The 115,343-nt window shown below is 69.5% G+C and carries 100 protein-coding genes and 1 riboswitch (2 of these 101 cut by a window edge); of the genes, 54 read left to right on the top strand and 46 right to left on the bottom strand.

The window, feature by feature from the left end; genetic code table 11:
• The 3 genes from IU450_RS30985 to IU450_RS30975 all read right to left on the bottom strand — a co-directional run.
• On the bottom strand, positions 1 to 285 hold the 5' portion of the coding sequence (locus IU450_RS30985) for a VOC family protein (RefSeq protein WP_195153254.1). It extends 183 nt beyond the left edge of the window; the window shows 285 of its 468 coding nt (coding positions 1–285); its start codon is at positions 283 to 285; the stop codon falls past the left edge of the window.
• Between the two features lie 81 nt (positions 286 to 366).
• On the bottom strand, positions 367 to 1,086 hold the full coding sequence (locus tag IU450_RS30980; RefSeq protein ID WP_195153279.1) for a sensor domain-containing protein: 720 nt from the start codon (positions 1,084 to 1,086) through the stop codon (positions 367 to 369).
• A complete protein-coding gene (locus tag IU450_RS30975) occupies positions 1,083 to 1,973 on the bottom strand; it encodes a hypothetical protein (RefSeq protein ID WP_416382923.1) in 891 nt (296 codons plus the stop codon). The genes IU450_RS30980 and IU450_RS30975 overlap by 4 nt, the downstream gene beginning before the upstream one ends.
• A 208-nt stretch (positions 1,974 to 2,181) precedes the next feature.
• On the opposite strand from IU450_RS30975, the gene lspA reads away from it, so the two are divergent.
• The 3 genes from lspA to IU450_RS30960 are packed head-to-tail and all read left to right on the top strand — an operon-like array spanning position 2,182 to position 4,350.
• The gene (lspA, locus tag IU450_RS30970; protein ID WP_416382921.1) at positions 2,182 to 2,769 is read left to right on the top strand and encodes a signal peptidase II; all 588 of its coding nucleotides are present in this window, start codon (positions 2,182 to 2,184) and stop codon (positions 2,767 to 2,769) included.
• The gene (locus tag IU450_RS30965) at positions 2,766 to 3,692 is read left to right on the top strand and encodes an RluA family pseudouridine synthase (RefSeq protein ID WP_195153252.1); all 927 of its coding nucleotides are present in this window, start codon (positions 2,766 to 2,768) and stop codon (positions 3,690 to 3,692) included. The genes lspA and IU450_RS30965 overlap by 4 nt, the downstream gene beginning before the upstream one ends.
• Positions 3,685 to 4,350 carry a hypothetical protein gene (locus IU450_RS30960; protein ID WP_195153251.1) on the top strand — a complete coding sequence of 222 codons (666 nt, stop codon included), beginning with the start codon at positions 3,685 to 3,687 and terminating at the stop codon, positions 4,348 to 4,350. The genes IU450_RS30965 and IU450_RS30960 overlap by 8 nt, the downstream gene beginning before the upstream one ends.
• Before the next feature lie 17 nt (positions 4,351 to 4,367).
• Here the strand turns inward: IU450_RS30960 and IU450_RS30955 are convergent, their stop codons facing one another.
• Together IU450_RS30955 and IU450_RS30950 are read right to left on the bottom strand one after the other, a co-directional pair.
• The gene (locus IU450_RS30955; protein ID WP_195153277.1) at positions 4,368 to 5,186 is read right to left on the bottom strand and encodes a PhzF family phenazine biosynthesis protein; all 819 of its coding nucleotides are present in this window, start codon (positions 5,184 to 5,186) and stop codon (positions 4,368 to 4,370) included.
• An 81-nt stretch (positions 5,187 to 5,267) separates the two neighbouring features.
• The gene (locus IU450_RS30950; protein ID WP_195153250.1) at positions 5,268 to 7,691 is read right to left on the bottom strand and encodes a cation-translocating P-type ATPase; all 2,424 of its coding nucleotides are present in this window, start codon (positions 7,689 to 7,691) and stop codon (positions 5,268 to 5,270) included.
• Positions 7,692 to 7,726: 35 nt separating this feature from the next.
• Between IU450_RS30950 and rarD the strand changes: the two genes are divergently transcribed.
• On the top strand, positions 7,727 to 8,650 hold the full coding sequence (rarD, locus tag IU450_RS30945; protein ID WP_195153249.1) for an EamA family transporter RarD: 924 nt from the start codon (positions 7,727 to 7,729) through the stop codon (positions 8,648 to 8,650).
• Between the two features lie 160 nt (positions 8,651 to 8,810).
• Here the strand turns inward: rarD and IU450_RS30940 are convergent, their stop codons facing one another.
• A complete protein-coding gene (locus IU450_RS30940) occupies positions 8,811 to 9,311 on the bottom strand; it encodes a hypothetical protein (protein WP_195153248.1) in 501 nt (166 codons plus the stop codon).
• Between the two features lie 196 nt (positions 9,312 to 9,507).
• Positions 9,508 to 10,836, bottom strand: a complete 1,329-nt coding sequence (locus IU450_RS30935) for a DNA polymerase IV (protein WP_228835379.1) — start codon at positions 10,834 to 10,836, stop codon at positions 9,508 to 9,510.
• 397 nt (positions 10,837 to 11,233) lie between these two features.
• On the opposite strand from IU450_RS30935, the gene IU450_RS30930 reads away from it, so the two are divergent.
• The gene (locus tag IU450_RS30930; RefSeq protein ID WP_195153247.1) at positions 11,234 to 12,121 is read left to right on the top strand and encodes a UTP--glucose-1-phosphate uridylyltransferase; all 888 of its coding nucleotides are present in this window, start codon (positions 11,234 to 11,236) and stop codon (positions 12,119 to 12,121) included.
• 159 nt (positions 12,122 to 12,280) lie between these two features.
• Here the strand turns inward: IU450_RS30930 and IU450_RS30925 are convergent, their stop codons facing one another.
• The 23 genes from IU450_RS30925 to IU450_RS30815 all read right to left on the bottom strand — a co-directional run bounded on the left by IU450_RS30925 (position 12,281) and on the right by IU450_RS30815 (position 39,772).
• On the bottom strand, positions 12,281 to 12,832 hold the full coding sequence (locus IU450_RS30925) for an NlpC/P60 family protein (RefSeq protein WP_324197886.1): 552 nt from the start codon (positions 12,830 to 12,832) through the stop codon (positions 12,281 to 12,283).
• Positions 12,833 to 13,259: 427 nt separating this feature from the next.
• Positions 13,260 to 16,394 carry an isoleucine--tRNA ligase gene (gene ileS / locus IU450_RS30920; RefSeq protein WP_195153245.1) on the bottom strand — a complete coding sequence of 1,045 codons (3,135 nt, stop codon included), beginning with the start codon at positions 16,392 to 16,394 and terminating at the stop codon, positions 13,260 to 13,262.
• Positions 16,395 to 16,692: 298 nt separating this feature from the next.
• Positions 16,693 to 16,893, bottom strand: coding sequence for a hypothetical protein (locus IU450_RS30915; RefSeq protein WP_083899262.1), 201 nt, complete (start codon positions 16,891 to 16,893; stop codon positions 16,693 to 16,695).
• Positions 16,894 to 16,970: 77 nt separating this feature from the next.
• Positions 16,971 to 17,828: a DivIVA domain-containing protein gene (locus tag IU450_RS30910; RefSeq protein ID WP_195153244.1), complete on the bottom strand. Its 858-nt coding sequence runs from the start codon at positions 17,826 to 17,828 to the stop codon at positions 16,971 to 16,973.
• A 69-nt stretch (positions 17,829 to 17,897) separates the two neighbouring features.
• Entirely contained in the window at positions 17,898 to 18,200 is a 303-nt protein-coding gene (locus tag IU450_RS30905) for a YggT family protein (protein ID WP_039797136.1), read from the bottom strand.
• An 89-nt stretch (positions 18,201 to 18,289) separates the two neighbouring features.
• A complete protein-coding gene (locus IU450_RS30900; RefSeq protein WP_195153243.1) occupies positions 18,290 to 19,072 on the bottom strand; it encodes a cell division protein SepF in 783 nt (260 codons plus the stop codon).
• A gap of 105 nt (positions 19,073 to 19,177) precedes the next feature.
• Positions 19,178 to 19,939, bottom strand: coding sequence for a YggS family pyridoxal phosphate-dependent enzyme (locus IU450_RS30895; protein WP_195153242.1), 762 nt, complete (start codon positions 19,937 to 19,939; stop codon positions 19,178 to 19,180).
• 37 nt (positions 19,940 to 19,976) lie between these two features.
• Positions 19,977 to 20,705 (bottom strand): peptidoglycan editing factor PgeF, encoded by a 729-nt coding sequence (gene pgeF, locus IU450_RS30890; protein WP_195153241.1) that lies wholly within the window; start codon positions 20,703 to 20,705, stop codon positions 19,977 to 19,979.
• A 233-nt stretch (positions 20,706 to 20,938) separates the two neighbouring features.
• Positions 20,939 to 22,183 (bottom strand): cell division protein FtsZ, encoded by a 1,245-nt coding sequence (gene ftsZ, locus IU450_RS30885; RefSeq protein WP_195153240.1) that lies wholly within the window; start codon positions 22,181 to 22,183, stop codon positions 20,939 to 20,941.
• A gap of 350 nt (positions 22,184 to 22,533) precedes the next feature.
• The gene (locus IU450_RS30880; RefSeq protein WP_416382920.1) at positions 22,534 to 23,256 is read right to left on the bottom strand and encodes a cell division protein FtsQ/DivIB; all 723 of its coding nucleotides are present in this window, start codon (positions 23,254 to 23,256) and stop codon (positions 22,534 to 22,536) included.
• A 6-nt stretch (positions 23,257 to 23,262) separates the two neighbouring features.
• A complete protein-coding gene (murC, locus tag IU450_RS30875; RefSeq protein WP_195153239.1) occupies positions 23,263 to 24,786 on the bottom strand; it encodes a UDP-N-acetylmuramate--L-alanine ligase in 1,524 nt (507 codons plus the stop codon).
• A complete protein-coding gene (murG, locus tag IU450_RS30870) occupies positions 24,783 to 25,895 on the bottom strand; it encodes an undecaprenyldiphospho-muramoylpentapeptide beta-N-acetylglucosaminyltransferase (protein WP_195153238.1) in 1,113 nt (370 codons plus the stop codon). The genes murC and murG overlap by 4 nt, the downstream gene beginning before the upstream one ends.
• The gene (ftsW, locus tag IU450_RS30865) at positions 25,892 to 27,298 is read right to left on the bottom strand and encodes a putative lipid II flippase FtsW (protein WP_195153237.1); all 1,407 of its coding nucleotides are present in this window, start codon (positions 27,296 to 27,298) and stop codon (positions 25,892 to 25,894) included. Before ftsW ends, murG begins: the two co-directional genes overlap by 4 nt.
• A 415-nt stretch (positions 27,299 to 27,713) precedes the next feature.
• Positions 27,714 to 29,207, bottom strand: a complete 1,494-nt coding sequence (gene murD, locus IU450_RS30860) for a UDP-N-acetylmuramoyl-L-alanine--D-glutamate ligase (RefSeq protein ID WP_195153274.1) — start codon at positions 29,205 to 29,207, stop codon at positions 27,714 to 27,716.
• A 47-nt stretch (positions 29,208 to 29,254) separates the two neighbouring features.
• On the bottom strand, positions 29,255 to 30,331 hold the full coding sequence (gene mraY, locus IU450_RS30855) for a phospho-N-acetylmuramoyl-pentapeptide-transferase (RefSeq protein WP_195153236.1): 1,077 nt from the start codon (positions 30,329 to 30,331) through the stop codon (positions 29,255 to 29,257).
• Positions 30,328 to 31,866: a UDP-N-acetylmuramoyl-tripeptide--D-alanyl-D-alanine ligase gene (locus IU450_RS30850; protein WP_195153235.1), complete on the bottom strand. Its 1,539-nt coding sequence runs from the start codon at positions 31,864 to 31,866 to the stop codon at positions 30,328 to 30,330. Before IU450_RS30850 ends, mraY begins: the two co-directional genes overlap by 4 nt.
• Entirely contained in the window at positions 31,863 to 33,446 is a 1,584-nt protein-coding gene (locus IU450_RS30845; RefSeq protein WP_324197885.1) for a UDP-N-acetylmuramoyl-L-alanyl-D-glutamate--2,6-diaminopimelate ligase, read from the bottom strand. The genes IU450_RS30850 and IU450_RS30845 overlap by 4 nt, the downstream gene beginning before the upstream one ends.
• A 214-nt stretch (positions 33,447 to 33,660) precedes the next feature.
• Entirely contained in the window at positions 33,661 to 35,559 is a 1,899-nt protein-coding gene (locus IU450_RS30840; protein ID WP_416382919.1) for a peptidoglycan D,D-transpeptidase FtsI family protein, read from the bottom strand.
• The gene (locus tag IU450_RS30835; RefSeq protein ID WP_228835382.1) at positions 35,556 to 36,329 is read right to left on the bottom strand and encodes an SLAIN motif-containing protein; all 774 of its coding nucleotides are present in this window, start codon (positions 36,327 to 36,329) and stop codon (positions 35,556 to 35,558) included. Before IU450_RS30835 ends, IU450_RS30840 begins: the two co-directional genes overlap by 4 nt.
• A gap of 127 nt (positions 36,330 to 36,456) precedes the next feature.
• Positions 36,457 to 37,431: a 16S rRNA (cytosine(1402)-N(4))-methyltransferase RsmH gene (gene rsmH, locus IU450_RS30830; protein ID WP_195153234.1), complete on the bottom strand. Its 975-nt coding sequence runs from the start codon at positions 37,429 to 37,431 to the stop codon at positions 36,457 to 36,459.
• A 184-nt stretch (positions 37,432 to 37,615) separates the two neighbouring features.
• Positions 37,616 to 38,047 carry a division/cell wall cluster transcriptional repressor MraZ gene (mraZ, locus tag IU450_RS30825; RefSeq protein WP_039797118.1) on the bottom strand — a complete coding sequence of 144 codons (432 nt, stop codon included), beginning with the start codon at positions 38,045 to 38,047 and terminating at the stop codon, positions 37,616 to 37,618.
• 404 nt (positions 38,048 to 38,451) lie between these two features.
• Positions 38,452 to 38,865 (bottom strand): DUF3040 domain-containing protein, encoded by a 414-nt coding sequence (locus tag IU450_RS30820; protein WP_195153233.1) that lies wholly within the window; start codon positions 38,863 to 38,865, stop codon positions 38,452 to 38,454.
• Between the two features lie 466 nt (positions 38,866 to 39,331).
• Positions 39,332 to 39,772, bottom strand: a complete 441-nt coding sequence (locus tag IU450_RS30815) for an SAV_6107 family HEPN domain-containing protein (RefSeq protein ID WP_195153232.1) — start codon at positions 39,770 to 39,772, stop codon at positions 39,332 to 39,334.
• Positions 39,773 to 39,948: 176 nt separating this feature from the next.
• On the opposite strand from IU450_RS30815, the gene IU450_RS30810 reads away from it, so the two are divergent.
• From IU450_RS30810 to IU450_RS30790, 5 genes are all read left to right on the top strand, one after another.
• Complete coding sequence (locus IU450_RS30810) at positions 39,949 to 40,560, top strand: GNAT family N-acetyltransferase (RefSeq protein WP_181723457.1); 612 nt, start codon at positions 39,949 to 39,951, stop codon at positions 40,558 to 40,560.
• A gap of 7 nt (positions 40,561 to 40,567) precedes the next feature.
• A complete protein-coding gene (locus IU450_RS30805; RefSeq protein ID WP_195153231.1) occupies positions 40,568 to 42,130 on the top strand; it encodes a phytoene desaturase family protein in 1,563 nt (520 codons plus the stop codon).
• Between the two features lie 86 nt (positions 42,131 to 42,216).
• Complete coding sequence (locus IU450_RS30800; RefSeq protein WP_195153270.1) at positions 42,217 to 42,999, top strand: carotenoid biosynthesis protein; 783 nt, start codon at positions 42,217 to 42,219, stop codon at positions 42,997 to 42,999.
• 80 nt (positions 43,000 to 43,079) lie between these two features.
• On the top strand, positions 43,080 to 43,862 hold the full coding sequence (locus IU450_RS30795) for an LppM family (lipo)protein (protein WP_416382918.1): 783 nt from the start codon (positions 43,080 to 43,082) through the stop codon (positions 43,860 to 43,862).
• A 35-nt stretch (positions 43,863 to 43,897) separates the two neighbouring features.
• Positions 43,898 to 45,064 (top strand): glycosyltransferase, encoded by a 1,167-nt coding sequence (locus tag IU450_RS30790; protein WP_195153230.1) that lies wholly within the window; start codon positions 43,898 to 43,900, stop codon positions 45,062 to 45,064.
• Between the two features lie 27 nt (positions 45,065 to 45,091).
• Here the strand turns inward: IU450_RS30790 and IU450_RS30785 are convergent, their stop codons facing one another.
• On the bottom strand, positions 45,092 to 45,790 hold the full coding sequence (locus tag IU450_RS30785; protein ID WP_195153268.1) for a hypothetical protein: 699 nt from the start codon (positions 45,788 to 45,790) through the stop codon (positions 45,092 to 45,094).
• 394 nt (positions 45,791 to 46,184) lie between these two features.
• Positions 46,185 to 46,278: riboswitch (SAM riboswitch) on the top strand.
• Between the two features lie 109 nt (positions 46,279 to 46,387).
• Here IU450_RS30785 and IU450_RS30780 point away from each other — a divergent pair.
• The 12 genes from IU450_RS30780 to IU450_RS30725 all read left to right on the top strand — a co-directional run bounded on the left by IU450_RS30780 (position 46,388) and on the right by IU450_RS30725 (position 59,314).
• Positions 46,388 to 47,326 (top strand): amino acid ABC transporter permease, encoded by a 939-nt coding sequence (locus IU450_RS30780; protein ID WP_324197892.1) that lies wholly within the window; start codon positions 46,388 to 46,390, stop codon positions 47,324 to 47,326.
• Positions 47,323 to 48,090, top strand: coding sequence for an amino acid ABC transporter ATP-binding protein (locus IU450_RS30775; RefSeq protein ID WP_195153229.1), 768 nt, complete (start codon positions 47,323 to 47,325; stop codon positions 48,088 to 48,090). The genes IU450_RS30780 and IU450_RS30775 overlap by 4 nt, the downstream gene beginning before the upstream one ends.
• Before the next feature lie 14 nt (positions 48,091 to 48,104).
• A complete protein-coding gene (locus IU450_RS30770) occupies positions 48,105 to 49,064 on the top strand; it encodes an ABC transporter substrate-binding protein (RefSeq protein ID WP_195153228.1) in 960 nt (319 codons plus the stop codon).
• Between the two features lie 117 nt (positions 49,065 to 49,181).
• Positions 49,182 to 50,801, top strand: a complete 1,620-nt coding sequence (locus IU450_RS30765; protein WP_195153227.1) for an ABC transporter substrate-binding protein — start codon at positions 49,182 to 49,184, stop codon at positions 50,799 to 50,801.
• Positions 50,802 to 50,803: 2 nt separating this feature from the next.
• Positions 50,804 to 51,808: an ABC transporter permease gene (locus IU450_RS30760; RefSeq protein ID WP_195153226.1), complete on the top strand. Its 1,005-nt coding sequence runs from the start codon at positions 50,804 to 50,806 to the stop codon at positions 51,806 to 51,808.
• Positions 51,809 to 51,904: 96 nt separating this feature from the next.
• The gene (locus IU450_RS30755; protein ID WP_228835373.1) at positions 51,905 to 52,741 is read left to right on the top strand and encodes an ABC transporter permease; all 837 of its coding nucleotides are present in this window, start codon (positions 51,905 to 51,907) and stop codon (positions 52,739 to 52,741) included.
• Complete coding sequence (locus tag IU450_RS30750; RefSeq protein WP_195153224.1) at positions 52,738 to 54,360, top strand: dipeptide ABC transporter ATP-binding protein; 1,623 nt, start codon at positions 52,738 to 52,740, stop codon at positions 54,358 to 54,360. The genes IU450_RS30755 and IU450_RS30750 overlap by 4 nt, the downstream gene beginning before the upstream one ends.
• A 179-nt stretch (positions 54,361 to 54,539) precedes the next feature.
• Positions 54,540 to 54,875, top strand: coding sequence for a hypothetical protein (locus tag IU450_RS30745; protein ID WP_195153223.1), 336 nt, complete (start codon positions 54,540 to 54,542; stop codon positions 54,873 to 54,875).
• Positions 54,875 to 55,996: an LLM class flavin-dependent oxidoreductase gene (locus IU450_RS30740; protein WP_195153222.1), complete on the top strand. Its 1,122-nt coding sequence runs from the start codon at positions 54,875 to 54,877 to the stop codon at positions 55,994 to 55,996. The genes IU450_RS30745 and IU450_RS30740 overlap by 1 nt, the downstream gene beginning before the upstream one ends.
• Positions 55,993 to 57,363: an NtaA/DmoA family FMN-dependent monooxygenase gene (locus IU450_RS30735; RefSeq protein ID WP_195153221.1), complete on the top strand. Its 1,371-nt coding sequence runs from the start codon at positions 55,993 to 55,995 to the stop codon at positions 57,361 to 57,363. Before IU450_RS30740 ends, IU450_RS30735 begins: the two co-directional genes overlap by 4 nt.
• Positions 57,360 to 58,166 (top strand): DUF1684 domain-containing protein, encoded by an 807-nt coding sequence (locus IU450_RS30730; RefSeq protein WP_195153220.1) that lies wholly within the window; start codon positions 57,360 to 57,362, stop codon positions 58,164 to 58,166. The genes IU450_RS30735 and IU450_RS30730 overlap by 4 nt, the downstream gene beginning before the upstream one ends.
• A complete protein-coding gene (locus tag IU450_RS30725; RefSeq protein ID WP_195153219.1) occupies positions 58,163 to 59,314 on the top strand; it encodes an LLM class flavin-dependent oxidoreductase in 1,152 nt (383 codons plus the stop codon). Before IU450_RS30730 ends, IU450_RS30725 begins: the two co-directional genes overlap by 4 nt.
• Before the next feature lie 127 nt (positions 59,315 to 59,441).
• Here the strand turns inward: IU450_RS30725 and IU450_RS30720 are convergent, their stop codons facing one another.
• The gene (locus IU450_RS30720) at positions 59,442 to 60,443 is read right to left on the bottom strand and encodes a methylenetetrahydrofolate reductase (RefSeq protein ID WP_195153218.1); all 1,002 of its coding nucleotides are present in this window, start codon (positions 60,441 to 60,443) and stop codon (positions 59,442 to 59,444) included.
• 184 nt (positions 60,444 to 60,627) lie between these two features.
• Between IU450_RS30720 and IU450_RS30715 the strand changes: the two genes are divergently transcribed.
• The 4 genes from IU450_RS30715 to IU450_RS30700 all read left to right on the top strand — a co-directional run bounded on the left by IU450_RS30715 (position 60,628) and on the right by IU450_RS30700 (position 66,195).
• Complete coding sequence (locus IU450_RS30715) at positions 60,628 to 61,761, top strand: polyprenyl synthetase family protein (RefSeq protein ID WP_195153217.1); 1,134 nt, start codon at positions 60,628 to 60,630, stop codon at positions 61,759 to 61,761.
• 37 nt (positions 61,762 to 61,798) lie between these two features.
• Positions 61,799 to 63,382 (top strand): phytoene desaturase family protein, encoded by a 1,584-nt coding sequence (gene crtI, locus IU450_RS30710; RefSeq protein ID WP_195153216.1) that lies wholly within the window; start codon positions 61,799 to 61,801, stop codon positions 63,380 to 63,382.
• A 63-nt stretch (positions 63,383 to 63,445) separates the two neighbouring features.
• The gene (locus IU450_RS30705; protein WP_195153215.1) at positions 63,446 to 65,164 is read left to right on the top strand and encodes an alpha-(1->6)-mannopyranosyltransferase A; all 1,719 of its coding nucleotides are present in this window, start codon (positions 63,446 to 63,448) and stop codon (positions 65,162 to 65,164) included.
• Positions 65,161 to 66,195, top strand: a complete 1,035-nt coding sequence (locus IU450_RS30700) for a phytoene/squalene synthase family protein (RefSeq protein ID WP_195153214.1) — start codon at positions 65,161 to 65,163, stop codon at positions 66,193 to 66,195. The genes IU450_RS30705 and IU450_RS30700 overlap by 4 nt, the downstream gene beginning before the upstream one ends.
• A gap of 312 nt (positions 66,196 to 66,507) precedes the next feature.
• On the opposite strand, the gene IU450_RS30695 is transcribed toward IU450_RS30700, so the two are convergent.
• Positions 66,508 to 66,876, bottom strand: a complete 369-nt coding sequence (locus IU450_RS30695; protein WP_195153213.1) for an Rv2175c family DNA-binding protein — start codon at positions 66,874 to 66,876, stop codon at positions 66,508 to 66,510.
• 118 nt (positions 66,877 to 66,994) lie between these two features.
• Between IU450_RS30695 and pknB the strand changes: the two genes are divergently transcribed.
• Positions 66,995 to 68,959, top strand: a complete 1,965-nt coding sequence (pknB, locus tag IU450_RS30690; RefSeq protein WP_228835338.1) for a Stk1 family PASTA domain-containing Ser/Thr kinase — start codon at positions 66,995 to 66,997, stop codon at positions 68,957 to 68,959.
• Positions 68,960 to 69,004: 45 nt separating this feature from the next.
• On the opposite strand, the gene IU450_RS30685 is transcribed toward pknB, so the two are convergent.
• On the bottom strand, positions 69,005 to 70,390 hold the full coding sequence (locus tag IU450_RS30685) for a class II 3-deoxy-7-phosphoheptulonate synthase (protein ID WP_195153212.1): 1,386 nt from the start codon (positions 70,388 to 70,390) through the stop codon (positions 69,005 to 69,007).
• 185 nt (positions 70,391 to 70,575) lie between these two features.
• Between IU450_RS30685 and IU450_RS30680 the strand changes: the two genes are divergently transcribed.
• Positions 70,576 to 71,076: a polyadenylate-specific 3'-exoribonuclease AS gene (locus IU450_RS30680; RefSeq protein WP_043722688.1), complete on the top strand. Its 501-nt coding sequence runs from the start codon at positions 70,576 to 70,578 to the stop codon at positions 71,074 to 71,076.
• Between the two features lie 65 nt (positions 71,077 to 71,141).
• Here the strand turns inward: IU450_RS30680 and IU450_RS30675 are convergent, their stop codons facing one another.
• From IU450_RS30675 to IU450_RS30660, 4 genes are all read right to left on the bottom strand, one after another.
• Positions 71,142 to 72,761, bottom strand: coding sequence for a cytochrome b (locus tag IU450_RS30675; RefSeq protein ID WP_195153211.1), 1,620 nt, complete (start codon positions 72,759 to 72,761; stop codon positions 71,142 to 71,144).
• On the bottom strand, positions 72,758 to 73,933 hold the full coding sequence (locus IU450_RS30670) for a ubiquinol-cytochrome c reductase iron-sulfur subunit (protein ID WP_416382922.1): 1,176 nt from the start codon (positions 73,931 to 73,933) through the stop codon (positions 72,758 to 72,760). The genes IU450_RS30675 and IU450_RS30670 overlap by 4 nt, the downstream gene beginning before the upstream one ends.
• Before the next feature lie 103 nt (positions 73,934 to 74,036).
• Entirely contained in the window at positions 74,037 to 74,900 is an 864-nt protein-coding gene (locus IU450_RS30665) for a c-type cytochrome (RefSeq protein WP_181723481.1), read from the bottom strand.
• A gap of 85 nt (positions 74,901 to 74,985) precedes the next feature.
• On the bottom strand, positions 74,986 to 75,597 hold the full coding sequence (locus IU450_RS30660) for a cytochrome c oxidase subunit 3 (protein ID WP_195153210.1): 612 nt from the start codon (positions 75,595 to 75,597) through the stop codon (positions 74,986 to 74,988).
• 199 nt (positions 75,598 to 75,796) lie between these two features.
• On the opposite strand from IU450_RS30660, the gene IU450_RS30655 reads away from it, so the two are divergent.
• Both IU450_RS30655 and trpD read left to right on the top strand, forming a co-directional pair.
• On the top strand, positions 75,797 to 76,228 hold the full coding sequence (locus tag IU450_RS30655) for a hypothetical protein (protein ID WP_195153209.1): 432 nt from the start codon (positions 75,797 to 75,799) through the stop codon (positions 76,226 to 76,228).
• A gap of 231 nt (positions 76,229 to 76,459) precedes the next feature.
• Positions 76,460 to 77,521: an anthranilate phosphoribosyltransferase gene (trpD, locus tag IU450_RS30650; RefSeq protein WP_195153208.1), complete on the top strand. Its 1,062-nt coding sequence runs from the start codon at positions 76,460 to 76,462 to the stop codon at positions 77,519 to 77,521.
• 227 nt (positions 77,522 to 77,748) lie between these two features.
• On the opposite strand, the gene IU450_RS30645 is transcribed toward trpD, so the two are convergent.
• Both IU450_RS30645 and IU450_RS30640 read right to left on the bottom strand, forming a co-directional pair.
• The gene (locus tag IU450_RS30645; RefSeq protein WP_195153207.1) at positions 77,749 to 78,024 is read right to left on the bottom strand and encodes an Lrp/AsnC family transcriptional regulator; all 276 of its coding nucleotides are present in this window, start codon (positions 78,022 to 78,024) and stop codon (positions 77,749 to 77,751) included.
• A 5-nt stretch (positions 78,025 to 78,029) separates the two neighbouring features.
• Entirely contained in the window at positions 78,030 to 79,814 is a 1,785-nt protein-coding gene (locus IU450_RS30640) for a DEDD exonuclease domain-containing protein (protein WP_195153206.1), read from the bottom strand.
• A gap of 584 nt (positions 79,815 to 80,398) precedes the next feature.
• Here IU450_RS30640 and IU450_RS30635 point away from each other — a divergent pair.
• From IU450_RS30635 to IU450_RS30555, 17 genes are all read left to right on the top strand, one after another.
• Positions 80,399 to 80,968: a C40 family peptidase gene (locus tag IU450_RS30635; RefSeq protein ID WP_195153205.1), complete on the top strand. Its 570-nt coding sequence runs from the start codon at positions 80,399 to 80,401 to the stop codon at positions 80,966 to 80,968.
• 282 nt (positions 80,969 to 81,250) lie between these two features.
• The gene (locus IU450_RS30630) at positions 81,251 to 82,252 is read left to right on the top strand and encodes an NlpC/P60 family protein (protein ID WP_195153264.1); all 1,002 of its coding nucleotides are present in this window, start codon (positions 81,251 to 81,253) and stop codon (positions 82,250 to 82,252) included.
• Positions 82,253 to 82,399: 147 nt separating this feature from the next.
• A complete protein-coding gene (locus tag IU450_RS30625; RefSeq protein ID WP_195153204.1) occupies positions 82,400 to 83,401 on the top strand; it encodes a hypothetical protein in 1,002 nt (333 codons plus the stop codon).
• Positions 83,402 to 83,676: 275 nt separating this feature from the next.
• Positions 83,677 to 84,804, top strand: coding sequence for a glycosyltransferase family 4 protein (locus IU450_RS30620; RefSeq protein WP_195153203.1), 1,128 nt, complete (start codon positions 83,677 to 83,679; stop codon positions 84,802 to 84,804).
• A gap of 29 nt (positions 84,805 to 84,833) precedes the next feature.
• Positions 84,834 to 85,217, top strand: a complete 384-nt coding sequence (locus IU450_RS30615; RefSeq protein WP_195153202.1) for a polyketide cyclase / dehydrase and lipid transport — start codon at positions 84,834 to 84,836, stop codon at positions 85,215 to 85,217.
• 37 nt (positions 85,218 to 85,254) lie between these two features.
• Positions 85,255 to 85,689 (top strand): SRPBCC family protein, encoded by a 435-nt coding sequence (locus IU450_RS30610; protein ID WP_195153201.1) that lies wholly within the window; start codon positions 85,255 to 85,257, stop codon positions 85,687 to 85,689.
• Entirely contained in the window at positions 85,686 to 86,996 is a 1,311-nt protein-coding gene (locus tag IU450_RS30605) for an ArsA family ATPase (RefSeq protein WP_324197890.1), read from the top strand. The genes IU450_RS30610 and IU450_RS30605 overlap by 4 nt, the downstream gene beginning before the upstream one ends.
• Entirely contained in the window at positions 86,986 to 87,399 is a 414-nt protein-coding gene (locus IU450_RS30600; RefSeq protein ID WP_195153200.1) for a hypothetical protein, read from the top strand. Before IU450_RS30605 ends, IU450_RS30600 begins: the two co-directional genes overlap by 11 nt.
• Complete coding sequence (locus tag IU450_RS30595) at positions 87,396 to 88,406, top strand: ROK family protein (protein WP_195153199.1); 1,011 nt, start codon at positions 87,396 to 87,398, stop codon at positions 88,404 to 88,406. Before IU450_RS30600 ends, IU450_RS30595 begins: the two co-directional genes overlap by 4 nt.
• Positions 88,407 to 88,581: 175 nt before the next feature.
• Entirely contained in the window at positions 88,582 to 89,313 is a 732-nt protein-coding gene (locus IU450_RS30590; protein WP_195153198.1) for a lysophospholipid acyltransferase family protein, read from the top strand.
• A 50-nt stretch (positions 89,314 to 89,363) separates the two neighbouring features.
• Positions 89,364 to 90,017 carry a phosphoribosylanthranilate isomerase gene (locus IU450_RS30585; protein ID WP_195153197.1) on the top strand — a complete coding sequence of 218 codons (654 nt, stop codon included), beginning with the start codon at positions 89,364 to 89,366 and terminating at the stop codon, positions 90,015 to 90,017.
• 105 nt (positions 90,018 to 90,122) lie between these two features.
• Entirely contained in the window at positions 90,123 to 90,887 is a 765-nt protein-coding gene (locus tag IU450_RS30580; protein WP_195153196.1) for a sporulation protein, read from the top strand.
• Positions 90,888 to 90,963: 76 nt separating this feature from the next.
• On the top strand, positions 90,964 to 92,520 hold the full coding sequence (locus IU450_RS30575; RefSeq protein ID WP_195153195.1) for an alkaline phosphatase D family protein: 1,557 nt from the start codon (positions 90,964 to 90,966) through the stop codon (positions 92,518 to 92,520).
• 52 nt (positions 92,521 to 92,572) lie between these two features.
• Complete coding sequence (locus IU450_RS30570) at positions 92,573 to 93,856, top strand: FAD-binding oxidoreductase (protein ID WP_195153194.1); 1,284 nt, start codon at positions 92,573 to 92,575, stop codon at positions 93,854 to 93,856.
• A 555-nt stretch (positions 93,857 to 94,411) separates the two neighbouring features.
• Complete coding sequence (locus IU450_RS30565) at positions 94,412 to 95,197, top strand: hypothetical protein (protein ID WP_195153193.1); 786 nt, start codon at positions 94,412 to 94,414, stop codon at positions 95,195 to 95,197.
• Positions 95,194 to 98,238, top strand: a complete 3,045-nt coding sequence (locus IU450_RS30560) for a caspase family protein (RefSeq protein WP_195153192.1) — start codon at positions 95,194 to 95,196, stop codon at positions 98,236 to 98,238. The genes IU450_RS30565 and IU450_RS30560 overlap by 4 nt, the downstream gene beginning before the upstream one ends.
• Before the next feature lie 45 nt (positions 98,239 to 98,283).
• Positions 98,284 to 103,338, top strand: a complete 5,055-nt coding sequence (locus IU450_RS30555; RefSeq protein WP_195153191.1) for a hypothetical protein — start codon at positions 98,284 to 98,286, stop codon at positions 103,336 to 103,338.
• Positions 103,339 to 103,459: 121 nt separating this feature from the next.
• Here the strand turns inward: IU450_RS30555 and IU450_RS30550 are convergent, their stop codons facing one another.
• Together IU450_RS30550 and IU450_RS30545 are read right to left on the bottom strand one after the other, a co-directional pair.
• Entirely contained in the window at positions 103,460 to 103,876 is a 417-nt protein-coding gene (locus IU450_RS30550) for a cytochrome c oxidase subunit 4 (protein ID WP_040865876.1), read from the bottom strand.
• Between the two features lie 14 nt (positions 103,877 to 103,890).
• Positions 103,891 to 104,982, bottom strand: a complete 1,092-nt coding sequence (locus tag IU450_RS30545; RefSeq protein ID WP_195153190.1) for a cytochrome c oxidase subunit II — start codon at positions 104,980 to 104,982, stop codon at positions 103,891 to 103,893.
• A 364-nt stretch (positions 104,983 to 105,346) separates the two neighbouring features.
• Between IU450_RS30545 and asnB the strand changes: the two genes are divergently transcribed.
• Positions 105,347 to 107,290, top strand: a complete 1,944-nt coding sequence (gene asnB / locus IU450_RS30540; RefSeq protein ID WP_195153189.1) for an asparagine synthase (glutamine-hydrolyzing) — start codon at positions 105,347 to 105,349, stop codon at positions 107,288 to 107,290.
• 78 nt (positions 107,291 to 107,368) lie between these two features.
• Here asnB and IU450_RS30535 read toward each other — a convergent pair whose 3' ends face one another.
• A complete protein-coding gene (locus tag IU450_RS30535) occupies positions 107,369 to 108,337 on the bottom strand; it encodes a carbohydrate kinase family protein (protein ID WP_195153188.1) in 969 nt (322 codons plus the stop codon).
• A gap of 240 nt (positions 108,338 to 108,577) precedes the next feature.
• The gene (locus IU450_RS30530; protein WP_195033350.1) at positions 108,578 to 108,928 is read right to left on the bottom strand and encodes a HesB/IscA family protein; all 351 of its coding nucleotides are present in this window, start codon (positions 108,926 to 108,928) and stop codon (positions 108,578 to 108,580) included.
• A gap of 254 nt (positions 108,929 to 109,182) precedes the next feature.
• On the opposite strand from IU450_RS30530, the gene IU450_RS30525 reads away from it, so the two are divergent.
• Positions 109,183 to 109,797 (top strand): DUF3043 domain-containing protein, encoded by a 615-nt coding sequence (locus tag IU450_RS30525; protein ID WP_324197889.1) that lies wholly within the window; start codon positions 109,183 to 109,185, stop codon positions 109,795 to 109,797.
• A gap of 126 nt (positions 109,798 to 109,923) precedes the next feature.
• On the opposite strand, the gene IU450_RS30520 is transcribed toward IU450_RS30525, so the two are convergent.
• Positions 109,924 to 110,085 carry a hypothetical protein gene (locus IU450_RS30520; protein WP_195153186.1) on the bottom strand — a complete coding sequence of 54 codons (162 nt, stop codon included), beginning with the start codon at positions 110,083 to 110,085 and terminating at the stop codon, positions 109,924 to 109,926.
• Between the two features lie 85 nt (positions 110,086 to 110,170).
• Between IU450_RS30520 and IU450_RS30515 the strand changes: the two genes are divergently transcribed.
• The 5 genes from IU450_RS30515 to IU450_RS30495 all read left to right on the top strand — a co-directional run bounded on the left by IU450_RS30515 (position 110,171) and on the right by IU450_RS30495 (position 115,001).
• Positions 110,171 to 111,139, top strand: a complete 969-nt coding sequence (locus IU450_RS30515) for a helix-turn-helix domain-containing protein (RefSeq protein WP_195153185.1) — start codon at positions 110,171 to 110,173, stop codon at positions 111,137 to 111,139.
• Between the two features lie 162 nt (positions 111,140 to 111,301).
• Positions 111,302 to 111,856, top strand: a complete 555-nt coding sequence (gene cobU, locus IU450_RS30510) for a bifunctional adenosylcobinamide kinase/adenosylcobinamide-phosphate guanylyltransferase (protein ID WP_195153184.1) — start codon at positions 111,302 to 111,304, stop codon at positions 111,854 to 111,856.
• Between the two features lie 290 nt (positions 111,857 to 112,146).
• Positions 112,147 to 113,226 carry a nicotinate-nucleotide--dimethylbenzimidazole phosphoribosyltransferase gene (gene cobT, locus IU450_RS30505; protein WP_195153183.1) on the top strand — a complete coding sequence of 360 codons (1,080 nt, stop codon included), beginning with the start codon at positions 112,147 to 112,149 and terminating at the stop codon, positions 113,224 to 113,226.
• Between the two features lie 172 nt (positions 113,227 to 113,398).
• On the top strand, positions 113,399 to 114,154 hold the full coding sequence (locus IU450_RS30500; protein WP_195153182.1) for an adenosylcobinamide-GDP ribazoletransferase: 756 nt from the start codon (positions 113,399 to 113,401) through the stop codon (positions 114,152 to 114,154).
• 133 nt (positions 114,155 to 114,287) lie between these two features.
• The gene (locus tag IU450_RS30495; protein WP_195153181.1) at positions 114,288 to 115,001 is read left to right on the top strand and encodes an MBL fold metallo-hydrolase; all 714 of its coding nucleotides are present in this window, start codon (positions 114,288 to 114,290) and stop codon (positions 114,999 to 115,001) included.
• A gap of 1 nt (position 115,002) precedes the next feature.
• Here the strand turns inward: IU450_RS30495 and IU450_RS30490 are convergent, their stop codons facing one another.
• A protein-coding gene (locus IU450_RS30490; RefSeq protein WP_195153180.1) for a branched-chain amino acid aminotransferase crosses the window boundary here: on the bottom strand, positions 115,003 to 115,343 show its 3' portion. The gene runs 757 nt beyond the window's last position; 341 of the gene's 1,098 nt are visible here — the last part of the coding sequence; its start codon lies off the right edge, out of view; it ends in the stop codon at positions 115,003 to 115,005.

Here is a 115,343-nt window from a genome sequence, read left to right as displayed (position 1 = left end):
GGCGGCGTCGGCGTCCTCGACGTACACGTACAGGTTGACGGGGGTGCCACCCACCGTCTTCGGATCGAGAAAATCCATATCGGGGGCGGGATCGCCGAGCATGACGACGGAATTGCCGAACATCAGCTCGCAATGCGCGATCTTGCCGCCCGGCCCGGGCATTCGCATGCGCTCGGTGGCACCGAAGACGTTCTTGTAGAAATCGATCGCCGCCGCCGCGCCGTCGATCGCCAGCCCGGGCGATATCACCGGATATCCATCGGGGATGGGTTTGACATCAGACATGGGGAACCTCCGGTCGAGGCTTGTGTCGGACCATGTCGAGCCTATTCCCGCGACCGGCGCACGTGGCCGGTTCGTCGGAAATCACGGACCCGCCACCCCTCGCAGCCTGCGCACCTGGGCCGCGGTGAGCGCGCTGAGGACACCGGGGTCCACCGACTCCGGCGCGGTCACCGCGACCTGCACCAACGTGCTTCCCACCTGGACGATCGTCACCGACGACCCGAGCGTCAGGTCGTCGCTGGTGGTGCGCACCTGGAAGGGGGCGCCCGCATCGCCCGCGGGCGGCTGGTCGAGCCCGCCGATGCGGTAGTCCACCGCGATGTCGGAGTCGTCGGCGCTGGAATAGTGCGCGCAGCGCCGCAGGATTTCCTGCACGTCCGAAAATGCGACCCCGACGGTGTCCGGCGGATAACTGGCCGCGTCGATATCGATGCTGGAGAAATTCGGTCCCGCGAATTGCGTGGACGCCCGAGCGAGCGCGCCGGTGCGTTGCGTACCGAGCGGGGCGAGCACCTTCCCGCATTCCGCCGGATTCGTCGGCGAGGAGCCGATAGCGCTTCCCTCGGCGTCGGCGGGCGGCGGGAGCGCGGTGAAGCCCGCGGGTAGGTCGGCGTCGCCGAGCAGTCGATCGCGCAGCCGAGCGGAATCGGTCTCGGGGCCCGTGGTCACCGGGGCCGCGGCCACCACGGACCCCAGCGTCGGAAGGTCGGGCGCTTCGGCCGCTGCGCGGTCCTGCGCGCCGCATCCGGCGACGACCACGAAGGGTGCGACCGCCGCCACCAGGCCGCGGGCACGGATCATTCGGTCCACGACACCTGCGTATCGATCGTCTGCCGCAGCGTGCTGCCGCTGTTCGGGTCGCGGTAGGCCTGATGACCGCCGACGGTGATGGACCCGGCCACCGGCAGGGGCAGCCCGAGGTCCACCGTGATGGTGCCCGCGCCCTGCATCACGTAGTCCCGGATGTCCAGGGTGCCCGCGTTGTTCGGGAGGTTCCACACCGGCGACTTGGGCTTCTGGGTGACGTGCAGTTCGATGGTGAGCCGATCCCCCTCGCGCTTGCTCAGCGTCGCGGTGGTCACCTGGTCGAGCAACACGCCGCCGGTGACCTCCTGGCGCACCGTCCACACCGCGCCCTCGCCGACGGGCTCGTCGGGAAAGGCGATCGAGCGATAGACGGCCTGGTAGAACGCTTGCTCGAGGGCGGCGCGAGCGGTGTTGGACGCGTCCGGAGCCGGCTCGAGCCGCAGTGCGGTGATCGTGCCCAGATCGCTGAGATCGAAGCCGGCGTGCGAGCCGCCGATCTTGGTCAGCGCCTTGGCCAGCGTCGGATCCGGCGAGGTGACCGTGCCGAGAGTCAGATCGATGCCCTCCGCGGTCGTCTGCGCGGTCATCGGAATGGTCAGCGCCGGGGTGGAGAAGTCGCGCTTCGGCTGCTCATCGATCTGCTGTTCGATGTGGTGCGCGGTGTACAGCGTGACCCGCTGCACGGTGCCCGCCGGATACTCCGGCCGCAGCAGCGACCTCGGCTCGGCACCGGCCGATTCGACCGTGGCCACCGCGGCCGCGATCGGCACCGTCACTTCCTTGCCGATTCCCAGCGGCTCGGTTCCGTCGGGTTCGCCGAGCGATTCGGCGCCGTCGCCGCAACCGACACCGAAGGCCGAGAGCCCGACCGCGAGCACCATGAGCAGCACACCCGAGCGCGCGATCCGGGGAAGGTGGGGGGAAGACAACACCGTCACGTGCAACAGGGTACGACCGCTTCCTGAGTGTCGGCTGGGACATGCGGGTGCGCGCCGGTCGGCGTGCCACGCGAGCACGGCCGGCCACCCCGGCCGAGGCAATCGGACGGCGCGCACCGGGCGTGATCGCGCTCGAGAGATGATGGTCGGCGTGAGTGACGACCGGCCGCCCGAGGAAATCCCAGCGAACACCGCCGATCCGACGACCTCGTCGGCTCCACCCCAGCGCTTGCGGACGCTGCTCGTCCTCGCCGCGGTCGTGCTCGGCCTGGATCTGCTCACCAAGACCATCGCGGTCGCGAACCTGACACCGGGCGATCCGGTGCCGGTCATCGGTGATTTCGCGCGCCTGAGCCTGGTGCGCAATCCGGGCGCGGCGTTCTCCATGGCCACCGGCATGACCTGGTTGCTGACCCTGGTCGCCGCCGCCGTCGTCGTCGGTGTGGTGCGCATCGGCCGCACGCTGCGCTCGCTGGGGTGGGCGATCGGATTGGGTCTGGTGCTCGGCGGCGCGCTCGGCAACCTGATGGACCGGCTGTTCCGTGCGCCAGGCCCGCTCCAGGGACACGTGGTGGATTTCGTCGCGGTGGGCTGGTGGCCGGTGTTCAACGTCGCCGACTCGGCCATCGTGTGCGGGGCGATCCTGCTGGTGGTGCTGACCGTGTTGGGTTTCGAACCGAACGGCACCCGGGTGGGTCACGGCAAACCCGGCGAAGCGAGCGAGGGCAGCGCGGCATGAGGGAGACCAGGACCATGCCCGTCCCCGACGGGCTCGACGGTATGCGCGTCGACGCGGGTCTGGCCCGGCTGCTCGGGCTGTCCCGCACCGCGGTGGCCGCGCTCGCCGAGGAGGGCTCGGTGCAGCTCGACGGCCTCGCCGCGGGCAAGTCCGACCGGCTGACCGCGGGCGCCTGGCTGGAGGTGGTCTTCCCCGAGCCGAAGCGGGAACTGACCATCGAGGCCGAACCGGTGGAGGGCATGAAGATCCTCTACGCCGACGACGACATCGTCGCGGTCGACAAGCCGGTCGGCGTGGCCGCGCACACCGGCGTCGGCTGGAGCGGGCCGACCGTCGTGGGCGGGCTCGCCGCGGCCGGATACCGCATCTCCACCTCGGGCGCGCACGAACGGCAGGGCATCGTGCACCGCCTCGACGTCGGCACCTCCGGAGTGATGGTGGTTGCGCAGTCCGAGCACGCGTACACGGTGCTGAAGCGCGCGTTCAAGCAGCGCACGGTCGACAAGCGGTACCACGCGCTGGTGCAGGGGCATCCGGACCCGAGCAGCGGCACCATCGACGCCCCGATCGGCCGGGCCCGCGGCAACGACTGGAAGTTCGCGGTCACCGCCGACGGTCGCCCGAGCATCACGCACTACGACACCGTCGAGGCGTTCCAATCGGCCAGCCTGCTGGACATCCACCTGGAGACCGGGCGCACCCATCAGATCCGCGTGCATTTCTCCGCGATCCGCCACCCCTGCTGCGGCGATCTCACCTACGGCGCCGACCCGCGCCTGGCCGAGCGGCTCGGGCTGCAACGCCAGTGGTTGCACGCCCGGCAGCTGGGCTTCCAGCATCCCGCGGACGGCCGCTACCTGGAGATCACCAGCGAGTACCCGGATGACCTGAAACACGCGCTGGACGTCCTGCGCGATGCCTGAGCGCCGGGTGCCGCCGTGGCGCCGGGTCCTCCTCGGCGCGGCGGCGGTCGCCCTGGTCGCGTCGGTGTTCGCGCTCGGAGCGCTGAATCCGCCGTACCGTGCCCCGGTCTCCACCGATCGGCTGGGACCCGACCGGGGCGAGCAGGTCGCGGATTACCTTGCCCGATCCGTTGATTCGCTGAACGTGCAGGACGACGAACAGCACTGGGCGCTGGTGTCGTTCACCGAACCCCTTACCTCCGAACGGATTCCCGCGCACAGCGGCGGATTGCGCATCGCCCAGGTGCTCTACCGGGTGCCGATTCCCCGCGTGCAGACGCCGCTGGTCGTCGTGCCGGTCCCGGAAGGGATTGCCGCGGCGATGGATTCGGCGCCGTACGCGGCCTGGCTGCTTCCGCGGCCCGCCGACGACCGCTCCGCGCGTGTGATCGAGGTCTCCGCCGCACGACTGCGGGGCGGCTGCGCCTGCGTCGTCGGGCTCGTCGTCCGAGGTTCCCCGGCGCAACTGCGGAACCTGGCCGTCCAGAACGGTATCCGCGCGGTCCAGGCACTGCCCGCCGACGCCGTGGCGGGCAGCTTCGCGGTGGTACCCCTGTTGCCCGACTACCGCGACGTCGTCCTACCGGGTCCCGACGACGGACCTGTCCCGGAGCCGTGAGCGTCAGCCTGCCGGTCTCAGTCCGGCAGGGTGACGACTCCATCGAGGTAACGGCGGCATCGTCCGAACAGGAGCACGCGGTCGCCGGTCAGTTCGCAGCGCAAGCTTCCTCCGCGGCGCGAGAGCTGCCTGGCCCGCAGTTCGGTGCGGCCGAGTCGCTCGCTCCACAGCGGAACCAGCTGGGCGTGCGCCGATCCGGTCACCGGATCCTCCGGGACGCCCACGCCCGGGGCGAAGAACCGGGAGACGAAATCGACCGAGTCGCCGGGCGCGGTGACGATCGCGGCCCGCGGCAGCGCGGGGAACGCCGACAGCACCGGCGCGACATCGCGCACCTCCTGTTCGGTCGCCACGACGAGCACCTCGTCGGTACCGGAGTACGCGCGCACCGGGCGCACCCCGAGCGCCGCGACGAGCGCCGGATCGGGCCGCACCGGAACGCTCGGCACCACCGGCAGATCGAGGACGAACTCGTCGTCGTCGGTGCGGTCGACGTGCAGCCAGCCGCTGCGGGTGTAGAAACTCACCCGGTCCTCGCCGGGGTGCATGTCGGCCAGGATCTGCGCGGCGCTGGCAAGGGTGGCGTGCCCGCACAGGGCGACCTCCACCCGCGGTGTGAACCACCGGAGGTGGAAAGCGGGCCACTCGCCCGGCGGCACGCCCGCCTCGGGAGGTAATTGCGACGTATAGAACGCGGTCTCGGCGAGGTTGTTCTCCTCGGCCAGCTGTTGCAGCAACGCATCCGGCAGCCACGACGGGAGCGGCATCACCGCGGCCGGGTTGCCCGAGAACGGTGCGTCGGCGAACGCGTCGATCTGGTGCAGCAGTACCTCCATAATCTCCAGAAGGTACTCCAACTCTGAATGGCCGCTTCGCACAAGGCTTCTCGTGGCGCGCCGAGTCAGGCGTCCAGTCTGTCAGGCGGCTCCGCCGGGCGAACTCGGCAACAGTTGCCGCTCGTCGCCGCGCAGCGCCGCGCTCACCCACCAGACGGCCTCCACGAGCACGATGCCGACCAACCCGCAGACCACCGCCGCACCGGTGAGCGCGAGGTTGGAGGGGTCGAGTTTGAAGAACTCGCGGGTGAACGGAACGGTGAACAAGAAGACGTACGCCGCCACCGACACCGCGATCAGCACCACCTTCCACCAGACGTAGGGCCGGGCGACGATGGCAAGCACCCAGACCGCGATCATGATCAGCGTGATGAGGGCGGTGGTGCCCGCCTGCACCTTCTGCTCCTCACCGGCGTTCGGCCCGGCATAGGCGATCAGGTACGCGACGAAGGTGGCCACGCCGATCACCACGCCCGACGGGATGGCCAACCGCATGACCCGCCCGACGAACCCCGTGCGGGCGCGCTCGTTGTTGGGCGCGAGCGAGAGGATGAACGCCGGGATGCCGATGGTGAACCAGGCCGCGATCGTGACGTGGCGCGGCAGGAACGGGTAGCCGATGGGCTCGTAGCCGAAGATCTGGGAGCCGACCCCGGCGGCGCCGACCAGAAAGGCGAGCAGCACGGAATAGACGGTCTTGGTGAGGAACAGGTTCGACACCCGCTCGATGTTGCCGATCACCCGGCGCCCCTCGCCGACCACGTACGGCAGGGTGGCGAACTTGTTGTCCAGCAGGACGATCTGCGCCACCGCCCTGGTGGCGGGGCTGCCCGCGCCCATGGCCACGCCGATGTCCGAATCCTTCAGCGCTAGAACGTCGTTCACTCCGTCGCCGGTCATCGCCACGGTGTGGCCACGTGATTGCAGGGCTGCCACCATGGCGCGCTTCTGGTCCGGACGAACGCGGCCGAAGGTGGTGTTGCGGTCCAGCACGTCGGCCAGTCCGTCGCGGTCCTCCGGCAGCTCCCGCGCGTCGATCGGGCGGTCGCCGCCCGGCAGGTCGAGCGAGGAGGCCACCGCGCCGACCGATACGGCGTTGTCGCCGGAGATGACCTTGATCGAGACGTCCTGGCTCGCGAAGTAGTCGAGCGTGTCGCGGGCGTCGGGCCGGACCTTCTGCTCCAGCACCACCAGGGCGGCGGGCCGCACGACGCCGGGCGCGTCCGGCGCGTCCACCGGACGGTCGCCGCGCGCCAGCAGCAGGACGCGCAGACCGGAGGCGCCGAGTTCCTCGGCGACTCGCGCGTCCGGCGAGCCCGGGTCGAGCAGCACGTCCGGCGCGCCGAGTACCCAATCGCCGTGCTCGCCGTACGAGCAGCCGCTCCACTTCTTGGCCGAGGAGAACGGCGCGACGGCGGTGCGCTGCCAGCCGGGACCGTTCGGCAGTTCCTCGGCGATCGCCTGCACGCTCGCGTTCGGCCGCGGATCGTCGGCGGCGAGCGCGGCCAGCGCGGTGCGGACCTCGCTGTCGTCGAAGCTCGCCAATGTCTTGATATCCGACAGCCGCATGCCGTTCTCGGTCAGCGTGCCGGTCTTGTCCGCGCACACCACGTCGACGCGGGCCAGCCCCTCGATCGCGGGCAGCTCCTGGACCAGGCACTGCCGCCGGCCGAGCCGCACCACGCCCACCGCGAACGCGATCGAGGTCATCAGCACCAGCCCCTCGGGCACCATCGGTACCAGCGCCGCCACCATGCCGGTGACCGCGGGCCGCCAGGTCTCCTCGCTGGAGACCAGCTGGTTGTAGATGCTCAGCAGACCCGCGGGAATGAGCAGGTAGGTGATGAACTTCAGGATCTTGTCGATGCCGCTGCGCAGTTCGGAGTGCACCAGGGTGAACTTGCTCGCCTCCTCGGCCAGCTGCGCCGCGTAGGCGTCCCGGCCGACCTTGGTGGCGCGGTAGGCGCCGGAACCGGAGACCACATAACTGCCCGACATCACCGGAGCGCCGATCGCCTTGTCGATCGGATCGGCCTCCCCGGTGAGCAACGACTCGTCCACCTCGAGCTGGGCGGACTCCTCGACCGTGCCGTCCACCACGATCTGGTCGCCGGGACCGAGTTCGATCAGGTCGTCGAGCACGACCTCGTGCGGCGCGACCTCGACGGCCACGCCGTCGCGGCGGACGGTCGGCTTGGCCTGGCTGACGATGGCCAACCGGTCCAGGGTGCGTTTGGCCCGGATCTCCTGGATGATGCCGACCGCGCTGTTGGCGACGATCAGCAGGCCGAACATGCCGTCGATGATCGATCCCGTGGCCAGCACCAGGACGAAAAGGACGCCGAGGATGGCGTTGATCCTGGTGAAGACGTTCGCGCGCACGATGTCGCGGACCGAGCGGCTCGCCCGATCCGGGACGTCGTTGGTCCGCCCGTCGCGGCGACGTTGCTCGACCTCTGCGGCGGTGAGTCCGGTGGCGCCAGAGGCCTGCAGGGTAATCGACATGACCGCAAGGCTACGTGACAACTACGTTCGTCCTCGTGCGGCGAAGCAGGTCCATCCCCGGTGTGACGTTCGGAACGAGCGCGTACTTCCTGTGGGGACTGTTCCCCGCGTTCTTCGGTTTGCTGGCGTTCGCGAGCCCGGGTGAGGTGGTGGCTCAGCGGATCGTCTGGACGCTGGTCGTCGTGCTCGCGGTGCTCGCCGTGAGCGGTCGGGTACGCGAGTTACGCGGCATCGGCGGCCGCGTCTGGCGCCTGGCTGCCGTCGCCTCCGCCGCGATCACGCTCAACTGGGGCGTGTACGTCTACGGCGTCATCTCGGGTCACGTCGTGGAGTGCGCGCTGGGCTACTTCATCAACCCGTTGGTCACCGTCGCGTTCGGCGTGGTGATCTTCCGCGAGCGGCTGACCGGGGCCCAGTGGGCCGCGCTCACGCTCGGCGCGACCGCGGTGGCCGTGCTCACGGTCGACTACGGCAGGCCGCCGATCATCGCCCTGGCCTTGGCCTGTTCCTTCGCCACCTACGGTCTGGTGAAGAAGGTGATCCCGTTGGACGCGCTGCGCGGCATCGCCGCCGAGGGCATCGTCGCCGCGCCGTTCGCGCTGGCGTTCGCGATCGGGCTCGCGGTCACCGGGCACAGCGACTTCACCTCCAGCCCCGCGCACACCGCGCTGATGGCGGCCACCGGACCGGTCACCCTCGTCCCGCTGCTGCTGTTCGCGGTGGCGGCCCAGCGGGTCGCCCTGTCCACCATGGGCCTGCTGCAGTACCTCACGCCCGCACTCCAGATGGCCTGGGGCGTCGCCGTCGCGCACGAGCCGATGCCCGCCTCCCGGTGGGCCGGTTTCGCCCTGATCTGGGCGGCGCTGGCGATCTTCACCACCGACGCGCTGCAACGAACCCGGCGCGCGCGTCGCGCATCGCACGCCGATTCCCCGGCGTCCGACCGCCTCTCCGGCTAGGCAGGCTGCCGCGCCTTCCGGGCGGGAGGATCCGGGTGGGCGCGACGAACCGGTTACGAGCGCAGCGCCGACCGCCGCATGCGACGAGACGATTCGGTACTACGACGACGGGCCGGCCGCCGAGACGAACCCGGCGACCGGCCCGACCGGTCGTGCGAAATCAGCCGCAGGCCACCGACTGCTGGCCGAGGTTGGTCAGCATGGTGCAGGCCCACTGCTTCTGGATCTTCCACTTGCCGTTGTCCGCGACGAACGGCACGTCGACGATGTTCTCTTGGCCGTTGAGGATGAACTTGGCCTTCGCGTTCACACTGTCGCCGAACGAGGTGACGTCGGTGACCTCGATCTTCACGTCGGCGCCGGCCGCGGCCTGGGACAGGCGGTCCGGCAGCGTCGGATCGGCCTCGGCGCCCTGGACGTTGTCCAGCTTCTCCGAGGCGGGCACCGACGGGTCCAGCGCACGGGCGAGGGCGGTGTTCAGCTCCGCGGGGGTCGGGACCGCCGGCAGGTTCGCGCTCGCGGTGGCCGACGCCTTGGCGCTGGTCGACGTCTTGGCGGCGGGCTTGCTGTCCTTGTCGTCGCCACCACAGGCGGTCAGGCCAAGCGCGGCGACGATGGCCAGTCCGGCGATCGCGATGCGTCCAGTCTTACGAAGCTTCAACTGCTCGTCCTTTGCGTTCGAGAGGTGCGTGTCGGGTTCCACCGTGGCAGCCGCCACCCGAACCGGCGGCGCTGCACGAGGTCCCAGGCTACCGGCACCGGGCGGCGGCGCCCGGATCCACACGGAACCGACGAATGTCGTCGGCAGCGAACGTACGCGTCGGGCGGGGGTATGTCGAGCCGTCGGCGCGGCCGCGTCAGAGCAGACTACCCAGCGGATCGGCCCGGGTCAGCGCCGCATCGTCGGCGGCGAAGGTGCGCGCGGGACCCGGGCCGGTGGAACGGGTTTCGAAGCGCACGGTCACGACACCGTGCCCGGCGCCCTGCACCCAGCCGTGGCCGTGCTCGGGATGTGTCACATCCATGCCGGGATGCCAGACGGCGACGGGCAGCGCGGGCGCGACGGTGTGCGAGGGCTCGCCGAGGTCGGCGGGCAGCGCCGGTTCCGGCTCCGGTTCCGATTCGGCGCTCGCGACGGCCGGGCCGCGATCGAGTTCGGGGAACAGCGACTCCTGGCGGACAGTGGACAGGCCGCCGTAGCCGACCCCGACGAGCCGGATCGGCCCGAGTTCCCTCGGGTCGAGCGCCGACCGCTGCGCGGCGGCGGCGAGCGTGGCCAGGTCCTCGGTGGCGTAGGGCAGCGTGAAGGAACGGGTGACGATGGTCATATCGGACTTCTTCAGTTTGAGCACCACCGTGCGGGCCGCCCGGCCGTCACCGGTCAGGCGACGGTGCGCCGCGGCGGCCATGTCCTCGATGGCCGGGCGCAGCTGGTCGAGACTGACGATGTCGGTTTCGTACGTGGTCTCGGCACTGATCTGTTTCGCTTCGGTGCGTTCGGCGACCGGGCGGTCATCGATGCCGCGGGCCAGCCGGTGCAGCGCCGCGCCCACGCTGCCGCCGAGGATCGACATCGCCTCCGATTCCGGCAGAGCGGCGAAGGCGCCGACGGTCTCGATGCCGAGGGAGCGCAACCTGCTCTCCGCGACCGGCCCGATCCCCCACAGCTTGCGCACCGGAAGACCCGCGAGCAGACGGGGCTGCTCGATCGGCGAGATGACCCGGATTCCATCGGGTTTGGCCAAGCCGGAGGCGATCTTCGCCAGTTGCTTTCCGGTGCCCGCGCCCACCGAGGCGGTCAACCCGGTCCGTTCCCGCACCACCGCGCGCAGTTCCTCGCAGAACGCGTGCACCTGCGCCACCGTCGCGCCGGCCAGCTCGGCCGGTTCGCCGAACGCCTCGTCGAACGACAGTGTCTCCAGCACCGGGATCCGGCCGCGCAGCGCGTCGAAGACCTGACCGCTCACCACGCCGTAGACCGCCCCGCGCGGCGGCACCACCACCGCGCCGACACCGACCAGCCTGCGCGCCTGATGCATCGGCATCGCCGAGCGGGCGCCGTACACCCGCGCCTCGTAACTGGCTCCGGCCACCACCCCGCGCCCGCCCGTCCCCCCGACCAGCACCGGCCTGCCGCGCAACGTGGGCCGGGTCAACTGCTCGACCGAAGCGAAGAACGCGTCCATATCGATGTGCAGCACCCAGCGCCGGGCGGCGCTGTCGGCGTCGGCGAGGGCGGGAGGATGCTGCCTGCCCACCGGGATGTCGCCGTGCGGGCCGATCCCGGTCGCCGCCGCGGGCGCGCGCTCGACGCTCGGCTTCTCGGTACGCACGGCTGCAATGTACGCCCGTCCACCGACAGCTCGGGGCAGGCGGTGACGCGGTGGCTGTGCGCTAGCTGTCGGTTCCCTGCCGGTATCGGCGCCTGCCGCGTTCGGTCCCCGAAGCGCCTTCCGGTCCGCCGCGGTGGCCTTGATCTGCCCTTTTCCGCGCCGCACCGTGTACTGCACAGTCCTGAAACAACCGCCGACGTACCGCGGGGACAGAGCTGGACTGGCGGTCCGATATGTGATGATCGGACTCATGAATATCCGCAAGGCCGTCATCCCGGCCGCTGGTATCGGCTCCCGGCTGCTTCCGCTGACCAAGGCCATCCCGAAGGAGATGCTGCCGGTCGGTGACAAGCCGGTGATCGAGCACACGGTCCGCGAGCTGGTCGCTTCGGGCATCACCGACATCACCATCGTGGTCAGCGGCGGAAAATCATTGATCCAGGACCACTTCCGTCCCAACCCCGCGCTGGTGGCCCAGTTGCGCGCGGACGGCAAGACCGCCTTCGCCGACGCGGTCGAGGAAGTGGGCGAGCTGTCCCGGCTCGGCCACATCACCTACCTCGACCAGCACGGGCCGTACGGCAACGGCACCCCGGTGCTCAACGCCGCCCGCAATCTGGGCGACGAGCCGATGCTGGTGCTGTGGCCGGACGACGTGTTCGTCGCCGAGGTGCCGCGCGCCCAGCAGCTCATCGACGCCTACGAGGCCACCGGGGCCCCCGTCCTCGCGCTGATGCCGATGGACCCGTCCGAGTCGCAGCGCTACGGCGTGCCGGTGGTGGCCGACGACCAAGGCAACGGCCTGCTGCGCATCACCGGACTGCGGGAGAAGCCGAAGCCGAAGGACGCGCCGTCGTCCTTCGCCGCGATCGGCGGCTACGTCGTCACTCCCGGCATCATCGAGGAGCTGCGCACGCAGACCGAAGCGTGGTACGAGCACCGCACCGGCGAGGTGTACCTCACCGACGCGATCAACGTGTACGCGGCCGCCAATCCGGTGTTCGGCCAGGTGATCCGCGGGCGGTGGTACGACACCGGCAACCCGGCCGACTACCTGGTCGCCCAGTTCGCCTCGGCCTTGGCGCATCCGCAGTACAGTCCGCTGCTGCGCACCCTCGCCGAGGACCTCGACGCCTGACCGGAACCAGGGCCACGACCGCAGCTGCCAGACGTCGTCCAGTTCGACCGACGAGCACCGAGCGGCCCCGATCGCGTTCGCGGATCGGGGCCGCTGTCATCGTGCGTGAGTCACGATCTCGTCCCGTCGCGCACCGGCACTTCCCCGGCCGGTGCCCGCTCAGAAGCGGCGGATGGCGTAGATGTCGAATTCGCTAAGTGGGGTGAACCCGACCGGTACACCCCAGTCGTACGCGTTGAGCACCTGTCCGCCCCCCGCATAGATGCCGACGTGCGAGCCGTCGCTGTTCAGCACGACCACGTCGCCGGGCGACAAGGAGGCCCGCGGAACCGGCGTGCCCGCCTTCGCCTGCTGCCAGGTGGTCCGCGGAATGCTCACTCCGACCTGGCGGTACGCCCACTGCACGAGGCCCGAGCAGTCCCAGCTGGAGGGGCCGGTCCCGCCCCATTCGTAGGGCTTGCCGATCTGCGTGGTCGCCGCGGCGAGCGCGCCGAGGCCGAACACACTGGGCACCGGCAAAGCGGCCGAGCCGCTGGCGCTGCCGGATTCACCGCCGGGACCGCTGCCCGAGGCCGAACCGGAGGAGGCGCTGCCCGGCCCGCTGCCGGAGGCGCTGCCGGTGTCGGCCCAGGTGGGTCCAGCGAGCAGGAGGATGGCGATGGTCGATAGCAGGAATCCGAGCGCGATGCGGTGCAACGATTTTCTCGGCACGTACTCGCCCCTTCCATGGGCGCGGTTGACTGGCCACCGATCGGCGGCCTGGCTAACACATGGCATCAGCAGCGGTCATCGATGTGAAACCGCAGCCACCCGCGCCGGACGCGTTACCGACACGGCCGATTTCCCAGTAAGACATGCCAGAAAGAGGAACTGCCGCCCCCAGATATCACCTGGGCAACAGCAGCGACATCGCAGATTGTGCCTGGCATTTCGGCGAATTGTCGGGAATCAGCAAATTCTCAGCATGTGATCTATGTCACTACACTGAGTGCCGTTGACGCTCTCGGGAAGTGAGTTCGACCGACGACGTCGAGTGGACGGCGTCGGTGGGCCGGAAACGTGCGGCGCGGTGGCCGCTCGGAACAGCAGCCGGGGCGGGACCGTTCGGTCCCGCCCCGGCTCGCTCGGTATCCGGCGCTCAGGCTTTGGCGATCCTCGCCCGCACGCCGCCGACCAGATCGGCGGCCCCCGGCCCCGCGTCGCCGAAGATCAGCGTGGTCGCGAGGATTTCGCCCGCGATCAGGTCGCGATGGGTCTCGGCCCACGCGGCCCGGTCCGCGGGCACGTCCAGGACCACGGTGATGCGGTCGGAAACGTCCAGCCCGGCGGACTTCCTGGTCTCCTGGAGGTCGCGGATCAGATCCCGCGCCCAGCCCTCGGCCTCCAGTTCCTCGGTGACCACCGAATTCAGCACCACGAGACCCGCGTTACCGGGCAGCGCCGCGGTCGACTCGGGTTCGGCGGCGACCAGGCGCTGGGTGTACTCCTCGGGCAGCAGGGCGATTCCGGCCGCCCGGACGGTGCCGTCGACGTCCTCGGACCACTCCCCGGCCTTCACCGCCTTGATCACCGTCTGCACGTCCTTGCCCAGGCGCGGCCCCGCGGCGCGGGCATTGACCACCAGCTCGAACCGGCCGTGCGAGTCCACGTCGGTGGTCAGGTCCACCTTCTTGACGTTGACCTCGTCGGCCACGATGTCGGCGAACTGCGCCAGCCGCTCGGCGTCGGCCGCCGCGATGGTGACCTCGGCCAGCGGCAGCCGCACCCGCAGGTTCTGCGCCTTCCGCAGGCTCAGCACCGTCGAGCACACCACGCGTACCTCGTCCATGGCGGCGACCAGCTCCGGATCGTCCGGCAGTTCACCCTCCTTCGGCCAGTCGGCCACGTGCACCGAGTCGCCGCCGGTCAGCCCGCGCCAGATCACCTCGGTGATCAGCGGCAGCAACGGCGCCGCCAGCCGGGTGACCACCTCGAGCACCGTGTGCAAGGTGTCCACCGCGTCGCGGTCCTCGCTCCAGAACCGCGACCGCGACCGCCGCACGTACCAATTGGTCAGCGCGTCGGCGAACGAGCGCAGTTCCTCGCATGCGCCCGCGATGTCGTAGGCCTCCAGCGCCGCGGTGATGACGTCCCTGGTTCGCGCCAGCTTCGCCAGGATGTAGCGATCGAGCACATGCGGCGAATCCGTGCGCCACACCCCCGGCTTCGAGGCGTACAGCTGCAGGAAGGTCCACGCGTTCCACAGCGGCCGCAGCGCGTGGCTCACTCCTTCGCGGATGCCGCGCTCGGTGACGATGAGATTGCCGCCGCGCAGGATCGGCGAGCTCATCAGGAACCAGCGCATCGCGTCCGAGCCGTCCCGGTCGAACACTTCGTTGACGTCCGGGTAGTTGCCCTTGGACTTGCTCATCTTCAGGCCGTCGTCGCCGAGCACGATGCCGTGCGCGGCAACGGTCTTGAAAGCCGGGGAATCGAAGAGCGCCGTCGCCAGCACGTGCAGCGTGTAGAACCAGCCGCGGGTCTGCCCGTTGTACTCGACGATGAAATCGCCGGGGAAGTGGCTGTCGAACCACTCCTTGTTCTCGAACGGGTAGTGCACCTGGGCATACGGCATCGATCCGGATTCGAACCAGCAGTCGAGCACCTCCGGAACCCGGCGCATGGTCGACTTGCCGGTCGGGTCGTCGGGATTCGGCCGGGTGAGCTCGTCGATCATCGGGCGGTGCAGATCGGCCGGGCGCACACCGAAGTCGCGCTCCAGCTCGTCCAGCGAGCCGTACACGTCGACGCGCGGATAGGCCGGATCGTCGGACAGCCACACCGGGATCGGGCTGCCCCAGTAGCGGTTGCGGCTGATGTTCCAGTCCCGCGCGCCTTCCAGCCACTTGCCGAACTGGCCGTCGCGGATGTGCTCGGGCACCCAGGTGATCTGCTTGTTCAGCTCGACCATCCGCTCACGGAACTTGGTGACCGCGACGAACCAGGAGGGCACCGCCATGTAGATCAGCGGCTGCCCGGAACGCCAGCTGTGCGGATAGGAGTGCTCGATCGTCTCGTGCCGCAACAGCTTTCCGGCCGCCTTGAGATCCTTGATGATCACCGGATTGGCGTCGAACACCATCAGGCCCTCGTACGGCGGAACCATCGAGGTGAACTTGCCGCCCGGATCCAGCGGCTGCACCAGCTCGATGCCGTTGGCCGTGGCGACGTCCATGTCCTCCTCACCGAACGCAGGCGCCAGATGCACGATCCCGGTGCCGGAGTCGGTGGTCACGTAGTCGGCGTTGAGCACACGGTGCGCGTTGGGGTGGCCGAGGAAGAAGTCGAACGGTGGCGCGTAGGACAGGCCGGCCAGGGCGGCGCCGTCGAACTCGCCGAGCACCTGCGGGTCCTCGCCGAACTCCCGCGCGTAGTGCGAAACACGTTCGGCCGCGAGCAGGTAACGCTTGCCATCGGCCGCGCGCAGGTGCACGTAGCGGACGTCTGGGTGCACCGCGATCGCCAGGTTCGACGGCAGCGTCCACGGCGTGGTGGTCCAGATCAGCGCGTTGGCGCCGTCGAGATCGTGCAGCGGATGCTCCGCGGGCACGCGCAACGCCATGTCGACGGTGACCGCCGGGTCCTGGCGCATCTTGTACGCGTCGTCGAGGCGGGTTTCCTGATTCGACAGCGGCGTCTGCTCATACCAGCTGTAGGGCAGCACCCGGAAGCCCTGATAGATCAGTCCTTTGTCGTACAGCGACTTGAACGCCCACATCACCGACTCCATGAAGTCGGTGTCCAGCGTCTTGTAGTCGTTGTCGAAGTCGACCCAGCGAGCCTGGCGCGTCACGTAGTCGCGCCATTCGCCGGTGTAGCGCAGCACCGACGATTTACAGGCCGCGTTGAATTCCGCGAGGCCCATCTCATCGATCTGTGATTTGTCCGTGATACCGAGCTGCTTTTCGGCTTCGATTTCCGCGGGCAATCCATGGCAGTCCCAACCGAATCGCCGTTCGACCCGCTTGCCGCGCATGGTCTGGAAACGCGGAACGAGGTCCTTGACGTATCCGGTGAGCAAATGTCCGTAATGCGGCAGACCGTTGGCAAAGGGCGGTCCGTCGTAGAAGACGAACTCCGCTGCGCCGGAACGGTTTTCGATGCTGGTGCGGAAGGTGTCGGCGGCCGCCCATGCGTCGAGCACGCGGCGCTCCATCTCGGGGAACGACGCCCCGTTGCCGACGCTCAGGTCGACGCGCGGGTACGCGCTGTTGCTGGAAGTGTGGTCCGCCATGGCGGATGCGTCTCCTCGTGCCGTGTTCGTTGGCACGGGGACGATGACGGCGCCCGGTGCGCCGAAACCGCGGTACCACCCCGCTTGTCCGGCGTGGCGAACACCGGACCTCTCGTTCACGAGCTGTGACGGGCTCACCCGTTCGGTTCTACTGAGCGCCCGCCCCGAAGGCCGAGCCGCCGTTCTTCCGAAGACTCCCCGGTGATAGCCGGATCGACGCCGTGTTCATGTTTGATTCTAGCCGTAGCGGTCAACTCATTTGAGGAGGCGGGTCAGCGCTCGGCCGGTGCGGACGCCTTCACCGTTTGGCATGACGACCGGGAGGCGGCGGAGCATCACCATCCGGACTCCGCATGGACAAGGCGCTCACCAGCAAGAGCATCGCACCGATGACGCACACCACGATGCAGCCCCACGCCCAGATCACCGATCCGGTCGTGAGCGCGGCCACGAGCAGGGCGAAGCCGATCGCGGCAAGGACGAGTGTCAAGACGAGCATGGTGACCCCCAAGGCATGCCGGGCGGCTCGACAGTTCCTCTAACGGTATGCGAACTGCTGTGCTGGGGCGCGGCGCGTTACTTGCCGCCCTTGGCGAACGAGGCCGGTGCCAGGTTGTTCGCCGTGTTGGCATCCGCGAAGGCTTCGCCGCCGTCGACCGGAACGGCCGAGCCACGGTTCTCCAGCTCCTCGAGCTGCGACTCCAGATACGACTTCAACCGCACCCGGTACTCCCGCTCGAACGTCTTGAGCTGCTCGATCCGGCTCTCCAGCACGCTGCGCTGCTGAGTGATGGTCGCCATGATCTCGGTGTGCTTGCGCTCGGCGTCCGCCTGCAGCGCGTCGGCCTTCTCCTTGGCCTGACGCAGCTGGCTGTCCGAGCGGGTCTGCGCGTCCGACAGCATCGCGTCCGACTTCTGGCGGGCGTCGGCGATCATGGCCTCCGACCGTGTCCTGGCGTCTCCGACCAGTCGCTCGGAATTCGCCCGGGCATTCGACAGCAAACTCTCCGCTTCGGCCTTGGCGTCGCTGGTCAGCCGATCCGCCATCTCCTGGGCGAGGCTGAGCACCTTGGCCGCCTGCAGGTTCGCGTCCGCACCGGGTGCGTCCTTGGCCACCGGCGCGGCGGGCATCGGGGCGGGCGGCGCGGCGGGAACCGGGGGCTTGATCGGTTCCGGCTGCGGCGGCGGAGCCTGCGGGACCGGCGGTTTCACGGCGTTCACCACGCCGGGACCACGGTTCTTCTTGGCATCGGCCAGTTCCGCGTCGAGTTCGGCGACCCGCTGGCGCAGATCCGCGTTCTCCTCGATCAGACGCGAGAGCTCCTGCTCGACGAGATCCAGGAACGCGTCGACTTCATCCTCGTTGTAGCCGCGCTTCCCGATCGGCGGTTTGCTGAACGCGACGTTGTGCACATCGGCTGGGGTCAGCGGCATGGAAGGATCCCTTCACGCGTCTTTTGGAGATCTAGCAGATCTAGCAAGCTGTCTTCTCGGCCCATTCTGTCACACCGGAGCTACCGGCTGCCCGAGCCTGCCCACGATCGACATCAGGATGAAGACGATGAAAAGCAGGACCATAATCGACAGATCCAGGCGAATTCCGCCCAGCGACACCGGGGGTATCAACCGCCTCAGCAGTTTCACCGGAGGGTCGGTGATCGTGAAGATCACCTCGAGGACGACGACCACGACACCGGTAGGACGCCAGTCTCGGGCAAAGCTACGGATGAACTCGACGATCACCCGGCTGATCAGCAACAGCCAGAAGATGAACAGTACGAAGTACAGCACCGCGAACAAGGCCACGACTTCACTCTGCCGTAAAAATCGCTTCGCGCAAAATGACCGCGCCGCACAACCTGCGTGCGGTCTGCTCCACCCCCCAGATCACGAGCTTATTTCTGGTTGTAGAAGCCGGTTTCCGCGATGCGCCTGCGTTCTTCCGCTGATACGTCGACATCCGCCGGTGAGAGCAGGAACACTTTCGTCGCCACCTTGTCGAACGACCCGCGCAGCGCGAAGGCCAGGCCCGCGGCGAAGTCGACCAGCCGCTTGGCGTCGGCGTTGCTCAGATCCACCAGGTCCATGATCACCGGGTTGCCCTCACGGAAGCGCTCGCCGATGATCCGAGCCTCGCTGTAGTCGCGCGGGCGCAGCGTCGTGATCTTGGACAAGGGGCCTCCGTCCTCGAAGATCCCGGGCCGCCGCACCGGGGCGGGCTCGGGACGCACGCGCTCCTCCAGCCTGCGCTCCTCGGCGTCGGGATCGACGGCGAGCGCGCCACGGGTGGTGCCGCGCAGCGGAGGCGCCGTCCCGCCCGCCCGGAACCGGCCCGACGGGGCGGAGTCGATCCGGGTAGGACGCCGGGGCGCGTCGTAGCGGTCGTCACCGTAGGGCTCGTCACCGTAGTCGTCGCGCCGAGACACCGAGTAACCCGGCTTGTACGGCGACTTGTACGCGGGCTCGGGGTAGTCGACGTCGTCGAAACGGCCCGCGCCGTAGCGGTCCTCGCCGTAGCGATCGACGTAGCCGTCGCGGTCGGTGTAGTGACTGGGCCGGGGCCGGCGAGCACCGCGCTCGTCCACGCCTCGGGGGGCGCGATCGTCGACGTAGTCGTCTTCGTAATCCTCGAGCGGAACCATGCCGAAGTACGCCTTGAACTTGTGCAGCGTGCTCATTGGTCGACCTTCCTTCGGCCCCGGTGGCGGCCGGGTGTTGAAGTCTTGCTCAGCCCTCTTCAGTTCCCAGCATATGTGTCGAATGTGACTGATGAGGTTTCTTTGCTAGGCCGAGGTTATCGGTCGGATACCCATCAAGGCGGTACCGACACGCACAACCGTCGAACCGTGTTCGATCGCGGATTCCAGATCGCCCGACATTCCCGCGGAAAGCTCCGTCGCGTCCGGATGAACGGCGAGCAACAACGTGTGCAACATCGCAAGTCGCGCAAATGCGGCATCAGACTCCACCCCCAACGGCGGAATGGCCATCAGACCCGACAAACGTAATCCCGAAGCGTTCGCAATCCGTTCGGCGAGCACGGGAAGATCGGCCGCCGCGACACCCCCGCGCGCCGGGTCGTCGTCCAGGCTCACCTGGAGCAACACCCGGACCGGTTCGGTACGCTCCCCCGCCTCCAGCGCGGCAACCGCACCGGCGTCGAGAGCGGTTGCCAGACGTTCGCTGTCGACCGAGTGGACGGTGTGCGCCCAGCGGGCCACGCTGCGTGCCTTGTTCCGCTGCAACCGTCCGATCATGTGCCAGCGGATGTCGGTGAGGTCTTCCTCACGCAGGGCCGAGACCTTGGCGGCGGCCTCCTGCTCGCGCGACTCGCCGAACTCGCGCCGGCCGAGCCGGTGCAGGATCGCCACATCGGATGCGGGGAAGAATTTCGTCACCGGCAGCAGCCGCACCGAATCGGGCGCCCGGCCCGCCGCCCGGCAAGCCGCGTCGATGCGGGCGAGCAGACCGGCCAGGTTCTCCGACAGTTCGGCGGTACGGGCCGCGATCGAGCCCTCCACCGCGATCCCCGTTTCGGCGCTCATGCCCGCACCTCGCCCTGCTCCCGGATCGCGCTCCCGCTCATGCGGTGGCCTCCATCCAGATCACTCCGCCGATCCGGCCGGTCGGCGCACCACGGCGATGGCTGAACAGGGTGTGGTCCTCGATGGTGCAGCGCGGGTCGACCGCGATCCCGGCGACACCGGCCTCGGTGAGTTGGCGGTAGATGCCCGCGCGCAGGTCGAGGCCGGGCCTGCCGCGGACGGTGGTGGTCGCGCTGCCGGGCAGGTGCGCTTCGACGTCGTCGCGCATCGCGGCGGGAACCTCGTACTGACGACCGGAGGCGGCGGGCCCGAGCAACGCCCCGACCCGGTCCAGGCGAGCGCCGACCGACACCATCGCCTCCAGCACGCGCGGCACGATGCCGATGCGGGCGCCGATCCGCCCGGCGTGCACGGCGGCGATCACGCCCGCCTCGTCGTCGGACAGCAGGATGGGTACGCAGTCGGCGGTGAGCACGACCAGCGCGAGGCCGGGCACCGTGGTCACGAGCGCGTCGGTGGCGGGGACCGGTTCGGCGCGCGGGCCGTCGACGATCTCCACGTTGCGGCCGTGGATCTGTTCCATCCAGACCAGCCGGTCGGGCGTCAAGCCGATCCCATCGGCCAGCCGGTCGCGGTTGCGCCGCACCGCCACCGGATCGTCGCCGACGTGGTCGCCGAGATTGAACGAGTCGTAGGGTGGCGCCGAGAAGCCTCCGGACCTGGTCGTGGTGACCCGTCGGACAGTGATGGTCGGCGCGATAGTCATGGCCACGAGCCTAATGGCGCTCGGCGAAGGCCGTCGAAATGCCCAGGTAGGGGCGGAATCTTCCCCCGATCGATCGCGCACGGCCGTCTCCCGGCCCGCGCTTCCCCCTGAAATTGCTTGTCGGTCGTCGTACTTCGCCGACACCACCCCCGTGTCCCGCTCGCGCGTCCCGGCACCGGCCGGGATCGCTCTTTCAGCTCGGTCCCGGCCTGCGCCGGAACCTCGTTCCAGCGCTAGCCCCTCCGCATGAACGAAGGCACGTCCACGTCGTCGTCATCGTCGCCGGCATCCGGCGGCGTGATGTGCGATCGCGAGTTGCTCGTCACCGTCGGCTCGGCCAGGGTGCGCGCCCGCTCGGTGTCGCGGTAGCTCGGCACCGCGCCGCGCCCGGCCGTACTCGTGCCGGACGTGCTCGGTGTGCTGTCGCTGCCGCGCGCCGCGATCTCACTGGTGCGGCTCTGCCCGATCTCGCCCGAGCGCGCCGTGCCGATGGTGCTGCGGCCCGGCGTCTCGAAGGTGCGCCGGGCGGGCCCGCCACCGTCGAAGCCCGCCGCGATCACGGTGACCCTGACCTCGTCTCCGAGCGAATCGTCGATCACCGTACCGAAGATGATGTTGGCCTCGATGTGGGCGGCCTCCTGCACGAGCGAGGCCGCCTCGTTGATCTCGAACAGCCCGAGGTCGGACCCGCCCGCGATCGACAGCAGCACGCCGTGCGCACCGTCCATGGACGCTTCCAGCAGCGGCGAATTGATGGCCGACTCGGCCGCTTTCACCGAGCGGCCCTCACCCCGTGCCGAACCGATGCCCATCAGCGCGCTGCCCGCCCCCGACATCACGCTCTTGACGTCGGCGAAGTCGACATTGATCAGACCGGGGGTGGTGATCAGGTCGGTGATGCCCTGCACACCGTTGAGCAGCACCTCGTCCGCGGAACGGAACGCGTCCATCAGGCTCACCGCCGCGTCACCGAGCTGCAGCAGCCGGTCGTTCGGAATGACGATCAGCGTGTCGCAGGACTCGCGCAGCAGGTTGATGCCGACCTCGGCCTGGTTCCCGCGCCGCTTGCCCTCGAAGGAGAACGGACGGGTGACCACGCCGATGGTCAGCGCGCCGAGTTTGCGCGCGATCTGCGCGACGACCGGGGCGCCGCCGGTGCCGGTGCCGCCGCCCTCACCCGCGGTCACGAAGACCATGTCGGCGCCCTTGAGCACCTCTTCGATCTCGTCCTTGTGGTCCTCGGCGGCTTTGCGTCCGACCTCGGGGTCCGCGCCTGCTCCCAGACCGCGGGTCAGCTCGCGGCCGACGTCGAGCTTGACGTCGGCGTCACTCATCAGCAGCGCTTGGGCGTCGGTGTTGACCGCGATGAACTCGACACCTTTGAGTCCCTGCTCGATCATCCGGTTGACGGCATTCACACCGCCGCCGCCGATACCGACGACCTTGATCACCGCAAGGTAGTTGTGCGGGGGCGTCATGGGCTCTCGCCTTCCTTCGATCTAAAGCCTGTCGTTTTCGGATGCTCGGCACGCCGCTTCGGCCCGTTCCGCGGGTGGGGTCGCTGCGAAGAAGCGAACCGCGGTTCGGCAAACCCTAAAGCTGAACCATAGGGTTAGCGTTATGTCAAGTATCCGACTGGTGCGGAACGCTATTCGCAGCCGACGCGATACGCGCGCAGGCGCGCCGAGACGAGAGCCAGAATCTTGCCCGATCCCGCTCGTCTCGCCGCTCCACACGTCGTATGGTGAACGGTTGCCCCCCGGCCCTGTGCTCGGCGCCGGAACAGCTCCCGGACCGCCGAATATTCCCTGGGCGCAATGGGTGTGGATCACTTTACCGTGACCAGATTGGGACTCGAAACATCGAACACCGTTCCGGGGCGCGTCAACAACGGCAACACGACCGCCGACTTCCGTTCCGCGTCGTTGGTCCCGCCCCAGAGTACCGTGCGCCCGTCCTTCAGATTCAGCGAAATATTCGAAACGGACCGTGCGGCAACCTCACCCACCTGAACGGCCAGCGCAGGCGGCACGATGGCGAGTATCGAGACCGCCGCCCTGGTCACCGGATCGGCGTCGCCGGGGTGCTCGGTGATCAACTTCGGCACACCGATCGGCGTGGGCTCGACCGCGAATTCCACGCCGTCGGCATCGAGCAGATGCGCGCCCTGCGGGCTGTCGTAGAACAGAACCGCGGTGCGTTCGACGACCGTCACCCGGACGGTGGACGGAAATACGCGCTGCACCCGCGCCGTACGCACCTTCGGAATGCTCGCCACCCGTCGCGCGACCGCGGTGGTATCGATTCGCAGCATCGAACGTCCGGACGGAATTTCGAGCACATCCCGCACCTGCTGTTCGGAAACCGCCACCGCGCCCTCGATCCGCACCGTGCGCACCGAGAGCACCGGGGTGAACCAGGCGACGACACAAACCACTGCAAGGACGCACACGGTCAGCAATCCCCACAGGCGAACTCGGCGCCAGTCGATCGCGCCGAACCGATCACCCGCGCGGCGCCCGGCCGCGCGCGCCGATCCGACCCCGCGCACGCCTGGTCACCGACCGTGCTGGGGCCGCGCCCGTAATCCGTCGAGAATCTGGCTGCCCAGCATCGTCACGTCGCCCGCGCCCATGGTGATCACCACGTCGCCCGGCAACGCCAAGCCGGCGACCTGGCGGCCGACTCGCGACATATCCGGCTGGTAGTGCACCGGTTTCGTCACCGACTGGGCCACCAGCGCTCCGTTCACGCCGGGCAGCGGCTTCTCCCGCGCGCCGTAGACGTCGAGCACGACGACCTCGTCGGCCAGGCTGAGCGCGGCGCCGAAGTCCTGCGCGAAGGTCGCGGTCCGGCTGTAGAGGTGCGGCTGGAAGACCACGATGACCCGGCCCTGCCTGGACCGCGCGCCGTCGCGGGCCTCCTGCTGGACCAGTTCGGCGGCGGCGCCGAGCACGGCGCGCACCTCGGTCGGGTGATGGGCGTAGTCGTCGAAGACCCGCACGCCGTTCTCCCTCCCGGCGAATTGGAACCGGCGGTGCACGCCACCGAACCCCTCCAGGCCCTGGATGACCTCACCGATCTCGGCACCGGTGGCGTGGGCGGCGAGCAGAGCGCCGAGCGCGTTGAGCGCCATGTGCCTGCCCGGCACCGACAGGCGCAGGGTGCGCGGCGCGGCCTCGTCGGCGAGCTGGAACTGCACGAGCCCGCCGACGTCGCGCGGCTCCCAGCTGTGCAGCCGCGCCCCCACCGGCACCGGCGCGTCCGCGAGGTCTCCCGAGCCGTAACCGAGGACCCGGACGTTCCGCTCGGCCAAGCGCTCGCCGACCCGCTCGGCCAGCGCCCGCGAACCCGGATCGTCCAGGCACACCACCAGCAGGCCGCCCGCGGCGATCCGGTCGGCGAAGTCGTCGAAGACCTGCACGTAGGCCTCGTCGGAGCCGAAGAAATCCAGGTGGTCGGACTCGATGTTGGTGACCACGGCGACGTCCGGCTCGTACTGCAGCAACGAGCCGTCGCTCTCGTCGGCCTCGGCCACGAAGATGTCGCCGGTGCCGTGGTGGGCATTGGTGCCCGCCTCGTTCAGCTCCCCGCCCACCGCGAACGACGGATCGAGCCCGCAGTGCTGCAGCGACACGATGAGCATCGAGGTGGTGGAGGTCTTGCCGTGCGTTCCGGAGACGAGCAGGGTGCGATGCCCCTGCATCAGCGACGCCAGCACCGTCGGGCGCAGCAGCACCGGAATGCCGCGCCGGTTGGCCTCGACGAGTTCCGGATTGGTCTTCGGGATGGCCGCATACGTGGTGACCACCGCGGTCGGGCCGCCGGGTAGCAGGTCCAAAGCGGTGGCGTCGTGCCCGATCCGCACCTGCGCGCCGCGAGCGCGCAGCGCCAGCACGCCCCGGCTCTCCTTGGCGTCCGACCCCGACACCGCGCCGCCGCGCGCGAGCAGGATCCGCGCGATGCCCGACATTCCGGCACCGCCGATGCCGACCATGTGCACGCGTTCCAGCTCCGCGGGCAGCGCGGTCCGTTCGGTGGCGGTGTCCGGCGTCACCCGGTCGGCGGTGGTGTCGCTCATCGGCGCGCCACCTCCGCGGCGATCCGCGCCACTTCGTCGGCGGCGTCGCGGTGCCCGGCGCCTGCGGCGGCCCGGCCCATCTCGGTCAGCCGTGCGGGGTCCATGAGCAGCGGAATCACCTCATCGATCACGTACTTCGGCGTCAACTCGGAATCGGGGACAATTCTGCCACCGCCCTGGCGCACCACCGGCCGGGCGTTGAGTTCCTGCTCCCCGTTGCCGTGCGGCAGCGGCACGTAGAACGCGGGCAGTCCGACCGCGGAGACCTCCGCGACGGTCATCGCGCCCGATCGGCAGACCACCGCGTCGGCGGCGGCGTAGGCGAGGTCCATCCTGGACAGGTACGGCACCGCCACGTAGCGAGCGCCATTCGAGCCGTCCGCGGCGGAGTCGTCCAATTCGAGAGTGTTCTTCGGGCCGTGCGCATGCAGCACCGAGATGCCCGCGGCGGCGAGCTGGGGTGCGGCGCCCGACACCGCCTCGTTCAGGGTCCGCGCGCCCTGCGAACCGCCGAAGACCAGCAGCACCGGTCCTTCCGGCGGCAGGCCGAAGTGCGCCCGCGCCTCGGCGCGCAGCGCGGCGCGGTCCAGACCGGTGATCGAGGCGCGCACGGGAATGCCCACCACTCGGGCGTTGGCCAACCCGGAGTCCGGTACCGCGGCGAGCACCCGCGCCGCGCGACGGGCCCCGACCTTGTTCGCGATGCCCGCCTTGGCGTTCGCCTCGTGCACCACCACCGGAACCGCACGCCTGCGGCGCAGCACGCCCGCGCCCGCGGCGAGGTACGCCGGAAGCGCCACGTACCCGCCGAAACCGATGATCACGTCGGCCTCGACCGCATCGATGATCGCTCGGGTCGCGGCCACCGAGGCCCGCACCCGACCGGGCAACCGCAGCAGGTCGACAGTGGGTTTGCGTGGCAACGGGACCGGTGGGATCAGCTCGAGGCGATAGCCGCGTTCGGGGACCAAGCGGGTCTCCAGACCGCGTTCGGTGCCCAGCGCCGTCACCCGGATCGAATCGTCGAGCCGCCGCAACGCGTCGGCCACCGCCAGTGCCGGTTCGATGTGGCCCGCCGTGCCGCCGCCCGCGACGATTACCGAGATCACCTAGATCTTCCCCGTTCTCTTGCGTGATTGACCGGATAGCTGGGTTCCCAAGCCCTGGTGGCGCGCGCCGAGCTGGTTCCGCGGCTCTCCGGCGAGCGGCGCCGCGGCGGTTCCGCACCGGACCGCCCGCGCCTGCCCGGCGGCAGCGCCGACGGACCGCGATCGGCCGGGCGAGGCGCACGGCCGCGACGGGCCGCGCCCGCCCGAGCCGGTGCGTACACCTCGGGTTTGGGCAACCGCAACAGCCTACTGAAACGACCGTCCTGTCCGGCGTGCAGCGCCGCAACCGCCTCCGGCTCGTGTCGGGCGGCATTGGCGATGAGGCCGAACATGAGCAACGTGATCGCGAGCGACGAGCCACCAGCCGACACCAATGGAAGCTGCAGCCCGGTGACCGGCAACAAACCCACCACATACCCGATGTTGATCATGGCTTGTCCCGCGATCCAGGTCGTCGCGGAGGCGGTGAGCACTTGGAGAAACGGATCCGCCGACCGGCTGGCGATGCGCAAGCCCGTGTAGACGAACAATGCGAAAAGCCCGAGCACCAGTGCGCAGCCGAGGAACCCCAATTCCTCCCCGATGATCGCGAAGATGAAGTCGTTGTGCGCGTTCGGCAAGTAGCTCCACTTGGCCCGGCTCTGTCCCAGACCTCGGCCCCAGATTCCACCGTCGGCGAGGGAATACAGCGCCTGGCGAGCTTGGTAGTTGTCGCCCTGCGGATCCGAACCCGGGTTGAAGAAGGACCGAACTCGATTCGACCGATATCCAGCGGACATCGCGAGCACACCCGCGGCCACGACACCGGAAACCGCGATCGTCACGAACAGCCGGACCGGCAGGCCGCCGAACCACAGCAGAGCACCGAGGACGATTCCCACCGCGACCGTAGTGCTGAGGTTCGGCTGAACCACGATCAACAAACACACCAGCACACCGGCCGGGACGAGCGGAACCAGAATGTCACGCACACTCGAACCGCTCGCTCGCCGAGAAACCAGCAGGTGTGCGCCCCAGACGATCAGGGTCACCTTCACGATCTCCGACGGCTGCACCGAAACAGGACCGAATATCAACCAGCGACGTGCGCCCTGCACGCGGGTACCGATACCCGGGATGAGAACCAGCACCAGCGCCAACACCGAGATCGCGAACAGCGGGAACGAGGCTTGGCGCAACAGGCGCAGCGGAACCCGCAGAGCCAGATAGAACAGTACGGCGCCGATCGCCGCGAACAACGTCTGCTGGATGAACAAGGAGTACGCCGACCCCCCTCCCGCGTACTCCACGACTCCGGATGCCGACAAGACCATGACCAGTCCGAGAGCCGTCAACAGCGTGGCGATCGTAACGATCAGGTGGAACGACGCAAGCGGCCGCGCCAGCCACGCCCCGGGGCCCATACCCAATGCTCGGGCACGCCGTGGTTGCGAGCCGACTTGTCGTGTGCCGGCCGCCTTGGCGGCCCCGCGCGCGCCGCTACCCGGACTCACAATGCGCCCCCCGGCCTGCTCTTTGTCGTCGCTCCCAGACCGCCGCTGTGATACCGTGCGGCCGAACGCATTTCGGCGATGTCGGCGATGTCGCCGAGTCGTTGCTCTGGGAGGGGATTCCATGGTACATACCAGGTACAAGCATGCCTTGGCCGCGGCTGGTATCGCCGCGTTGGCGTGGACCGGCGTCGTTTGTCGTCCAGGCGCCCACGGCTTCGGAATTCCAGCGGATCGACTGGGCGAACGCCGAAGGAGCCTGCTAGTCCGCGGAGGTGACTCGGCCGACCGGGGTGGGCGTCCACGCCGCACCCGCCCCGGTCGGCAGTCATCGCAAACCCCCGAGGTCGGTGGTCCCCAGGTCACCGTCTTCCAGAGCGTGCACCGCCGCGGCGAAGCTGCGGCCGCGGTGCGTGTAGTCGGTGAACATGTCCAGTGACGCGGCGGCGGGAGCCAGCAGCACGGTGTCGCCGCGGCGGGCGAAACCGGCGGCCGCTCGCACGGCCCGCGCCATGACGGCGTCGGCCGCAGCGGTTCTCGACGCTTCGTCACCCATCGACGCTTCGTCACCCATCGACGCTTCGTCACCCATCACTGCATCGTCTCCCGAGACCAGCTCGACCACGGGGACCTCGGGTGCGTGTCGGGCCAGCGCGGCCGCGAGCACCGGCGCGTCGGCGCCGATCAGCACCGCCGCGACCAGACGGTCGGCGACCTCCTCGACGAGGTCCTCGACGTGCGCGCCTTTGAGCTGGCCACCGGCCACCCAGACGACCTGCGGATGGGCCAGGATCGATGAGCGCGCGGCATGCGGATTGGTGGCCTTGGAGTCGTCGACGAAATCGACACCGGCCAGCTCGCGCACGAACGCGGCGCGGTGCGGGCCGACCTTGTGCTCGATCAAGCCCTCCCGCACGAACTGCGGAGCGACGTCGATCGCCCTGGTCAGCGCGGACGCGGCCAGTGCGTCGGCGACGCCCGCCGGTCCGGGCGGGCTGATGTCGCCGACCTCGGCCAGGATCGCGGCCTTGGTGAACGCGCGGTCGAGCAGCTTGCCGTCCACCACGCCGAGCTCGCCGTCGGCGGGCACCCCGACCCGGAAACCCACGGTTCGGCGGGCCTTGGACTTGCGGGCCAGTGCGGCCGCGACCGGATCGTCCAGACCGACCACGCCGACCCGGCCGACCAGCGCCCTGGCCTTGGCCGCGGCATAGGCGTCCAGGCCGCCGTGCCAATCCAGGTGGTCCTCGGCCACGTTCAGGACGACGCCCGCCTCGGGGCGCACCGACGGCGCCCAGTGCAGCTGGAACGACGACAGCTCGACCGCGAGCACCTGCGGACCGGGGTTGCGGCGCAACGCGTCGAGGATGGGAAGGCCGATGTTGCCGCAGGCGACACTGGCGATTCCGGCGGCGCGCAGGATCGCGTGGGTCATCTGGGTCGTGGTGGTCTTGCCGTTGGTGCCGGTGATCACCAGCCACTTGCGCACCGGACCGTAGATCCTGGCCTGATCCACCCACCAGGCGAACTCCACATCGCCCCACACCGGCGTGCCCTCGGCCACCGCCGATGCCAGCACCGGCGAGTCCGGCCGCCAGCCCGGGCTGGTGATCACCAGCGCGAACCGGCTCCAGTCGGCGTTCTCCAGCTCCGCGCCGGTGGCCACGTCCAGTCCGAGTTCCGCGGCCTCGGCCAGGGCAGCGGCGCCGCCGTCGGTGACCACCGGGCGCGCGCCGATGTCGCGCAGCGGTTCGACCAGCGAGCGTCCCGACACACCCCAGCCGGCCACCAGAACATCGCGGCCGCGCAGGAATTCGAGCATGGGCCCTGGTGAGCGCAGAGCTCGCGGAGAATGTTCGACCATCTCGTTCACCCGACCGCGGAGAGGTATTCGCTGTAGAACAGCCCGAGCCCGACGGCGGAGGCCATCGCGGCCAGGAGCCAGAACCTGATGATCACCGTCGTCTCGGCCCATTTGCTGAGCTCGAAGTGGTGATGGAACGGCGCCATCTTGAACAACCGGTTGCGCGTGGTGCGGAAGACCGCGACCTGCAACACCACCGACGCCGTCTCGGCGACGAACAGCGCGCCGATCACGATCATCAGCAGCTCGGTCCGGGTGGTGATGGACAGCCCGGCCAGCAGGCCGCCCAGCGCCAGCGAACCGGTGTCGCCCATGAAGATCTTGGCGGGGGCGGCGTTCCACCACAGGAAACCGACGCACGCCGCCGCGCCCGCGGCGCAGACCAGGGCGAGGTCCAGCGGATCGCGCACGTTGTAACAGCCGGCCTCGGGCTTGGTTTCGCAGGCGTGGTAGTACTGCCAGAACGTGATGATCACGTATCCGCCCAGCACCAGGCTCATCGATCCGGCGGCCAGCCCGTCGAGTCCGTCGGTGAGGTTCACCGCGTTGGACCAGGCGACGACCACGAAGCAGACGAACACCAGGAACACGACCACGCCCATGGTCACCGTGCTGATGTCGCGCACATAGGACAGATGCCTGCTGGCGGGGGTCAGCCCGCTCGCGCCACGGAACTGCAAGGCGAGAATGCCGAAGATCACGGCCGCGGACAGTTGGCCGAGATACTTGCCCGCCGCGGTCAGGCCCAGGTTGCGTTGCTTGCGGATCTTGATGAAGTCGTCGACGAAACCCACCGCGCCGAGTGCCGTGGCCAGGCCGAGCACCAGCAATGCCGACGCCGACGGGCCGTCGGCGTCGTAGCCGATGCCGATCAGGTGCGAGCCGAGGTAGCCGGCCCACATGCCGACCAGGATGGCGACGCCGCCCATGGTCGGGGTGCCGCGCTTGGCCTGGTGGCTGGCGGGGCCGTCGACCCGGATCTCCTGCCCGAACCCCTGCTTGGCGAACAATCGGATCAGCAGTGGCGTCAGCAGGATCGAGACCGTCAGCGCGATCGCCGCGGCGAAGAGAATCTGTCTCATCCTGCTGCCTCCGTGTCCTGCCCCACCCGGGTGTCCGCCGCGCCGCCGCGCGCGAGCACGGCGTCCGGGTCGGTCAGATGCTCGGCGACCTCCCAGAGGCCGACCGACTTCGATGCCTTGACCAGCACCACGTCACCGGGGGCGACGTCCTTGTCCAGCAGTGCGATCGCCGCCTCGATGTCCGGTACGAGGATCGATTCCTCGCCCCACGACCCTTCCATCACCGCCCCTTGGTGCAGCGCGCGGGCGGGCCTTCCGGTGCCGACGACGACCACGCGGCTGACGTCCAAGCGCACCGCGAGCCGCCCGATGGCGTCGTGCTCGATGACGGACTCCGCGCCGAGCTCGGCCATCTCGCCGAGCACCGCCCAGCTGCGCCGCGGCGTCTCGCCCGCGCGCGCCATGCTCACCAGGGCTTTGAGCGCGGCACGGACCGAGTCGGGGTTGGCGTTGTAGGAGTCGTTGACGACGGTGATCCCGTCCGTGGTGGTGCGCACGTCCATCCGGCGGGCGGACGCGGCGCGCGCGCCGGACAACGCCGCCGTGACGGTCTCGAGGTCGGCGCCGCAGGCCAGCGCGACGGCGATGGCCGACAGCGCGTTGCCCACCTGGTGCTCACCGTGCACGGCCAGTCGCACCGGGGCGCTGCCCGCGGGCGTGTGCACCGTGAAGGCGGCCCTGGCCTGGTCGTCGAGCTGGATGTCGGTGGCCCGCACCTCGGCGTTCGCGGCCTGCCCGACCGAGACCACACGCGCCGACGTGCGCGCGGCCATCGCGGCGACCTGCGGATCGTCGGCGTTGAGCACGGCGAGGCCGGTCGGCGGCAGCGCCTCGACCAGCTCGCCCTTGGTCTTCGCGATGGCCTCGCGGCTGCCGAACTCGCCGAGATGCGCGGTGCCGACGTTGAGCACCACGCCGATGCTCGGCGGCGCCACCTCGGCCAGCGCGGCGATGTGGCCCGGCCCGCGCGCGGACAGCTCCAGCACCAGGAAACGGGTGTCCGCGTCGGCGCGCAGTGCCGTCCACGGGTGACCGAGCTCGTTGTTGAACGAACCGGGCGGAGCCACCACCGTGCCCAGCGGCGCCAGCACAGCGGCCAGCAGGTCCTTGGTGGAGGTCTTGCCGGACGAGCCGGTCACGCCGACGACGGTGAGGCCGCCGTCCGCGGCCAGGCGCGACACGCTGGCGCGGGCCAGCGCGGCCAGCGCGGTCAGCACGGCGGCGCCGGAACCGTCCGAGTCATGGCTCAAGGCAACCGAACTCGACGGCACGGCGCCCCGGCTCGGGGTGACCACGATCGCGGGCACGCCCACCGGCCGCGCCGCCAGCACCGCCACCGCGCCCGCGGCGATCGCCGCGTCCGCGTAGTGGTGGCCATCGGAACGCTCGCCCGGCAACGCCAGGAACAGATCGCCGGAACCGATTCGGCGCGAATCGAATTCGACCGAGCCGGTTACGCGCACCTCCGGGTCTGCGACGTCGTGCAGCGTGCCGCCGACGACCTCCGCGATCTCCCGCAGTGTCATCTCGATCATGAAACCGTCAAGTCCTCCGCGTGATTGCCTTGCGGACTACGTCTTTCCAATGCGGCCGCGAGTACATCGCGGTCGTCGAACGGGTGCTTCACGCCCTGGATCTCCTGCCCTGCCTCATGTCCTTTGCCCGCGATCAGCACCACATCACCGGGGCGCGCCCACTCCACCGCGGCCGCGATCGCTTCGGCCCGGTCACCGATTTCACGCACTTCGCCGCGTTCGGTCTCCGGGACCTCCAGCGCACCGGAGCCGACGGCGGCGCGGATGGCCGCCGGGTCCTCGGTGCGCGGGTTGTCGTCGGTGATGATCAGCAGGTCGGCGCCCCGTGCGCCCGCGGCGCCCATCAGCGGCCGCTTCGCCGCGTCCCGGTCGCCGCCCGCGCCGATCACCACCGCGAGCCGTCCCGCGGTGTCGGCCGCGAGATGTCCACGCAGTGTGGCGATCACGGACTCCAGCGCCGCGGGCTTGTGCGCGTAGTCGACGATCGCCAGGAAGTCCTGCCCGCGCTCCACCCGTTGCATCCGGCCGGGCACGTCCACCGTCGCCAACGCGGGCGCGGCGACCGACGGCTCGACGCCCGCCGCGGCGCAGACCGCCACCGCGAGCAGGCCGTTGGCGACGTTGTAGGCGCCGGGAAGCCGCAGGCGCACAGCGATTTCCCCGTGCGGACCGGTCGCGGTGAAGTCTTGTTCGCCGCCGTGCGCCGACACCGCGCCGGTGACGCTCCAGGCGGCGGTCCGAGTGGTCGACACGGTGACGGGGTCCGGCAGACCGGCGGCCAGCCGTCGGCCCCACTCGTCATCGACGCAGACCACGGCGGTGCGCGCGGCGACCGGCGAATCCGGTTCGAACAGCTTGCGTTTGGCGGCGAAGTAATCGTCGAAATCGGCGTGGAAGTCGAGGTGGTCCTGGGACAGGTTGGTGAACGCGCCGACCGCGAAACGCACCCCGTCCACCCGGCCCAGCGTCAGCGCGTGGCTGGACACTTCCATCACCACCGCGTCCACGCCCTGCTCGACCATCAACGCGAACATCGCGTGCAACTGCGGCGCCTCGGGCGTGGTCAGGGCGCTCGGCACCCGCCTGCCGCCGATCCTGGTCTCGATGGTGCCGATCAGCGCGGTGGACAGCCCTGCGGCGGCCAGGCCCGCCTCCACCAGATAGGAGGTCGTGGTCTTGCCGGAGGTTCCGGTGATCCCGACGATGCGCAGCCGCTCGGACGGATTGCCGTAGATCGTCGCCGACAGCTCGCCGAGCACGGCCCGCGGGTTCTCCCGCACCAGCACCGGCACCGGCAGCGGGCCGGCCAGCTGCGCGCCCGCCGCATCGGTCAGCACCGCGACCGCGCCGTTGGCGACCGCGTCCGCCGCGAAACGGGCGCCGTGCGCGCGGGCGCCGGGCAGCGCGGCGAACACGTCGCCGGGGAGCACGGCGTCGGACCGCTGCTCGATGCCGGTGACCGACACGCCGCGCACGTCCGCTTCGGGGCTCGTCGCGGCCCCGATGACGGCGGCCAGCGACGCCAGCGGCGTCGACGGCGAATGCTCTGGCCGCAATGCGCGCGGTTGACCGGACTGCACAGAAACCAGGCTCCTTTCGGGGGCATCGATCGACGTGTCAGGTTACCGGCGACCGGTCACGGCGGGACCATGCGCCCCATCGCAAGGGCGGGGAGGTCGCCCCCGCACCCTACGGGTTCGTCCGCCCGGCGCAGACCGCGCCACGCGGCACCCGGACACGGCCGGGCGCAGCCCCGGCGCACACGCCCGCCTCGCGCCGGGCCAGGGGGCCGGATCACCCCGCCTGCAGGACGAATTGCCTGGACGGCTGCGGGGACGGCGGTACGCGGTCACGCTGCAGCGCCCACGAGGCGATGTTGTGGAACAGCGGAGCGACCGAACCGCCACCGGAGCCGTCGGAACTGCGGACGGGCGCGTCGAGCATGAGCCCGATCACGTATCGCGGATTGTCCGCGGGAACCATGCCCGCGAAAGTGATCCAGAACGACGACGTGGAGTAGCACCGGCAGTTCCGGTCCACCTTCTGCGCGGTGCCGGTCTTGCCCGCCACCTGGTAGCCGGTGATGGCCGCGGGCCACCCGGTGCCGTTCTGGTTGGCGTTCATCGGGTCGCGCTGCACCACCGCCTGGAACATCGTCCGCAGCGTGGCGGCGGTCTGCTTGCTCACCACCCGCACGCCGTCCGGCTGGGTCTCCTCGGTGCGTGCGCCGTCCGGCGCGATCTTCGCCCGGACGATCCGGGGCGGAATGCGGACGCCGTCGTTGGCGATCGCCTGGTACATGCCCGCCATTTGCAGCGTGGTCATCGAAAGACCCTGCCCGATCGGGAGATTCGCGAACGTGCCGCCGGACCACTGGTCACGGTCGGGCATCAGGCCCGCGCTCTCTCCGGGCAGGCCGATGCCCGTGCGCTGCCCGAGCCCGAACCGGTGCGCCATGTCGGCGAAGCGGTCCTCGCCCACCCGCTGCGCGAGCATGAGCGTGCCCACGTTGGAGGACCTGCCGAAAATGCCCGTGGTCGTGTAGGGCTCGACGCCGTGCGTCCACGCGTCGTGCACGGTGACACCCGCCATCTGGATCGCGCCGGGCACCTGGTGCACCTCGTCCGGGTCGGTCAGGCCGTATTCGACGGCGGCGGCCGCCGTGACGATCTTGTTCACCGAGCCGGGCTCGAACACGTCGGTGACCGACGGATTGCTCAGGTCGGTGTCGGCCCACTTCTGCGGGCCCAGGTCCGGGTTGAAGGTGTTGTCGTTGGCCATGGCCAGCACCTGCCCGGTCTTGGCGTCCAGGACGACCGCCGAGGCCGAGCCCGCGCCCGACATGTCTTTGGCCTGCTGCACCTGTTGTTGCACGTAGTACTGCAGATCCGAGTCCAGGGTCAGTTCGACGGCCGATCCGTTGACCGCGGGCTGTTCGTCCCGCCAACTGCCCGGGATGACCGCGCCGTCGGAACCGCGATCGTAGGTGTAGGAACCGTCGGTACCGGCCAGCACCGAGTCCAGTGACGACTCGAGCCCGACCGTTCCGTGGCCGTCCCACCCCGTGGCGCCGATGACGTTCGCCGCCAGCGAGCCGCCGGGGTGCACCCGGGGGCTCTGATGATCGGAGCCGACTTGGGGGAACTTCTCGATGATCTCATCCGCGATACGCGGGTCGACGTTTTGGGCGAGGAACACGAATTGCTCATCACTGTTCAGCTTGGCGAGCAGATCCGATTCCTTCGGTGCGTCTTTGCCGAGCTTCTCGTGGATGGTGCGCGCAATGTCCCGCAACCGCTGGTCCGGATCGGGCGCCTTGTCGCTCTTGGCTCTGGCATCCGCCAACTCCTTCCGGACAGAGACCGGTCGAAAGTGCAGGGCCTTCGCCGAGACGCTGAAGGCCAATGCCTTGCCGTTGCGGTCGGTGATCGGCCCACGGGTGGCCGGGTCCGGTTGGTGGGTGGTGCGCTGACTGGCCGCCTGCGCGGACAGTCCGGGCGCCGCGACGCTCTGCACCCACAGCAGTTGCAGCGCGACCACGGCGAGCGCAACGAGCATGACCACCCGGCCGACGCCGAGGCGTAACCGGAGCGGACCGTCCGAGACGGTGGTGCCGGACTGGCGCGGCCTACCCGCGGCGCGGGGGGCGGAAGGCCCGCGCCGCGGGCGCGGCGCAGGCCTCGGGTGCGTCACTGCGGCACTCCGCCGGGTGCCGTCTCAGGCTGCGCCGCGTCCGATCGCGGCACCGTTTCCGCGGGTGGCTGCGGCGCCTCGGCCGGTGGCGCGGGCAGCGCCGACGGCGGGACGACCGCCGCAGGGGACGTCGGGACCGGACTTCCCGGCGCGGGCGCCGCGTTCACCTGCGGGTTCTGCGGCCCGGTGCTCGGCCTGCCCGGCGCAGGAGCACCGGGCGTGGTGGTGACGGGAACCACCCGCTCGCCCCACGGCCGCGCCGAAGGCGAGGCGTTCAGCGGGGGCACGGGAGTGCCCTGGGCCGGAGTGGGCTTGCCGATCACCGTGACCGAGCCGTCCGGGCCGACCAGCAGGCGGGCCGGGTCCCTGGCCGGGATCATGCCGAGTTCGCGTGCTCGCGCGGCCAGTTCCGGCGCCGAATCGGCGGCCTCTACCTCCCGCTGCAGCGCGGCGCGCTCGTCGGCCAGCCGCCGATTCGTCGCCCGCGCGTCACCGAGCTGATAGCTGTCCTCCGCGGCGCGCGTGGTCAGCAGCAACGTGAGCGCGAGACCGCAGCCGAGCAGGGCGATGATGGCCGTGACGAACGGAATGCGCGCGGCCATCGCCGAGCGCCGCACAGTGGGCAGAAACGCGGTGTCCGAACCGCTTTCGGCACGAAGGCGCCGCCGCGCGTAGGCGCGCTGCGCCGCACCCGACTTCACCCGTTCGGCATCCTGGACCCGCCGGGCGACCCGGCCCGGCGCTTCGACGGTCCGCGTCCGCACGCTCATCGATTCCCCTCCTCTGTCCTCCCGGGACGCCGGAGAAGCACAGCGCGACGCTGTCTCATCCGGCCTCCGATATCTCTGCGGGACATCCGCACGCAGCCGGCGCGATGAGGCGCCGCGCACAGCTTCCTCACCCGGCCTCCTGGATCCGCTCGGCGGCGCGCATGCGCACAGGGGCCGCCCGCGGGTTGTCCTCGATCTCCTGCTCGGTCGCCTTCTCCGCGCCGCGGGTCAGCATCCGGAACTCCGGTCCCATCCCGGGCAACTCCACCGGCAGGCCCACCGGCGTCCTGGACGCGGTGTGCGTGACGAGCTCGTGCTTGACCACCTTGTCTTCCAGCGATTGGTAGGACATGACGACGATGCGGCCGCCGACACGCAGCGCGGCGAGCGCGGCGGGCAGCGCGGCGCGCAAGGAGTCGAGTTCCCCGTTGACCTCCACTCGCAGGGCTTGGAAGGTGCGCTTGGCCGGGTGCCCGCCGGTACGGCGCGTGGCCGCGGGGATCGTCGCGTACAGCAGCTCCACCAGTTCGGCGCTCGTGCTGAACGGTTTGACCTTGCGCCGGCGGATGACCTCGGCGGCGATCCGGCTCGCGAAACGTTCCTCGCCGTAGGTTTTCAGCACCCGGGCCAGGTCACCATGGCTGTAGGTGTTGAGCACGTCGGCGGCGGTGAGCCCGCGGGTCGGGTCCATTCGCATGTCCAGCGGGGCGTCGACGGAATAGGCGAAGCCGCGATCGGCCTCGTCCAGCTGCATCGAGGAGACGCCCAGGTCCATCAGGATCGCCGAGACCGAACCGGTGGGCTGCAGCCCTGCCTCGCTCAGCGCGTCGGCGATGCCGTCATAGCGGGTGTGCACCAACGTGACTCGGTCCGCGTACGGCTCGAGCCGCTCGCCGGCCAGCTTCAACGCGGTGGTGTCGCGGTCGAGCCCGACCAGATGGATGCCGGGGTACGTGCTCAGGAAATGTTCGGCGTGGCCGCCCAAGCCCAGGGTCGCGTCGACGTAGACCGCACCAGGCTCGGCCAGAGCCGGACCCAGCAACGCGTCGGCTCGCTCGAGCAGAACCGGAACATGGCGGGGACCGCGCTGTTCACGGTTCACCTCGACCTCCCGGAGTCCTGCCTCGCGTCGTCGCGCACCGCACACGGGTCGCCTTGTTACACAGTGCTTTCGATACGGATACGAATGCCCCGTGGTCTCTGACCGAACCTCGGCACCTGGCGTCGGGGAAGTACGTCAGGGTCCGCGTCCGGGCAGAGACCGCGTGGCACTCGTTCGCCCGCGGCTAGAAGATTCCGCCCAGCGACTCGTCTCTGGCTTGCGAAAAGTCCTCCTCGTGCTCGGCGAGGTAGGACTCCCACGCCTGCTTGTCCCAAATCTCCAGGAAGTCGACCGAACCGATCACCACGCAATCCCTTTGCAGGTTGGCGTAGCGACGATGGTCGGCGGACAACACGATCCGGCCCTGCGCGTCCGGACGCTGCTCGTCCGTTCCGGCCGCGAGGGCCCGGACGAACGCGCGTGCCTGCGGGTTGCTTCGAGACGCGGCCGCGGCACGCCGAGCGAGCGCGGTGAACTCTTCCTTCGGGTACACGGCAAGGCTGTGGTCCTGCCCCTTCGTGACCATCAACCCTCCCGCCAGATCGTCTCGAAACTTCGCAGGCAACGTGAGTCGCCCCTTGTCATCCAAGCGAGGTGTATAGGTACCGAGAAACAACTCGATACCTCCCTATTCGATCACCTCGATGGTCGGCCCTTCAGTACTGCGCGCTCCACATTACCCCACTTTCCCCCACTTTCAATCGAAACAAGCGGTGATCTGGCTCCCGACTCAGACGATTCCGCAGGTCATCCCAGCTATCACTGCCGTGGAGAACTTTCACGAGTTCTGCCGACACGCGCAGACCCCACGGACAAACGCCCGAAAACACCCAGCAAACCCCCTGGCGCCCGGTGCGCGGGGGCGTGGTGGGGGAAGTTTGTGGGGAGGTGTGGGGAAGGGGGAAAGCGCCCGCCCGAAGATCATCCGCGACACGATCGGCCGCGCACACGAACCGGCGACGCCGCACCTCTGCGGTGCGGCGTCGCCGGTAATGCTGAAGTTGTCAGGCTACGGGCGAGCTACTCTTGCTCGAAACGCCGCCGGAAGCGATCCTCCATACGCTCGGAGAAACCGCCGGATTTCCGCTGCCGCCCACGGGCGCCCGCGCCGCCGGAGGAGGCTTCGCCACCCGAGCGGTCGTTCTTGGCGGCACTCTTGGCGGTGCCGAGCAGCAGGAGCACACCCGCACCGAACATCACGATGAACCCGATCAGGCTGATGATCGGGAAGCCGCCTGGCTTCACGGGCGCTGCGATGCCTGCGACTAGGAGAAAGAGGCCGAGGACGAACAACGCCGCGGCCTGGAGTCTGCGACGACTCGAGGTCGAACGAAGCCGTCCGCCGCGGACGGACGAGGCGAACTTGGGATCCTCAGCATAGAGAGCGCTCTCGATCTGTTCGAGCATGCGCTGCTCGTGCTCGGAGAGTGGCACGGTACCTCCCCCGGCACTAGGCGTGGCTGTCGCCTCCGGGTAGGCGACAGATAGCCGACCTTGGCGGCCATCTGACACCAATGATACGAGTTCGATCAGGGCCAGACCACCTTATGGGCCCAGTCGGCGTAGTCCGTCTTCAGACCGCGCAGGGCCGGAGCGAAACCGGAGGTCCGCCGATAGACGCCGATAGACGCAGCCGGACATAGTCCGTCCTCAACCGCGCACGGCCGCAGCGAAGGCGGAGGTACGCAGATAGACGCAGCCGGACATAGTCCGTCCTCAACCGCGCACGGCCGCAGCGAAGGCGGAGGTACGCAGATAGACGCAGCCGGACATAGTCCGTCCTCAACCGCGCACGGCCGCAGCGAAGGCGGAGGTACGCAGATAGACGCAGCCGGACATAGTCCGTCCTCAACCGCGCATGGCCGCAGCGAAGGCGGAGGTACGCCTGATCGCCGATGAGCTAAGCGGTCATACCGCCGGTGACTCCCGGGGCCGGGCGCAGCCGAGCCGACGCCGCGAGGAGGTCTTCCACGTCGTGGAGGAATGCCGCCACCCGCGAAGAGAACTCGTCGGCCTCGTGTTCGTCGACCTTTCGGTCCAGCCCGGCCTCCAGCGCGGCCCGGATCTCCGAGCGCGCGCTGAAGTAGTCCGCCCACATCACGAACTCGGGCGCGGCGCGCTGCATCAGCACCCACGCGTTGCGCGAACGCGCGCGGGGTGCGGCGTCGGCGCCCGTGAGCGCGATCACCGCGCCCGCGCCGCGCAGGGCTGCCAGATAGGCGGTGCGGAACCGCTCGCGCGGATCTCGTTCGCCCGCCGCCTGCATGAGCAACCCGTCCGCGCGCTCCAGCAGCTTGCCGGCCCGGCCGGGCCGGCCCGGATGTTCCACTCGACCAGACATCGACATCGCCGTCCCTCCACCATCGCGTACCTTGGCCCGTATCCGCGCTGGAGGCGGCGTCCCCCACCGCTTTCCAGCAACCGCCCGGACCGAACAGGTATTCGAACGTTTGAATTGAGCTTCAATATAGAGACGCCCACCGACAAACTTCCGCGTCCGCGCGACCGACGAGAGCCATGACCGCCGTCAAGCCCAACCACACTCCCGCACCCGCCGTCATCGATCTCTCGGTAGCGGCTCTGCGCTCCCGGCTGCACGACGCGCTGGCGGTCTACGTGGCCGCCATGGACTATCCGCACGGGACCGAGAACCATCGCGCACCGATGTGGACCGAGCACACCACCCGGCCCGGCTGGCAGGCGGTCGCCGCGGTGCTGCCCGACGACTCCGGCCGGATCGATCTGCGCCGCGCACCGATCGTGGCCATCGCCTACGGCTACCGTGGCGCCGCGCACCAGTGGTGGCACCAGCAGGTGCACAGCGGAATGCGACGCTCGGGCTGGCCGGAACACTCCACGCGCGAACTGCTCTCGGACTACTTCGAGCTCACCGAGCTGCACGTGCATCCGACCGCGCAGGGTCGGGGTATCGGCGCCACGCTGCTGGAACGACTGCTGCGCGACCGCACCGAGCGCGCCGTGCTGCTGTCGACGCCCGAGGTCGCCGGTGAGGACAACCGCGCCTGGCGGTTGTACCGCAGGCAGGGATTCACCGACGTGGTCCGGAATTTCGTGTTCGCGGGCGACAACCGTCCGTTCGCGATCCTCGGCAGGCGGCTACCGCTGTGAGGGTCACGTGACGGTGGTCGTCGTCGGCTCGGGCCACAACGCCTTGGTCGCCGCGTGTTATATCGCCCGCGCCGGCCACGAGGTCGAGGTGCTCGAACGCGACGAGGTCCTCGGCGGCGCGGTGTCGACCGTCGAGCGGTTCCCCGGCCATCGGGTCGATCGCGGCTCGTCGGCGCACATCATGATCCGCCACACCGGCATCGTCGAGGAACTCGAGCTCGATCGCTTCGGGCTGCGATACATCGACTGCGACCCATGGGGTTTCACGCCCGCGCACGCGGGCCGCCCCGCCCTCGTGTTCCACCGTGACCTGGAAGCGACCTGCGCGTCGATCGCGGCCGCCTGCGGCCGCCGGGACGCGGCGGCCTATCGCCGGTTCGTCCAGGTGTGGGGTCCGCGCAGCGCCCGTGTGATGCGAGCCTTCGGTGGCGGACCGACGCCGGGCAGGCTCGTGCGGTCGTTCTGGGGACTGGACGCGAAAGACGGCGGCAGCGCCCTCTCGCGGGAATTCCTGCAATCCGGGGACGCGCTGCTGGACGCCTCCTTCGAGGACGAGCGCCTGAAGGCGTCGCTGGCGTGGTTCGGTGCGCAGTCCGGGCCGCCGATGTCGGAGCCGGGCACGGCGCCGATGGTGGGCTTCGCCGCGCTCATGCACACCCTGCCGCCGGGCCGGGCGGTCGGCGGCAGCGGAGCGCTGACCACGGCGCTGGTGGCGCGGCTGCGCTCGGACGGCGGGGTGGTGACCGCGGGCGACGCGGTGGTGGCCCTGCGCCGCGACGGCGAGCGCTGGCGGGTGCGCACCGCGTCGGGCCGAGAGCTGTGCGCCGACACCGTGATCGCGGGCAGCCATGTGCTGACCACGCTGGACCTGCTCCGCGACGGCGGATTCGACGGCGCGACGCTCGACGACTGGCGGCGGCGCATCCGCGTCGGTCCCGGGATCGGGATGGTGGTGCGGGCCGCCACGTCGGCGCTGCCCGGCTATCCCGGCAGCCCGATCGATCACTCCGCTCGCGGCCTGCAATTCCTGGTGTCCGACCGCGCGCAGTTGCGCCGCGCGCACGGCGCGGCGCTGGCAGGGGACCTGCCGCCGCGGCCGGTGGTGCTGGCGATGAGTTTCAGCGCCCTCGACCCCACCATCGCGCCGCCGGGTGAGCATCAGTTGTCGCTCTGGGCGCAGTGGCACCCGTATCAACTGGCCTCCGGCGCCGATTGGGCCGGCCTCGCGCAGCAGGAAGGCGACCGGATCATCGCCGAAGTCGATTCGTACGCACCCGGTTTCGCGGAGACGGTGTTGCGCACGCACGTGCAGACGCCGGTGGACCTGGAGCGTGAGCTCGGGCTCGTCGGCGGCAACGTCATGCACGTGGAGATGTCGCTGGACCAGATGATGCTGTGGCGGCCGCTGCCGGAACTGGCGGGGCAGCGGGTGCCCGGCGCGCCGGGGCTGTACCTGACCGGGGCGTCCACCCACCCCGGCGGCGGGGTCTCCGGCGCGAGCGGCCGCACCGCCGCCGCACTCGCGCTGCGCGACCTGAGACGGCGTCGGCTACCCCGGTGGCTGCGATGACGGACTCGGCCGAGCGGGCACCGGTGACTGGACAGATCACACCGACGCGCGAACACCCCGCGTATTCGGTGCCCTGCTATCGCTCGGTGCGCTTTCTCCTTCCCCTCGTCTTCGCCGCCGCGACGATCGTGGCGCAGATCGGATATCCGCTGACCACCGGCGGCGCGCGCGACCGGATCACGGTCGCGGTCGTGCTGCTGTCCGCGGGCGCCGCGCTGGCACACGCCACCGCGACCAGAGGACCGCGCTACGCCCTCGGCTTCCTGGTCGTCGTCTCCGGCCTCGGGCTCACCGCCGAGGTGATCGGCACCGCGACGGGAGTGCCGTTCGGCTGCTACGAGTACGCCGTCGACCGGCTCGGCCCTGCCTTGCTCACGGTGCCGTTGATCGTGCCGCTGGCCTGGACCGGCGGAATCTACCCGGTGTGGGTGATCGCCGGGATGGTGTCGCGGCACACGCGCGCACGGATCGTGGCGACGGCGGCCGGCGCGGTGGGCTGGGATCTGTTCCTCGATCCGCAGATGGTGGCCGACGGTCAGTGGACCTGGTGTGACACCCACTCCGGACTCCCCGGGCTGGACTGGATTCCGGTGACGAACTACCTGGGGTGGTTCGGCGTCGCGCTCGTGATGGGCGGATTGCTGGCGGCCTGGGAGCAGGCCGCGCCGGATCCGGTGCGGACGCAGCCGGAGAACGGTCGCGCGTCGGCACGCATCGTCCCGGTGACCTTGTTCCTGTGGACCTGGCTGGGGTCGGCGCTGGCCCACGGGGTCTTCCTCGGCCTTCCGCCCTCCGCCGGATACGGCTTCGCCGGTATGGCTGTGCTGGGCGTTCCCTTACTGGTCTCGGCTGCTCGCGCGCGCCGCTGACCCGGCGCGGTCCGCCCGGCGCGGCAGACCGACGCGCGTTGCGACTGGTGCGTTTCATTCCGGGCCGACGGCCTGGCACGATGTCACCCGTGCAGCCGAGTCCCGTCACCACGAAGCCCGATGCCCCGGACCTCCCGCGGCGGCGGGCCCGACACCGCGGCATGCGTGTCGCGGCGGCCGTTCTGCTCGCGGCGATGCTGGTGCCGATGCTCGCGAGCTGCCTGCGGGTCCAGGTGTCGATGGGCGTCTCGTCCAACGACCGGGTGTCCGGGCGGCTCGTCGCCGCCGTGGTGCCCGCCGACCCCGGCGACAAGGGTCCGCAGCTGAAGGCGCCCGAGACGCTGGCCGCGAAGGTGCGGGTGGAGCCGTACGCCCAGGACGGATACACGGGCAGCCAGGTGTTCTTCGAGGACCTGTCCTTCGGTGAGGTGCAGCAGCTCGGCCAGCTGTCCGAGCAGACCCAGGGCATGTTCCAGTTGCAGTTCCAGCGCACCGGCGACCTGGTCAGCATGACCGGGCGCGTCGATCTGAAATCCGTTCCGCCGCACGGCTCCGACGTGCAGTTCACCATCGCGTTCCCGGCCCGGGTCGCCAAGACCAACGGTAGCCGCGACGGCGACAACGTCGTCTCCTGGAAGCTGCCGCCCGGCGATGTGTCCACGCTGCGCGCCGAGGTGAGCTACGCGGACCCGAACACCCGCTCGTTCGCGGGCTGGGCGGGCATCGCGGGCGGCATCACGCTCGCGGTAGCCGCCATCGTGGCCGCGCTGGCCTACATGGACCGCAACCCCGCCCCGCCCGGAGCGCCGGAAGTCGGCTTCTCGTTGAGCCGCTGGTGGCGCTCGGTGTCGCAGAATCGCTGAGCGGTAGGTCGGTGTGCCGGGATAGCGTGGCGCACATGGTGAGTGCCGACCTGCCGAAGACGTTGCGCGCGACCTCGATCCTGCCGACCTGCGCTACCGCTCTGGCCGTGCTCGGCGCGGGTATCGCGCTGTACAACCGGATCACCCTGCGGCGGTTGGCGGACACTCCGACGACTGTGATCGAACCCGTCACCGTCTGCGTCCCGGCCCGGAACGAGGCCGACCGGCTACCCGACCTGATCGCCGACCTACGCGCCCAGGTGGGCGTACCGCGCCTGACGGTGCGCATCCTCGACGACGCGTCCACCGACGACACCGGCGCTGCCGCCCGCGCGGCGATCGGCGACGATTCCCGTTTCACCCTGCTGCGCACCGAATCCGGCCCGCAGCCCGGCTGGACCGGGAAGGCCGCCGCCTGCGTCCGGCTGGCCGAGGAGGTGACGGCGCCGGTGCTGATCTTCGTGGACGCCGACGTACGACTGGCCCCGGCGGCGATCGCCGCGGCGGTCGGGGCTCTGCGCAGACGAACAGCCGCGCTGGTCTCCCCGTGGCCGCTGCAAGTGGCCGGTTCGGTGGCGGAGGCCGTGGTGCAGCCGCTGCTGTGCTGGTCGTGGGCCTCCACGCTGCCGGTCGCGGTGGCCGACCGGAGCCTGCGGCCGTCCACGGCGGTGGCGTGCGGCCAGTTCCTCGTGTTCGACAACGCGGTGTACCGCGCGGTGGGTGGCCACGCGGCGGTGGCCGGGAGCGTCACCGAAGACCTCGACATCGCCCGTACGCTGCGGCGAGCCGGGCACGCCACCGTTGTGGTGGCCGCGGGCCCACTGGCCAGCACCAGGATGTATCGCGGCGCCGCCGACCTGGACGCGGGCTACACCCGCTGGCTCTGGTCGGCCTACGACGGCACGATCGCGGGCGGCGCGGCGGTGGGACTCGTTGCCGCTCTTGCCTATTGGGTGCCGCCCGTGGCCGCGGTGCTCGGCAGGGGCGCGGTTCGGCGGACGGGCACGATCGGCTGGCTCGCCGCCGTCGGCGGGCGGCTGCTGGCCCGCTCCACCGAGACCGGCGGTCCGCTGAAGGGCTCGGATGTGCTGGCCGCCTCCGCGCATCCGGTGTCGGTGGCGGCCTATCTGCTGTTGTGGGCGCGTTCACACCGGGCCCGCCGCCGCGGCACAGCGCGCTGGAAAGGTCGCGCGCTCGACTGAGCGGTCAGCGCCGCGGCGGCCGAGACCTCATGGCACCGGGGTGATTCCGACCGTCGGCAAGAAGAAGCAGGACTTGGCGCCGTTCTGCACCGTGCCGAACACCGCGGCGAGCACCGTGCCCTTCCCGGTGTCCACCGGGACCGCGCGCACTCCGCCCATCGGCAGGGCCGCGAAGAGGAAGTCCCTGATCGCCTGCTCGGCCGCGGGCCGCAGGTCAGCGGGAACGGCCGCGGGGATCATCGTACGGGCGACCTCCGACAGCGGCCCCATGGCGGCCGTGCCGCCGCGGCCGGTGTTCAGGTTGAGCCAGGCGACCTGCATGCCCGCGGTGTTCGGGCCGTCCGGACCGAGGCCGTAGGGCACGAAGGTGAACATGGCCTGCCCGGCCTTGACGGCGCTGAGGTCCTGGCCGGGAATCTGCACGGTGTTCTTCGGCCATGGCCCCGGAATGGCGCCCGCCACGGCGGGCGCCAAACCGCCCGTGGTGTTGTCGAGGCAGAACGCCGACGCGGTCGGGTACGCGAACGGCGCGATTCCGAGCGCGCGCAGTGCGTCGAGCGCGGCTTGGTAGGCGCCGAACAGGTCGCCAGGGGCGGCCACCTGCACCGGCTGGTCGGAGAACGCGGGAATCGGGGCATCCGGAGCCGCGAGCGCGGCGCCCGGCCCGGCGAGCACGAGAGCGATGGAACCGGACACGACAGCGGACAACTGGGTGAGAGAGCGCATTGTGATCACGAAACCTCCTCATCGGCGAAACGATCGAGGGGCACAGTACTCCGGCAAACGCGTCCAGCAGTATGGATTACAGACAGCAATTTCGTGGCGAGTCCCGTTTGCCCGGAACGACTCAGCCGTACGCCCCACCCGCGCCCCCCGCCCTCGGCAAGAGCCGTATGCTGCATCGGGCCGTCGGCATTCGGCGCTGGACGCTCGCCGGCGATGACGCGGTGGGCTCGCCCACCCTTGCCAGAGCAGCGCATGCCTGGTTACTACAAAGATCCGATGAATCCGGGCGCGACAAGATCTACGCTCACGGTGATTACTTCTCTTGTTCCCGGCTTCACTTGCTGGGCATCATGATTCGGCTCGACCCTGTCACCGGTTGACGGGGGGTCGGCGCCAACCATCCAGAGCGACCGAGAGACCTGGCTCGTCGACGTCGCAGCAACCCCCCGGTCACCGGGTGCGGGTGCTTCCGCCGGGACCGATGGAGGAACCGAAGTGATCATCGAGGACCCGTCCTGGCCGGCTGCGGCCGCGGTCGCGGCGAAGCCGAGCGCGGCCGCGGCGGGCGAACCGGATCCGACCGGCACACCCGTCCTCATCGCCGCTCCGGCCGTCGCAGGCCCGACGCCCACCGTGGCCAAGACCCGGCACCCCTGGCGCTGGGTGGTCAGTGCCGTCGCGCTGATCCTGCTCGCCCAGTTCGTGCACGGGCTGGCCACCAACCCCGGCTGGGACTGGCCGACGTTCGCGCAGTACATCACGGCGAAGTCGGTGCTGACGGCGTTGCGGGTCACCTTGGAGCTGACCATCTGGGGCACAGCGCTCGGCTTTCTGCTCGGCACCGCGCTCGCGGTCGCCCGGCTGTCGAACAACCCGGTGCTGCGGGTGATCTCCTGGGTCTACATCTGGGCGTTCCGGTCGATCCCGCTGATCGTGCAGCTGCTGTTCTGGTTCAACATCGCCTACCTGTACCAGACCCTCTCGGTCGGCATCCCGTTCGGGCCCGCGCTGTTCAGCTTCGAGGTGAACGGGGTGATCAGCGGATTCACCGCCGCTGTGATCGGGTTGGCGCTGCACCAGGCGGCGTATTCGGCCGAGATCATCCGGGCCGGGTTCATCTCGGTGGATGCCGGTCAGCTGGAAGCCGCCGCAGCTCTGGGGATTCCGCGTCTGCGGCAATTCCGTACGGTGGTGGCGCCGCAGGCGATGCGCTCGATCCTGCCGAACGCGACCAACGAGGTGATCAGCCTGTTCAAGGGCACCTCGATCGTCTCGGTGATGGCGATCGCCGAGCTGTTCTACCAGGTTCAGGTGATCTACGGGCGCAACGGGCGGGTGGTGCCGCTGCTGATGGTCGCGACGGTCTGGTACATCGTGCTCACCACCGTGCTCTCGGTGGCGCAGTACTACATCGAGCGCCACTACGCCAAGGGCGCGCACCGCACGCCGCCACCGACGCCGCTGCGACGCGCGTGGCAGAAGCTGCGCGAGGTCGCCGAGGCCGGTCCCGCCGCGCCGCGCGGAGCGACCCGATGAGCGCCGCACCCGCCGTGCAGGTCCGCGGCGTCCGGAAATCCTATGGCGCCCACCAGGTGCTGCGCGGCATCGATCTCACCGTGCGCTCCGGCGAGGTGGTCACCGTGATCGGTCCGTCCGGTTCCGGCAAATCGACCCTGCTGCGGGTGGTGAACCACTTGGAGTCGCTGGACGCGGGCACCGTGCACATCGACGGCGAGCTGATCGGCTATCGGCTGCGCCGTGACCGGCTGCACGCGCTGCCCGACCGCGAGGTGCGCAAGCAGCGCTCCCGGATCGGCTTCGTGTTCCAGCAGTTCAACCTGTTCCCCCACCTGACCGTGCTCGACAACGTCACGCTCGCCCCGCTATCCGCGCAGCGGCGCGACCGTGCCGATGTGGAGCGCGAAGCGCACGCGCTGCTGGAACGCGTCGGCATCGGACAGCTGGCGGGCGCGTATCCGCGCAGGCTGTCGGGTGGGCAGCAGCAGCGTGTGGCGATCGCCCGCGCGCTGGCGCTGCGGCCTCGCGTGATCCTGTTCGACGAGCCCACCTCCGCGCTGGACCCGGAACTGGTCGGCGAGGTGCTCGACGTGATCCGGGATCTCGCGCACGGCGGCACCGCCCTGGTGATCGTCACCCACGAGATCGGTTTCGCCCGTGAGGTCGCCGACACCGTGGTGTTCCTCGACGAGGGCCGCATCGTCGAGCAGGGCCCGCCCTCGGTCGTCCTCGACCACCCCGAACACCCGCGCACCCGCGCCTTCCTTTCCCGAGTCCGTTGACGAACAGGTATCCGATGAAGCTTTCCGCCCTGGTCACCGCTGCCGCGACCGCGGTAGTGCTGCTGGCCACCGGCTGCACCGAACCCGAGGCGGACCACGCCGCGCAACCCGCGGGTTCGATCACCTTCGACCTCTCCCCCACCCAGTCCGGTCGCGTCCGGGCCGCCAAGGTCGATGCCATCGCCGCCGAGGTGCCGCAGGCGATCCGCGATCGCGGCACGCTGATCGTGACCGGCGCGTCCGGCGCCGCGCCGCCGCTGCGGTTCTACGCCACCGACGACAAGACGGTGGTCGGCTCCGAGGTCGACTTCGCCTCGCTGATCGCCGACATCCTCGGCCTGAAACTCGATGCGCAGGTGGCGGATTGGTCGCAGAACTTCGTGCGGGTGGATTCAGGTGAGGTGGACGCGTTCATCTCCAACGTCACCGTCACCGAGGAGCGCAAGGAGAAGTACGACTTCGCGACCTACCGCAAGGACAACGTCGCGCTGGAGGTGCCGATCCAGAGCAAGCTCGAGTACACCGGCCGTACGAGCCTGGCGGGCAAGCGGATCGGCGTCGGCAGCGGCACCAACCAGGAGCAGCTGCTGGTCAAGTGGAACGAGCAGAACCGGGCCGAAGGGCTGCCCCCGATCGACATCGCCTACTTCCAGCAGGTCACCGACTACTACCTGGCGCTGGCCTCGCAGCGGTTGGACGGTTACCTCGGCCCCAACCCGACGGCGATCTACCACGCGGCCACCGCGAAGCAGACCAGGATCGTGGGCACCTTCTCCGGTGCGGGGGAGGCGCTGCAAGGCGAGATCGCGGTGCTCACCAAGAAGGACAACGGGCTGATCACCGCCGTGCAGCACGCGCTGGCCCACGCCATCGAGCACGGCGCTTACCAGCAGGTGATCGACCGCTGGGGTCTGCGGAGCGAGACGGTCACCGAATCGCGGATCAACCCGCCCGGCCTGCCGAAGAAGCGGTGAGCCGATGACCCGGCAGCGCCGCCGCATGCCCAGCAGACCGTTGGCGACCGGTGTCGCCGACGCCGATCCCCGTCAGGGCGAACAGCTCGCCCGCACCGAAGTATCTGGAGTTGTCTCGTGATCCGAACCCGTCACCGAATCCTCGCGCTGGCCGGCGCGCTCGCCGCGGTCACCACCGTGGCCGCTTGCGGCAGCGATTCGGCCGCGCCCGGCGGCGACGCGGGCCCGCCCCGGCCGGGCGGCACCCTGCGCTACGGCCTGTCCCAGGCGCCGACCTGCTCGGACCCCGCCCAGGCAGGCACCAACCAGACGGTGTACGTGGCGCGGCAGATCGTGGATTCGCTGACCGACCAGGATCCGGCCACCGGCGAGTTGAAGCCGTGGCTGGCGCAGAGCTGGGAGGCGACCCCCGACGCGAAGGTCTTCACCTTCCGCCTGACCGACGGCGTCACCTTCAGCGACGGCACGCCGCTCACCGCGGACTCGGTGCGCAACACCTTCGATTCGATCGTGCGGCTCGGCTCGGGCAAGGCGCCGCTCGGCAGCAGTTATCTCACCAATTACGTCGGCACCACGGCCGTCGACCGGCTCACCGTACGGGTGGAGTTCAGCAAGCCCAACGCGCAGTTCCTGCAAGCGTCCTCGACCGCGCAGCTCGGCATCCTGGCCGACGTGACCACGGCCAAGCCCGCCGAGCAGCGCTGCCTCGGCGACAACGTCGGCAGCGGGCCGTTCACCTATGCGGCCTATCGCCAGGACGCGGCGGTGACGCTGGCCAAGCGCACCGGCTACCAGTGGGGGTCGGCGGTGTTCGCGCACCGCGGCGAGGCCTACCTGGACAAGATCGAGTTCACCGTGGTGCCCGAATCCGGCGTACGCACCGGCAGTCTCGCGTCCGGGCAGCTGGACGCGATCAGCGACGCACTGCCGCAGGACGCCCCGCAGATCGAGGCGGCGGGCGGGCGGGTGCTCAGCACGGCCAACCCGGGTGTGCCGTTCGGCCTGCAGCCCAACGTCACCCGCGGACCGCTGCGCGACCCGGCTGTGCGCCAGGCACTGCTGCCCGCGATCGATCGCAGGCAATTGGTGGACACCGTGCTCGGCCCGCAGTTCAAGCCCGCCACGAGCGCCCTGGCAGGCAGCACACCCGGCTACACCGACCTCTCGGCACGCCTGGCCTACGATCCGGCGAAAGCGCGCACCATCCTCGACCAGGCCGGGTGGGTGCCCGGCGCGGACGGCGTGCGCACGAAGAACGGTGAGCGATTGTCGTTCTCGGTGCTCTTCAGCCAGGTGTTCGCGGGCAACCAGGCGATCCTCGAGCTGGTGCAGCAACAGCTGCGGCAGGTCGGCGTCGAGCTGAAGCTGGATCTGGTGTCGGTGGCCGAGACCACGGCGCGGCAGAACAGCAAGGACTTCGACACCTTCTACGGCAACACCACCCGCGCCGACGGCGACATCCTGCGCACCTCCTTCGGTCTCGAAGGGCGCAATCTCAACGTGCGCGGACCCATCCCCGCGTTGGACGACGCGCTGAACGGGCAGGTGAGCACCGTGGACACCGCGACGCGCAACGGGCTCATCCGCACCGCGCAGCAGCAGGTGCTCGACGCGGGGCTGTTGATCCCGACCGTGGAGCTGTCCCAGGCGATCGGAGCGGGCGGCAACACGCAGGATCTGAAGTTCGAAGCCTCCGCGCGATTGCAGTTCTTCGACACCTGGCTGAGCGGACGATAGTCATGGCACGCTATCTGGCCCTGCGGGCGCTGCAGGCGGTCTGGGTGCTGTGGGCGGCGTTCACGCTGTCGTTCGTGGTGCTGTACCTGCTGCCCGCCGACCCGGTCTCGATCGCGGCCGACGGCGGCGGCTCCGGCACACCGGTGGACCAAGCCGCCATCGCCGAGTTGCAGGCACGCTACGGGCTGGATCGGCCGCTGTGGGAACAGTATTGGACCGCACTCGGCCATGCCGCCCGCGGCGATCTCGGGCATTCCATCGCGACCGGGCAGCCGGTCACCGACGCGATCGGTGACGCGCTGCCCGCCACGCTCGAGTTGACCGGCACGGCGCTGCTCTTCGCGGTCATCGGCGGCGTCACGCTGGCGTTCGCGGCGACCCAGACCCGTCGGCCGTGGCTGCGCAACGCCTTGGCCGCGCTGCCCTCGCTGGGCGTCTCGGTACCGACCTTCTGGACCGGACTGCTACTGCTGCAGGTGTTCTCGTTCCAGCTGCGGCTGGCGCCCGCGTTCGGCGGGCACGGGTTCGCGGGCACGGTGCTACCCGCCCTCACCCTGGCGCTGCCGATCGGCGCGGTCATCGCGCAGGTCCTCACGGCCGGGCTGGAGACGACCTGGCGTCAGCCGTTCGTCGACGTGGCCCTGGCCAAGGGCGGGTCGCGCTGGTGGGTGCGGCGCACGCACGTGCTGCGCCCGGCCAGTGTGCCCGCGTTCACCATCGCCGGGGTCCTGGTGGGCAACATGCTCGCCGGATCGGTGGTGGTGGAGACGGTCTTCGCCCGCCAAGGCGTGGGGCGGCTGACCCAGACCGCGGTGCTGGCGCAGGACATCCCGGTGGTGCAGGGCATCGTGCTGCTCACCTCGGTGGTGTTCGTCAGCGTGAATCTCGCTGTCGACCTGCTGTATCCGCTGCTCGACCCGCGTATCGCGGCCCGTTCGCGCGGCGCGAGCGGCGAGTCCGAGCAGACCGCCGCCGACGCCGCCGAGGAGGCGATCATCCGTGCCTGACGCTGCTCCCGTCGTCCGTACCGGTGCTCGGCGCGCCGCTTGCCCAGGAGGTGCGTACTCGTGGTCGACGTGACCGAAGAACAGCGCAGAGCGGTACTGCCCCGCCTGCGGCGACCGGCCGTGAGCTGGAAGGCGTTGCGCGACAACGCGGGACTCGTGGTCGCGGGCGCGGTCGCGCTGCTCGCCGTGGGATGGGCACTGGCGCCGTCGGTGTTCGCCGGCGGCGACCCGCTGACCGGCGTGCCCGCGCAGAAGTTCCAGTCCCCCAGTGCCGAACACTGGTTCGGCACCGACAACCTCGGACGCGACCTCTACACCCGGATGGTGCACGGAGCCGGTCTCTCGCTGACCGCCACCCTGGCCGCCGTCGGCATCGCGCTCGTCGCCGGGTCGCTGCTCGGACTGCTGTCCGGCGCGATCGGCGGCGTGGTCGACGCCGTCGTCATGCGGCTGGTCGACGTGCTGCTGTCGGTCCCCGCGCTGCTGCTGTCGCTGGCGCTGGTGACCGCGCTCGGCTTCGGCACCGGCAACGTGGCTGTCGCGGTGGGTGTTTCGCTGGTGGCCAACTTCGCGCGTGTGATGCGTTCGGAAGTGCTGCGGGTCCGCCAGGCGGTGTACGTGGAGGCGGCGCACGCCGCGGGCGTGCGCTGGTACACGGTGCTGGCCAGGCACGTGCTGCCCAACTCCTACCAGCCGGTGCTGGCCTTGGCCGCGGTCGAATTCGGCATGGCGGTGCTGGCCGTGTCGGCGCTGAGCTTTCTCGGCTACGGCGCGAAGCCGCCCACCCCGGAGTGGGGCACGCTGATCTCCGAGGGCCGCAACTACCTCGCGACCGCATGGTGGATGACCACGCTGCCCGGCTTCGTCATCATCGCCGTCGTGCTCGCCGCCCAGCGCCTCGGCCGCGCGATCGCGAAGGGGGAACACGCATGAGCGCCACGGCGTCGCCACTGCTGCACATCGAGGACCTGCGGGTTCGCTATCGGTCCGAGGCGGGCCCGGTCACCGCGCTGTCCGGCGTCTCGCTCACCGTCGCCCGCGGTGAGGTGGTGGCGCTGGTGGGCGAATCCGGCTCCGGCAAGTCCACCCTCGCCCAGGCCGTGATCGGGCTGTTCGGGGCGAACGCCGAGATCACCGGTGGAACCGTGACCTTCGACGGCGCGGTGGTCGACACCGGTGACGAACGCGCGCTGCGCCGGCTGCGCGGCGCCCGGATCGGCTTCGTCCCGCAGGACCCCGGTCTGTCGCTGAACCCCGTCCGCCGCGTCGGCGATCAAGTGGCCGAAGCACTGCTCGTGCACGGGCGCGCCGACCGCAAGGCGGCCCGGGCACGGGCGATCGACCTGCTGGCCGACGCGGGCTTGGATCGGCCGGAACTTCGGGCGACCCAGTATCCCCACGAGTTGTCCGGCGGTCAGCGCCAGCGGGTGCTGATCGCCGCGGCGCTGGCCTGCGCACCGGAACTGGTGATCGCCGATGAGCCGACCAGCGCGCTCGACGCGACCGTCGCGCGCCGGGTGCTGGACCGCCTCGCCGAGCAGATCGCGGCACGCGGCACCGCGGTGCTGTTGATCACCCACGATCTGGCCGTCGCCGCCGAACGCGCGGACCGGCTCGTCGTGCTCAGCGGTGGCGAGGTGGTGGAGAGCGGCCCGACCGCCGAGCTGCTGGCGGCGCCGCGCCACCCGTACACCAAGCGCCTGCTCGCGGCGTCGCCGAGCCTCGCTCCGGCCGGTGACTACCGCGCACCCAAGCCGCGCGCGGGCGAACCGCTGCTGGTCTTGCGCGAGATCCACAAGACCTTCCGCGCGCACGGCGGCGACACCGTGACCGCGGTGGCGGGCGTCGGCTTCGAACTCGGCCGTGGCGAGACGCTCTCGCTGGTCGGTGAATCGGGGTCGGGCAAGTCGACTACGGCGCGGATCGCGTTGCGGCTCACCGAACCCGACCGCGGTGAAGTCACCTTCGACGGGCAACCGCTGTCGAAGGCCCGCGGGTCGCGACTGCGCACGCTGCGGAAACGCTTCCAGGTGGTGTACCAGAACCCGTACGCCTCGCTGGACCCGCGCTGGCGGGTGGGTGCGATCATCGAGGAACCGTTGCGCGCGTTCGGGGTCGGGGATCGCGCCCGGCGGCGGGATCGGGTGGCGGAGCTGCTCGCCCAGGTCGCGCTGCCCTCCGAGTTCGCCCAGCGCAGACCCGCCGAACTGTCCGGCGGACAGCGCCAGCGGGTCGCCATCGCCCGGGCGCTCGCGCTGCATCCCGAGCTGCTGGTGCTCGACGAGCCCGTCTCCGCGCTGGACGCCTCGGTGCAGGCGCAGATCCTCGAGCTGCTGGACCGCCTGCAGGCCGAGCTGTCGCTGAGCTACCTGTTCATCTCGCACGATCTGGCGGTGGTGCGCCACATCAGCGACCACGTCGCGGTGCTGCGGCACGGCCGCATCGTCGAATCCGGCCGCACCGCCGAGATCTTCGACAACCCGCGCCACGAGTACACCCGCGAACTGCTGTCGGCCATCCCCGCACCCGCCGTCGCGAAAGGCGTGGCCTGATGCCGGATCCGACGTACCGCCACAGCCGGGTACTGAACCGGCGGGAGCGCTGGGCGCCGTGCCGCAGCCGCCCGGAGCCCGCCCTTCCCTCCTCCGCGACCAACCGTCCCCGCCTCCCGGAACCCACCACCGGCCACAAGCCCGACACATGGTGGCACCGACCGAAAAGGATCGCTCTGATGGTGTACTCCGCCTTCAACCCGAAACCGGCCGCCACCGACGCCGGAACGTCACCCGCGCCGGAGATTCCGGCCGATCTCGCCGCCCCGGACGCCGGTCCGGGGCGCTGGTGGCGCACCCGCCTGCGCGCCCCGCGTGCCGCCGACACCTCCGGCAGCGGCCGGGTGCACGCCGTCGCGCCCGTGCGCGCCGAGCGGGACCGCCGCGTCGTCCGGTCCTCGCGTGGCGTACCCGCCGCGCTGTGGCAGGAAGCGTTGTTCCTGGCGCCCGACGTCGCCGGAGCGGGGACGCATCCGGCGCTGCGGCGGCAGATCGACGCCGAGGGCACGGCCTGATGGCGCACCCCGGCTTCTTCCTCGCCCTCGAAGCGGCGGGCACCGGCGCGCATCCCGCCTCCTGGCGACGTGCCGACTCCCGCGCCGAGGACCTGTTCACCGGGCGGTACTGGGTCGAGCTGATCGTCGCGGCCGAACAGGCGGGCCTCGACGCGGTCTTCCTGCCCGGTGCCTTCGAGGTGCGGCCCGGCGGCCCCGGCGGCAGGCTCGACGCGGTCGCGATCGCCGCCCGTGTCGCCGCCGCCACCCACCGCATCGGCCTGATTCCGCAGGCGCCGGTCACTCACACCGAACCGTTCCACGTGGCGAAGGCGATCCAGAGCTTGGATTTCGCCACGCTCGGCCGAGCGGGCTGGGAGGTCACCGTCTCCGAAGGAGACGAGCAGGCGCGGGCATTCGGGCGCAAACCGGCACAGGACGCGGCGTCGCTGTGGCACGAGGCCGATGAGGCGATCGAGGTCGTCACCCGGCTGTGGGACAGCTGGGAGGACGACGCGGAGATCCGCGACGCGCCGACCGGCCGCTTCATCGACCGGGACAAACTGCACTACATCGACTTCACCGGTGACAACTTCGCGGTGAAGGGCCCCTCGATCACCCCGCGCTCGCCACAGGGGCAGCCGATCGTCGCGGTGCGCGCCGACAAATCCGCCGCGACCGAGATCGCGCTGCGCCGCGCCGACCTGATCCGGATCGGCGCGCCGGACCTCGACGCGGCGCGAGCGCGGCGCGCCGAGTTGCGTTCGGCGCTGGCCGACGTGGGGCGCGATCCCGAGAGCGTGCGCATCCTGCTGGATCTCGACGTCCATCTGGCCGACTCCGCGGATGCGGCGGTCACCGAACTGCGCACCCTGGACGGCTGGGCCGCCCCGATCGCCGCCGCGCCGACCGCGCTCCGCCACCTCGGCACCACCGAGACACTGCGCGAGTTGCTCGCGGCCGTGCACAGCGCCGAAGCCGCCGACGGTGTCGTCTTGCGGCCCCTCGCGCTCCCCGCGGTGGTGCGCCTGCTGCCCGCGCTCGACCGGAAACCGCAGTACAGCGGCACCTTACGCGATCGTCTGGGCTTGGCCCGCCCGGCGAGCCGCTACGCCGCCAGCACGGAAGGCACGCCGTCGTGACCGACAAGCCCCGCAAGCCCGTCCACCTCGCGGCCCACTTCCCCGGGGTGAACAACACCACCGTCTGGAGCGATCCCGAGTCGGGCAGCCAGATCGATTTCGCGTCGTTCGAGCATCTGGCGCGGACCGCCGAGCGCGGCCTGTTCGACTTCTTCTTCCTCGCCGAAGGGCTGCGGCTGCGCGAACATCGCGGCCGCATCCACGATCTGGACGTCGTGGGCAGGCCGGACACCTTCACCGTACTCAACGCGCTGGCCGGGGTGACCGAGAAGCTCGGGCTGGCGGGCACCATCAACAGCACCTACAACGAACCGTTCGAACTGGCCGAGCAATTCGCCTCGCTCGACCACCTCTCCGGTGGACGCGCCGCCTGGAACGTCGTGACCTCCTCCGACGCGTTCACCGGCGCGAATTTCCGGCGCGGCGGCTACCTCGAGCACGGTCAGCGCTACCACCGCGCGGCCGAGACCGTCGAGGTCGCGCGGGCGCTGTGGGACAGCTGGGCCGAGGACACCCTGGTCATCGACCGGGAGGCGGGCGTATTCGCCCGTGAGATACCCGAAACCCGCTATCGCGGAACGCAGTTCGACATCGCCGCCCGATTCGCGCTGCCGCCGAGTCCGCAGGGTCACCCGGTGCTGTTGCAGGCGGGCGACTCCGACGACGGCCGAGAATTCGGCGCGGCCACAGCCGACGCGATCTTCACCGGCCACGGAGCCCTGGAAGACGGGCAGCGCTTCTACGCCGACCTGAAGGGCCGCCTGGCCAGGTACGGCCGCACACCCGACGAGCTGAAGATCTTCCCCGCGGCCACGTTCGTCCTCGGCGACACCGACGCCGAGGCACAGGAACGCGCCCGGCACATCCGCCTGCAACAGGTCGGCCCGCAGACCGCGATCGCCTTCCTCGAGCAGGTCTGGGGCCGGGACCTCTCCGGTTACGACCCGGACGGTCCGCTGCCCGACATCGAGCCCACCGACAACGTCGAGATCACCCGCGGCCGCGTACGTCACGCCAAGGATCCCCGCGCGGTCGCCGCGGCCTGGCGGGCCAAGGCGGAGGCCGAAAAGCTCAGCATCCGGGAGCTGATCATCGAGGTCACCGCGCGCCAGCAGTTCGTCGGAACGCCCGCGTCGGTCGCCGAGCGGATCGACACCTACGTGCAGTCCGACGCCGCCGACGGCTTCATCCTCGTCCCGCACCTCACCCCGCACGGGCTGGACGAATTCGTCGACCGGGTCGTCCCGGAACTCCAGGAACGCGGCAGCTTCCGCACCGAGTACACCGGCACAACCCTGCGCGACCACCTCGGCCTGCGCCACCCGCACCGTCGCACCACCGCCCACGAAGGAGCCAAAGCGTCATGACCACCAGCATCACCAGCGTTTTCGAGACCGAATGGGCGCACTGGCACCATGCGCGCGAAGACCAGTTGCGCGACCCGCTCGGCTTTCTCGGCCTGACCGGGCTGCACTGGCTCACCGACAGCCCCGAGCGACTGCCGGACGTGCCCGGCACTTGGTGGGTCACCGACGACAAGGTGTTCATCACCGCACAACCGGCCGACCGGCTGCAATTCGACGGACTGGGCATCGCGGGCGTGCAGATCGTCATACCCGTCGAGGGCGCGCCCGGACTGCACGTGTTGCACGAGCGGCGGGTGCTCGAGGTGATCCGCCGCACCGGCCGCTACGCCGTGCGGGTGCACGACCCGGCCGCGCCCGCCCTGCTCACCTTCGACGGCATTCCGGCCTACCGGCCCGATCCGCGCTGGGTGGTTTCCGGGCGGTTCACGCCGTTCGACACACCGCAGACCGTGATCACCGGCGCCGTGGTCGAGGGCCTCGAGCACCACCACAGCGCGGCGGGCACCATCGAATTCCGCATCGGCGAGGTGACCGAACGCGTCGTCGCGTTCGGCGACCGGAACGACCTGCGGGTGCTGTTCAGCGACGCGACGAGCGGTGTGACGACCTACCCGGCGGCGCGTTCACTGACCGTCGGAACGCCGGGCCCGGACGGCACGGTGGTGCTGGACTTCAACCGGGCGGCGAATCTGCCGTGCGCCTTCACCGATTTCGCGACCTGCCCGGTCGCGCCCGCGCAGAACCGGCTGCGCGTGGCCATCGAGGCGGGCGAACAGGATCCACGGCAGGGACGTGCGGCATGACCGTCCCGCTATCGATACTGGACCTGTCCCCCATCAGCGCGGGCTCCACCGCGCAGCAGGCGCTGCGCAACACCGTCGATCTGGCCCGGCACGCCGAACAGTGGGGCTACCACCGGTACTGGCTGGCCGAGCACCACTTCGTCTCGGTGGCCAGCTCCTCCTCGATCACGCTGATCGGGTTGGTCGCGGCGGCCACCCAGCGCATCCGGGTGGGCTCGGCGGCGGTGCAGGTGGGGCATCACACCTCGGCCTCGATCGTGGAAGCGTTCGGCACCATCGACGCGCTGTACCCCGGGCGGCTCGACCTGGGCCTGGGCCGGTCGGGTCATCGGCGCAGTCAGTTCGGGGCGGAAACCGCGCGGCCCAAAGGCGGAAAGCCGGTGGTCGGCACGGTGCGCGGGCGCACCGAGATCCGTGACGGCGTGGTGGTTCCGCCGCCGTTCGACCCGGGCCGCATCCTGGACCGGTCGAAATTCGTCGCCTCGGTGGGCGCATTGCAGCAGCCCGGCGCGCAGCCGCTGGACTTCGCCGAGCAGGTCGACGAGGTGCGCGCCCTGCTGGAGGGCACCTTCGTCAGCCCGGAAGGCGTCGCGCTGCACGCGGTTCCGGGTGAGGGCGCGCAGGTGCGGCTGTGGCTGTTCGGCAGCACCGCGGGTGAGAGCGCGGAACTGGCCGGGCGGCTCGGGCTGCCGTTCGCCGCGGCCTATCACGTCTCGCCGGGCACCGCGCTGGACGCGATCGCGGCGTATCGCGCGGCGTTCCGCCCGTCCGCCGAGCTGGCCGAGCCGTACGTGGTGATCTCGGCCGACGTGGTGGTGGCCGAGAACGACGCGACCGCGCAGCGGCTGGCGGCGAGTTACGGCCACTGGGTCTACAGCATCCGCAGCGGCGCAGGCGCGGCCGACTATCTCGACCCCGCGACCGCGGCCCCGCTCACCGCCGAGCAGCGGCGCCTGGTCGACGATCGCCTGGCCACCCAGTTCGTGGGTTCGCCGGGCACCGTCGTGGAGCGGCTCGCCGCGCTGCAACGGGTCTCCGGCGCGGACGAACTGCTGGTGACCTCGATCACCCATCGGCACGCCGATCGCCTGGAATCGCACCGGCTGCTCGCCGAGGCATGGGGGCTGCGCGCGGCCCGCGCGGCCTGATCCGGAGCCGGTCGGCGTGCCCTCGGGCGCACCGACCGGCGAGCCGGTTCGCGACGCCGTCGACGCCGCTGCGGCGGACGTCGCCTCGGCCCGCGCACACCGGCCCCGTAGCAGTCGCAGTGCGCGGTCAGGCGCTGACCGGCGCGGCCGTGACGCCGTAACCGAGGTTGGTCAGCACCTCGCTGGTGGCCTTGGCGAAATTGAGCGTGATGAAGTGCAGGCAGGGCGCGCCCTCGTCGATCAGCCGCTGCGCGATCTCGGTGGCGATCTCGATGCCTGCCGTGCGCACCGCCGCGGCGTTCTCCTCGCGCCCGTCGCCCGCCGCCGCGCGCAGCCGCCGCATCACGGAGTCGGGCAGCGGCCTGCCGCACAGTTCCTCGGCCCGCTGCACCGTGCGCAGCGACGTGATCGGCATCAGCTCCGGAATGATCGGCTTGGCGCCCTCGATCGGGTCCAGCGCCACGAGCCGATCGCGCAGGCGCAGGTAGTGCTCGACGTCGAAGAACATCTGGGTGATCGAATACTCCGCTCCCGCACGCAGTTTCGCAGCGAGGAACGCGGTGTCGGTCGCCAGGTCCGGCGAGCGGTGGTGGCCCTGCGGGAACGAGGCGACGCCGACGTGGAAATCACCGAGGTCGCGCACGATGCGCACCAGCTCCTCGGCATAGGAGACGCCCTCGGGATGCCGGTGCCACTCGCCGAGCGGGTCGCCGGGCGGGTCGCCGCGCAGGACCAGGATGTTGCGGATGCCGCAGTCGGCGTACGCGCCGACCAGCGAGCGCAGCTCGGCGACGCTGTGGTCCACCGCGGTCAGGTGCGCGACGGGCAGCAGCGTGGTCTCCTGCGCGAGCTCTCCGGTCACGCGGACGGTGCGGTCGCGAGTGGAACCACCCGCGCCGTAGGTCATCGACACGAATGCGGGATGCATGCGCTCGAACTGCCGCACGGCCCGCCACAGCCGCGCCTCGGCGGCGGCGTCACGGGGCGGATTGAACTCCACGGAGAACGGCACCGCGCGCCCCGTGTGAGCCCGCAGACTCTGTACGACCGAAGGTGTTCCAGAGACGTTCGGGTGCGTCCGGGACGGCCGGCCAGGGGTCGAGCTTCCCCGCACGTTGTCGAAAGTCACCGGTTCAGTGTAGAGGTGGCCGGTGGCGGCCCCGTGGGGTCGCTCGGACACCCCGCGTATTCTTCGCATCGGGCGACCCGTTCGCCACGCCGGGCGACACGCGCGACCGTTTCCGTTCGGCCCCGAATCACCCGCAGCGCCCGGGCACCCTCCGCGACCCCGTGCGTCCACCATCCGCACGACCTTGGAGGCTCCTCTGTCCGCCGGAACCGGGACTCAGACGCCGCGCCCCGCCGTGCCCCAGCCGGGCACCCCCGCCTTCGTCACCGCCGTGGAAGACGCCCTGACCGGCTTCTTCGCCACCCGCCGACCGACGACCGAGCGCCTCGGCCCGGTCTTCGTCGAGGCCACGGACGCGCTCGAGCAGTTCGTCCTACGCGGGGGCAAACGCACCAGGCCCGCGTTCGCGTGGACCGGGTGGCTCGGCGCGGGCGGCGATCCGCACGCGCCCGAGGCCGCCGCGGTGCTCACCGCCTGTTCCGCGCTCGAGCTCGTCCAGGCCTGCGCGCTGATCCACGACGACATCATCGATTCCTCCCGCACCCGCCGCCGCTTCCCCACCGTGCACGTCGACTTCGAGCAGCGCCACCGCGACCGCGGGTGGGCGGGCGACCCGGCGCACTTCGGCGCCAGCGTGGCCATCCTGATCGGCGATCTGGCGCTGTCCTGGGCCGACGACATGGTGCACGCGTCCGGTCTGGCGCCTGCGGCCGTCGCCCGGTTCGCGCCGGTGTGGGCCGACATGCGCACCGAGGTGCTCGGCGGCCAGCTGCTCGACGTCAACGGCGAGGCGGGCGGCGACGAGTCGGTGGAGGCCGCGCTGCGGATCAACCGCTACAAGACCGCCGCCTACACCGTCGAACGCCCGCTGCATCTCGGCGCCGCCATCGCCGCCGCCGATCAAGGGCTGATCGGCGCGTACCGCACGTTCGGCACCGCCATCGGCATCGCCTTCCAGCTGCGCGACGACCTGCTCGGTGTGTTCGGCGACCCGGCGGTCACCGGCAAGCCCTCCGGTGACGACCTGCGGGAAGGCAAGCGCACCGTGCTGCTGGCCGAGGCGCTGCGCCGTGCCGACCAGACCGATCCGGCCGCGGCCGCGCTGCTGCGCGCGAGCATAGGCACCGACCTGAGCGGCGAGCAGGTGCAGCGGCTGCGCGCCCTGCTGGTCGAACTCGGGGCGGTCGACGAAGTGGAACGCCGGATCGCCGAACTCACCGACAGCGGATTGGCCGCCATCGAATCCAGCTCGGCGACGGCCGTGGCCAAGGAACGACTGCGCGCGATGGCCCTGGCCGCGACCAAGCGGGCGGCGTGAGAGCGATGGTTCGCGCCGCGACGACGAGAGGAACCGGATGAGAACCGTTGCGGGGCGGACCGATCGCGTTGTCGTCGTCGGCGCGGGACTGGCCGGACTCTCGGCCGCCCTGTATCTCACCGGCGCCGGTCACACGGTCACGGTGCTCGAGCGGGCCGACCACCCCGGCGGCCGGGTGGGGCGCTACCGAGGCCGCGACTACGCCATCGATTCCGGCGCCACCGTGCTCACCTTGCCCGAGCTGATCACCGACGCGCTCGCCGCCGTCGGCCGCACGCCGGAGACCTGCCTGCCCCCGCTGCGTATCCACCGGCTGGCGCCCGGCTATCACGCACGGTTCGCCGACGGCGCCGAGATCAGGGTGTTCGCCGATCCGGACGAGATGGCCGCGGAGGTCGAGCGGACCTGCGGCCCGGCCGAGGCACGCGGATACCGGCGTCTGCGCGCGTGGCTGGCACGGGTCTACGCGGCCGAGTTCACCGAGTTCATGGACACCAACTTCGATTCGCCGCTGGAGCTGGTGCGTGTCCCCGAAAAGCGCCGCGCGCTGGTCGAATTGGCGCGAATCGGCGGCTTCGGCAGGCTCGGACCACAGGTGCGCAAGTTCCTGCGGGATCCGCGCCTGGCGCGCCTGTTCACCTTCCAGGCGCTCTACGCGGGCATGCCGCCCGCTCGGGCGCTCGCGGTCTACGGCGCGATCCCGCACATGGACACTTCACTCGGCGTCTACTTCCCCGAGGGCGGCATGCGGGCGATCGCCGCGGCGCTGGCGCAAGCGTTCACCGAGGCGGGCGGCACGCTGGAACTGAACGCCGAAGTGGCGGGGATCGACTATGCGGGCAGGCGGGCCCGGCGCGCCCGGACCGCCGACGGTCGCTCGTTCGACTGCGACGCGCTCGTGCTCACCGCCGACCTCGGGTCGCTCGACCGCTTCGGCGTGCGGCCCCGGCGCGGGCTGCGCGCCTCGCCGTCCGCGGTCGTCGCGCACGGCACCGTCCCCGCCGCGGTCGCGGCGAGCTGGCCGGTGCAGGCGCATCACACCATCGAGTTCGGCCGGGCATGGGACCGGACGTTCGCGGAGATCACCGCCCGCCGCGGCCGCGGCAAGTTGATGAGCGACCCTTCCCTCCTGCTGACCCGGCCCGCCCTGACCGATGCCAACCTCTTCATCACCCGCGGCGGCGAACGACACGAACCGTTCTCGGTGCTCGCGCCCTGCCCGAATCTGTCGGCGGCGCCACTGGACTGGCCGCGGCTCGGACCCGCCTACCTGCGCGAGCTGCTCGCCGTGCTGGAAGCGCGCGGCTATCGGGGCATCGCGGAGCACTTCACCGTCGACCGGCTCGACACGCCGCAAACGTGGTTCGACCACGGCATGCTGGCCGGCACACCGTTCTCCGCGGCCCACCTTTTCCGGCAAACCGGTCCGTTTCGACCGAGCAATTTCCCGCGTTCGAGCGACAACGTGGTTATCGCCGGTTGCGGCACCACTCCTGGCGTGGGTGTGCCGACCGCACTGTTATCCGGAAAACTGGCGGCAAACCGCATAGCGGGCGAGTTCGGGCGTGCTTCGCGTGGAACCCCCCGCACCAGCCGGATAGTGTTCGAAGCGACGCCGTAAACTAAGCGCCGACCTATTCGCTCGCGGTTGCGACCGCCGACCACTCGGGGGGACCGACACCAGATGGCATCCCCCGAAACGCGCACCGCAGAGGCCGCCTCCACCGGTGTCACCGACCCCTCGTCGCCCGCCTCCGCACGCCGCGATTCGGCCACCCCCCGTGGCGTCCTGTGGTGGATGCGCGCCTCCGCCGATTTCGCCAGAAGCCCGGAGGGTCACGCTGCCCTGCTCGGTTTCTTCGGCGCGATCATGATCACGTTCGGCGGGTTCGGCGCGGGCAGCGTCCGCAAGCGGGACCCGCTGCTCGAGGCCATGCACCTGTCCTGGCTGCGCTTCGGGCACGGCTACGCGCTGTCCACGATCTGCATCTGGATCGGCGTGCTGCTCATGATCACCGCCTGGGTCCGGCTCGGGCGCGCCACGATCGGCACGGGCGACCGGACCGGCGCCGAGGTGACGCTCAACGAGTTGCGCGCCATCGTCGGCATCTGGATCGCGCCGCTGCTGTTCGCCGTGCCGATGTTCAGCCGCGACGCCTACTCCTACCTCGCCCAGGGGGCGCTGCTGCGCGACGGTTTCGACCCCTACCAGGTCGGGCCGGTCGCGAATCCCGGTGTGCTGCTGGACAACGTGAGCCCCGTGTGGACCACGACCACCGCGCCCTACGGCCCGGTCTTCCTGCTGCTCGGGCGTGCCATCACCGCCGTGACCGGCGACAACGTGGTGGCGGGCACCATCGCGATGCGGCTGGTCATGCTGCCCGGACTCGCGCTGATGATGTGGGCGGTGCCGTATCTGACCAAGCACCTCGGCGGCAAGCCCACCGTGGCGCTGTGGCTGGCGGTGCTCAACCCGCTGGTGCTGATCCACCTGATCGGCGGCGTGCACAACGAGATGCTGATGGTCGGCCTGATGTGCGCGGGCATCGCGCTGGTGCTGGAACGTCATCACGTGGCGGGCATCGTGGTCGTCGCGATCGGCGTGGCCATCAAAGCGACCGCGGGCGTGGCGCTGCCGTTCCTGGTGTGGATCTGGATGCTGCACGAACGCGAACGCCGCGCCGCACAGCGGGTCGGGCGCGATCCGGCGCACCTGCCTGCCAGTGAGCAACCCGGCGACGCGGCGGAGCCGACCGAGGACATGCCGCATCCGGCGCTGATGTTCGCCAAGATCGCGGGGCTGGGCCTGAGCGTGTTCGCCGTCGTGTTCGTCGCCGCCTCGGCCATCGCCGGGGTCGGCATCGGCTGGCTCACCGCGCTGTCCGGGTCGAAGAAGATCATCAACTGGCTGTCGCTGCCGACCGTGATGGCGCACGCGATCACCTGGGTGACCCCGCTGCGGCTGGAATCGGTGCTCGAGGTGACCCGCGCGATGTGCGCGCTGGCCCTGGTCGCGGTGCTGGCCTGGACCTGGTGGCGATTCCGGCACAGCGAGCGCGAGGCGGTGCTGGGCATCCTGATCGCGTTCGTCGCGATCGTCATCCTCTCGCCCGCCGCACTGCCCTGGTACTACTCGTGGCCGCTCGCGCTGGCCGCCGGGTTCGCGCTGTCCACCACGACGCTGATGGGCCTGGTCGGCGTGTGTACCTGGCTCATGCTGGTCTTCCAGCCGGACGGTTCGATCGGCCTGTACAACTTCTGGCACGTCGTCGCGGCCACCTTCGCCGCGGTGGTGGCGGCGCTGTCGCTGCGCACGGTGGACCCGCTGCGCCTGCGCGCCGCACCGCCGAGCAACCTCGCGGTCACCTCCGGCGACACCGCCGCTTCGCCCGCCACTCCATGACCGAAGGCCGTCTACCGGGTTCCGCCCTGCTCCCGCTCGCCTATCGCGAGTGCAGGCAGATCGCCGCCACCCACGGCCGGACCTACTTTCTGGCCACCCGGCTGCTGTCGGCCGAGCGCCGCCCAGCGGTGCACGCGCTCTACGCGTTCGCGCGAATGGTGGACGACGTCGTGGACCGCGCGGGCCGGGCTGCGGCGCACGAGGATCCGGCAGCGGAGCTGGATCGGATCGAGCGGGACCTGCGCGCCGCGCTCGGATCGGACCCCAGCGAGACGGGCACTTCGAGCAGTGCTCTGCTCCCTTCTGCCACGGATACGGAACACAGCAGGGCACGGGAAGCCGACCAGCGGCCGCGCACCCTCATCCTGGCCGCCGTCACCCACACCATCCATCGCTACGGCATTGCCGCACAGCACTTCTGGACGTTCCTGGATTCCATGCGCATGGACGCGCCGGGGGCGCCGGGCTTCCGGAACCGCTACGCGACCATGGCCGAGTTGCGCGAATACATGCGCGGCTCCGCGGCCGCGATCGGATTGCAACTGCTCCCCGTGCTCGGCACGGTCGTCCCGGTGGACGAGGCCGAGCCGTCCGCCGCCGCGCTGGGCGAGGCGTTTCAGCTGACCAACTTCCTGCGCGATGTCGCCGAGGACCTCGACCGCGACCGGATCTACCTGCCCGCCGATGCCCTCACCGCGTTCGGCGTCGACCACGACCTGCTGCGCGAGTGCCACCGCACCGGACGGACCGATCCGCGCGTGCGCCGTGCGCTCGCCCACCTCATCGCGGTCAACCGCGATCTCTACCGCCGTGCCGAACCCGGCATCGACCTGCTCGAACCACGAGTGCGCCCCGCCATCCGCACCGCCGCCACCCTCTACGCCGACATCCTGCGCCACATCGAACGCAGCGACTACGCCGTCTTCGACCACCGCGCCGTAGTCCCCCGCCACCACCGTCTCCGCGTAGCCGCCACCGAATTCACCGCCGCCACCCTCCGCAACCGCCTCCCCCGCCTCTCCGCGCCTTGAACCGGACCGCACCTATCGTCCGCCGCACTCCCGCAGCCCTCTGATACGACCGCCACCCGCGCCGGAGAAGCGAGCGGCGAACACCCGCCCGGCCCCTACATCAACGGCGAACTTTCACGCGACAGGCCCCACCGCACGCAACCACACTGGCTCAACCACCGGTTTCGAGCGAAGCGAGACCTAGCATTGCCCGTTCGCGGCCCGGCTCGCGTCCGAGTGGCCGCCGCGTACGCCACGAAGGAGCAAGCGGCGGCCACTCGGACGCGAGCCACAAGGGGGCCGCGAACACGCCGCGCCCGCGCGGCCAAAATCTCAGAACGGGTCCGCAGCCGCCCGGCGCAGGACTTCGCGGGCCAGGGGGCCGTGCAGGGCGTCGACGGGTTTGCCGGGGAGGCTCTCGTCTTCGGTGAAGATCCATTCCAGGATCTCCTCGTCGGTGTACTTCGCGTCGCGCATCACGGTGATCAGGCCGGGCAGGGGTTTCACGACCGCGCCGGTGTCGTCGAAGAAACGCTCCGGGACGCCCGCCACGCCGTCTCTGCGGACGGCGAGCAGTTGGTGGTCACGCAGCATCTGATGGACCCGGGTCACCACCAGCCCGAGGCGGTCGGCCACCTCCGGCAGCGGCACCAAGGTCACCGACTGCGGAAGGACGTCGTCACTGCAGGGAAATGCACTCACGCGGACAACCGTAGACGGTGCCGCGCCGCACGTCGTGAGACACCCGGGGTGGTGGGAGTCGATACCATCGTGGGGGCCGCACGGAGCGGCGAACTTTGTGAAAGCCGGAGGACTTCTCTTGATCGGCCAGATGCTGGAAGGGCGCTATCGGATCGATGCGCCGATCGCCCGCGGCGGAATGTCGATGGTCTTCCGCGGGGTCGACACCCGCCTGGACCGGCCGGTCGCCATCAAGGTGATGGATCCGAAGTTCGCCGGCGACCCGCAGTTTCTGACCCGGTTCGAGTTCGAGGCGCGCGCGGTCGCCAAGCTGAAGCATTCGTCGCTGGTCGCGGTGTACGACCAGGGCGTCGACGGCGACCACCCGTTCCTCATCATGGAGCTGGTCGAGGGCGGAACACTGCGCGAGCTGCTGCGCGAACGCGGTCCGATGCCGCCGCACGCGGTGCGCGCCGTCGCCGAGCCGGTGCTGGCGGCGATCGGCGTCGCGCACTCGGCGGGTCTGGTGCATCGCGACATCAAGCCGGAGAATGTGCTGATCTCCGACGCGGGCGAGGTCAAGATCGCCGATTTCGGGTTGGTGCGCGCGGTAGCCGCGGCGAACACCACGTCGGCGAGCGTCATCCTCGGCACCGCCGCTTACCTGTCGCCCGAGCAGGTCACCAGCGGCTCCGCCGACGCACGCAGCGACGTCTACTCCTTCGGCGTGCTGATCTTCGAATTGCTCACCGGCCGGGTTCCGTTCACCGGCGACACGTCGATCTCGGTGGCCTATCAGCGCATCGAGAACGACGTGCCGAGCCCGAGCGGATTCATCTCCGGGGTGCCGCCGGAGTTCGACGAACTGGTCGCCAAGGCCACCGCGCGCGAGCCTGCGCATCGATTCGCGGACGCGAACGAGATGGCCGCCGCGCTGCGCCAGATCGGCGTCGCGCTGCAACTGCCCTCCTATCGGGTGCCCGCGCCGCAGGAGTCCGCCGAGCATCTCAGCGCCGGCTACCGAGCCGTTCAGCCGGATCACGACGACCGGCCGGGGTTCGCCGGGGCGTCGGCCCACGAGCCTCAGGCAGCGCAGCCGGTGCAGCACACCAGAGTGGTCACCGCCCAGCGGCCCCGGCTCGATTACCCGCCGGACGCCTACGACCGTCCGCAACCGGTGCGCCAAGCCCATCCCGCGTCGCCGTACCCGCCCTATGCGGACGTCAACCGGTCCCGGCGCACGGTGTGGCTGTGGGTGGCCATCGTCGCGATTCTCACGTTGGTGGTCGGTATCGGCGGCTGGTGGCTGGGTGTGGGCCGGTACACGGCCGTGCCGCCGATCGCCGGGCTGGACACCGACAAAGCGGTCGCCACGCTGCAGAACGCCGGGTTCGAGACCGAGATCCGGCAGAAGGCCTCGGACACGATTCCGGTCGGCGGCGTGGTCGGCAGCGACCCGTCGGCCGGATCCAAGATCACCCAGGGCTCCACGGTCGCCGTCCTGGTTTCCAACGGCAAGCCCAAGGTGCCGGACGTCAAAGCGGGTGACCAAACCTCGAAGGTCAATCAGCTGATCCGGGACAACGGCTTGCAACCGGTCGACGCCGGGGAGGAGTCGAGTTCAGCGCCCAAGGGAACGGTGGCGCGGGTGGAGCCGAGGCCGGGCACCGTGTTGCCGCTCGGCGCGCAGGTGAAGGTGTACCGCAGCAAGGGGTCTCAGCCGGTGAAGATCCCCGACGTGCGCGGCAAACCGACCGCCGAGGCCACCAAGATCCTCACCGACGCCGGAATCGCGATTCGCGAGACCACGACTCGGTTCGACCGCGCCGTCGAAGCGGACAAGGCGATCGGCACCCAGCCTGCCGCGGGCGCCACCATCCAGTCCGGCGACGGCGTCGTCCTGCTGGTGTCCAACGCCCTGCAGATGCCCGATGTGCGCGGGTGGACCGTAGGCAACGCCCGCACCAAACTGGAAAGCCTCGGCTTGCAAGTCGAGGTGAAACAGTTGGCTAAATCGGACAGCTCGCTGGTGGTCTCACAGACCCCGGCCATCGGTGTCAACCTCGAAGCGGGCGACACGGTCACCATCGTGGCGCTGCCCTAGCAGGTTTCGTTGCGGCTCCGGGCGCGCAAACGCCCGGTCCGATTCTCAGCGCAGCATCTCGGCGACGAGGAACGCCAGCTCCAGCGACTGCTGAGTGTTCAGCCGGGGGTCGCAGGCGGTCTCGTAGCGGCCGGACAGATCCAGGTCGGAGATGTCCTGCGCGCCGCCGAGGCATTCGGTGACATCCTCGCCGGTGAGCTCGATGTGCATACCGCCAGGGTGGGTGCCCAGCGCGTGGTGCACCTCGAAGAAGCCCTGCACCTCGTCGACGATGCGGTCGAAGTGACGGGTCTTGAAGCCGGTGGACGCTTCGTGCGTGTTGCCGTGCATCGGGTCGCACTGCCAGATCACCTGATGACCGGTGGCCTGCACCTTCTCGATGATGGGCGGCAGCACGTCGCGCACCTTGCTGTGGCCCATGCGGGAGACGATGGTCAAACGGCCCGGCTCGTTGTTCGGATCCAGCCGCTCCACGTACTCCACGGCCTGCTCGGGCGTGGTGGACGGGCCGATCTTCAGGCCGATCGGATTGGCGACCAGTTCCGCGAACGCGATGTGCGCGCCGTCGAGCTGACGGGTGCGCTCGCCGATCCAGAGGAAGTGCGCGGACAGGTCGTAGAGCACCGGCTCGCCGATGGCGTTCTCGCTCAGCCGCAGCATGGCGCGCTCGTAGTCCAGCACCAGCGCCTCGTGGCTGGCGTAGATCCGGGCGGATTTCAGGCTCGGGTCGTTGACCCGGCACGCGGTCATGAACGCCAGGCCGCGGTCGATCTCCTCGGCCAGCGCCTCGTAGCGCGCGCCGGCGGGCGATTTGGCCACGAAGTCACGATTCCAGTCGTGCACCTTGTGCAGGTCGGCCATGCCCGCGCCGGTGAGCGCGCGCACCAGGTTCATCGCGGCGCTCGCGTTGGCGTAGGCCCGTACCAGGCGCGACGGGTCGTGCTCGCGCAGCGCCGCGTCGGCGGCCAGCGCGTTCACCATGTCGCCGCGGTACGACTTCAACCCGAGCGAGTCGACGTCCGAGGAGCGCGGTTTGGCGTACTGACCGGCGATCCGCGCGACTTTCACCACCGGCATACTCGCGCCGTAGGTGAGCACGACCGCCATCTGCAGCAGGGTGCGAATGTTGCCGCGAATGTGCGGCTCGGTGTTGTCGGCGAACGTCTCCGCGCAGTCGCCGCCCTGCATGAGGAACGCCTCACCACGGGCGACCTCGGCCAGCTGCTCGCGCAGCTCCTCCACTTCGGCGGGCACGCAGATCGGCGGCACGCTCTCCAGTACAGTGCGCATTTTGGCCGCCTGCTCCGGATCCCAGGACGGCTGCTGCAGCGCGGGTCGCGCCAGCGCGTCGTCCAGCCGCCTGCGCAGTTCTGCGGGCAGCGGCGGCAGTTCCGGCAGGCGATCGATGGGTACGTCGACGGTCCAGTTCACGTGTTTCAGAATACGGACCGCTACCCCTGCGGGGATAGCCGGTAGCAGTGCCGAAAGACCGCACCAAGGTGGCGGAAATCTCCACCGCATGGGCCCTTGCGCACCCGGCGCCGCCGTCACCATAGGGTTGCCAGGAACCCGTACCTGCCACAACGGCACCTGAAGCCGAGGAGAGACCGATCTCGCTGCGATATTTCTACGACTGCGAATTCATCGAGGACGGTGTGACCATCGATCTGGTCTCCATCGGCGTCGTCTGCGAGGACGGCAGGGAGTACTACGCGGTGTCCACCGAATTCGATGCCGAGCGGGCGGGCCCGTGGGTCCGTAAGTTCGTCCTTCCGCAATTGCCTTCGCCGTCCTCGCCGCTGTGGCGCAGCCGCGACCGGATCCGCGACGAGCTGTACGCGTTCCTGGTGCCGCGGCCGACCGTGCAACCGGAGCTATGGGCCTGGGTTTCCGCCTACGACCACGTCGCGTTGTGTCAGCTGTGGGGCTCCATGGTCGATCTGCCGAACGCGCTGCCGCGCTACACCAACGAGTTGCGTCAGCACTGGGAGGCACACGGCCGTCCCGAGCTGCCTCCGATCCCGCCGGACGCGCACGACGCGCTGGCCGATGCCCGGCACAACCTCGCCAAGTTCGACGCCATCGAAGCCGCTCGCCGCGCCGCACCGCGTCTGTGACGAGCGCGCCGTGACGCGCGACGGCCCCGAGTCGGATTCGACTCGGGGCCGTCGTGTGGCTGGGGTCAGTGGCCGTGCTTGCCGTTGGCCGCCTCTTGCGCCTGCTGCAGCACCTTCAACTGCCGGTGCTCTTCCTCGTGCTCGATCTCGAAGTGCCGATCGCTCTCTTCCTGCGGGTCGGGCCGCAGGAAGCTGCCGGTGCCGGGCTTGCCGGCCGAACCGAGCTGGTTCATCTTCTTCGGGACCGGGGCGCCCTGGTATTCCAGCGGAATCGGGTGCCCGTGGTCGTCGACCGGGCCGAGCGGCTGGTGCACCTCGATGTACTCGCCGTGCGGCAGACGCTTGATCACACCGGTCTCGATGCCGTGCTCGAGCACCGCGCGGTCGCTGCGCTGCAAACCGAGGCAGAACCGGTAGGCGATGTAGTAGGCCGCCGGCGGGGCGACGAGCAGGCCGATGCGGCCGATCCACGTGGTCGCGTTCAGCGAGATGTCGAACTTCAGCGCGATGATGTCGTTGACGCACGACAGCGTCAGCACCACGTAGAACGCGATCGCCATCGAACCGATCGCGGTCCGGACCGGGACGTCACGCGGACGCTGCAACAGATTGTGGTGCGCGCTGGTGTCACCGGTGAGCCGCTTCTCGATCCACGGGTAGGCGATCAGCACGGCGAACACCAGACCCATGATCAGCGCCACCCAGAACACCGCGGGCACGGTGTAGCGGCCCAGGTACAGCTCCCACGGCGGCATCAAACGGGCCAAGCCGTCGGTCCACATCATGTAGAAGTCCGGCTGCGAACCCGCCGACACCTGCGACGGGTTGTACGGGCCCAGGTTCCAGATCGGGTTGATCTGGAACACGCCGCCCATGATGCCCACGATGCCGAGGGTGAAGGCGAAGAACGCGCCCTGGTCGGCGGCGAACACCGGCACGATCCGCGCGCCCACCACGTTGTTCTCCGTGCGGCCAGGGCCGGGGAACTGGGTGTGCTTCTGGTACCACACCAGGGCCACGTGCGCGGCGATCAGCGCCAGGATGATGCCCGGGAACAACAGCACATGCGCGATGTACAAGCGCGGGATGATGATGTCGCCGGGGAAGTCACCGCCGAAGATCAGCCAGTGCATCCAGGTGCCGACGATCGGGATGCTCATCGTGATACCGCCGAACGCGGCCCGCAGGCCGGTGCCCGAGAGCAGATCGTCGGGCAGCGAGTAGCCGAAGAAGCCCTCGAACATGGCCAGGATCAGCAGCAGCGAACCGATCACCCAGTTCGCCTCACGCGGCTTGCGGAACGCGCCGGTGAAGAAGATCCGGAACAGGTGGATGATGATCGACGCGGCGAACAGCAGAGCCGCCCAGTGGTGCACCTGCCGCACGAACAGACCACCGCGCACCTCGAAGGTGATGTTCAGCGCCGTCTCGTACGCCCGCGACATCGTCACACCGCGCAACGGCTGATACGCGCCGTCATAGACGACGTGGCTCATCGACGGGTCGAAGAACAGCGTCAGGTAGACGCCCGACAGCAGCAGGATGATGAAGCTGTAGAGCGCGATCTCGCCGAGCAGGAACGACCAGTGGGTCGGGAAGACCTTGTTGATCGACCGCTTCATGAACGCGGCGGCGCGATACCGCTCGTCCGCCTCGTTGGCTTGGGCTGCGACAGAAGGACTCATGAACGGCGCTCCCAGTAGGCCGGGCCGAGCGGCTCGATGAAGTCGCCGTTGGCGACCAGGAAGCCCTCAGCGTTGACGGTGATCGGCAGCTGCGGCAGCGCGCGAGCGGCGGGACCGAAGACCGGCTTGCCCCACTCGGTCGCGGAGAACTGCGACTGGTGGCAAGGGCACAGGATCCGGTTGGTCTGCTGCTCGAACAGCGAGGTCGGGCAGCCGAGGTGGGTGCAGATCTTCGAGTAGGCGAAGTAGTCGCCGAAGTTGAAGCTCTCCTGGCCCTTGCGCTTGATCGCCTTCTGCGCGTCTTCGGTGCGCAGGCGGATCAGCATGACGGCGTTGCGGATGCCGCGCAGGGAATCCAGCGTCGCGTGCTCGTCGCCGCGCCACTTCTCCTTCCACGGGAACACCGTCTCCATGGCGCCCGCGTCGAGATCCTCCGGACGCACCAGCACCACGTCATCCGGGCGACCGGTGTCGCGGCGGATGTAGATGGTCTCGCCCGGGAAGTCCGGGGTCCAGCCGGAGACCCACAGCGGCGACTTGTCGCCCTTGGCCCACGGGTTCTTGATCATGCCGCCGACGAACACCAGCAGCGCGCCGATGCCGAGCACGCCGACGCCCGCGCCCGCGGTGCGCGTGATCATCTTGCGGCGGCCGAGGGTGGAAGTGTCCAGCGCGTCCTGCAGCTCGGCCACCAGGGTGCGGCGCTCGACCTCGGGCGACGGACCGTCGTGGCGCTGCTGGATGGACAGCTCGGCGGGGATGAACAGCTTGCGGATCAGCACCACCGCGACGCCGATGACCAGCACCGAGATGCCGAAGGTCAGGCCGACCAGCGGGGTGAACAGCGAGTAGGCCGCGTGGCCCTCGTCTTCCTTGCTCTTGAACTCCCACGGCCAGAACAGGAACACGCCGACCAGCGCCGCGGCCGCGATGCCGGACACCGCGAACCAGAAGGTCACGGCGCGCTCGGCACGCTTCTCCGCCCGGGTGCCCGGGATCGGGAAGCGTTCGCGGCGGTAGGCGACGTCTACGCCGTCGCGCTCGGTACCGAGCTTGACCAGTTCGTCGCGCGACATCTTGTCGAGATCGGCCTCGGTCGGCTCCGCCGCGGGGGCGTTCACCGGCTGCTCCTTCGACTGGTGCGCGTCGTGGCCCTCATCCGGGCGACCCATGTCGTCTCGCTCCTTATCCCTATCGCTCATGACCTGTGTCCTTTCGGCATGACCGGGGCGCCCTCCGTGGTCACGCGAGCTACCGACTCCGGGCGCTGACCGGTCACGACCGGGATCCGATCCACATCGCCGCGCCGACCACTAGCGTGATGCCGACCACCCAGATGGCCAGGGCCTCGGTCGCGGGACCGAATCCACCGAGATCCCAGCCGCCCGGGCTGTGCTCCTCGGAGGAGTTCTTGACGTAGGCGACGATGTCGCGCTTTTCCTCCGGGCTCAGCTGGCGGTCGGAGAACTTCGGCATGTTCTGCGGGCCGGTGAGCATCGCGGCGTAGATCTGCTGCTCGCTGGCGGGCGCCAGCGGCGGTGCGAATTTACCGGAGGACAGCGCGCCGCCGCGTCCGGTGAAGTTGTGGCAGGACGCGCAGTTCATCCGGAACAGCTCCGACCCGCGGGCGATGTCCGCACCGCGCAGCGATTCCTGGGCGACCTCGCCGTCGGCGTCGCGGAGCACGGTCGGACCGCCGCCGTTGGCCGCCACGTAGGCGCTCAGCGCGTCGGTCTGGTGAGCGTCGAACTTCGGCGGCTTGCGCTGCGCCTGGGCCTCGTTGCGCGCCATCGGCATGCGGCCGGAGGACACCTGGAAGTAGACGGCGGCCTCGCCGACGCCGATCAGGCTGGGACCGCGGTCGGCCACACCTTGCAGGTTCGCGCCGTGGCAGGTGATGCAGGACGTGTCGTAGAGCTGCTGGCCCTCGCGGATGAGCGCGGACTGGTCCTGGTGCGCGGTCGCGCGCTGCGGGTCCGGCGTCAGGGCCGATGCCAGGAAGCCTGCTCCGACGAGGCCCACCAGCAGCGCAAGTCCGCCCGCGATGCGACGGCGAACGCGGCGCTGCCTGCGCGTCCTGCTGGCCTGGCCGTTCCCGGGGCTGGCGGGCTCTGGCGCTGACGGGGGAGATGAACTCATCTGTGTCCCTTTGGAGTAGACGGAACCGACTTGTGCGAAAGATCTTGGGTCTCGCCGCGCCCGCTCGGCGGCGCGACGTCCACGATCAGCGGACGAAGTAGATCGTGGCGAACAACCCGATCCACACGATGTCGACGAAGTGCCAGTAGTAGGAGACGACGATCGCGGCGGTGGCCTGCGCCGGTGTGAACTTGCTGACCTTGGTGCGCACCAGCAGGAACACGAACGCGATCAGACCACCGATGACGTGCAGACCGTGGAAGCCGGTGGTGATGTAGAACACCGAGCCGTAGGAGCTGCTGGAAATCGACGTTCCCTCGTGCACCAGGTTCATGTACTCGTAGCCCTGGCCGAGGACGAAGAACGTGCCCATCGCCAACGTGACGACATACCAGCGGCGCAGGCCGAACACGTCGCCCTTCTCCGCGGCGAACACGCCCATCTGGCAGGTGAACGACGACGCGACCAGCACGGCCGTGACCGGCACGGCGAGCTTCAGGTTCAGCTCGGTCGGCTCCGGCGGCCAGTGACCGTGCGCCTGGGCGCGCGCGACGAAGTACATCGCGAACAGGCCTGCGAAGAACATCAGCTCGCTCGACAGCCAGATGATGGTACCGACGCTGACCATGTTGGGCCGGTTCAGCGAATGCACACGCTGGGTAATGGCCGATCCTGGGGTCCCTACTGCGGTCGTCACGGGGGTAAGTATGACTCGTCGTAGTACGACGCCAATACCCGGGTACGAAACTCGTTTCTCCGTGTCGGAAAACGCAGGGAAGGGCGGGCTCTCGACCAGGCGAGGGCGTGGGGCGAGCGGTGTGCGCGAGCCTGGAACCGGTCGCACCCGCGGACGAACGCCCGGACAGCATGACAGGCGAGAGTAAGGAGAACCTGAGATGGAGGCTCATGTGGCATCCCGGCTGTGGCGGCGGCTACTGCGGCGGGACCGGCCGACGACGCTGGACCCCGACCGCGCGGACCTGATCGTGGTCGCGTCCTGCTTCGACGACGCGGAGGCGTGTTCGACCGCGCTGGCGCGCGCGACCGGACTGACGCCGGACGCACCCGCGGTGCTGCGCCACCACCTGCGCATCCCGCCCCAGCACGTGGACACCGTCTGCGCGATCGCCGCACAGGACGGCTACTCCCCCGCGCCCCAGGTGGGCGGCCCGGCCGCCGACGCGCTCGAAACGGTGATCCTCCAGCGCATGCAGCTGCTCGACGCCCTGCACTGCGCCCAGGAACGCTCGCGCATGGCCGGTCTCGCCCAGCGTCACGACGGCACCGCCGACGGCTGGGACGCCCTGCAACCGCGGCCGCACCCATGAACGGACCGCCGACCCACGTCTCCGGGCGATTCCTCCGGGACCGCGGCGCCACCCCGATCGGCGGAACCACAGCACACCGACCACGGGTTTCGAGCGAAGCGAGGCCGAGCATGCGCCGTTCGCCACAAGGGGGCCGCGAACACGCCCGCGACGGAGTCGCGGCCGATCGAACACAGCTAGGCTCCTCGAGGAGAAACTGGTGCGCGAAACCAGTGTGACGGGAGAAGTGGAATGAGCGTGCGCAGCTGGCCCCAGGTGCTCGGAGTCCTCGCCGACGGTGGCGACCTGGCCGCGGACGACACGTCGTGGGCGATGAACGAGATCATGTCCGACAACGCCACCCCCGCGCAGATCGCCGCGTTCGGCGTCGCGATGAAGATCAAGGGCCCGACGCCCACCGAGCTGACCGGCCTGGCCACGGGCATGCTCGAGCACGCCCGGCTGGTGCGGATCGATGGCGACGCGGTCGACATCGTCGGCACCGGCGGTGACCGGTCGGGCTCGGTGAACATCTCCACCATGTCCTCGATCGTGGTGGCCTCGGCCGGGGTTCCCGTGGTCAAGCACGGCAACCGGGCCGCGTCGTCCAAGAGCGGCGGCGCGGACGTGCTCGAGGCGCTCGGCGTGAAGCTCGCGCTCGGTCCCGAGTCGGTGGCGCACTGTGTGCGGGAGGTCGGCATCGGCTTCTGCTTCGCGGCCGTGTTCCACCCCGCCCTGCGGTACGCGGGGGCGGCCCGCAGCCAGATCGGCATCCCGACGGTCTTCAACGTGCTCGGACCGCTGACCAACCCCGCGCAGCCGCGCGCCGGGCTGGTCGGCTGCGCGTTCGCCGACCTGCTCCCGGTGATCGCGGGCGTATTCGCCGAACGCGGTGCCAGCGCCCTGGTGGTGCGCGGCAACGACGGGCTCGACGAGATCACCACCTCGGACACCACCGAGGCATGGATCGTCTCGGGCGGACGGACGCGTCAGACCACCATCGACCCCACTCGCATCGGCATTCCCCGGGTCGACCTGGACGCGCTGCGCGGCGGCGACGCGGAGGTGAACGCGGGCGTGGCCCGCGACGTGTTCGCCGGTCGCGGCGGAGCGGTCCGCGACGCGGTGCTGCTGAATTCGGCGGCGGCGATCGTGGCCTACGACTGGTCGCGCGGCGCGGGCGATCCGGATGCGGACCTGCACGCCGCGCTCGCCGCGGGCATCGACCGCGCCGCCGAGGCGATCGATGCGGGCAATGCGGCCGCGCTGCTGGAGCGCTGGGCGAAGCTGACGCAGACGCTCGGCGACAGCTGAGGCGGGGTCGGTCGAGGCCTGCGGGGCGTTCGACGACGGTGCGTACATGAGGACCCTGACGGCTGTTCGAGGTCGGCGACGGGGTCCGACATGGAGACCGCGACCGCACCCACGGCGTCCGGCACCTGGGGATGACCCGCCGGTCCGCTCGGGCGGTGTGGTCGGAGAACTCGCGCCGAACGACGCCGCCTATTTCGCGGTGCGCCGCGGCCGGGTATCGAGCGGCACTACTCGCCCAGCGAGAACCCGGCCTCGACTTCGGCTCGTGAGTACGACTTGAAGGCGATGTGCGTCGTAGTGCGCAGGACACCGGGCGTCTTGTCGATCCGGCCGGTCACCACCTCGGCGATCCGCTCGTGATCGCGCACCCGCACGATCGCGATCAAGTCCACGTCACCGGCGCAGGAGTAGACCTCGGCGACGCCCTCGGTGTCCGCGACCGCCTGCGCGGTCTCGGGGATGCGGCCGTTGTCGGCGTGAATCAAGACGATCGCGGTAATCATGGTGCTCAGCCTAGGCGGTCGAGATAGGCCTGCTCGGTCGGTTGGGCGCGGACCGCCGCGTCGGCGAGCTGCGCCCAGCCCAGCCACCGCGCCGCGCCGAACATGGGCTCGTGGTACCCCTCGGTGGTCCGCACGATCCGCACCCCCGGCCGCGCCAGCCAGCGGACGACCAGCGCCACTTCCTCCGGCACGGCGCCCCGCAGCGGTGGGGCGGCATCATCCGCAGGAGAGCCGGTGTGGCCGGAAACCACTGTCGGCATCACCGTTTCCGCGGCGGCCACGATCTGTTCGACGATGGGCATGGGCGGTACACCGCGCGGCGCGGTGCCGGCCCCGGCGAGGCGGCCGTAGCGGATCACCGCGAACTCCCACCCGCCGTTGCCGTCGGGATGCGCGGCGATCAGTTCGGCTATGCGCGCCAGCGCGGCCAGGCGCTGGGTACGGCGCAACGCGCGCACCACCCGCACGGCGCGGTCGCGTACCCGGGCCGCCGCCTCGAAATGCTCCGCGCGCGAATGAGTTTCGATCCGATCGAGCATGAGCCGAATCGGCGCGTCGCTGCGCCCGGCGAACAACGCGCGCACGAGCGCGGGCACGGGTGCGTATTCCGCGCTGCCCAGCGCCCTTCCCCCTGAGCCCGCCGGACACCCGCCGACGAGCGCGGGCGGGCACTCGTGAATCGCCTTCCTGGACAACCGCGCCGTACAGGTGCGCAGCCCGGTGAACTCGGCGATGATCACCCCGAGGTCGACGGCATCGTTGCGGGAATTGAACGGCCCCAGCGCATCCCGGGACGGTTCCCGCACCACCGAGAACCGGGGGAACGGCTCGTCGGTGAGGGTGAGCCACCATGCCCGCTTCGGGAACTTCGATCGGCGGTTGTAGGGCGGGGTGTGGGCCACCAGCAACCGCAGTTCGCGCACGCCCGCCTCGAGCGCGTGCGCGCACACCACATGGTCGACCCGAATCGCCAGCGACACCATCTCTTTCATCCGGCCGCGGGTCTCCGAACCGGTGAAGTAGTTACGGACACGGCGGCGCAGGTTCACGGCCGTACCTATATATAGGACTTCATCGGAAGGACCGCGGAACAGATACACCCCGGGCGAAGCGGGGAGGTCGGCCGCCAGGACACGCTTGGAGCGCTGCCGGGGCGTGACGTCGGGCAGATAGTCGAGCAGCTCGGTGAGACTGTGGACGCCCTGGTTCCCGACTCGCCCGATCAGCGCGTGCAGCACGTCGACGGTCGCACGGGCGTCTTGCAGCGCACGGTGGGTCGGCTGGGTGGCGGCGCCGAGCAACCGAGCCAGCGAACTCAGCCGCACCGAGGGCGCTTCGTCGCGCCCGAGCACCCGCCGCGCCAGTTTCACGGTGCACAGCACCTGTGCGGGCGGCCACGGCGTGTCGCACTGCGCCGCGGCGGCGCGCAGGAACCCCATGTCGAACCGGGCGTTGTGCGCGACCAGCACGGCGCCCGCGGCGAACTCCAGGAAGCCGGGCAGCACCGCCTCGATCCGCGGCGCGGCGTACACCATCGCGGTGGTGATGCCGGTGACGTGCACGACCGCGGGCGGAATCGTGCGCCCCGGGTTGACCAGCGTCGCGAACTCGCCGAGCACCTCGCCGCCGCGCACCTTCACCGCGCCGATCTCGGTGATGCCGTCCGTGCCGGGACTGGTCCCGGTGGTCTCCAGGTCCACGACCACGAACGTGGTGTCGTAGAGGGGCGTGTCGAGCTCGTCGAAAGCCAGCTGCTGGGCGGCGGCCGGGCGCGGCGCGGGGTCGGGCACGGCGTGCAGCGTAGGGCCGAGGTCCGACAGAAACGGGCCCGCGAACACGGCACGCGATGCGCGAATAACACCGTGCGGATTCTCGGGCGATACCCGGGAAATGATCTAGAAATACCCGAAAGAGACCCAGATCACATAAGAGAGAAAACTGTATCAAACATTGCGGCGCGTCCAGAGGAACGGGATCGCCCGCGGCCGGGTGTGTCGACCATGCACGGCTCTACAGCGTACGAACGGGCGACCATACTCGGATCTACGGCAGATTCCCTGCCGCCACCTGGCAAAACACCCCATCGACCACCGGAGCGTCGACGGCCGGATGCAGCCGCCCGAACTCGGCCTCGGCACGAGATTTCCCCGTCGTTATCTTTTCGTGATTCGATGGGACATATCTCACACCGATTAGCCGACAATTTGTTGAGCATCGCCTTTTCGCATTCCCCGCCGCTTTACAAATGACCGTGATGTGTTCGTAACCTTTTCGAGACCTCACGGAGTCCGCCGCGCCGATCGGTGCGGTGCCGACGAAGTCCCGCGGCACCACCGGGTGCCGGCGTCGTGAGGCAGATTGGGAGTACCGCATCATGACGACCAACGCCGTCAAGCGTCACGCACAGCGCGCTGTTGCCGCCGGGGCCGTCGGCGCTGCCACCATCGGCGCGTTCCTGCTGCCCGCAGCCCCCGCGTCGGCCCAGCCGGTGAGCATCCCCGGCGTGGGAACCTTCGACGTTCCGAACGAGATCCCGGTCCCGCCGGCTCTCCCGGGCCTCGAGCTGCCCGGTCCCGCTCCCCTCCCGTTCACCGCCCCCAAGTCCTCCGGCGAGGTCGCCCTGGACGCCGCGCTCAGCAAGGTCGGCTCGCCGTACGTCTACGGCGCCGCGGGCCCCAACGCGTTCGACTGCTCCGGCCTCGTCCAGTGGTCCTACCGCCAGGCGGGCGTCGAGCTCCCGCGCACCAGCGGCGCGCAGCTCGCCGCGGGCAGCCCGGTGTCGCTGGACAACCTGCAGCCGGGCGACGTCGTCTCGTTCTACGGCGGCGGCCACTCCGGCCTCTACGCCGGCGACGGCAACGTGGTGCACGCGGCCACCTCCGGCACGCCCGTGCAGGTGGCGCCGATCTCCTCCATGCCGATCGCGGGCGCTCGCCGCTTCTGAGAAGCAGCTGGTCGGGCCGCGATCGCGCGGCCCGACCGCGACACGGTCGGCGTGATCGTTTCGTTCTCTACTGGACATCGACCACGGCCGTTCCGTAACCTAACCGAGACCTTCCACTGATTACCCCGGGTTTTCGGCGCGCAAACCCCGGAGTTCAGGAAGGCCTCCGCGTCGGTTTCACGAGAGATCGCTTCACGAGAGAACGGGGCACCGCGGGCTGTGGCTGCACATCACCGGAGACAGCACACCAAACGTCTGGTGGGAGGGGCGCTGGCCGCCGGAATGCTGGCCGCGGGCCTCTACAGTGGCGGTCCGGCCGGAGCGGATCCGGTAGCGCTTCCCAGCACCGCCACCGAAGCCGTGCAGCGGATGATCGATCTGTCCCGTCAGTCCGAGCAGCTCAACCAGCAGGTACTCGGCGCGGAAGCCGAGTTGGACGCGAAGCTCGCCGTGCAGCGCGACGCCGACGAGCGGCTCGCCGCCAGCACCGACATGGTCGACCGAGCCCGCGACGAAGTCCGCCGGTATCAGCCCGTCATCGACCGCACCGCTATCGCCGCCTATCAGGGCGCCCGCACCAATCGCCTGTTCGCCGTGCTGGTCAGCGACTCGCCACAACAACTGCTCGACCAGATGTCCACCCTGGATGTGGTGTCCGCGCAGACCTCCGAGCAGCTCGAGCACTACACGAAGGCCACCGACGCCGCGACCGCGGCCGAATCGGCGGCCCGCACCGCCGCCGACGCCGCCCGCGCCGCCGCGCAGAAGGCCGACGCGGTGCGCATCGACCTGGAACGCAAGCGCGACGACCTCGGCGGCGCCGTCGCCGAGGTGGTGGAGGCCTGGGGCGCGCTGTCGGCCAAGGACAAGTCGGCCCTCGCGGGCTCGCCGTTCCCGCCCGGTTTCGACCGCGACACCCTCCTGCAGGGTCTCGTTCCCGGCAGCGGCACCAGTGCGCTGGCCGCGGGGCTCACCCGGGTCGGCGACCCGTACGTCTGGGGCGCCACCGGTCCGAACCAGTTCGACTGCTCCGGTCTGGTCCAGTGGGCGTTCAAGCAGGTCGGCAAGAACGTGCCCCGGACCAGTTCGCAGCAGGCCGGCTACGGCACCCCCGTGGCCAAAGACGATCTGCAGCCCGGCGACGTCGTGTTCTTCTACTCCGACATCTCGCACGTGGGCATCTACGCGGGCAACGGTCTCATGCTGCACGCCTCCACCTTCGGCGTTCCCGTCGCGGTCGCACCCCTCAGTTCGACGCCCTACCATTCGGCTCGGCGATACTAGGCGTCGTGAGCGAGCCAACCAGCGGCAAAGCGCCTTCCACGGCACGACCGACCGGCAACGGACGACGATGAGCGGTCCGCGCGGTCGATTCGTCACACCGGCCGCCGCGCGGCGCCTCGCCGCCGCGCGCCGGGCCGGAGTCCGCGGATGAGCGGAATGCGGAAGTTGCGGGCCTGGTGGTCGGCGCGGCGGCGATTCGAATTCTGCCTCACCGTCGCGATGGTCGTGGCGCTGACCGGCGTGTGCGTCGCGCTGATCATGCTGCCGAACACGGCGCTACCGAAACTGCGAGCCGCTGAACCGGGTGCGGCCGAGGCCGTGGGCCAGGCCGCGGCCGCCGATCCCCGGCTGGCCGAGGTGCGGCGCATCGTCGAACCGTTCGGACCGATCGTCGCCCGCCCGGTGCCGACCGGTGACGGGCGGCAGTCCCTGGTCGTCGGCCATCCCGACCAGCGGATCGAGATCGATGTCCTGGAGCGCGCGCTCGCCGATGCCATCTCCGCGGTGACCGACGTGTGGGGGCCGGGATGGGCGCAGTCCGCGCTCGTCGTCGTTGCTTCGTCCCCGTCCGAGTTCGCCGCTCTGTTGCGCTCGGCCGATCTGCTGCCCGCCGAGGTCGCCGCCGCCTCGATCGCCGACCCGTTCACGCCGGGCAGCCGGCCCACCGGTCAACGCGTCGTCTTCGGTCCCGACACCGGGCGCCGCCTCGATCCCGAGGGCATGGCCAGCCTGCTGCGGCACGAACTCACGCACATCGCGGCCCGCGCCGACACCGTCGACGGCGCCCCGCTGTGGATGCTGGAAGGCTTCGCCGACTACACCGCGCACCATCGCGAGGCGCTGCGGTTCGCCGAGGTCGCTCCCACTCTCACCGCCCATGCGCACGCGGGCCGGATTCCCGCCGATCTGCCCGCCGACGCCGATTTCTCCGGCCCAGACGCCGCCTTCACCTACGAAAAAGCCTGGTCGATCTGCGCTTTCGTAGCCGAGAAATACGACCGGCCCCGCCTCGTCCAGCTCTACCACCGCATCGCGGCGGGCAAGCAGGATCCGGCCACCGAGGACCAGATCCTCCGTGAAGTCCTCGGCGCCACCCGCACCGAGTTCATCGATGACTGGCGCGCCTGGCTCCGAGCCCGAACCGCCTGACGTCGAGTTCCCACGAATCAAACAGGCTCCGGCGACGGTTTCGGGCGAAACGAAGTCCGTGTACGGCCCTCTCCCTCGCAACCACACCGGCCCAACCACCGGTTCCGAGCGAAGCGAGACCGAGCATGCGCCGTTCGCGGCCCGGCTCGCGTCCGAGTGGCCGCCGCGTCTGCGACGAAGGAGCAAGCGGCGGTCGCTCGGACGCGAGCCACCAAGGGGCCGCGAACACCCAGCGCCGCAGGCGCTGGAAAAACCAACACAGTATTTTGTTGCGCATGGCCCGAACTCTGCTGGTTACCAATGATTTCCCGCCGCGGCCGGGCGGTATCCAGTCATATCTGCAGGCTTTGGCCGGTGAGCTGCCCCCGGATGACCTGGTGGTCTACGCTCCGCGCTGGCGTGGCGACAGCCATCTGAAGTTCGATGCCAAGCAGAAGTTCCAGGTGGTTCGCCACCCCACCACGCTGATGCTGCCGACGCCGCTGGTGCTGCGCCGCGCCACGCGTCTGCTGCGCAGCGAGAAGTGCGACACGGTGTGGTTCGGTGCGGCGGCGCCGCTGGCGCTGATGTCGCCCGCGCTCCGGCGTGCGGGCGCCGAACGAATTCTGGCCAGCACCCACGGCCACGAGGTCGGCTGGTCGATGCTGCCGGGCGCCAGGCAGGCGCTGCGTGCCATCGGCGAGCACACCGACGTGGTCACCTACGTGAGCCGCTACACCCGCCGCCGGTTCGCCTCCGCGTTCGGGGCGAACGCGGCGCTGGAGTATCTGCCGCCCGGCGTGGACACCGAGGTGTTCCGTCCGGATCCGGCCGCACGGGCCGAGCTGCGCGACCGTTACGGCTTGGGCGACCGTCCGACCGTCCTGTGCCTGTCGCGCCTGGTGCCGCGGAAGGGTCAGGACGCGCTGATCCTCGCGATGCGCGAGGTCCGCGAGCGGGTCGAGGGCGCGGTGCTGGTGATCGCGGGCGGCGGCCCCTTCGAGGACAAGCTGCGCGCCCTCGCGGTCGCCGCGGGCGTCGCCGACGACGTGGTGTTCACCGGCCGCGTCCCGTCCGGCGAGCTGGCCGCGCATCACACCCTGGCCGACGTCTTCGCGATGCCCTGCCGGACCAGGGGCGCGGGACTGGACGTGGAGGGTCTCGGCATCGTCTACCTGGAGGCGTCCGCGTCCGGCGTCCCGGTGGTGGCGGGCAATTCCGGTGGCGCGCCGGAAACGGTGATCGAGGGCAAGACCGGCCGCGTGGTGGACGGCCGCTCCGTGCAGCAGATCGCGGACGCGCTGGTGGCGATCCTGTCCGATCGGGACGCCGCCGCACGGATGGGCGCGGCGGGGCGTGCGTTCGTCGAGCAGCAGTGGCGCTGGGACACCCTGGGCGCGCGCCTGCGACAGCTGCTGCGGTGATCCGCGTCGCATCTACTACGCTCAGCGGAGTGAGCAGTATCCAGGTCGCAGATCAGACGTTCGTCGCCGCATCGGGGGCCGCCGTGGCCGAACTGCTGGCGGGACCGAACACGTGGCGCCGCTGGTGGCCGGACCTGGACTTGGAGGTCCGGGAGGACCGGGCCGAGAAAGGAATCCGCTGGGCGGTGGCGGGGGCGCTGACCGGAACCATGGAGGTGTGGCTGGAGCCCTCGCTCGACGGGGTGATCCTGCACTACTTCCTGCATGCCGAGCCGCAGCCCGCGTTGCCCGTCGGCAAGCTGGCCGCGGCCAACCGGGCACGCCGGGTCGCGGGCAGGAACATGGCGTTCGAACTGAAGTCCCGGCTGGAGGCCGATCGCCCCGCCGGTGTCGCTCCCGCGCCGCTGGCGTGATCTACCAGCACCGACGCTGAAAGGAACCGCTGTCCGCATGGCCGACAGGACCCAGAGATCGATCGTCATCGAGGCCCCGTCGCAGCAGGTGATGTCCGTTATCGCCGATCTGGAGTCCTACCCGGAGTGGGTATCGGCGGCGAAGTCGGTCGAGGTGCTGGAGGCGGGCCCGGACGGTTTGGCCAAGACCGCGCGGTTCGTGCTGGACGCCGGGGTGGTCAAGGACACCTATGTGCTGTCCTACGACTGGCGCGCCGACCGCAAGGCGGTCAGCTGGCGGTTGCTCAGCGGCGATCTGCAGAAGGCGCAGAACGGCACCTACGAGTTGATCGATCGGCCCGGCGGCACCGAGGTCGTCTACACGCTGACCGTCGACCTGAACATCCCGATGATCGGCATGTTCAAGCGCAAGGCCGAGAAAGTGATCACTGATACCGCGCTGAAGGAACTGAAGAAACGGGTCGAAGGCTGACCGCGCACGAGACCCGGGTCGAACTGTTCATCGGCAAGGGTGGCGTAGGCAAGACCACGCTCGCGTGCGCCACCGCCATGGCCGAGGCCGGAGCGGGCCGTCGTGTGCTGGTCGCATCGCTCGACCAGGCGCATTCGCTCGGCGACGCGCTGGGCTTCCGTTTCCCGCACGACCCGGGCGCGGTGCCCGGCGTCGCCACCGTGCTGCCCGGTCTGGACGTGATCGAGGTGGACTCGCTCGCGCTGCTCGAGGACCGTTTCCGCGACGTGGTGCGGATGGTCGCCACCGGCCGCGGGCACGAGCACGGTTTCGACCTCGCCGCGCTGGACCCGGCCGAGCTGACCGGATTGCCCGGTGTGCAGGAACTGCTGATGCTGGTGGAGATCACCCAGTTCGCCGCGGAGGACGATTGGGATCTCATCGTCGTCGATTGCCCGCCCTCGGCGGACATGCTGCGCATCGTCACCGCCCCCGGCACCCTGCTCGGCTACGTCGAGCGGATGTGGCCTCCACACGCGCGGGCGATGAGCGCCGTCGGCACCGACCTGCGCCGCGCCGTGCTCGCCGCGACGGTGGAGCGGATCGTCAAGGCGGTCACGGAGGTTCGCGACCTGCTCGCCGACCATCGGCGCACGGGGGCGCGGTTGATCACCGTCGCCGAGCGAGTCGCGGTGGCCGAATCGGAGCGGGTGCGTTCCGCCGCGGCGCTGCTGGGCCTGCGGCTGGACGCCGTGGTGGTGAACAAGGTGCTACCCGAACTCGCACCGCCCGGCGATCCCGCCGGAGCCGAACATCCGGCGGTGCAGTGGTATTCGAATCGGCGCGGCGAGCAATCGGACGTCATCGCCGAGTTGCGGAGCAAGATGCGGGGTATCCCGGTGCTGATCGCGCAGCACGCCGGTCCCGAGCCGATCGGGCTGAACTCGCTGGCCGCGCTGTCGTACGCGACGGACTCGGCGGGCGATACCGGCGACGCTGCGCTTATGCTGAGCGACAATCAGACGGAGGTCGACGCGAGTTCCGGCGAACCGCTGGTTCTCCGGGAATCCGGCACCGGATTGCACGCGGTGTACGCGCTGCGCATGCACCTGCCGGTGGTCGACGCCGCCACGTTGCGCCTTGGCCGAGTGGAGGACGATTTGATCGTGGGAGCGGACGGTGTCCGGCGCCGGGTGCGCCTGGCGCCGGTATTGCGGCGGTGCACGGTCCACAGCGCCGAGCTCGATGACGGAAACCTGGTGGTCCGCTTCCGGCCCGATCCGCTGGTCTGGGCGCACGCGTCCGAAAGTCACGACCATGACCGGTGATCCGCACCCGCCCGGTGGCGGCGCGGCAGGCGCACACGCGGACGGTGTCGCCGAATTCGCCGCGGAATTGAAGCTGCTGGCCGAGGCGGTGCTGGAACGGGTCGAGCCGGTGCTGCGGCGGGCCGCCGCCGACGGACAGGTCGAGTGGGCCAGTTGCAACTGGTGCCCGGTGTGCGCGGCCGCGGCGCTGGTGCGTGGGGAACACCACGAGGTGCTCGCCGCGGTCGCCGATCACGGCACCGCGATCGTCACCGTGCTGCGCGAGGCGCTGGCGGGGGTTCCGGTCGAACCGGTCATGCCCACCGACGCCGATCCGGAAACCGGTGCGCCCCATCGCCACGGTCCGGGCTCGGACGACGAACGCCCGCGGTATGTCGACATTCCCGTGACTATCAAGGTATGACGCACCAGATGGCCGGTACGCGACCGCTGACCGTGGGAATCGACGTCGGCGGCACCAACATTCGGGCGTCGGTGATCGACGACAGCGGCGAGGTGCTCGACACGGTCCAGGCCCCGACGCCGCAATCGGCGCGGGCGCTGGAGGACGCGCTGGACCGGGCCGTGCGCGACCTGTCCGGCAGGCACCCCGTCGGCGCGGTCGGCTTGGCGGTCGCCGGGTTCATCAACGGCGATCGCTCCACGGTGCGGTTCGCCCCGCACCTGCCCTGGCAGGACGCCCCGGTTGCTCAGCGGCTGACCGAACGGCTGGAACTGCCGGTGATCCTGGAGCACGACGCCAACGCGGCGATGTGGGCCGAATACCGGTTCGGCGCCGCCGCGGGCGGACACAACGTGGTGCTCGTGGCGATCGGGACCGGCATCGGCGCCGCCCTGCTGATCGACGGCCAGCTGTACCGGGGCACGCACGGCGTCGCGCCGGAACTCGGTCATCTGCAAGTGGTTCCGCAGGGGCGGGCCTGCCCGTGCGGCAAGCACGGGTGCTGGGAGCGCTATTGCAGCGGAACCGCACTGGCCGACACCGCGATCGAGATGCTGGCCAGCGATCCGGTGCGCTCCGTGCTGGCCAGGGATGTGGCGCGCGATCCCGGTTCGCTGACCGGACGGCGGGTCGCGGGCGCGGCGCAGGACGGCGACCCGCTCGCGACCCGGGTGATGGCCGACTTCGCGCGCTGGCTCGGGCTGGGGCTGGCGTTCGTCAGCGACATCTTCGATCCCGATCTGGTGGTCATCGCGGGCGGTGTCAGCAGTTCGGCGCCGCTGTTCCTGGACGAGGCGCGCGAGGAGTACGCGCGCGCGATCACCGGCGCCGGACACCGGCCGCTGGCCCGCATCCGGACCACCCAGCTCGGTGAGGCCGCGGGCATGATCGGGGCCGCCGATCTCGCCAGGGCGGCCCTGCCCACCGGGGCGCGCAAGTCCGCGCGGATCGCGCGGACCAGCCGTTGACACCATGCCCATCCCCCGGTCGGCCGGGCGACACGCCGACCATGGCCATCGGTCGGCGTCGAGGCCGTAGTGTGGTGAGATTCGCCGCTGCGGTTGGATGTGATCTTGCACCAGCGGTAAAGTCGGCAATTGACGCAGGTGCCCGCTACTATCCCGGTCCCGGGGGAAGGACGTCATGTTCTACTGGCTGCTGAAGTTCGTGCTGCTGGGACCGTTCATCCATCTCTACAATCGGCCGACGGTCGAAGGTGTGGAGAACATTCCGGCGGACGGGCCGGCCATCATGGCGGGTAACCACCTCTCCTTCGCCGACTGGCTGTTCGCTCCGTTGCTGAGCCCGCGCAGGATCAACTACCTCGCCAAGGCCGAGTACTTCACCACCCCCGGCATCAAGGGCCGGTTCCAGAAGTTCTTCTTCAGCGCGACGGGCCAGTACCCGATCGACCGCAGCGGCGCCGACGCTGCCGAGGACGCCCTGAACGCCGCGCGCAAGCTGCTCGATCAGGGCCGCCTGGTCGGCCTCTACCCGGAGGGCACCCGCTCCCCCGACGGCCGCCTGTACAAGGGCAAGACCGGTTTGGCCCGTCTCGCGCTGGAGACCGGCGTCCCCGTCATCCCGGTCGCCGTGATCGGCACCGACGAGGTCAGCCCGCCCGGACCGTTCCGCTGGCGCCGCCGCAAGGTGACCGTCAAGTTCGGCGAGCCCATCGACTTCTCCCGCTACGAGGGCATGGGCGGCAACCGCTTCGTCGAACGCGCCGTCACCGACGAGGTCATGTACGAGCTCATGCAGCTCACCGGCCAGGAATACGTCGACGTCTACGCCCACAGCCTGAAGAAGGGCGTCCCGAGCGGCGGCCGCCCCGAAGCCGTGTCCGTCCGCATCCCCGACACCGCCGTAGGCTGATCCACTCCCCCGCGGGCCGATCGCTGTTCCCCCGCGCCGGGACGTCGAGCATGCGGACGAAGATCTGTGGCATCCGTTCGGAAGCCGACCTGCACGCCGCCGTCGCCGCCGGTGCCGACGCGATCGGATTCATCTCGGGCGTCACGCATATCAGTGAGGACGCGCTCGATCGGCGCCGCGCCGCCGCCCTGTCGGCGGCCACTCCGCCGTTCGTCACCCGCGTCCTGGTCACCCATCTGGAGGACCCGGCACTGATCATCGACCTTGCCGACCAGATCGGCGCCGACGCGATCCAGGTGCACGGGCTCGTCTCCGTGGCGGTGGTGGCCCGGGTCAACGAGCGGGCCGAGGGCCGCCCGATTCTGGCCGCCGTGCACGTGACCGGCCCGGAGGCCGTCGACTCCGCACGCGCCGTGGCTCCGTATTGCGATGCCGTCCTACTCGATTCACGGACCGCGGACCGGCTCGGCGGCACGGGACGGGCCCACGACTGGTCCATCAGCGCGACCATCGTCCGCGCGATGGCCGAATGCGGTCGTCCCGTCGTGCTCGCGGGCGGCCTCACACCCGCCACGGTCGCCGCGGCCGTGCGGCGGGTCCATCCGTACGCCGTCGATGTGAACAGCGGCGTCGAAACCCCTGATGGCGACAAGGATCCCGCCGCTTGCGCCGCCTTCGTCGCCGCCGCTCGATCCACGCCTTGACGAACGCCGCCGCGCACTGCCCGGTGCCATAGACTCGGCCCCGGTTGTCCAGGGCGACAAGGTAACGACAAGTCTTCGGTAAGACGGGGCGGCGAGAGTACGAGCATGTTCAAGAAGTTGCTGGCTGCGGCCGGGGTCGGTGGGGCCGAAGTGGAGACCGAGTTGTTCACGCCGGGTGTGCAGCCCGGGGGCGCCGTCGAGGGCGTGATCCGGTTGCGGGGCGGTGCGGTCGCTCAGGAGATCGCCTATGTGGCCGTGGAGTTCGTGACCAGGGCCGAGCAGGAGTACGAGGATCACGAAGGCGTTCGGGATATCGCGTTCGGCCGCACCGGGGTGCACGGCCCGCTGCACCTGCCTCCGGGCGCGGTGCTGGATTTCCGGTTCGCGGCACGCGCGCCGATGGAGACGCCGATCACCTTCTACAACGGCCGCCACCTGCCCGGCACGGTCGTCTCGCTGCGCACGATCGTGGAGATCCACGGTGCGGTGGACGCCGCCGACACCGACCCGATCGGCGTCGGGGCGCTGCCCGCCCAGCACGTCGTGCTGGAAGCCGTGGAACGCCTGGGATTTCACCTGCGCAGCGCGGACGTGGAGCAGGGACGGGTGCACAACACACCCCAGACGCTGCCGTTCTACCAAGAGATCGAGTTCGCCGGTTCACCGCGCTACCCGCGCCTGAACCAGCTCGAGGTGACTTTCGTCCCGACCGAGACCGGCATGAGCGTGGTCCTGGAGGCGGACAAGCGCGGCGGCTGGATCGCCGAGGGCCGCGATGTCTTCGACGCCCTGTGGGTGGATTACCAGCACTTGGGCGGCGTGGACTGGGCGGGCGAACTGCACCACCGGCTGGCGCGTCTGGCGCACTGACGAACGAGCGCGCTTGTTGGCCGCACGGACCCGGTGCGTTCACGTGACGTTGACGTGATTGCGCCAAGGTGGCCTCATGACCGGCTCCCCCTCCCGGCGCACCGTCTTACGCGCCTCCGCGCTCGGACTCGTGGCGGCCCCTGTGCTGACCGCGTGCTCGTCGGACAGCGGCCCCGGGCTGGTCCGGCAGCGGCCTGTGCTCACTCATGGCGTGGCGGTAGGTGACCCACGCACCGACGGCGCGCTGATCTGGGCCCGCGCGGATCGTCCCGCCACCTTGATCGTGGAGACCGCCGCCACGGAATCGTTCACCGATGCCAAGCGTTTCACCGGGCCGCTGCTCACGCCGGATTCCGACGGCACCGGCCGCGTGCGGGTCAACGGCCTGCCCGCGGGACAGCGGGTGCACTACCGCGTGACGCTGCAGGGCGAGGACGGCGCCACCTCCGAACCGGTCACCGGCGTCTTCCGCACCGCGCCCATCGCCCCGGCGGACATCAGGCTCCAGTGGAGCGGCGACGTCGCGGGCCAGGGCTACGGCATCAACCCGGAGCTGGGCGGCATGAAGATCTTCGCCGCCATGGCCGCCCGCGACCCCCACCTGTTCGTGCACTCCGGCGATTCGATCTACGCCGACGGACCGCTGAAGGAATCGGTGCCGCTGCCGGACGGCCGGATCTGGCGCAATGTCGTGAGCGAGGCGAAAAGCGCTGTCGCGCAGACCTTGGATCAGTTCCGCGGCAACTACGCCTACAACCTGACCGACGCGAACTACCGCCGCTTCAACAGCTCGGTCGCCCAGGTGGTGCAGTGGGACGACCACGAGACGGTGAACAACTGGTACCCGGGCGGCCTGGTCGCCGAATCCAAGGGTTACACCGAACGGAGCATGGACACCCTGGCCGCCCGCTCCTGGCAGGCCTTCCACGAGTGGATGCCGCTGGAACCCAGGGAAGCGGTGGACGGTCGCCTGTATCGCAAGATCGCCTACGGCCCGCTGCTGGACGTCTTCGTGCTGGACATGCGCGCGAACAAGGACGCCAACGACGCCAACGACGGTCCCAGCGGTCGCATTCTCGGTCCGGCGCAGACGAAATGGCTGATCGACAGTCTGCGCGAATCCACGGCCACCTGGAAGATCATCGCCAGCGACCTGCCGCTCGGCGTGATCGTCCCGGACGGCGAACAGAAGAACACCACCGCCTACGAAGGTCCGGCCAACGGCGATCCCGGCGCACCGGCGGGCCGGGAACGCGAGGTCGCCGAGGTGCTGTCGTCGATCCGGGCGAACAAGGTGGTCAACGTCGTCTGGCTGACCGCCGACGTGCACTACACGGCCGCGCACCGCTATTCCCCCGAACGCGCGGTCTTCACCGACTTCGACGAGTTCTGGGAGTTCGTCTCCGGCCCGCTGAACGCGGGGGCGTTCGGCCCGAACCAGCTGGACGGCACATTCGGCCCGGAGGCGGTCTACGTGCACGCGCCGCCGGTGCAGAACAGCTCCCCGCTGGACGCCTTCCAGCATTTCGGCGAAGTGCGCATCGACGGAAAGTCAAGGGAACTGACCGTCGACCTGTGCGATGCCGCCGGATCCGTCCTGTTCAGCAAGAGCCTTGCGCCTGCGCCGCGGTAGCCCTCGAGTTCGGGGAAGCGGCGCGGGCCGCGCTGTGGTTAGCTTTTCTGCCATGAGCACGCCGCAAACTGTCTCCCACGCCGAGGAATACCTCCCCCGGGACACCGCAGATGTCGTTCGCACGGTGCGGGATTCACGCGGGCGATCGGAACGGCTGATGGTGTGCGGCGGCGAGCTGCTCGACGAGGGCCTCACGCTGCCCGCCCAGCCGACCGTGGTGTCGCTGCGCCGGATGAATCAGGTGCTGGACATCAACCTGGGCCGGCGCACCGTGCGGGTGCAGGCGGGCGCCAAACTCTCCGACATCGACCGCAGGCTCGGCGCGCACGGCCTCGGCCTGCCCATCGTCGGTGACCACCGCGACATCACCGCGGGCGGTTTCGCCTCGGTGGGCGGCGTCAGCGCGGCCTCGCACAAGCACGGCCTGTTCATCGACCAGATCGTCGATCTGGAGTACGTGGACACCGACGGGCGCATCGGCACCTGCGGGCGCACCCACCACACCGAGCGGTTCCAGCGCATCCTGGGCGCGGGCGGGCGCGCGGGCATCATCACCGCGCTCACTCTGGACGCCATCGAGATCGACAAGGAACGGACCTGGCTGACCACCGACGCCGACCGGTTCCTCGACTTCGACTCCTTCGTCGAGCACGCCTACGCCGAGATCGCCCGGCCGGGCAATGCCGAACTCCAAGTGGGCCGCTGGGTCGACACGGCGCCGTTGAAGGTGGCGCGTCCGGTCGGCACCGGGCACGTGCAGCTGGGAACCGTGCGCTTCGGTCAGTGGTCGAGCCTGTACCCCACCGCGCCCACCAGAGGGCTGCGAGCCCGGCGCGAGGTCGGCTCCCGTGCCCGCAAATCGCTGGGCGCCATCGCCTCCGCCGCACCGGGCAAGGCCGGCATGCCGGTGCGCAACGCGGCCGCGGGCGCGGTGCTGTTCGCACCGAAGGTGCAAACCCTGCGGGACGCCGAATATCTGGCCGATACAGCGCTCAGCTCCTCCGAGCGTGGTCCCGCCTACCGGGTGGGCGTTTTCGCGCCCCTGTCGAGCTATACGTCGGTGTTCTACCGCCTCCACGACCTGTTCTCGGGGCACCGGGAACGCTCCGGCTGCTTCACCGTCATCTCCGCCATGACCTACGGCGTGCGCTCGCGCTACCTGCGCGCGGAATCCGCCGCCCGCGGCCTGCCCCCTGAAGACCACGGCCTCATCACCTTCACCTGCCGCCTGCGCCCCGCCGCCCTGCCCTCGGAACTGCTGCGCGACATCGTGTCCGGAATCGAGGAGATCTGCCGCTCGGAGAACGCGCTGCGGTACGAGGGCGGCAATGGATAGCCCGTGTCCGAAGGCTGGCAAGTCGTAATCGTCACCTGTACCGCTCATTTGGCCGATTGTCGCCAATGCGACCCGACCGCGGTGACTGGACGAAGCAACTCATCGCCGGCCTGCCGGTTCGCCAGCCCATGGCCACTTTCGTACGAAGGCTCCAGGCGAGGCGACCGGGCCGAGCTCTGGTGGTGGCTCAGCGACGTCGAGCAGCACGATGCGCTCCAGGTTGCTGCACAACGAAGGACAACGCAGCCTGTCAGTCGCCGCTGACGGGTTGAGGAGCACAGCCGTTCGTGGGACGACAGGATCGGCGGAAGCAATCCTGACAATGGATGGCCCGGTGCTACCAATGGTCTGTCCGTTGACAGCTCTCGGTACCGCCGAGTTCGACCGATCATCAAGAGGCTATTTGCATCGATGAAATAGCTTACTCCCCTACACTATGAGGACTGCCGATAGGGGGAACGCATGCCTCGAGTCGTGATGTGTCACGGTATCGGGTACCAGTACAAACATCGCGAAACATCGCATACAGACTGGTACGAAGCGTTGCGAACGAGCATGACGGATGCTTCTCTTCCAGTCCCGTCACCCGACCTCGTCTCCTCGGTGTTCTACGGCAACTGCTATCGCAGCCTGAACACCAAAGGAGTTCCGAGCGAAGACGAATTCGCGGACATTCCCCATCTAAGGGTCGGGGATGTGCGGGATCCACTGGAGAGCGCTCTGCTGGAGGCGTTCGCAGAAGGCGCCCGGCCTCCGGCGCCGGACGGCAAGGGTATGACGCAGGCTGCGCTGCGTCGACTCGAGAAGTCCGAGGCGCTCGGCCGCCCGCCGGCGCGAGTGTTGATCTGGCTCGTACGTCAGGTCCGCCGGTACCTGGACGCCAACGACAGTGTCCGTGCCTGCGCCCAGCAGCGGTTCGAGCGGGTGGTGACGCCCGAAACCAGAGTGGTCGTAGGGCATTCGCTCGGCTCCGTCGTCGCCTACGAGGCACTCTGCGGCGACCATCCGGACTGGAACGTCGACACCTTCGTCACGCTGGGGTCGCCGCTCGGCCTCGGGCTGGTGCAGGAACGTCTGATCCCCGCACCATTGCCGGACGGCCGCCGGTGCTCGCCTCCGGTAAAGAATTGGATCAACATCGCGGCCACCGACGACCCCATCGCTCTGGTGAAGAAGCTGGAACCGGCCTTCGGGGACTGCGTGGACGACCAACTCGTTGTCAATACACCCTGGTACCACCCTGGGAGATACACGCTGGGCGGCCACTCGGTCATGCGCTACCTGACCACAGGTGAGTTCGCCGAAGCCATCGGGAGCGCCCTCCTCATCGGAGAGCCGTGACAACAGCAGGCGTTGGCACCGACTCCTTCGGTCACGCTGCGAGAGTCGCGCTCGTTTCCGGTACAAGTACCTTCGGAGAGGGTTTTCCTCCACTGTTACGGGTGCCGGACGAACTGCGAATGATGAAGGCCGTGCTGGTGGAGTCGGCCGGCTGCACGATCCATCGCGACTCCCAACTGGACCCGACCGTGGACCAATTGCTGCGGAGCTTCGAGCGGGCCCTCGAAGGCGATGACGGCACGCCGCCCGACTTACTGGCCTTCTACTACTCCGGGCACGCTGAGGAACTCAGCGACGGAGATCTCGTCCTCGCCGCTCACGACAGCGAGAAGCGGTGGCGCAGCAGCCACCTCCGGGTTGATGACCTCTTCGCGATGCTCATCGCAGAAAACCGGCAGCGCCCGCGTGAAGTGGTCATCCTCCTGGACACTTGTCATTCCGGGATCGCCGTGACGCGTTTCGAGCAGGCCCAAGCCAACGAGCGTGCCAAGGGTACCGCGCTTCCCGTGTTCACGGCCTTCGGCTCTATCGACCGCCTCCGCAAGGCCCATCAGTTGCACTTCGCCGATTCCTTCTCCGCCGCCGTTCGCACCGCCCCGGGCAGCGAGAAGGACGAATTCCTGCCGATGGACGTGCTGTTCGACGCACTTGTCCGCCGCATGAGGGATTTGCCGGGTGACGACGGGAGACCGCCCGAGCCCGAATACCTTCCACCGCGCTCGAAATCCCGGGCCTTCTTCAACCCCTGGTACCTACCGCAGAGAATCCGTAGACCACAGGAAGCCAACGGCACAAGCGGGTGGGCATTCTGTGGCCGAGCCAAGGCTGTCAATGAGGCCATAAGCTACCTGACCGGAGATCAGGCCGGCGCCCTCGCGGTCGTCGGAAGCGCGGGATCCGGCAAGTCCGTTTTGCTCGACTGGATCCACACCACAGCACACGCCGACCCACTGCCTGCCGGCCCTAGGGCACCTGAATCTGCGCCACTCGGCTGCCTCGACCTGCTCCTGGACGCCCGCGGAATGACCGTGGACTCCGTCATCCAGAGACTGGCCTCCCACTACGGAACGGGAACCGAACGCGGCGACGCACAAGCTCTCATCGATGAGCTCGCGGCCAGGCCCAAAACGCTGAGCATCTGCTTCGACTCCATCGACGCCTGCACCGATCCGGACAGCCTCTACGCAAGCCTGCTGACACCACTCGCCGCCCTCGAGCAGGCTCGCGTCGTCCTAGCCGGTACCCAGGCGCCGCCGGGCTTCACCGGCCCCCGGATCGACCTCGACCACCCGGAATTCTTTGACAGCGACGACATCACGGTCTTCGTCGAGCACGTATTGTGGCACCGGAAGGGCACCACATGGACCCACGTGGACCCAGAGTTGGTCACCGAGATTGCGCACGCCACGGCTGGCGCAGCCGGCCTCTCATGGCTCCGGGCGTACCTCTTCGCCGTGTCCCTCAGCTCGGAGGACCCTGCCACCGCACGCGTCCGGGCAGAGCGGTCCACGGCGGAGTTGTTCCTGGCGCAAATGCGAGCCCTAAATGAGGACGATCCCCAGTGGGCGCTGGACCTGCTCCTCCCTGTGGCACTCGCACAGGGCGAAGGCCTGCCGACGGACGGGCATCTCTGGGCAGCCGTCGTGAGCGAATCCAGCGGACGAGATGTCGGGGCCGCTGACCTGGAGCGGGTAAGGCAGAAGGCATCGGATTTCCTCGCTGCTCCAGAGAGCGGCATACACGGGCACGGTTGGAGGCTCGAACGGTCTCCCAACGCCGACTTTTTGGTACAGGCCGCGGGAAAGGTCCTCTCTCACGCCGCCTTTGTCCGGGCGATGACCGAACGCCTGCCCCTGCGCCCGTCGGGCGCGCTCGACTGGACCGCGGCCGACCGCTACACCCGTGAGTACTTCGCTTACCACGCACAACTGGCCGGCGTGCTGGCCGACTATCTCGACGACCCCGAGTTCCTGCTGATGAACTCCGACGCTCTACGCCGGGTCCTGACAGTCCTGCACGACAGCCCGTTCGGCCACATTGCGCGCGTGCGGTCGTTGTGCGGCGAGCTGGCCAGGACGGATCGGACGGACGGACACACGCTGTCTCGCATGGCTTTGCTCGCCCAAGTGTACGAACTTCCCGAGCTTGCCAGACGTGCCGGCGAGTCCGCGGCAGGATGGCAGCCCACTCTCACCTACCGCCGTCCGGTCACGGCTGTCTACTGCCTTCCCGATGGCGGCGAACTCATCGTCGACGAGGAGGCGGCTATCCTCAGCAAGTTCGCCGCGCTGGACGGCCACGCCTGGAAGACGCTGACCCCGCGCAATCGAACAGCTGGCATAACCGCCACCTCAGTCATCGATGCCTCCGGCCCCGCCCTGTTCGCCGGGCAGATCAACGGCCAGGCTTGGGTCGAGCGTCTCGCCGATGGTGCGTCTTTTCAGGTTCCGGGTCTAACGCTCGACTGCAGGGTAGTCTCCTGCGTCCAGTTGAAGTCGCGAGGTCTCCTCATCGCCGGCACCGAGGGATGGCAGTGGCGAGCCGACCAGGTCACCGGCCCGATGGTGCCCAGAGGTCAGCTCCGGATAGGTGGCGCCGCGACCGCCGTGAGCAATAACGTCCCGCTGGTCGCGGCCCACACGGCGAAAGACGTCAGCGTGTGGCGCGCCGACGGCCAGTTACTACACGTTTACGAGCCTCCACAGAAGCTGGCCCTCACAGCCATCGCCGCCGACGGTGACGGCATATATACCGGAGCGGGCGACGGGTCGGTCTGGTTGACGTCCTGGGACGGCGCTTCCAGTCGCCAGATCGCCGCACATATCAGCCAGGTCGCTGAGTTGCGCGTGCATACGATTGGTAGCCACCGAGTCCTGGTGAGCGCAGGGCAGCAAGGCGACATCGAGCTGACCCCCCTCGTCCCCCGCTCGGGTACCTCCTTCCACGCCGAACTCGGGTGCTATGTCTCTTCGGTGGACGTCGACGCCAGCGGACACCTTGTGGTCGGCACCAGCGCGGGCGTGGTTCATATCGCCCATTGAACAGCCCGAGGCGCGTCCTCGGGGCGGCGATGAAGGGAGCACATCGTGAGCATCAACGAGTCCGGAACAAACCTCCGGCACAATGACAATCCGCTAGGACATGAGCTCCGCATGGCTCTACATGCACTGACTGTCACCTTGCATACGACACAGATCGAAGCCGACAGGGTGGGGCAACTCCTGCGCACCGTAATCGACCTCGGGAACCGCACCGTGCGCCAAGGACAGTCGTTGCCACCTCGCCCCTTCGACTACACGGGTAGACGACCCGCGATCGGTGTGGGCGCGTTGCTGGCCGCGTACGGTGACCCTGCCGGCGGCGCGTTCGAAGAGCTCCTGGCCGAACTGGACGCCGGTTTACTGGCGGAGCTCGATGTGCTCATCACTCGATCCGAACAACTTCCGGCTGTCACCACAAGCGCTGAACGCTGGGCAGCGGACGCCGACGAGGTACCGCTGCTCCTGGAACCGATCGACGACTGGTGTGCGATCGCTCGTGCGACCGTCCACTTCCACGCGGGCAGCGCGGCCACCTCCGAGGGGACGGACCGCCCCGTACGTGTCGCCTGGACCGCGCTGCCGCCTATCGCCGTCTCAGAGGTGGAGAACGGTCTCGATGCGGCGCGCAAGCTCGTTGCCGACGCGGGTCGGCCCCAGCCACCGTCGATCAGCGCGCTCATCGACATACGTAGCGTCTCGAGTCCATCGGTGGTGGCCCCACGTAGTTGTGCGGCCGCCATCGCTCTCACTTACTTGGCTCATGAGAGTGGGCTGCCTACCCCCGGTCAGCTCGGTGTGCTGCCTCTCGCGGGATGTACGAAAGATGGTTCATGGAGTCGGTACATCATCGGCAGCGAGATTTCGCCGGACACGGCCGAGGGGGGCCTCCACTGCCTGTGGCACGACGACGAGGTTTGGAAGCTGCGGACCGGATCCGAGACACGATCGGATCCCGATTCCACCCTGGCCGGCGCGGCCCGTCTGCTGTGGGGTGAGGACTGGCAGGAGACTCGCAGTAAATGGGCTCAAGAGACCTTGGACGCCTACCAGTGGGGCATTCTCCACTACACGGAGGCCGCGGGGGACGACGATATCGGCGACTGGTTGCACGATGGCGACACTCTATTGGTCGAGTTGGACCAGGCGGGCTTCCTCGCCGAGCTTTTCCTGCAGCGGCCGACCTCGCGTGTCATTCAGTCGGGCATTCGCAACAGCGGCAAGACGGTCTGCGCTCGCCAGCTGGTCCAACAGCTCGAGGCCAGCGGCTGGCAGACTCTTGTCCTGTCACCTGCGCATCGCCACCTGCCCACCGACGGCAGTCTGCTTTCGGTGGTCCGGGCTGCGCTTGTCACCATGCAGGCCGACGCCGGACGCCGCACGCTGGTCGTCCTCGAGGATCTCCATGCGCTGCAAGACGGCAACATCGGAGAAGCGCTCGAATCGCTGGGAGAGCTCAACGTCGGCGTACTCGCATTGACCCGGTACTTCGACGGCGCCGCTTACAACTGGGACAACCATGGTGTGACCGCGTACCCGTCGCCCCTGTCACCGGACGAGATGCCCGATTTGGCCCGGCGTCTGATCGAGCGCTACCCCGATGCGTGTGGGGCCGTCGACGGGGACGCCGACATCGAGCTGGTCGTCGATGCCTGCCAAGGCGACTTGAGTGTGCTGGTCGACCTGCTTCGTGTCGGTGTCGCCGCCGGCTCGGCTGGAGAAACCGGGGGGCGCGATGCCCTCCGCCTCCTGCGTCAGCAGGTCGAAAATGCCTGTGCCTGCCTGGACGAGCCCGCACGGGCGGCCACGGGCCAGCTCGCCGCCGTGTCCACGCTGGACGAGAGCGTGCCTGCTTCCCTGGTGGAGTACCTCACGGACGAGACCCTCACGGCGCTAGGGGTCGTCGTGGATGGGGGTCTGGCCCAGATTCCCAGTGAGGTGCGCGCGAATGTCGTGCTCGACTGCGCAAATCGGCAAGGCGGCCGGGATAACCTGCTCACCTGGCTGGAGCAGTATCTGGTGGCAATGCTGGCAGATAGAGAACATGACAGAGTGCGGGCCTTGCTGACCAACTGTGCCGTGTACGCGCCCGGAGCCCTTGCCGAACTGCTCGAGCGGGAGACGGTGCGGCAGGCTTTCAGCCCCTGGTCCGCCGACGCCCACCCGCCGATGGCTCTCCGTGTGCTTCAACTGTGCGCGCGACAAAGCGAGCCATTCTGGATCGCCGCCGCGCTACCGGCGATCGTGACGCGGATCCCCAGCCTGCCTCACCTGGTCGTGCCTGAGCTGACGACCGTGCTCAAGGTGCTTTGGGACTATCAGGACCAGCTCACCGGCACCGAGGTGACCGATTTGCTGACCTGGTTGGGCACCGCGAATGAGGGGCTGGACGCTGTGCTCGCACGGCGTGCCACAGTCGCGCAGCGTCGCCACCTTGCCCACGCTCTCCTGCGACTGGCCTCAGAAACGACCATTCCTCTGGCGACGGTCTGCCAGTGGCTGGAGGAACGCGCCGCCGCGCTGGTCCGCGGAGCGGATGCGCGCAACCACGACGACCTCATCAACGTACGGCGGCTGGACGACCTGATTCACCGCTGGTCCCAGGAGGCACGGGGGTCCGACAGCCCCGAGAACACGAGGCACGACCGGCTGCGTCCGTTGGAGAAACCCGCGCAAGCACTCCTCGAGCAGCTCCCCAACTCACGGACAACGCTGGCTTCCATGCTGGCCTGGATGTCCCTGCGGCTGCACTTCAACGGCCTGAGCGATTGGGACGATCTGGTCAAGCGGTACGAGAAACAGATCATGGCAGCACTGGCACACGCGGACGCGATCCAGATCAGCAGTGCCTTCGCCGACCTCGCGCGCAACGACCGCGGACGAACCAATCAGCTGCTGAACCACTTGCTGAACTCCATGCGGCTGGGACCCGCGCTGGCGGCGATTCTCCGGAGATCGACACCTGCCGAGGCGGCCATCCTCCTGTCCACGGTGCGGAACATTCACGGCGGCACCATCAAGAAGGTGCTCTACCAAGAGACCGCTCAAGGTAGCCAGGTGGCCGACGTCAAGCTGGCTCGGGACTTGGCCGAGTCGATCGACAACTTCAAAGACGCGCGCGGCGCCGGGATGCTGCTCAGCAGCGTCAGTCGTGCCGACGATCTCTACTGCGATACGAAGGACCGCTTCGGCTATCGCCTGGCGTGTGAACTGGGACCCAAGTTCGCAAAAACGCTGATGACGAAGAGAAAAGAACGCCGCCCCGCGGTCATGTACCACTTCCTGCGCGGGCTGTGGGAGGCGGGCGCCGACTACCGCACCGACTTGGAGGAAGAGGCACTGCAACTGGTCGTCTCCAGCATCCAGGCCCAGCGTGGCACAGCTCGGCCGTGGGGGCCACAGCTGGCGACATTGCTGATCGATGATGACTACTTCGGCCAAAACTTTTTGCTGCAACTGGCGGAGCGCCTGGACACACGCATACTGCTCGAGCGCATGGGCAATCCGGCCCTCGACTCGCAGAGCATGATGCATACACACCAGTTGAGCATGGCCGTCGCTCCCCAGATCAGCGAGGAGTTCGCGAAACGCCTCAAGATTCAACACGTCGTGCGCAGTCCAATGGCGACGAATGCAGGTGAGATCGCACAGAAGCTCAATGTTCTGACTCGCACGCTGCGCGGGGCCGCAATGCCCGATGCGACCGCCTTGGTGCTGCGCCACTTCAAAGCGGAGAACCCGCAATGGGACTGGGCGCACAGCTTGCGCGCGCTGTCAGGAATCGGCGCGTTCACCACCGCGCTCAACCAATTACACAAGTTTGACCCGCGCGAGGCTGCAGACGCCATCAACATCCTCAGCCACCCCGAGGGTGGCCAGAGAATTTCGCACCTCGAGGGCCTCCTGATCCGCAGCGTGGTTCACCCGCCATTGATGGCGGATCTGCTAGCGGCGGCGGAACGATGCCAACCGGGCCTCGGCAGGGCCGAGTTGGAGTGGTTGCGCGACAGCAGAAAGGACCGCTGGCGCACATTCACCGACAGTTTCAGATTCGAGCAAGACCCGGTCACGCAAGGTATCGTCGGCCGGACGCTGGCGAACCTCGGCGTGGTGCCAGCCCAGGAGTCACAAAATTGGATGGGGACGGTGGTCAACCGGGTCTGGTCCTCCACCATGCACCTGTTCGCGAGCCCCCGGGTAATCGCAGAGTTGCTGACGCTCGCGTACATCTGGGAACCCCAATGGGGCGAGCAACTCGGCGAGAAGGTCAATGCGAACAAGCTGCTCAAAAGGCTGAGCCTGCGCATGCGTCCCGACATGCGCGGACTGCCCAACCTCGTGACGGCGCTGCGGCTGACCGGGCGTAACGATCTCGTCGAGGACATCGTCCGTGACCTGACCACGGTCCATCCTGCGCTTCTCGTCGAGGCAATTGGGCTCGAGCAGGCTGGGCGCATGCTCAAGTCGCTGTGCCGCGCGAACTCGTCTGTGGAGTTTCTCGCCCCGGCCGTGGGGCAGCAACTCGACAGGACACTGAAGCGGCCCAAGGTGGCCGACATCGAGCAGCACTGGACGACTATCGGCTGGACGGCGCAGGCGCTGACCGAATGCTCTCAGGAGAGTGAGCTGCCCCTCAGCACACCTGCCATGGAACCGAACATCGTGGCGTACCCAGCTTCGGCAGCTTGGGCAGCGGTGTGGTTGCCACGCACCGAATGGTCCATCACGGTGGCACAGAAGGCGCTGGACGTTTTCGACCGAATCGGTGTCGCCCACTGGTATCCCCAGGAGACATGCATGGCTCTTGTCGCCTCGGCCCGACTGGGCCGCCTGCAGCCTGCGGAGTCACTGTCCAGCGGTTGGACAGCGGCGACAGATGCCGGCTACGAACTGCTGACACTGTTGTGCCGGGAGGCGGCACACACGCCTGCTATCGCCGACCACCTTGCGACGCCCGAGGCGTCGAGGAGAATGAGGGAGCGGGTGGCTGTTCCCGGCGTCGCCGCGCTCCCGGTTTATCGAGAGCTGAGGTCGGCGGTGGACCGTCTGTGCCCTCCACCGGCGACGATGGCCTCAATGCCAGCAAACGAGCTCGATCTCTGAGTCTTATCGCGGGAAACGGTTGAGGCCTCAGACGCCCGCGGGGCGTCAACTACGAGAAGCACTGGCCACATGCACGAAGCGCCCCACCAAACCCGGTGGGGCGCTTCGGAAAGAAGACAGATCAGTGCTTTTCGGGCCCGAGGTAGTACTCGAACACCAACCCCGCGGCAGCCGCGAGGACGCAGACCACGCCGATGCCGATCAGCCAGAACTGGAAGAACGCGAGGCCCAGGGCGGTCACCGAGCCGGCGGCGGCCAGGGTGATCGGCCAGAAGCTGCCGGGCGAGAAGAAGCCCAGGTCGCCGGCGCCGTCCACGATCTCGGCGTCCTCGTAGTCCTCCGGGCGCAGGTCGAGACGACGGGCGACGAACCGGAAGTAGGTGCCGATGATCAGCGACAGACCGGCGGTCAGCACGGTGGCCGTGGTGCCCGCCCATTCGACGCCGGTGCGCGACTGGCCGGTGAAGAAGCCGTAGACCACCGCCACGATGATGAAGAACACCGTGAGCAGTTCGAAAATCCGCGCTTCGATCTTCATGTCAGATCAAATCCTCACTTGCTCTCGGCCGAGGCCGCGCTCTTGGTGTCGCGCCTGGTGTTGAACGGCGTGGTGGACGTGGCGACCGGGGACTCACCGATGGACTCCAGCGCCTCGGCATTGGTCTTGCCCGCCTGGCGCGCGTCCAGGTACTTGGTGAACTTCTCCGGCGTGACCGCGCGCACCTCGAAGTTCATCATCGAGTGATAGGTGCCGCACATCTCGGCGCAGCGGCCGACGAACGCGCCTTCCTTCTCGATCTTGGTGATCTGGAAGACGTTGTCGGAGTTGTTTTCCTTCGGGTTCGGCATCACGTCGCGCTTGAACAGGAACTCCGGCACCCAGAAGGCGTGGATCACGTCGGCGGCGGCGAGCTGGAACTCGATGACCTTGCCGGTGGGCAGCACCAGGACCGGGATCTCGTTGCTCGAGCCGATCGTCTCGACCTTGTCGTAGTGCAGGTAGGACAGGATGTCGTTCTCCGGCTTGCCGTGCACCGGGCCCGGCTGCGGGTGACCGTCCTTGGTCCGCTCCTGGTACTCCTCGAGCTGTTCCTGGCTCAGCGACTCACGCGTGGTGTCGATGCCGTCGAACTTGTACCCGTCCTTGAAGTCGACGTTGCGGTAGCCGAACTTCCAGTTCCACTGGAAGGCGGTCACGTCGACCGTGACATCGGGGTTGGCCACCTTCTCGTGCACGTAGTTCTGCACGACCACGGTGAAGTAGAACAGCACGGCGATGATCACGAACGGGATCGCCGTGTAGGTCAGCTCCAGCGGCACGTTGTAGCCGGTCTGGCGCGGGAACTCCGGGGAGTCCGCCTTCTTGCGGTGGAACGCGACGGTCCAGAAGGTCAGGCCCCAGACCAGCACGCCCATCGCCAGCGCGGCGACGACCGACCAGGTCCACAGTTCCCGCATCCGGGTGGCCTGCGGCGTGATACCCGAGGGCCAGCCGAACCGCAGCCAAACATTGTCGATCGAGCAGCCCGAGACGAGCAGCGCGGTGATCCCCAAGGACACCGCCAGCCCGGCCCGCCGAAGGATGCGGCCCTGCCGACCCCGGGCGGGTCGTGCCCCGATCTCTTCGCTCGCCTTGTGCGCCACGCTCACGCCTTCCTGGTCGCCACACATTCCGACAGTGCATCGTGCGGGGCTGCGATCGGCCCCGACGATACGTCCTAAGCTTGTTTCAGGACGCCCCCCGGGCCAGCGCGTCCGCGCGGGTCGCCTGAGAGAGACCTGAGTACTACGCAGCGTAGACCAAACGCACCCCCCGTTCGTCGTCGGGTCGGCTTCGGCACCTCGCCGAGCGCACCCGGATCACCGTCACCAGCGATTCCGGCCGGGACGCGATGCGCACGACGCGCGAATCCGGTGGGTGCGGCATACTCGGACACTAGATTTCGTCCCCTCGCGCGCCATCCGGTGAGCGCGTATCCCGACTGCGAGAAATGAGGTTGCCGACGCCGTGTGTGGACTGCTCGGATTCCTGGCATCTGACGAGGCGGCACCCGACACGGTGGAGCAGGTCTACGACGCCTTGCACTGCGTGCGGCACCGTGGCCCGGACGAGCGCGGCACCTGGCACGACGACCGGGTGATCTTCGGCTTCAACCGTTTGTCGATCATCGACATCGAGCACTCGCACCAGCCGCTGCGCTGGGGCCCGCCCGGTCAGCCCGACCGCTACGCGCTGACCTTCAACGGCGAGATCTACAACTACCTGGAGCTGCGCGCGGAACTCACCGAGGCGCATGCCGAGGAGTTCCCGGACGGAAAGATCTTCCGGACCGAAGGCGACAGCGAGGCCATCGTCGCGGCGTTCCACTACTGGGGCCCCGAAGCGGTGCGGCGCCTGCGCGGCATGTTCGCGTTCGCGATCTGGGATACCGCGACCAAGGAGTTGTTCCTCGCTCGCGACCCGTTCGGCATCAAGCCGCTGTTCCTGGCCACCGGACCGGGCGGCACCGCGTTCGGCAGCGAGAAGAAGAGCCTGCTGGAACTGCTGCCCGCGTTGCGGCTGAGCGACGCGCTGGACCCGCGGGCGCTGGAGCACTACACGGTGCTGCAATACGTGCCGGAGCCGGAGACGCTGCACAAGGACGTGCGCAGGCTCGAATCGGGCAGCTACGCCACCGTGCGGCCCGGCGCGGCTGCGGAGGTCACCCGCTACTTCACCCCGAAGTTCGCGGTGCGCCCGTTCGCGCCCGGTTCGGCGGCGGCGCGCTACCGGGAGATCGCCGCGGCGCTCGAGGACTCCGTCGCCAAGCACATGCGCGCCGACGTGACGGTCGGCTCGTTCCTGTCCGGCGGCATCGACTCCACCGCGGTCGCCGCGCTGGCCATGCGGCACAACCCGAAGCTGATCACGTTCACCACCGGGTTCGAGCGCGAGGGCTACTCGGAGGTGGACGTGGCCGCCGAGAGCGCCGAGGCGATCGGCGCGCGGCACGTGGTGAAGGTGGTCTCCCCCGCCGAGTTCGCCTCGGCGATCCCGGAGATCGTCTGGTATCTCGACGACCCGGTGGCCGACCCGGCGCTGGTCCCGCTGTACTTCGTGGCGAAGGAAGCGCGCAAGCACGTCAAGGTCGTGCTCTCCGGTGAGGGCGCCGACGAGCTGTTCGGCGGATACACCATCTACCGGGAGCCTCTGTCGTTGAAACCCTTCGAGAAGCTGCCCCGCGGACTGCGCAGGCTGGCGGGCAAGCTCTCGGACCGGATTCCGGAAGGCACCAGGGGCAAGAGCCTGCTGCACCGCGGCTCGCTCACCCTGGAGGAGCGCTACTACGGCAACGCGCGCAGCTTCAACGACGCGCAGCTGCGCGCGGTGCTGCGCGAGTTCCGGCCGGAGTGGACGCACCAGGACGTCACCGCGCCGCTGTACGCCAAGTCCCGAGGCTGGGACCCGGTGGCCCGCATGCAGCACCTGGACCTGTTCACCTGGCTGCGCGGCGACATCCTGGTCAAGGCCGACAAGATGACCATGGCCAACTCGCTGGAGTTGCGCGTGCCGTTCCTGGACTCCGAGGTGCTGAAGGTCGCCGAGGGCCTGCCGTTCGACCAGAAGATCACCAAGGAGACCACGAAGTACGCGCTGCGCCAGGCGCTGGAGGGCATCGTGCCCGCGCACGTGCTGCACCGCGCCAAGCTCGGCTTCCCGGTACCGCTGCGGCACTGGCTGCGCGGGACGGAACTCTACGACTGGGCTCAGCAGCAGATCGCCGAATCGCAGACCGACCACCTGCTGAACAAGGCCGCGATCAGCGAGATGCTGGTCGCGCACCGGGCCGGGACCGCCGATCACAGCCGCAGGCTGTGGACATTGCTGGTGTTCATGGTGTGGCACGGCATCTTCGTCGAAGACCGGATCAAGCCGGAGATCCAGGAACCGGTCTACCCCGTTTCGCTGTAGCGCTCCCCCGCCCAGCCGGGTCTCGAGGCCGCGGGACCCGCCGTCATCGACGGCGGGCCCCGGTAAGCAGAATCGACCTCAGAGCAGCGGCTTGATGTCGGCCGCGGCTTCGGGGCCGTAGGCCTGGGCGAGCCGCTCCAGCGCGGTCTCCTTGTTGAGCGTCCACTCCTGGGTGCCCATGGTCTCCAGTACGAGCACGGCGATGAGCGATCCCAGCTGCGCGGAACGCTCCAGGCTCAGCCCGGCGGTGTGCGCGGTGAGGAAGCCCGCGCGGAAGGCGTCGCCGACGCCGGTCGGCTCGACCTTCTCGGTCTCGGGCACCACGCCGACGGTCACCTCGGTGCCGTCGCGGTCGATGATCCGCACGCCCTCCGCGCCCAGGGTGGTGACACGGATGCCGACCTTCTGAGCGACCTCTTCCTCGCTCAGACCGGTCTTCTGCAGCAACAGCGCCCACTCGTACTTGTTCGTGAAGAGGTACGCGGCGCCGTCGATGAGCTGCACCGACTGGTCGCCGTCCAAGCGGGCCAGCTGCTGGGAGGGATCGGCGGCGAACGGGATGCCGAGTTCGCGGCACTCGGCGGTGTGACGCAGCATCGCCTCGGGATCGTTGGCGCCGACCAGGACGAGATCGAACTCCCGGGTCTCGGCGAGCTCGGCGATGGAGATGTCGCGAGCCTCGCTCATCGCGCCGGGATAGAACGACGCGATCTGGGCCATGTCGTCATCGGTGGTGCAGACGAAACGGGCGGTGTGCGCACGATCGGACACCAGCACGGTGGAGCAATCGACGCCGTGCTTCTCCAACCAGGCGCGGTACTCGCCGAAATCGGCGCCGACGGCCCCGACGAGCAGGGGCGCGCGATTGAGCAGGCCCATGGCGTAGACGATGTTGCCGCCGACGCCGCCGCGACGGATCTGCAGATCGTCGACGAGGAAGCTCAGCGACACGTGGTCGAGCTGATCGGCCAGCAGTACGTCGGCGAACCGGCCGGGAAAACGCATGAGGTGGTCGGTCGCAATGGACGCGGATACGGCGATGGACACGTGGCTGGGCCCCTTCAACGGTAGGCGGCAGGCGGTGCAGACCGGGACGCGAGTCCCGATCTCACCGTAGCTCAACCGCGTCTCCGGGTCTTCAGGCCGTACTGGTTGGGCGGCACCGGATTTGCGTTCAGGTCCTGCGCTGAGTGCCGCTCCAGTTCTGGGCGTTCCCGGGGAAGTTACCCATGTCCTCGCTACATCAGTCGTCGCGTTCGGCCACGCTCACACGCGGCCGATCAGCGCTCAGTTGAAGGAGTCGCCGCAGGCGCAGGAGCCGGTGGCGTTCGGGTTGTCGATGGTGAAGCCCTGCTTCTCGATGGTGTCGACGAAGTCGATCGAGGCGCCCTGCACGTACGGCGCGCTCATCCGGTCGACGGCCAGCGTGACGCCGCCGAAGTCGACGGTCAGGTCGCCGTCGAGCGAGCGGTCGTCGAAGAACAGCTGGTAGCGCAGGCCGGCACAACCACCAGGCTGCACCGCGATCCGCAGCGCCAGGTCGTCGCGTCCCTCCTGGTCCAGCAGTGCCTTCGCCTTCGAGGCGGCGGCGTCGGTCAGAGTGACACCGTGGGTGGCGGTCTCGTTCTGCACAGTCATGAACTCTCCTCGAGGAACCTGTGGTCAACCCGTGAACAGCGCACGGGTCGTGTTTGTCAACACCACTCGGCCGGCTGCTATTCCTCCATCTTGCCATCACCTGATCCGTGGTGACACGCAACCTGCGTGAGCCCGCACACTCCCGGCGAATCGGACCGCATTTCCCGCCGCGCAACCCATCGAATAGCCTGGTCGATGTGAAATTGTTCCGTCGCGGCGAGTCCAGCACCACCGACGCGACCGCCGAATCGACGGTGGTCACGGACGGCGACTCGGCCGCGGGCACCACCCGCACGGCCACAACGGCCACCTCGGGCAAGGGCCGTCCCACCCCCAAACGCCGTGACGCACAGAGCAAGCGCCGCGGACCCGTAGCACCCGCTCCGCTCACCGCGAAGGAGGCCCGCGCCCGGCGCAAGGCCGCGCGGGGCACCAAGCAGGAGCGCAAGGCGGCCGCCGCCAAGCGGCGCGAGGCCGCCGCGGATCGACGCGAACGCATGCTCGCGGGCGAGGACAAATACCTGCCGCACCGCGACCAGGGTCCGGTCCGGGCGTTCGCCCGTGACATCGTCGACGCCCGGCGCAACCTGGTCGGCCTGTTCATGCCGATGGCACTGGTGCTGATCCTGTCGATGTTCGTCGCGCCCGCGCTGCAGACCATCGTCACGCTGGCCATGCTCGTGATGATGCTGTTCATGGGCATCGAGGGCTTCCTGCTCGGCCGAGTCGTGAACAACCGGGTCAGGGAACGCTTCCCGGAGACCACCGACATCGGCTACCGGCTCGGCTGGTACGCCTTCGTCCGCGCCTCCCAGATCCGCAAGATGCGCGCCCCGAAGCCGCGCGTCGACCCGGGCGACGCTGTGTAGTTTTTCCAGCGCCTGCGGCGCTGGGTGTTCGCGGCCCCCTTGTGGTTCGCGTCCGAGCGACCGCCGCCGGCGACTTCGTCGCGGACGCGGCGGCCACTCGGACCGAGACGGCCCGTTCCATCCTGCTCAGCGGTGGTGGTTGTCGCGGCCGAGCATTGCCGCCAGTTCGGAGTGCAACCGCTGCGCGTCACGGTCTATGACGTCCGACGAGCCGGCGTGCCCCGTGCTGCGGGCGATGACTGTGACGAAAGCCACGATGACTGCCAGGGAGACGAGGAAAGTAACCATGGCAGTAATTTTGCGCTCCGTGATTTACCGCCGAAAGTGGCGGTACTGACATTGTTCGCAAAAATACAGCCAGTAGACTGGCGTCATGCTGTCGAAGGTCGCCGTGGTGCTGTCCGAACGTATGGCCATGTTCGAATTCGGGGTCATCTGTGAGGTTTTCGGGCTGGACCGTACGGCCGACGGACTGCCCGCCTTCGATTTCCGGGTGTGCGGCGCGGAGCCAGGGGTTCCACTGCACTCGACCAGTCCCGGGATAACCGTCACACCGGAGTACGGCCTCGGGGAGCTGTCGGCGGCCGATCTGGTGGCCATCCCGGCCGCCGCGACCGACCGAGGGTTCGATCCGCGGGTCGTCGCCGCCGTCCGCGACGCGTCGGCAGCCGGGGCGACGGTGCTCACCGTGTGTTCCGGAGCTTTCCTGGCCGGGGCAGCCGGACTGCTCGACGGCCGCAAATGCACCACCCACTGGCGCTATGTCGAGAAACTCGCCGACGAGTATCCCGAAGCGACCGTCGATCCGGACGTGCTGTTCGTCGACGAAGGAGATCTGATCACCAGCGCGGGCACCGCCGCGGGTATCGATGCCTGCCTGCACCTGGTGCGGCGCGAGCTCGGCAGCGGCGTGGCCAACGCGATCGCGCGGCGCATGGTGGTCCCGCCGCAGCGCGACGGCGGGCAGCGCCAGTTCATCGAACGTCCCGTCGCCGCCTGCACGTCCGACAGCCTCACCCCCATCCTGGCTTGGATGAACGAGCATCTCGACCTGCCGCACACCGTCGAAGACCTGGCCACCCGCGCCAACATGTCCACCCGCACCTTCGCCCGGCGCTTCGCCGCCGAGACCGGAACCACTCCGGTGAAATGGCTCACCAACCAGCGCGTGCTGCTGGCCGAGCAGCTACTGGAGGAAACCGACCTCGGACTGGAGCACATCGCCGCCCGCTCCGGCTTCGGCTCCGGCGCCCTCCTGCGCCACCACTTCCAACGCCTGGTCGGCATCGCTCCCACCGAATACCGCCGCCGCTTCGGCCGCAGCCCGGAGGAATCGGCCTGATTTCTGCGCGCCCTGAGGGGTCGGCCCCGCGGCGTCCCGTTCAGAGCTGCCACGACACCAGGGGGCAAGTGTCACGGAAATCCGCGAGTGATGGCGGCACGCCGGGGCGAGGTGGCGCGGCAGACGTAAAGGGGTTGGCTGTTCGGTTGATAGCGTGCACCCGTGTCACAAAGTCCCGCATCGGCAGCGCCACGAAGCACCCTCGTTCTCGGTGGCGCGCGATCCGGGAAGTCGGCGTTCGCGGAGGACCTTGCGGTGCGGGCGGGAGGCCCGGTGCGCTATCTCGCCACCGCGGTGCCCGACCCCGACGACCATGATTTCGCCGAGCGCATCGCCAAGCACCGCGGCCGACGCCCGGCGGGCTGGTCGACCATCGAAAGCGCCGATCCGGCAACGATTCTCACCGAACCCGCGCCTTCGGCCTGCACCCTGATCGATGACATCGGCACCTGGCTCACGGCCCGCATCGACGCGCGCGAGGCCTGGGAAGCCCCACGCGGCACGGTCTCCCCCGACACCGACGCGCTGGTGGCGGCCGTCGCCGCCTATACCGGCGATCTCGTGATCGTCAGCCCGGAGGTCGGCATGGGCGTCATCCCCGCCACGCGCTCCGGCCGCCTCTTCCGCGACGAGGTCGGCACCCTCAACCAGCGCCTGGCCCAGGTCTGCGACGAAGCGTTCTTCGTCATCGCCGGTCTTCCGCTCCGGCTCAAATAGCAGCCGCGTGCAACGCCCCTCGAACCTGCCTGCCATTGGAGGGGCCGAACCGACCCGCGAACTCGGCCGATCGCCGTCGTCTCCCACCGACCCGCTCGTCGAGCGTCGAGGCCAGGTCCGCCCGCACCCATCTCGCGCGGTGGCGAAGCAAGCCATCGAGCGGGCTCGCGGACCCGGCGGCGCTGCCGAGCGGGTGCGGCGGGGCCGGACATCCGGCCGACGCCCCGGCGGGGCAATGGCAAGATTGGGCGGCGTAGTCGGCGGAACCGCCATGACCGAAAGGCTCGATAGTGACGCACGGATTCGGACCGGTAGCGCCTCCGGACGCACAGTTTCGTGCGGCGGCCGAGCAGCGGCAGGCGCAGCTGACCAAACCCCATGGGGCACTGGGCCGACTGGAGCAACTCGGTAACTGGGTGGCGGCCTGTCAGGGCGCATGCCCGCCCGCGCAGTTCGAGCGCGCCCGGGTGGTGGTGTTCGCCGGGGATCACGGCGTCGCGCGGCACGGGGTGTCGGCGTATCCGAGCGAGGTCACCGCGCAGATGGTGGCGAACTTCCTGGGCGGCGGGGCCGCGGTGAACGCGCTCGCGGCCGTGGCGGGCGCGACCGTCCGGGTCGCCGATCTCTGCGTCGACGCCGACACCGAGCCGCAGGTTTCCGAGCACAAGGTGCGCCGCTCCAGCGGGTCGATCGATCGCGAAGACGCGCTCACCGCCGCAGAGGTCGAGTCGGCGCTCGCCGCGGGCCGTGCCATCGCCGACGAGGAGATCGACGCGGGCGCCGACCTGCTGATCGCGGGTGACATGGGCATCGGCAACACCACTCCGGCCACGGTGCTCATCGCCAGCCTCACCGATACCGAACCGGTCGCCGCGGTGGGCCGGGGCACCGGCGTGGACGACGCCGGATGGATCCGCAAGGTCGCCGCTATCCGTGATGCGATGCGCCGCGCCCGCCCGGTGGTGAAGGACCCGGTCGAGCTCCTTCGGGTGGCAGGCGGCGCCGACTTCGCCGCGATGGCCGCGTTCCTCGCCCAGGCCGCCACCCGGCGCACGCCCGTCATCCTCGACGGTGTCGTCGTGACGGCCGCGGCGATGGTCGCCGAAGACCTCGCCGCGGGCGCGAGCGCCTGGTGGCTGGCCGGTCACCGATCCACCGAACCGGCGCACGACCTCGCGCTGCGACACCTGCGACTCGAACCCTTGGTCGACCTGACCATGCGCCTCGGCGAAGGTTCCGGCGCCCTGACCGCCCTTCCCATCCTCCGCTCGGCGGTGGCGACTCTCGCGGAGATGTCCACCTTCGCCGAGGCGGGCGTCAGCACCGCGGAACCCGAACCGGCAACCCCCGCCCCGAGCCTGCGCAAGTGAAGTCTTCCCGCTCCTGCGCCGTATTCCCCCACCCGTCGACGCCGGGTGCGGGGCGGGCTCCGGAGTATTTCGGCCTCACGGCGGGCGGGCCGCTGAACTACCACGGCCCCGCCATCACCTCTCGAAGCCCCGGCAAGACGCGCCGAGTGCCGCCTGCCGATCGAGGATCGGCGTGAACGGGGTTCGGTTGGCGATTTCCTGGCTCACGGTGCTGCCGGTCCGGGGGCCGGAGGCCGTGGATCGCTCGGCGGCGGGCCGCGCGATCCTGTTGGCGCCGCTGGTCGGCGCGCTACTCGGCGCGGGGGCCGCGGGCCTGCTCTGGGCGCTGACCCGGGCCGGAACGAGCGCTTCGCTGGCCGGGCTGCTGGTGGTCGGCGCACTGGCGTTGATCACCAGGGGTATGCACCTGGACGGCCTGGCCGACACCTTGGACGGGCTCGGCAGCTACGGGCCGCCCGAGCGGGCCAGGCAGATCATGAAAAGCGGCGGGGCCGGTCCTTTCGGCGTCGCGGGTCTCACGTTCACCATTGGGGTGCAAGCGTTTTCGTTCGCGTCCCTGGCCGATTCGGGCAGATGGCTCGCGGTGGCCCTCGCCGTGGCGACCGGCCGTGTCACGGTGATTCTGGCCTGCCGGGGTATTCCCGCCGCGCCGGGCACCGGGTTCGGCGTTCTGGTCGCGGGCACGCAATCGGCTGTGGCCGCGGTGTGCTGGCCGGTGGCTGCCGTCGCCCTCGCCGTTTTCGCCGTCCCCGGCTGCCCGTGGCTCGGCCCCCTCGCCGTGATGTTCGGCCTGGCCGCCTCGGCGATCCTGGTCCGGCACTGCGCCCGCCGCTTCGGCGGACTTTCCGGTGACGTCCTCGGCGCCGCTGTCGAGACCGCCGTGGCGCTCACGGCGGTCGTGCTGTCCCTCGCCGTCCAGCCCGGCTGACCTGCTCGCGGCGCCTGCTCGGCATGCCCACTCGAGCATGGGACCGGTTCGGAACCGCCCGAGAGTCTGGGTCACTGGAATTTTTCCGGCCGCGGCGCGCGGATCGTCTGGGTCGGGCAATAAGGTGGGCGGTATGTCTTCTGAGCGCCTGTATTTTCGCCAGCTGTTGTCGGGACGCGACTACGCCGTGGGCGATCCGATCGCGACGCAGATGCGCAATTTCGCGTATCTGATCGGCGATCGGGAAACGGGCGAGTGCGTGGTGATCGATCCGGCCTACGCGGCGGGTGATCTGGTGGACATCGCCGAGGGAGACGGTCTGCGGCTCAGCGGCGTGCTCGCCACCCATCACCACCCCGATCACGTGGGCGGGACGATGCTCGGCTTCACCCTGCGCGGCGTGCGCGAGCTCCTCGAAAAGACAAGCGTCCCAGTGCATGTCAACGTCACAGAGCTGCCATGGGTGGCCGATGTCACCGGTATCGCCGAAAGCGAGCTGACCGGTCACGAGCACGGCGACAAGGTCACCGTCGGGGCCTTCGACATCGAGTTACTACACACGCCCGGACACACTCCGGGCAGCCAGTGCTTCCTGTTCGACAACCGCCTGATCGCAGGCGACACCCTGTTCGTCGACGGCTGCGGCCGCACCGATTTCCCCGGCGGCGATTCGGACGAAATGTTCCGCAGCCTGCGCTACCTGGCCGGACTCGCCGGCGACCCGGTCGTCTACCCGGGCCACTGGTATTCGCAGGAACCCAGCGCCGCACTCTCCACTGTCCGGGACAAAAACTACGTCATGCGCCCGCGGACGCTGGAGCAGTGGCACATGCTGATGCCTGGCTGAGTCACATACCCCGCATCCAGCCGTGCTTGTCGGCGAACGTGCCGCGCTGGATGCCGGTGAGGGTGTCGCGCAGAGCCATGGTGACCGCGCCGGGCTCTCCGCCGCCGATGGTGAACTCGCCCGTACCGGAACGGACCCAGCCGACCGGGGTGATCACCGCGGCAGTCCCGCAGGCGAAAACCTCGGTGATCTCACCGGATTCGGCGCCCTTGCGCCATTCCTCGACCGAGATCTTGCGCTCCTCGACGGGGAAGCCGGAATCGGCGGCAAGGGTGAGCAGCGAATCGCGAGTGATGCCCGGCAGCAACGAGCCGGACAGCTCCGGCGTGACCAGCCGCGCCT

It is taken from the genome of Nocardia abscessus (genome assembly GCF_015477775.1).
In the GTDB taxonomy this organism is placed as follows: domain Bacteria; phylum Actinomycetota; class Actinomycetes; order Mycobacteriales; family Mycobacteriaceae; genus Nocardia; species Nocardia abscessus_A.
Note: the sequence above shows the minus strand (reverse complement) of the source record. Positions and strands in the feature narration are given on the sequence as shown.

Bases quoted from the DNA above. Each gene is read 5' to 3' on its own strand.
- IU450_RS30980 (WP_195153279.1), bottom strand. From the start codon at position 1,086: ATGATCCGTGCCCGCGGCCTGGTGGCGGCGGTCGCACCCTTCGTGGTC.
- IU450_RS30975 (WP_416382923.1), bottom strand. From the start codon at position 1,973: ATGGTGCTCGCGGTCGGGCTCTCGGCCTTCGGTGTCGGTTGCGGCGAC.
- IU450_RS30965 (WP_195153252.1), top strand. From the start codon at position 2,766: ATGAGGGAGACCAGGACCATGCCCGTCCCCGACGGGCTCGACGGTATG.
- IU450_RS30960 (WP_195153251.1), top strand. From the start codon at position 3,685: ATGCCTGAGCGCCGGGTGCCGCCGTGGCGCCGGGTCCTCCTCGGCGCG.
- IU450_RS30955 (WP_195153277.1), bottom strand. From the start codon at position 5,186: ATGGAGGTACTGCTGCACCAGATCGACGCGTTCGCCGACGCACCGTTC.
- IU450_RS30950 (WP_195153250.1), bottom strand. From the start codon at position 7,691: ATGTCGATTACCCTGCAGGCCTCTGGCGCCACCGGACTCACCGCCGCA.
- IU450_RS30935 (WP_228835379.1), bottom strand. From the start codon at position 10,836: ATGGACGCGTTCTTCGCTTCGGTCGAGCAGTTGACCCGGCCCACGTTG.
- IU450_RS30930 (WP_195153247.1), top strand. From the start codon at position 11,234: ATGAATATCCGCAAGGCCGTCATCCCGGCCGCTGGTATCGGCTCCCGG.
- ileS (WP_195153245.1), bottom strand. From the start codon at position 16,394: ATGGCGGACCACACTTCCAGCAACAGCGCGTACCCGCGCGTCGACCTG.
- IU450_RS30915 (WP_083899262.1), bottom strand. From the start codon at position 16,893: ATGCTCGTCTTGACACTCGTCCTTGCCGCGATCGGCTTCGCCCTGCTC.
- IU450_RS30910 (WP_195153244.1), bottom strand. From the start codon at position 17,828: ATGCCGCTGACCCCAGCCGATGTGCACAACGTCGCGTTCAGCAAACCG.
- IU450_RS30900 (WP_195153243.1), bottom strand. From the start codon at position 19,072: ATGAGCACGCTGCACAAGTTCAAGGCGTACTTCGGCATGGTTCCGCTC.
- IU450_RS30895 (WP_195153242.1), bottom strand. From the start codon at position 19,939: ATGAGCGCCGAAACGGGGATCGCGGTGGAGGGCTCGATCGCGGCCCGT.
- pgeF (WP_195153241.1), bottom strand. From the start codon at position 20,705: ATGACTATCGCGCCGACCATCACTGTCCGACGGGTCACCACGACCAGG.
- ftsZ (WP_195153240.1), bottom strand. From the start codon at position 22,183: ATGACGCCCCCGCACAACTACCTTGCGGTGATCAAGGTCGTCGGTATC.
- murC (WP_195153239.1), bottom strand. From the start codon at position 24,786: ATGAGCGACACCACCGCCGACCGGGTGACGCCGGACACCGCCACCGAA.
- ftsW (WP_195153237.1), bottom strand. From the start codon at position 27,298: ATGGGCCCCGGGGCGTGGCTGGCGCGGCCGCTTGCGTCGTTCCACCTG.
- murD (WP_195153274.1), bottom strand. From the start codon at position 29,207: ATGCTCGAATTCCTGCGCGGCCGCGATGTTCTGGTGGCCGGCTGGGGT.
- mraY (WP_195153236.1), bottom strand. From the start codon at position 30,331: ATGAGACAGATTCTCTTCGCCGCGGCGATCGCGCTGACGGTCTCGATC.
- IU450_RS30850 (WP_195153235.1), bottom strand. From the start codon at position 31,866: ATGATCGAGATGACACTGCGGGAGATCGCGGAGGTCGTCGGCGGCACG.
- IU450_RS30835 (WP_228835382.1), bottom strand. From the start codon at position 36,329: ATGAGCGTGCGGACGCGGACCGTCGAAGCGCCGGGCCGGGTCGCCCGG.
- IU450_RS30815 (WP_195153232.1), bottom strand. From the start codon at position 39,772: ATGTCTGGTCGAGTGGAACATCCGGGCCGGCCCGGCCGGGCCGGCAAG.
- IU450_RS30810 (WP_181723457.1), top strand. From the start codon at position 39,949: ATGACCGCCGTCAAGCCCAACCACACTCCCGCACCCGCCGTCATCGAT.
- IU450_RS30795 (WP_416382918.1), top strand. From the start codon at position 43,080: ATGTCACCCGTGCAGCCGAGTCCCGTCACCACGAAGCCCGATGCCCCG.
- IU450_RS30790 (WP_195153230.1), top strand. From the start codon at position 43,898: ATGGTGAGTGCCGACCTGCCGAAGACGTTGCGCGCGACCTCGATCCTG.
- IU450_RS30785 (WP_195153268.1), bottom strand. From the start codon at position 45,790: ATGCGCTCTCTCACCCAGTTGTCCGCTGTCGTGTCCGGTTCCATCGCT.
- IU450_RS30775 (WP_195153229.1), top strand. From the start codon at position 47,323: ATGAGCGCCGCACCCGCCGTGCAGGTCCGCGGCGTCCGGAAATCCTAT.
- IU450_RS30770 (WP_195153228.1), top strand. From the start codon at position 48,105: ATGAAGCTTTCCGCCCTGGTCACCGCTGCCGCGACCGCGGTAGTGCTG.
- IU450_RS30760 (WP_195153226.1), top strand. From the start codon at position 50,804: ATGGCACGCTATCTGGCCCTGCGGGCGCTGCAGGCGGTCTGGGTGCTG.
- IU450_RS30750 (WP_195153224.1), top strand. From the start codon at position 52,738: ATGAGCGCCACGGCGTCGCCACTGCTGCACATCGAGGACCTGCGGGTT.
- IU450_RS30745 (WP_195153223.1), top strand. From the start codon at position 54,540: ATGGTGTACTCCGCCTTCAACCCGAAACCGGCCGCCACCGACGCCGGA.
- IU450_RS30740 (WP_195153222.1), top strand. From the start codon at position 54,875: ATGGCGCACCCCGGCTTCTTCCTCGCCCTCGAAGCGGCGGGCACCGGC.
- IU450_RS30730 (WP_195153220.1), top strand. From the start codon at position 57,360: ATGACCACCAGCATCACCAGCGTTTTCGAGACCGAATGGGCGCACTGG.
- IU450_RS30725 (WP_195153219.1), top strand. From the start codon at position 58,163: ATGACCGTCCCGCTATCGATACTGGACCTGTCCCCCATCAGCGCGGGC.
- crtI (WP_195153216.1), top strand. From the start codon at position 61,799: ATGAGAACCGTTGCGGGGCGGACCGATCGCGTTGTCGTCGTCGGCGCG.
- IU450_RS30705 (WP_195153215.1), top strand. From the start codon at position 63,446: ATGGCATCCCCCGAAACGCGCACCGCAGAGGCCGCCTCCACCGGTGTC.
- IU450_RS30700 (WP_195153214.1), top strand. From the start codon at position 65,161: ATGACCGAAGGCCGTCTACCGGGTTCCGCCCTGCTCCCGCTCGCCTAT.
- IU450_RS30675 (WP_195153211.1), bottom strand. From the start codon at position 72,761: ATGAGTCCTTCTGTCGCAGCCCAAGCCAACGAGGCGGACGAGCGGTAT.
- IU450_RS30670 (WP_416382922.1), bottom strand. From the start codon at position 73,933: ATGGGTCGCCCGGATGAGGGCCACGACGCGCACCAGTCGAAGGAGCAG.
- IU450_RS30665 (WP_181723481.1), bottom strand. From the start codon at position 74,900: ATGAGTTCATCTCCCCCGTCAGCGCCAGAGCCCGCCAGCCCCGGGAAC.
- IU450_RS30655 (WP_195153209.1), top strand. From the start codon at position 75,797: ATGGAGGCTCATGTGGCATCCCGGCTGTGGCGGCGGCTACTGCGGCGG.
- trpD (WP_195153208.1), top strand. From the start codon at position 76,460: ATGAGCGTGCGCAGCTGGCCCCAGGTGCTCGGAGTCCTCGCCGACGGT.
- IU450_RS30645 (WP_195153207.1), bottom strand. From the start codon at position 78,024: ATGATTACCGCGATCGTCTTGATTCACGCCGACAACGGCCGCATCCCC.
- IU450_RS30635 (WP_195153205.1), top strand. From the start codon at position 80,399: ATGACGACCAACGCCGTCAAGCGTCACGCACAGCGCGCTGTTGCCGCC.
- IU450_RS30630 (WP_195153264.1), top strand. From the start codon at position 81,251: ATGCTGGCCGCGGGCCTCTACAGTGGCGGTCCGGCCGGAGCGGATCCG.
- IU450_RS30625 (WP_195153204.1), top strand. From the start codon at position 82,400: ATGAGCGGAATGCGGAAGTTGCGGGCCTGGTGGTCGGCGCGGCGGCGA.
- IU450_RS30620 (WP_195153203.1), top strand. From the start codon at position 83,677: ATGGCCCGAACTCTGCTGGTTACCAATGATTTCCCGCCGCGGCCGGGC.
- IU450_RS30610 (WP_195153201.1), top strand. From the start codon at position 85,255: ATGGCCGACAGGACCCAGAGATCGATCGTCATCGAGGCCCCGTCGCAG.
- IU450_RS30600 (WP_195153200.1), top strand. From the start codon at position 86,986: ATGACCGGTGATCCGCACCCGCCCGGTGGCGGCGCGGCAGGCGCACAC.
- IU450_RS30595 (WP_195153199.1), top strand. From the start codon at position 87,396: ATGACGCACCAGATGGCCGGTACGCGACCGCTGACCGTGGGAATCGAC.
- IU450_RS30590 (WP_195153198.1), top strand. From the start codon at position 88,582: ATGTTCTACTGGCTGCTGAAGTTCGTGCTGCTGGGACCGTTCATCCAT.
- IU450_RS30585 (WP_195153197.1), top strand. From the start codon at position 89,364: ATGCGGACGAAGATCTGTGGCATCCGTTCGGAAGCCGACCTGCACGCC.
- IU450_RS30580 (WP_195153196.1), top strand. From the start codon at position 90,123: ATGTTCAAGAAGTTGCTGGCTGCGGCCGGGGTCGGTGGGGCCGAAGTG.
- IU450_RS30575 (WP_195153195.1), top strand. From the start codon at position 90,964: ATGACCGGCTCCCCCTCCCGGCGCACCGTCTTACGCGCCTCCGCGCTC.
- IU450_RS30570 (WP_195153194.1), top strand. From the start codon at position 92,573: ATGAGCACGCCGCAAACTGTCTCCCACGCCGAGGAATACCTCCCCCGG.
- IU450_RS30565 (WP_195153193.1), top strand. From the start codon at position 94,412: ATGACGGATGCTTCTCTTCCAGTCCCGTCACCCGACCTCGTCTCCTCG.
- IU450_RS30550 (WP_040865876.1), bottom strand. From the start codon at position 103,876: ATGAAGATCGAAGCGCGGATTTTCGAACTGCTCACGGTGTTCTTCATC.
- IU450_RS30530 (WP_195033350.1), bottom strand. From the start codon at position 108,928: ATGACTGTGCAGAACGAGACCGCCACCCACGGTGTCACTCTGACCGAC.
- IU450_RS30520 (WP_195153186.1), bottom strand. From the start codon at position 110,085: ATGGTTACTTTCCTCGTCTCCCTGGCAGTCATCGTGGCTTTCGTCACA.
- IU450_RS30515 (WP_195153185.1), top strand. From the start codon at position 110,171: ATGCTGTCGAAGGTCGCCGTGGTGCTGTCCGAACGTATGGCCATGTTC.
- IU450_RS30495 (WP_195153181.1), top strand. From the start codon at position 114,288: ATGTCTTCTGAGCGCCTGTATTTTCGCCAGCTGTTGTCGGGACGCGAC.